104 protein-coding genes and 4 tRNA genes are annotated in these 112,164 nt (G+C 52.3%); 37 read left to right on the top strand and 71 right to left on the bottom strand.

All coding sequences use genetic code 11. From position 1 onward, the window contains the following. The 4 genes from X474_RS20685 to X474_RS20670 all read right to left on the bottom strand — a co-directional run. A partial coding sequence (locus X474_RS20685) for an IS256 family transposase (RefSeq protein ID WP_044351696.1) occupies positions 1-315 on the bottom strand: 315 nt, incomplete at its 3' end. Between the two features lie 379 nt (positions 316-694). Next, entirely contained in the window at positions 695-817 is a 123-nt protein-coding gene (locus tag X474_RS27090; RefSeq protein ID WP_269433214.1) for a hypothetical protein, read from the bottom strand. Further along, on the bottom strand, positions 814-1,155 hold the full coding sequence (locus tag X474_RS20680; RefSeq protein WP_044351694.1) for a hypothetical protein: 342 nt from the start codon (positions 1,153-1,155) through the stop codon (positions 814-816). The genes X474_RS27090 and X474_RS20680 overlap by 4 nt, the downstream gene beginning before the upstream one ends. A 607-nt stretch (positions 1,156-1,762) precedes the next feature. Then, complete coding sequence (locus X474_RS20670) at positions 1,763-1,990, bottom strand: hypothetical protein (RefSeq protein WP_044351691.1); 228 nt, start codon at positions 1,988-1,990, stop codon at positions 1,763-1,765. 100 nt (positions 1,991-2,090) lie between these two features. On the opposite strand from X474_RS20670, the gene X474_RS20665 reads away from it, so the two are divergent. Further along, the gene (locus X474_RS20665) at positions 2,091-2,303 is read left to right on the top strand and encodes a hypothetical protein (RefSeq protein WP_044351689.1); all 213 of its coding nucleotides are present in this window, start codon (positions 2,091-2,093) and stop codon (positions 2,301-2,303) included. 26 nt (positions 2,304-2,329) lie between these two features. On the opposite strand, the gene X474_RS20660 is transcribed toward X474_RS20665, so the two are convergent. After that, complete coding sequence (locus tag X474_RS20660) at positions 2,330-2,674, bottom strand: hypothetical protein (RefSeq protein ID WP_044351687.1); 345 nt, start codon at positions 2,672-2,674, stop codon at positions 2,330-2,332. 627 nt (positions 2,675-3,301) lie between these two features. Here X474_RS20660 and X474_RS20655 point away from each other — a divergent pair. After that, on the top strand, positions 3,302-4,471 hold the full coding sequence (locus tag X474_RS20655) for a M20 metallopeptidase family protein (RefSeq protein WP_044351685.1): 1,170 nt from the start codon (positions 3,302-3,304) through the stop codon (positions 4,469-4,471). 76 nt (positions 4,472-4,547) lie between these two features. Here X474_RS20655 and X474_RS20650 read toward each other — a convergent pair whose 3' ends face one another. Continuing rightward, positions 4,548-5,306, bottom strand: coding sequence for a FadR/GntR family transcriptional regulator (locus X474_RS20650; RefSeq protein WP_044351683.1), 759 nt, complete (start codon positions 5,304-5,306; stop codon positions 4,548-4,550). Positions 5,307-5,636: 330 nt separating this feature from the next. Here X474_RS20650 and X474_RS20645 point away from each other — a divergent pair, with 330 nt between their 5' ends. The 5 genes from X474_RS20645 to X474_RS20625 all read left to right on the top strand — a co-directional run bounded on the left by X474_RS20645 (position 5,637) and on the right by X474_RS20625 (position 10,653). Continuing rightward, positions 5,637-6,593, top strand: coding sequence for a tripartite tricarboxylate transporter substrate binding protein (locus tag X474_RS20645; RefSeq protein WP_044351681.1), 957 nt, complete (start codon positions 5,637-5,639; stop codon positions 6,591-6,593). 71 nt (positions 6,594-6,664) lie between these two features. Beyond that, positions 6,665-7,162, top strand: coding sequence for a tripartite tricarboxylate transporter TctB family protein (locus tag X474_RS20640; protein ID WP_044351679.1), 498 nt, complete (start codon positions 6,665-6,667; stop codon positions 7,160-7,162). Positions 7,163-7,188: 26 nt separating this feature from the next. Then, positions 7,189-8,673, top strand: a complete 1,485-nt coding sequence (locus X474_RS20635) for a tripartite tricarboxylate transporter permease (protein ID WP_231688362.1) — start codon at positions 7,189-7,191, stop codon at positions 8,671-8,673. 165 nt (positions 8,674-8,838) lie between these two features. Continuing rightward, a complete protein-coding gene (locus X474_RS20630) occupies positions 8,839-10,020 on the top strand; it encodes a pyridoxal phosphate-dependent aminotransferase (RefSeq protein ID WP_044351677.1) in 1,182 nt (393 codons plus the stop codon). Positions 10,021-10,227: 207 nt separating this feature from the next. After that, on the top strand, positions 10,228-10,653 hold the full coding sequence (locus X474_RS20625; RefSeq protein WP_044351675.1) for a hypothetical protein: 426 nt from the start codon (positions 10,228-10,230) through the stop codon (positions 10,651-10,653). Positions 10,654-10,723: 70 nt separating this feature from the next. Here the strand turns inward: X474_RS20625 and X474_RS20620 are convergent, their stop codons facing one another. The 6 genes from X474_RS20620 to X474_RS20595 form a co-directional block, all read right to left on the bottom strand. Further along, positions 10,724-11,050, bottom strand: coding sequence for a hypothetical protein (locus X474_RS20620; RefSeq protein WP_156360865.1), 327 nt, complete (start codon positions 11,048-11,050; stop codon positions 10,724-10,726). A 54-nt stretch (positions 11,051-11,104) separates the two neighbouring features. Beyond that, positions 11,105-11,656, bottom strand: coding sequence for a hypothetical protein (locus X474_RS20615; RefSeq protein WP_052515462.1), 552 nt, complete (start codon positions 11,654-11,656; stop codon positions 11,105-11,107). Positions 11,657-11,660: 4 nt separating this feature from the next. Further along, complete coding sequence (gene rdgC, locus X474_RS20610; protein WP_044351671.1) at positions 11,661-12,278, bottom strand: recombination-associated protein RdgC; 618 nt, start codon at positions 12,276-12,278, stop codon at positions 11,661-11,663. A 161-nt stretch (positions 12,279-12,439) separates the two neighbouring features. Continuing rightward, positions 12,440-13,801, bottom strand: a complete 1,362-nt coding sequence (locus X474_RS20605) for a TldD/PmbA family protein (protein ID WP_044351670.1) — start codon at positions 13,799-13,801, stop codon at positions 12,440-12,442. 117 nt (positions 13,802-13,918) lie between these two features. Further along, the gene (locus X474_RS20600; protein ID WP_197282213.1) at positions 13,919-14,356 is read right to left on the bottom strand and encodes a DUF3124 domain-containing protein; all 438 of its coding nucleotides are present in this window, start codon (positions 14,354-14,356) and stop codon (positions 13,919-13,921) included. A 272-nt stretch (positions 14,357-14,628) separates the two neighbouring features. Next, positions 14,629-16,218: a TldD/PmbA family protein gene (locus X474_RS20595; RefSeq protein ID WP_044351668.1), complete on the bottom strand. Its 1,590-nt coding sequence runs from the start codon at positions 16,216-16,218 to the stop codon at positions 14,629-14,631. A 330-nt stretch (positions 16,219-16,548) separates the two neighbouring features. Between X474_RS20595 and X474_RS20590 the strand changes: the two genes are divergently transcribed. From X474_RS20590 to X474_RS20580, 3 genes are all read left to right on the top strand, one after another. Beyond that, positions 16,549-17,313 (top strand): lytic transglycosylase domain-containing protein, encoded by a 765-nt coding sequence (locus X474_RS20590; protein WP_052515460.1) that lies wholly within the window; start codon positions 16,549-16,551, stop codon positions 17,311-17,313. A 188-nt stretch (positions 17,314-17,501) separates the two neighbouring features. Next, positions 17,502-18,221 (top strand): PilZ domain-containing protein, encoded by a 720-nt coding sequence (locus X474_RS20585; RefSeq protein ID WP_044351664.1) that lies wholly within the window; start codon positions 17,502-17,504, stop codon positions 18,219-18,221. Between the two features lie 14 nt (positions 18,222-18,235). Beyond that, positions 18,236-18,541, top strand: coding sequence for a hypothetical protein (locus tag X474_RS20580; protein ID WP_044351662.1), 306 nt, complete (start codon positions 18,236-18,238; stop codon positions 18,539-18,541). Between the two features lie 78 nt (positions 18,542-18,619). On the opposite strand, the gene murJ is transcribed toward X474_RS20580, so the two are convergent. Continuing rightward, entirely contained in the window at positions 18,620-20,200 is a 1,581-nt protein-coding gene (gene murJ, locus X474_RS20575) for a murein biosynthesis integral membrane protein MurJ (RefSeq protein ID WP_044351660.1), read from the bottom strand. Between the two features lie 119 nt (positions 20,201-20,319). Here murJ and rpsT point away from each other — a divergent pair, with 119 nt between their 5' ends. Beyond that, positions 20,320-20,586 carry a 30S ribosomal protein S20 gene (rpsT, locus tag X474_RS20570; RefSeq protein WP_044351658.1) on the top strand — a complete coding sequence of 89 codons (267 nt, stop codon included), beginning with the start codon at positions 20,320-20,322 and terminating at the stop codon, positions 20,584-20,586. Here the strand turns inward: rpsT and holA are convergent. The 3 genes from holA to leuS form a co-directional block, all read right to left on the bottom strand. Continuing rightward, positions 20,576-21,652, bottom strand: coding sequence for a DNA polymerase III subunit delta (gene holA, locus X474_RS20565; protein ID WP_044351656.1), 1,077 nt, complete (start codon positions 21,650-21,652; stop codon positions 20,576-20,578). The two genes, rpsT and holA, sit on opposite strands and share 11 nt — an antisense overlap. Positions 21,653-21,677: 25 nt before the next feature. After that, positions 21,678-22,193 carry an LPS assembly lipoprotein LptE gene (gene lptE, locus X474_RS20560; protein WP_044351654.1) on the bottom strand — a complete coding sequence of 172 codons (516 nt, stop codon included), beginning with the start codon at positions 22,191-22,193 and terminating at the stop codon, positions 21,678-21,680. A gap of 167 nt (positions 22,194-22,360) precedes the next feature. Continuing rightward, on the bottom strand, positions 22,361-24,868 hold the full coding sequence (leuS, locus tag X474_RS20555) for a leucine--tRNA ligase (protein WP_044351721.1): 2,508 nt from the start codon (positions 24,866-24,868) through the stop codon (positions 22,361-22,363). A gap of 419 nt (positions 24,869-25,287) precedes the next feature. Here leuS and X474_RS20550 point away from each other — a divergent pair, with 419 nt between their 5' ends. The 3 genes from X474_RS20550 (at position 25,288) to X474_RS20540 (ending at position 28,284) form a co-directional block, all read left to right on the top strand. Next, positions 25,288-26,142: an amidohydrolase family protein gene (locus X474_RS20550; RefSeq protein ID WP_044351653.1), complete on the top strand. Its 855-nt coding sequence runs from the start codon at positions 25,288-25,290 to the stop codon at positions 26,140-26,142. 28 nt (positions 26,143-26,170) lie between these two features. After that, a complete protein-coding gene (locus X474_RS20545) occupies positions 26,171-27,490 on the top strand; it encodes an alpha/beta hydrolase (protein ID WP_052515459.1) in 1,320 nt (439 codons plus the stop codon). A gap of 101 nt (positions 27,491-27,591) precedes the next feature. Then, the gene (locus X474_RS20540; RefSeq protein ID WP_044351651.1) at positions 27,592-28,284 is read left to right on the top strand and encodes a tRNA (5-methylaminomethyl-2-thiouridine)(34)-methyltransferase MnmD; all 693 of its coding nucleotides are present in this window, start codon (positions 27,592-27,594) and stop codon (positions 28,282-28,284) included. A gap of 508 nt (positions 28,285-28,792) precedes the next feature. Here the strand turns inward: X474_RS20540 and X474_RS27335 are convergent. The 7 genes from X474_RS27335 to X474_RS20505 all read right to left on the bottom strand — a co-directional run bounded on the left by X474_RS27335 (position 28,793) and on the right by X474_RS20505 (position 37,005). Further along, a complete protein-coding gene (locus X474_RS27335; RefSeq protein WP_044351648.1) occupies positions 28,793-29,032 on the bottom strand; it encodes an AraC family transcriptional regulator ligand-binding domain-containing protein in 240 nt (79 codons plus the stop codon). A gap of 109 nt (positions 29,033-29,141) precedes the next feature. Next, on the bottom strand, positions 29,142-29,414 hold the full coding sequence (locus X474_RS26330; RefSeq protein WP_156360864.1) for a hypothetical protein: 273 nt from the start codon (positions 29,412-29,414) through the stop codon (positions 29,142-29,144). Positions 29,415-29,455: 41 nt separating this feature from the next. Further along, a complete protein-coding gene (locus X474_RS20525; RefSeq protein ID WP_044351646.1) occupies positions 29,456-30,232 on the bottom strand; it encodes an enoyl-CoA hydratase/isomerase family protein in 777 nt (258 codons plus the stop codon). Positions 30,233-30,299: 67 nt separating this feature from the next. After that, complete coding sequence (locus X474_RS20520; protein ID WP_044351644.1) at positions 30,300-30,989, bottom strand: TetR/AcrR family transcriptional regulator; 690 nt, start codon at positions 30,987-30,989, stop codon at positions 30,300-30,302. A gap of 87 nt (positions 30,990-31,076) precedes the next feature. Beyond that, on the bottom strand, positions 31,077-32,486 hold the full coding sequence (locus tag X474_RS20515; RefSeq protein WP_044351642.1) for an efflux transporter outer membrane subunit: 1,410 nt from the start codon (positions 32,484-32,486) through the stop codon (positions 31,077-31,079). After that, positions 32,479-35,661 (bottom strand): efflux RND transporter permease subunit, encoded by a 3,183-nt coding sequence (locus X474_RS20510; protein ID WP_044351641.1) that lies wholly within the window; start codon positions 35,659-35,661, stop codon positions 32,479-32,481. Before X474_RS20510 ends, X474_RS20515 begins: the two co-directional genes overlap by 8 nt. Positions 35,662-35,673: 12 nt before the next feature. Beyond that, on the bottom strand, positions 35,674-37,005 hold the full coding sequence (locus X474_RS20505; protein WP_052515458.1) for an efflux RND transporter periplasmic adaptor subunit: 1,332 nt from the start codon (positions 37,003-37,005) through the stop codon (positions 35,674-35,676). Positions 37,006-37,155: 150 nt separating this feature from the next. On the opposite strand from X474_RS20505, the gene X474_RS20500 reads away from it, so the two are divergent. Then, entirely contained in the window at positions 37,156-37,788 is a 633-nt protein-coding gene (locus tag X474_RS20500; RefSeq protein ID WP_044351640.1) for a TetR/AcrR family transcriptional regulator, read from the top strand. A gap of 186 nt (positions 37,789-37,974) precedes the next feature. On the opposite strand, the gene X474_RS20495 is transcribed toward X474_RS20500, so the two are convergent. The 5 genes from X474_RS20495 to X474_RS20475 all read right to left on the bottom strand — a co-directional run bounded on the left by X474_RS20495 (position 37,975) and on the right by X474_RS20475 (position 43,381). Then, complete coding sequence (locus X474_RS20495) at positions 37,975-38,676, bottom strand: cysteine hydrolase family protein (RefSeq protein WP_052515457.1); 702 nt, start codon at positions 38,674-38,676, stop codon at positions 37,975-37,977. A 24-nt stretch (positions 38,677-38,700) separates the two neighbouring features. Next, entirely contained in the window at positions 38,701-39,102 is a 402-nt protein-coding gene (locus tag X474_RS20490) for a nuclear transport factor 2 family protein (protein ID WP_044351639.1), read from the bottom strand. After that, positions 39,095-40,462, bottom strand: a complete 1,368-nt coding sequence (locus tag X474_RS20485) for an MmgE/PrpD family protein (protein ID WP_044351638.1) — start codon at positions 40,460-40,462, stop codon at positions 39,095-39,097. Before X474_RS20485 ends, X474_RS20490 begins: the two co-directional genes overlap by 8 nt. 261 nt (positions 40,463-40,723) lie before the next feature. Next, positions 40,724-42,178 (bottom strand): hypothetical protein, encoded by a 1,455-nt coding sequence (locus X474_RS20480; RefSeq protein WP_044351637.1) that lies wholly within the window; start codon positions 42,176-42,178, stop codon positions 40,724-40,726. A gap of 213 nt (positions 42,179-42,391) precedes the next feature. Further along, positions 42,392-43,381 carry a TRAP transporter substrate-binding protein gene (locus X474_RS20475; protein WP_044351635.1) on the bottom strand — a complete coding sequence of 330 codons (990 nt, stop codon included), beginning with the start codon at positions 43,379-43,381 and terminating at the stop codon, positions 42,392-42,394. A 424-nt stretch (positions 43,382-43,805) separates the two neighbouring features. Here X474_RS20475 and X474_RS20470 point away from each other — a divergent pair, with 424 nt between their 5' ends. Further along, positions 43,806-44,681: a YitT family protein gene (locus tag X474_RS20470; protein WP_044351715.1), complete on the top strand. Its 876-nt coding sequence runs from the start codon at positions 43,806-43,808 to the stop codon at positions 44,679-44,681. Between the two features lie 25 nt (positions 44,682-44,706). On the opposite strand, the gene X474_RS20465 is transcribed toward X474_RS20470, so the two are convergent. Then, complete coding sequence (locus tag X474_RS20465; RefSeq protein WP_044351633.1) at positions 44,707-45,945, bottom strand: MFS transporter; 1,239 nt, start codon at positions 45,943-45,945, stop codon at positions 44,707-44,709. A gap of 136 nt (positions 45,946-46,081) precedes the next feature. Between X474_RS20465 and X474_RS20460 the strand changes: the two genes are divergently transcribed. The 6 genes from X474_RS20460 (at position 46,082) to X474_RS20435 (ending at position 52,374) form a co-directional block, all read left to right on the top strand. Beyond that, positions 46,082-46,600, top strand: a complete 519-nt coding sequence (locus X474_RS20460) for a DUF2867 domain-containing protein (protein WP_044351631.1) — start codon at positions 46,082-46,084, stop codon at positions 46,598-46,600. A 383-nt stretch (positions 46,601-46,983) separates the two neighbouring features. Further along, positions 46,984-47,820 (top strand): NAD(+) diphosphatase, encoded by an 837-nt coding sequence (gene nudC / locus X474_RS20455; protein WP_044351713.1) that lies wholly within the window; start codon positions 46,984-46,986, stop codon positions 47,818-47,820. A 440-nt stretch (positions 47,821-48,260) separates the two neighbouring features. Further along, complete coding sequence (gene dcuC / locus X474_RS20450) at positions 48,261-49,637, top strand: C4-dicarboxylate transporter DcuC (protein WP_044351630.1); 1,377 nt, start codon at positions 48,261-48,263, stop codon at positions 49,635-49,637. Positions 49,638-49,760: 123 nt separating this feature from the next. After that, complete coding sequence (locus X474_RS20445; RefSeq protein WP_052515454.1) at positions 49,761-50,462, top strand: alpha/beta hydrolase family protein; 702 nt, start codon at positions 49,761-49,763, stop codon at positions 50,460-50,462. A 22-nt stretch (positions 50,463-50,484) separates the two neighbouring features. After that, the gene (locus tag X474_RS20440) at positions 50,485-50,817 is read left to right on the top strand and encodes an alpha/beta hydrolase family protein (RefSeq protein ID WP_052515453.1); all 333 of its coding nucleotides are present in this window, start codon (positions 50,485-50,487) and stop codon (positions 50,815-50,817) included. A gap of 237 nt (positions 50,818-51,054) precedes the next feature. Continuing rightward, a complete protein-coding gene (locus X474_RS20435) occupies positions 51,055-52,374 on the top strand; it encodes a lyase family protein (protein WP_197282212.1) in 1,320 nt (439 codons plus the stop codon). Between the two features lie 32 nt (positions 52,375-52,406). On the opposite strand, the gene X474_RS20430 is transcribed toward X474_RS20435, so the two are convergent. From X474_RS20430 to X474_RS26595, 11 genes are all read right to left on the bottom strand, one after another. Beyond that, positions 52,407-53,276 carry a MurR/RpiR family transcriptional regulator gene (locus X474_RS20430; RefSeq protein ID WP_044351627.1) on the bottom strand — a complete coding sequence of 290 codons (870 nt, stop codon included), beginning with the start codon at positions 53,274-53,276 and terminating at the stop codon, positions 52,407-52,409. A 173-nt stretch (positions 53,277-53,449) separates the two neighbouring features. Continuing rightward, positions 53,450-53,662, bottom strand: a complete 213-nt coding sequence (locus X474_RS20425; RefSeq protein WP_156360862.1) for an alpha/beta fold hydrolase — start codon at positions 53,660-53,662, stop codon at positions 53,450-53,452. 361 nt (positions 53,663-54,023) lie between these two features. Continuing rightward, a complete protein-coding gene (locus tag X474_RS20420; protein WP_044351624.1) occupies positions 54,024-54,260 on the bottom strand; it encodes a hypothetical protein in 237 nt (78 codons plus the stop codon). Between the two features lie 55 nt (positions 54,261-54,315). Next, positions 54,316-56,223, bottom strand: a complete 1,908-nt coding sequence (gene htpG, locus X474_RS20415) for a molecular chaperone HtpG (protein WP_044351622.1) — start codon at positions 56,221-56,223, stop codon at positions 54,316-54,318. A 234-nt stretch (positions 56,224-56,457) separates the two neighbouring features. Then, positions 56,458-56,679 carry a ferredoxin gene (locus tag X474_RS20410; protein WP_044351620.1) on the bottom strand — a complete coding sequence of 74 codons (222 nt, stop codon included), beginning with the start codon at positions 56,677-56,679 and terminating at the stop codon, positions 56,458-56,460. Positions 56,680-56,725: 46 nt separating this feature from the next. Next, positions 56,726-57,259 (bottom strand): N-acetyltransferase, encoded by a 534-nt coding sequence (locus X474_RS20405; RefSeq protein WP_231688361.1) that lies wholly within the window; start codon positions 57,257-57,259, stop codon positions 56,726-56,728. Positions 57,260-57,277: 18 nt separating this feature from the next. Further along, complete coding sequence (locus tag X474_RS20400; protein WP_044351619.1) at positions 57,278-58,177, bottom strand: DMT family transporter; 900 nt, start codon at positions 58,175-58,177, stop codon at positions 57,278-57,280. Between the two features lie 206 nt (positions 58,178-58,383). Further along, positions 58,384-59,115, bottom strand: coding sequence for an amino acid ABC transporter ATP-binding protein (locus X474_RS20395; protein WP_044351617.1), 732 nt, complete (start codon positions 59,113-59,115; stop codon positions 58,384-58,386). Continuing rightward, entirely contained in the window at positions 59,112-60,122 is a 1,011-nt protein-coding gene (locus X474_RS20390; protein WP_044351615.1) for an amino acid ABC transporter permease, read from the bottom strand. Before X474_RS20390 ends, X474_RS20395 begins: the two co-directional genes overlap by 4 nt. Positions 60,123-60,278: 156 nt before the next feature. Next, a complete protein-coding gene (locus tag X474_RS20385; protein ID WP_044351614.1) occupies positions 60,279-61,103 on the bottom strand; it encodes a transporter substrate-binding domain-containing protein in 825 nt (274 codons plus the stop codon). A 79-nt stretch (positions 61,104-61,182) separates the two neighbouring features. Further along, positions 61,183-61,338, bottom strand: a complete 156-nt coding sequence (locus X474_RS26595) for a hypothetical protein (protein ID WP_197282211.1) — start codon at positions 61,336-61,338, stop codon at positions 61,183-61,185. Positions 61,339-61,576: 238 nt separating this feature from the next. Between X474_RS26595 and X474_RS20380 the strand changes: the two genes are divergently transcribed. After that, positions 61,577-62,695 carry an aminotransferase class I/II-fold pyridoxal phosphate-dependent enzyme gene (locus X474_RS20380; protein WP_044351613.1) on the top strand — a complete coding sequence of 373 codons (1,119 nt, stop codon included), beginning with the start codon at positions 61,577-61,579 and terminating at the stop codon, positions 62,693-62,695. Positions 62,696-62,833: 138 nt separating this feature from the next. Here X474_RS20380 and X474_RS20375 read toward each other — a convergent pair whose 3' ends face one another. From X474_RS20375 to X474_RS20350, 5 genes are all read right to left on the bottom strand, one after another. Further along, on the bottom strand, positions 62,834-64,756 hold the full coding sequence (locus X474_RS20375) for a TRAP transporter large permease subunit (protein ID WP_044351612.1): 1,923 nt from the start codon (positions 64,754-64,756) through the stop codon (positions 62,834-62,836). Positions 64,757-64,879: 123 nt separating this feature from the next. Continuing rightward, positions 64,880-65,917, bottom strand: a complete 1,038-nt coding sequence (locus tag X474_RS20370) for a TRAP transporter substrate-binding protein (RefSeq protein WP_044351610.1) — start codon at positions 65,915-65,917, stop codon at positions 64,880-64,882. Positions 65,918-66,064: 147 nt separating this feature from the next. Continuing rightward, on the bottom strand, positions 66,065-66,928 hold the full coding sequence (locus X474_RS20365) for an isocitrate lyase/PEP mutase family protein (RefSeq protein WP_044351608.1): 864 nt from the start codon (positions 66,926-66,928) through the stop codon (positions 66,065-66,067). 57 nt (positions 66,929-66,985) lie between these two features. Continuing rightward, on the bottom strand, positions 66,986-67,582 hold the full coding sequence (locus X474_RS20360; RefSeq protein WP_044351606.1) for a helix-turn-helix domain-containing protein: 597 nt from the start codon (positions 67,580-67,582) through the stop codon (positions 66,986-66,988). Positions 67,583-68,010: 428 nt separating this feature from the next. Then, complete coding sequence (locus tag X474_RS20350; protein WP_044351602.1) at positions 68,011-68,298, bottom strand: integration host factor subunit alpha; 288 nt, start codon at positions 68,296-68,298, stop codon at positions 68,011-68,013. 517 nt (positions 68,299-68,815) lie between these two features. Here X474_RS20350 and mtgA point away from each other — a divergent pair. Continuing rightward, positions 68,816-69,508 (top strand): monofunctional biosynthetic peptidoglycan transglycosylase, encoded by a 693-nt coding sequence (mtgA, locus tag X474_RS20345; protein ID WP_044351601.1) that lies wholly within the window; start codon positions 68,816-68,818, stop codon positions 69,506-69,508. A gap of 40 nt (positions 69,509-69,548) precedes the next feature. Here mtgA and X474_RS20340 read toward each other — a convergent pair whose 3' ends face one another. The 3 genes from X474_RS20340 to X474_RS20330 form a co-directional block, all read right to left on the bottom strand. Further along, positions 69,549-73,244 carry a hypothetical protein gene (locus X474_RS20340; protein ID WP_044351600.1) on the bottom strand — a complete coding sequence of 1,232 codons (3,696 nt, stop codon included), beginning with the start codon at positions 73,242-73,244 and terminating at the stop codon, positions 69,549-69,551. Positions 73,245-73,312: 68 nt separating this feature from the next. Then, positions 73,313-78,154, bottom strand: a complete 4,842-nt coding sequence (locus tag X474_RS20335; protein ID WP_044351599.1) for a hypothetical protein — start codon at positions 78,152-78,154, stop codon at positions 73,313-73,315. A gap of 604 nt (positions 78,155-78,758) precedes the next feature. Further along, positions 78,759-78,834, bottom strand: a tRNA-Cys gene (locus X474_RS20330). Between the two features lie 622 nt (positions 78,835-79,456). On the opposite strand from X474_RS20330, the gene X474_RS20320 reads away from it, so the two are divergent. The 9 genes from X474_RS20320 (at position 79,457) to X474_RS20285 (ending at position 86,496) form a co-directional block, all read left to right on the top strand. Then, the gene (locus X474_RS20320) at positions 79,457-80,866 is read left to right on the top strand and encodes a sigma-54-dependent transcriptional regulator (RefSeq protein WP_052515452.1); all 1,410 of its coding nucleotides are present in this window, start codon (positions 79,457-79,459) and stop codon (positions 80,864-80,866) included. Positions 80,867-81,226: 360 nt separating this feature from the next. Further along, positions 81,227-81,487 carry a hypothetical protein gene (locus X474_RS20315; protein WP_044351597.1) on the top strand — a complete coding sequence of 87 codons (261 nt, stop codon included), beginning with the start codon at positions 81,227-81,229 and terminating at the stop codon, positions 81,485-81,487. A 178-nt stretch (positions 81,488-81,665) separates the two neighbouring features. Continuing rightward, positions 81,666-81,869 carry a hypothetical protein gene (locus X474_RS20310; RefSeq protein ID WP_156360861.1) on the top strand — a complete coding sequence of 68 codons (204 nt, stop codon included), beginning with the start codon at positions 81,666-81,668 and terminating at the stop codon, positions 81,867-81,869. A 52-nt stretch (positions 81,870-81,921) separates the two neighbouring features. Then, complete coding sequence (locus X474_RS25795) at positions 81,922-82,134, top strand: zinc-ribbon domain containing protein (RefSeq protein WP_082464532.1); 213 nt, start codon at positions 81,922-81,924, stop codon at positions 82,132-82,134. Between the two features lie 59 nt (positions 82,135-82,193). Beyond that, positions 82,194-82,499 carry an HU family DNA-binding protein gene (locus X474_RS20305; RefSeq protein WP_052515465.1) on the top strand — a complete coding sequence of 102 codons (306 nt, stop codon included), beginning with the start codon at positions 82,194-82,196 and terminating at the stop codon, positions 82,497-82,499. A gap of 94 nt (positions 82,500-82,593) precedes the next feature. After that, positions 82,594-82,983, top strand: a complete 390-nt coding sequence (gene speD / locus X474_RS20300) for an S-adenosylmethionine decarboxylase (RefSeq protein WP_044351595.1) — start codon at positions 82,594-82,596, stop codon at positions 82,981-82,983. Positions 82,984-82,985: 2 nt separating this feature from the next. Further along, complete coding sequence (locus tag X474_RS20295; protein ID WP_044351594.1) at positions 82,986-83,939, top strand: GNAT family N-acetyltransferase; 954 nt, start codon at positions 82,986-82,988, stop codon at positions 83,937-83,939. Between the two features lies 1 nt (position 83,940). Further along, on the top strand, positions 83,941-85,194 hold the full coding sequence (locus tag X474_RS20290; RefSeq protein ID WP_052515450.1) for an ATP-grasp domain-containing protein: 1,254 nt from the start codon (positions 83,941-83,943) through the stop codon (positions 85,192-85,194). 6 nt (positions 85,195-85,200) lie between these two features. Beyond that, a complete protein-coding gene (locus tag X474_RS20285) occupies positions 85,201-86,496 on the top strand; it encodes a diaminopimelate decarboxylase family protein (protein ID WP_197282210.1) in 1,296 nt (431 codons plus the stop codon). Between the two features lie 680 nt (positions 86,497-87,176). Here X474_RS20285 and X474_RS20280 read toward each other — a convergent pair. The 23 genes from X474_RS20280 to X474_RS20170 form a co-directional block, all read right to left on the bottom strand. Continuing rightward, positions 87,177-87,251 (bottom strand) — tRNA-Gly (locus X474_RS20280). A gap of 37 nt (positions 87,252-87,288) precedes the next feature. Next, positions 87,289-87,363: transfer RNA gene (locus X474_RS20275), tRNA-Gly, on the bottom strand. A 39-nt stretch (positions 87,364-87,402) separates the two neighbouring features. After that, a tRNA-Gly gene (locus X474_RS20270) sits at positions 87,403-87,477 on the bottom strand. Positions 87,478-87,550: 73 nt separating this feature from the next. Continuing rightward, complete coding sequence (gene pgsA, locus X474_RS20265; RefSeq protein WP_044351593.1) at positions 87,551-88,114, bottom strand: CDP-diacylglycerol--glycerol-3-phosphate 3-phosphatidyltransferase; 564 nt, start codon at positions 88,112-88,114, stop codon at positions 87,551-87,553. A 29-nt stretch (positions 88,115-88,143) separates the two neighbouring features. Then, positions 88,144-88,788 (bottom strand): fructose-6-phosphate aldolase, encoded by a 645-nt coding sequence (fsa, locus tag X474_RS20260; protein WP_044351592.1) that lies wholly within the window; start codon positions 88,786-88,788, stop codon positions 88,144-88,146. A gap of 78 nt (positions 88,789-88,866) precedes the next feature. Then, the gene (locus tag X474_RS20255; RefSeq protein ID WP_052515449.1) at positions 88,867-89,157 is read right to left on the bottom strand and encodes an eL24 family ribosomal protein; all 291 of its coding nucleotides are present in this window, start codon (positions 89,155-89,157) and stop codon (positions 88,867-88,869) included. After that, positions 89,139-89,660, bottom strand: coding sequence for a 2-amino-4-hydroxy-6-hydroxymethyldihydropteridine diphosphokinase (folK, locus tag X474_RS20250; RefSeq protein ID WP_044351591.1), 522 nt, complete (start codon positions 89,658-89,660; stop codon positions 89,139-89,141). The genes X474_RS20255 and folK overlap by 19 nt, the downstream gene beginning before the upstream one ends. 6 nt (positions 89,661-89,666) lie before the next feature. Beyond that, entirely contained in the window at positions 89,667-90,833 is a 1,167-nt protein-coding gene (locus tag X474_RS20245) for an LL-diaminopimelate aminotransferase (protein WP_044351590.1), read from the bottom strand. A gap of 59 nt (positions 90,834-90,892) precedes the next feature. Further along, positions 90,893-91,693, bottom strand: coding sequence for a fumarylacetoacetate hydrolase family protein (locus X474_RS20240; RefSeq protein WP_231688360.1), 801 nt, complete (start codon positions 91,691-91,693; stop codon positions 90,893-90,895). A gap of 242 nt (positions 91,694-91,935) precedes the next feature. Beyond that, a complete protein-coding gene (gene dapB / locus X474_RS20235; RefSeq protein ID WP_044351589.1) occupies positions 91,936-92,742 on the bottom strand; it encodes a 4-hydroxy-tetrahydrodipicolinate reductase in 807 nt (268 codons plus the stop codon). Between the two features lie 14 nt (positions 92,743-92,756). Continuing rightward, on the bottom strand, positions 92,757-93,635 hold the full coding sequence (gene dapA / locus X474_RS20230; RefSeq protein WP_044351588.1) for a 4-hydroxy-tetrahydrodipicolinate synthase: 879 nt from the start codon (positions 93,633-93,635) through the stop codon (positions 92,757-92,759). A gap of 15 nt (positions 93,636-93,650) precedes the next feature. Next, entirely contained in the window at positions 93,651-94,532 is an 882-nt protein-coding gene (gene dapF / locus X474_RS20225) for a diaminopimelate epimerase (protein WP_044351587.1), read from the bottom strand. Positions 94,533-94,540: 8 nt separating this feature from the next. After that, complete coding sequence (gene lysA / locus X474_RS20220; RefSeq protein WP_044351585.1) at positions 94,541-95,800, bottom strand: diaminopimelate decarboxylase; 1,260 nt, start codon at positions 95,798-95,800, stop codon at positions 94,541-94,543. Between the two features lie 250 nt (positions 95,801-96,050). Beyond that, complete coding sequence (locus X474_RS20215) at positions 96,051-97,106, bottom strand: fibronectin type III domain-containing protein (protein WP_044351583.1); 1,056 nt, start codon at positions 97,104-97,106, stop codon at positions 96,051-96,053. Continuing rightward, the gene (gene argH, locus X474_RS20210) at positions 97,094-98,491 is read right to left on the bottom strand and encodes an argininosuccinate lyase (RefSeq protein ID WP_231688359.1); all 1,398 of its coding nucleotides are present in this window, start codon (positions 98,489-98,491) and stop codon (positions 97,094-97,096) included. Before argH ends, X474_RS20215 begins: the two co-directional genes overlap by 13 nt. Positions 98,492-98,671: 180 nt before the next feature. Next, complete coding sequence (locus X474_RS20205; RefSeq protein ID WP_044351699.1) at positions 98,672-99,886, bottom strand: argininosuccinate synthase; 1,215 nt, start codon at positions 99,884-99,886, stop codon at positions 98,672-98,674. 143 nt (positions 99,887-100,029) lie between these two features. After that, positions 100,030-100,950: an ornithine carbamoyltransferase gene (gene argF, locus X474_RS20200; RefSeq protein ID WP_044351582.1), complete on the bottom strand. Its 921-nt coding sequence runs from the start codon at positions 100,948-100,950 to the stop codon at positions 100,030-100,032. An 11-nt stretch (positions 100,951-100,961) separates the two neighbouring features. Next, entirely contained in the window at positions 100,962-102,170 is a 1,209-nt protein-coding gene (locus X474_RS20195) for an aspartate aminotransferase family protein (protein ID WP_082464530.1), read from the bottom strand. A gap of 6 nt (positions 102,171-102,176) precedes the next feature. Then, the gene (gene argB / locus X474_RS20190) at positions 102,177-103,061 is read right to left on the bottom strand and encodes an acetylglutamate kinase (protein ID WP_044351581.1); all 885 of its coding nucleotides are present in this window, start codon (positions 103,059-103,061) and stop codon (positions 102,177-102,179) included. 118 nt (positions 103,062-103,179) lie between these two features. Further along, the gene (gene hslU, locus X474_RS20185; protein WP_044351580.1) at positions 103,180-104,547 is read right to left on the bottom strand and encodes an ATP-dependent protease ATPase subunit HslU; all 1,368 of its coding nucleotides are present in this window, start codon (positions 104,545-104,547) and stop codon (positions 103,180-103,182) included. A 52-nt stretch (positions 104,548-104,599) separates the two neighbouring features. After that, positions 104,600-105,178, bottom strand: coding sequence for an ATP-dependent protease subunit HslV (gene hslV / locus X474_RS20180; protein WP_044351578.1), 579 nt, complete (start codon positions 105,176-105,178; stop codon positions 104,600-104,602). Between the two features lie 42 nt (positions 105,179-105,220). After that, positions 105,221-106,201 (bottom strand): tyrosine recombinase XerC, encoded by a 981-nt coding sequence (locus tag X474_RS20175; RefSeq protein ID WP_044351576.1) that lies wholly within the window; start codon positions 106,199-106,201, stop codon positions 105,221-105,223. Positions 106,202-106,395: 194 nt separating this feature from the next. After that, positions 106,396-107,082: a PEP-CTERM sorting domain-containing protein gene (locus tag X474_RS20170; RefSeq protein WP_044351574.1), complete on the bottom strand. Its 687-nt coding sequence runs from the start codon at positions 107,080-107,082 to the stop codon at positions 106,396-106,398. 625 nt (positions 107,083-107,707) lie between these two features. Between X474_RS20170 and fusA the strand changes: the two genes are divergently transcribed. From fusA to X474_RS20150, 4 genes are all read left to right on the top strand, one after another. Continuing rightward, positions 107,708-109,795, top strand: coding sequence for an elongation factor G (fusA, locus tag X474_RS20165; RefSeq protein ID WP_044351573.1), 2,088 nt, complete (start codon positions 107,708-107,710; stop codon positions 109,793-109,795). A gap of 16 nt (positions 109,796-109,811) precedes the next feature. After that, a complete protein-coding gene (locus X474_RS20160; protein WP_231688358.1) occupies positions 109,812-110,285 on the top strand; it encodes a MogA/MoaB family molybdenum cofactor biosynthesis protein in 474 nt (157 codons plus the stop codon). A gap of 151 nt (positions 110,286-110,436) precedes the next feature. Further along, the gene (locus X474_RS20155) at positions 110,437-111,276 is read left to right on the top strand and encodes a class I SAM-dependent methyltransferase (protein WP_052515448.1); all 840 of its coding nucleotides are present in this window, start codon (positions 110,437-110,439) and stop codon (positions 111,274-111,276) included. Positions 111,277-111,771: 495 nt separating this feature from the next. Next, on the top strand, positions 111,772-112,101 hold the full coding sequence (locus tag X474_RS20150) for a L,D-transpeptidase family protein (protein ID WP_331456632.1): 330 nt from the start codon (positions 111,772-111,774) through the stop codon (positions 112,099-112,101). The last annotated feature ends 63 nt before the right edge of the window (positions 112,102-112,164 follow it).

Here is a 112,164-nt window from a genome sequence, read left to right as displayed (position 1 = left end):
GCCGTCGAAATGGCGCCGGCCCTTTTTGATCAACTGAGGTTCGAAGCTGCCGTCGCGGTCGCGGGGGACTGACAACTCTATTTCACCACCGCTTGACTTCACCCGCTTTTTGCCGGGGCCGTTTCGGGTGTTGCCGCTTTTGGCTTCCGGCTTCTTACCTTTCTCGCACCCCAGGTGGTGCGTAAGCTCCGCTCCAAGCGCCTTCTCAACCAGGGCCTTCTTCAGCTCTTGGAATATTCCGTTTTCTCCCAACAGGTCTTCGGGCTTCTCATAGCCCTTGAGCAACTCATCAAGCAATTCGCCCTTGGCAGCCATTGTGCGTACTCCTCCGATGAAGGGGTGATTATCTCACAATTGGCTCCATACACGAAAACCCTGACACTCCTGATGATCCAGTTTGAACGGCATGCACACCAAAAGGCCCAGGGTCGATTTCATGACATCCTGGGATACATCCAGACAATAATCAGGGATGTAGACGGCGCTCAGCGCCCGAAATCAATTCCGAGCTGTCTATTTTTTATTCGGGCTCAGGAGCGGCCAGGGAGGCTGCCCCGAGTAGATCACCGCCGAGCCCTGTTGCAACTATTTTTTTCATGGTCTCTCCACAATAAAAAAGGCCCGGGCTCGCTGCTTAGCGATTACCCGGGCCTCTCTGATTTTTACGCGGCGCTCCCTGGCGCTCTATCCCGGATTAACGGCGCTGACCGCCCTTAAACCGCATGATCTTGCCGCATTTGGGGCATTTGATCTCCAAACACCCGCAATGGTCCCACCTGGCCAGCAGGCGGCCACATACACACCTGGCCTCGGTCATTTTGCCCACTCCGGTATGTATTCCGTGGGGTAAGAGCCCTCGGCAATTTTGTCCAGCCAATACCACCAGTGGTCCAGGGGGATGTCCCCGTCCCGGTCTCTGGTGGTCCCCACCTCGTCTGTCCGCCAGAATTCGGCAACCTGGTCGGCGTTTGAAACCAATACAGCGTCAGCCAGTCGCACCTGGTGGCGCTGATCCTCGGTCAAGCTTTCCCATGCGGTTTCGATCTGTTCCCGATCGTCAGCGCTTCGGCTGATCGTTTCGGGCTCAAGCGCCCACTCCTGGAGGTCAGGCAACAAAACCGCTTTGTATCTTTCGATCGAGTCGTTAATAATCATCTCAAGTCACCTCCACCCATCCTAAATTACCCAAGTTGAAAACTTTTTTTCCCAGGTAATCGGCTTATCTATTTTGGGGCCGTAGCAGGTTGACATCTTGGGCACCCCACTTTTTAATCTAATGTCTAAATTTACCACACTTACACGCCAATCAGCCGTATCTGTACGATCGGCGGCAAGTAGATCAAACCCTTTGTCACTAAACCCTACGAATATTTTTTCCGGTCGATTCAGGATGTCTCGGGATATCCGGGCATACCTATCATCATCGCCTTTGGATAGTTCGGGATGGGTACCTACATGACCCTTTCGGTGCTTATCGCTCATCCATTGGGCGCTTTTTGCATCCGCAATCCTTGATTCTCTCGCCTTGGGCGGCAACTCGTGCCAATAATTCCAGGCCTGCTTTTGCAGTCGGTTGCTGCCCTCGGGCGGCTCCGGAACAACCGGTGGCGGAGATGTCGCCATCTTGAGCCGGGTGCGGCAATTGGGGTGATAAGGCGGGCAAAGGGCGTTGCCTGAGGCTGGCTGAGTCAGCTGGTGATTGATTTGTCAGGGTGGGTGGATTCGCTTAACCGCATGGACCCAAACAAGCAGACAAGACGCCTTAATTCTCAAGGATGCCGGAGGCAATGCCCACCACGGCCCCCAACAAGAGGGCCAACGGGGCAAAGGCAATTGAAAAGACCAGGGCAAAAGTGGGGGCTGCCACGAAACACCAAAAAAATTGCCCCACTGAAGGATCTAAAAAGAAAAAATAAACCGTGGCCGTTAAGGCTGCCATGCCAATGGCCAATTTATAAGCTCCAATTAAAAACCGGGAAGACTTGTCCATAGGTCAATCCCTCGTTTTACAGATTGCGGCCAAAGTGGTCCCATAAACAGTGTCCGCCATAGCCAGGATATCAGGCACAAAAGAATAATTAAACACCAGAATGAAGCAAGTCAACAAGCTTAAACGACAGATGAAGGCCCTGAAAAAACAGGGCGACCTGGGCATTGAAGAAACGTTTAGAGCAAAGCAGGCCTGGCGGCAAAAGGCCCTTGCCTTGCACAAGGTAAGCAACAAGCTGAAAAGAACCGGCATTAACACCAAAAACCTGGCCGCCCACCATCCCGAATTTGGCCAGAAAAAGGCTCTTTGCTAAAGTGTTCCCTGCCGCATTTGCGGGGATTAATCGTTTTTCACCCACTTTGGCAGGCGTTCTTTGGGATAGGTGTCGTCGGCAATCTTATGCAGCCACCACCACCATTTTTCCTGGGGTGGGTTAAGCTTTTCCCGATGATAGCGCAGTTCTTTTAGCCAAAAAGAACTTACAGTCTCCGCCTCGGATACCAGAACCTTGTCCGCATGGCGGACCAGGGCCTGCTCGGATTCGCTCAATTCATCCCAACCATCGTCGATTTCCTCGCGGCGATAGCACAATCGACTGACTGTGCATGGTTCGCAAATACCATCCAACAACTCGGGTAACAACAAGTCCGTGTAGATCTCAAATGCATCTTTGGTTATGTTCATGGCAGTTCCACCTTAACCCGACTGCTATCCTGTTCTGATTTTTGTATGGGTTTATCCTGTTTCAGAAAAGGATTAAATACCGAGATTGTCGCTTTTTTGGCTTGAGTTCAAAGAAATAATATTGTCTTTTATCCTGATTAAGGTCTACTCTTTTCATGCGGGCCCGCTATGGGATGCTCCTGATGCCGGGAAGCGCTACAGGCGTGGTGGGGCATAACCTCAGCCTGCACCCTCTAAAGGGTTGCGTTCAAAGCAGCGCAGCCCTTTTCAATTGATACTAGCAAAAGCTTGATTAGTCCCAAATGATTTTCTAGAGTGAAACAGTCGGATCGGTGGGATGCTCCCCACAACCGTTCCGGCCAGCCGGCGTGGTGGGGCATAACCTCAGCCCGTAGAGTTCAGGGCTGTCTTTAGATATAGAGGCAACCCTTTTTTTGGGCTTACAAAAATCTCACCAATTCCATTACGCGCCTTTATCCAAAGGCCGCAGGTTTCTGAAAACCAATCAAAAAACCTCGACTCTGTGGTCTTTAGTTGTAAGATACTATGATACATTGAGAAACCTGAAAATGACCAGGCCGGGGCGATTGACCCAGCCTATCACATAACATGGGGAGAGAAGAAAACATGCCCGCAAAGCACCCAATGCAGGGTTGGTTGAGCAAAACCAGGCGCGAATTTCACATGCACCCTGAAATCTCTTTTTCCGAGCATGAAACCACTCGCCGCATCAAGGAGATGCTCTCTTCCTGGGGCCTGGAACCAATAGAATTGGAAGGCCTTGAAACCGGAACCTGCGTCCTTATCAAGGGCGGCCAACCCGGCAAGACCCTGGCCATCAGGGCGGATATAGACGCCCTGCCCCTCAAGGAAATGAACGATGTGCCCTATCGTTCAACCAAAGACAACTGCATGCATGCCTGCGGCCATGACGCTCACACAACCATACTCCTGGGCGTGGCCAAAACAATTGTGGAAGAAAACCTGGCCCAGGACATGAAGGGCAACCTGCTTCTGCTCTTCCAGCCCGCCGAGGAAAGAATCTCCGGCGCTGAAAATATGATCAAGGCCGGGGTGCTTGAGCTTTCGCCTCCTGACCGCATCATAGCCCTGCATGTGGCCCCCCAGCATCCGGCCGGTTTTGTGGGATTCTGCGAAAAGGCCAACCATGCCTCGGCCGAGCGGTTCTCCATCACCATCACTGGCAAGGGATGCCATGGGGCGCATCCTGAAAAGGGACGCGACCCGATTTTGGCGGCGGCTCACTTTGTCACTGCTTTACAGGGAATCGTCTCCCGTGCGATCGGCGCTCTTGACTCGGCCGTGGTCACAGTGGGGGCCCTGCATGCGGGCACGGTGGGAAACATAATCCCGGAAATCGCCGAAATGGAAGGCACCATCCGCACCTATGACCCGGAGATAAGGGAAACCGTGCACCGCCGCATGGAAGAGATTAAAAAAGGCATAGAGTCACTTTGCGGGGTGGAAATTGAGATCAAGACCCTGGGCTACATGCCCGCCTTGGTCGGTGATCCCGAAACATCCAATTGGCTGAAAAACCTGGCTGAAAAGGTGGTGGGTGAAGAAAACGCCAAATGGCAGCGGCCTTCCATGGGGGCCGAGGACTTTGCCCTTTTCGCCCAAAAGATTCCCGCCACCTTGATGTTCCTGGGCTCCAGCCGCCCCGGGCAAAAAGACGCGCCCGCGCTGCACTCGCCCTTCTTTGATCTGGATGAAGACTGCCTTGGCGTTGGGTTGGAGATTTTTTTAGCAGCGATTAAAGATTATCTTAGATAGATACGAAATTAACGGTAAACTGGACTAAGGGCTTCGGCTTACTTGTAATTAAACCGGGCCCTTAGATTTAAACTGATTAGTGCTTAAGCTTATCCGGCAAGGGCAGGCCCATGCGCATGCGATAGTCTCTCTCAAGGTCGCCCAAGGCGCTGGTAGTATTTTTCACATGCTCGGCCATGGCTTTTGCCGCTTTATCCGCCTGGCCCAGGCCCACCAGCCTGATCACTTTGGCGTGTTCCGGGTGGGAATGAATCACCATTTGGCTGGGCTTGACCACGCATATGAGTTCCTCGGTGAGGGTGAGCACCGGATTGATCAAGGCCTCGTAAAACCGGTTGCCGCAGATGGCGGCCAAGGCATGATGAATCTCCAGGTTCTGCCTGACCCATGCGGAATGATGTTTGGTAGGATTGTGTTCTTTTTTATAAACCGTTTCCAGGTCGGCCAATTTAGCAGGGGTGATATTGGCAGTGGCCAGGCGCACGATCTCCGGTTCCAGATGCAACCGCACCTGGGTGAGTTCTTCCATGGAAAATTTGCCGGCGTTAAAAAGATCCAGATAGGCGCTGGAGACTCGATCAAGGTTAAGGTCGTTGACAAAAGCGCCTCCGGTAGGACCCTGGCGCACAGTAACGAATCCGGTAAGTTCAAGGCTTCTCACCGCTTCTCTGATCACTGCCCGGCTCACATTGAACGACTCGATCAGCTCCCTTTCAGAAGGAAGCTTTTCCCCGGGTTTAAACCGCCCGGTCAGGATCGCATCTTTAATCTGCGCCAGCACCTCGTCGGAGATCCGGGTGGTCTTGATAGGTTTAAACTCCCTAACCTGAATCATTGTGCTCCTATTGGGATTTCGCCCGGCCTATATATACAAATGTTACCTTTTCAATTCATAAAAGCCCTTGACATATTCTTGGTCTAACATATAACGTTATGCCGTAAAGGTCAACCCTGCCGGACGTGGTGTCCGAAGGGGTTTTAACCGGCCGTCAAAAGATGGCCCAGTTGTTTTTCTTTAATGGTCCCGCCTGGATAAAAGCAGACTCCACTTTGGGGCAATCATGGGGAGCTGCTTAAAGTAAAGGTTTCCTTTTTTAAAAAGGATAATAATTAAAGGCCTTTAACTTGGGCAACCAAATTACAGAATTCACAAAGAGAGGTACCGATGGCAAAGAAAGCGCTTTTCATCGCCCTGGCCCTGGCCCTGGCCGTGGTCTTCGCGGCTCCCGGCTCAGCTTTGGCTAAATGGCCTTCCAAACCCATTCAGATCGTGGTTCCCTGGCCTGCGGCCAATGACCCCTCCACCATGATCCTCACCGCCATGGCTCCCCATATGTCCAAGGAGTTGGGCGTTCCGGTTAAAGTCATCAACCAGCCCGGTGGCGGCGGTGTGTTGGGCGCCCACAAGGTGGCCCAGGCCCGCCCCGACGGCTACACCTTGGGCCTGATCTCCATTGGCCCCATGATCACCCAGGTTCTGCGCGGCAAGACTCCTTATAAAAACCAGGACTTCAAGCCTCTGGGACTGGTCTGGTCCTCTCCCTTTGTGCTGGCCTGCCGCGCCGATGCTCCTTACAACAACCTGAAGGAGCTGGCCGAGTATGCCAAGACCCATGAGCTTAAACTGGCTCACTGGGGCCTGGGCGCAGTGCCGACCCTGATTGCCATGAAGGCCGCCCAGATAGGCGGCTTCAAGTGGAAAGAAACCGCTTACCGCAAGCTGAATGCCCTTCTGGTCACCAAAGGCGACGCTGATGTGATCACCTTCTCCGTGACCGGCCTTAAAGACTACCTGGATGCCGGCAAGCTGAAACTGCTGGCCTGCATGTTGCCCGAGCGCCTGCCCAACTACCCTGACACCCCCACCGTCAAGGAGCAGGGTTTTGGTGATCCCTACTCGATCTGGTTCGGCATGTTCGTGCCTGCCAAGACCGCTGACGACAGGGCCAACAAGCTCTCCGAGGTCTTCTTCAAGGTCATGAAAAGGCCTGACGTGCAAGACACCATCAAGAAAATCGGCAGCGTTTCCCATCCCACCGATGCCAAAGCCGCCCGCAAGCAGATGGACAGCGAGTTGGCCAACTTTGGTCAGATCATGAAGCAACTGGGTGTTATCAAGTAAATAACAGCTGAAAAAAACGCCGGGGAGCAATAGAAGCTCTTCCGGCGTTTTTCTGTATAAAGGAGCCTGAATTGGCCAACGCCGAAGAATCTAAAAGCCGCACGCATGATCTGTGTGCCGCAGGCATTGGCGCTCTGGCAGTCATACTGCTCATAAGCGTTCCCTGGCAGGTGGACACCTCAGGGCCGGACCCGTTTTACAAAGGCCCCCTGATCTTTCCCCTGATCGTTTTGTGCATGATGATAGCCTCCAGCCTGCCTGCTTTTTACCGTCTGGCAAAGCCGCCCAAAGGCGCCACCTGGCATTTGGACGGAGGCGGAATCCCTTACAAGACCATTGTGGTGCTTTGCATGCTCATTGCCTATCTGTGGGGCATGGTGCTGATCGGTCTTGAGGTATCCTCGGTAATGTTCCTCATGGGGGCACTTTATTACCTGGGGCAACGCACTCCCTTGAAACTGTTTGTATTGCCTTTAGTGGTGATGGGTGTCATGTACGTGATGTTCGTATACTTCCTGGACATCTACTTCCCCACTCCACTGGTGATGGACTGGATTGGTGTTGAATAGAAATGTTTGCTCACTTTTTTGAAGGCTTGCAAACCGCACTATCCTTGGCCAACATCCTGTCTCTCTCCTTTGGAGCTCTGATAGGAATCATAGTGGGCATTCTGCCCGGCCTTGGTCCCATGGTGGGAATGGTGGTGCTTCTGCCTTTTACCTTTGCCTTGCCGCCGGATATCGCCCTTTCCCTTTTATTGGGCGTTTTCTGCGGAGGCTATTTTGGAGGCGCGGTGCCTGCGGTGCTGATGCGCACCCCGGGCGTGCCCTCTTCTCTGGTTACCAGTTTTGACGGCTTTCCGCTGACCCAAAAGGGTGAGGCCCAGACCGCCTTGAGCGCCGCCTTGGTCGGCTCTTTTGGCGGCGGAGTTATCAGTGTTATTATCCTGGTCTTCCTGGCCCCCATGCTGGCCCATGTGGCAGCCAGTTTCGGGCCCCCTGAATATTTTGCCGCAGGTTTGTTTGGCGTGGTGCTGGTGGTGATGGCCTATCGGGAACGTCTCATGCAGGGTGTTCTGCTGCTGGGACTGGGCCTTTTGTTTGCCACGGTCGGCATCGACGGCCCCACCCTGTGCCCTCGTTTTTGTTTTGGCACCCTGGGTATGCAAAACGGCCTTGCCATAGCCCCTGTTTGTCTGGGCTTGTTCGGCATCGGCCAGACTCTGCTTTTGGTTGAGCGTAAAATCCTTCAGACCGACACCATGAACCTTTCCAGGAACACCCTGGACTTCAGTAAACTTATTGTCGGCATCAAATACTGGGCCACTCTTGTCCGTTCAGGCGTTATCGGCACCTTCCTCGGCCTTTTGCCTGGAGCGGGTTCCATTCTGGCCTCGTTCATTTCCTATGACACAGCTAAGAAATTATCAAAAAAACCTGAAAAATTCGGTAAGGGCACGCCGGAAGGCTGCATTGCCTCTGAAGCCGGAAACAATGCGGTTCCAGCCGGAGCCATGATTCCGCTGCTCACCTTAGGTATTCCGGGCGACGCCCTAAGCGCCGTTCTCCTGGGTGTCTTTACCATTAACGGCATTTATCCCGGGCCTTTGCTTCTGGTCAAAGAGCCTGTTCTGATCAACTCACTTTATGTATCCATGTTCCTCATCAATGTGGTATCTTTTGTGATGTTGGCACTGTGGCTCAAGCCCTTTTCCATGATCGTCAAGATTCCGACCAAACTTTTGGCGGTGGTGATCATGTGCGTTTCCCTGGTCGGCATCTATGCCATGAACACCAGGGTCTTTGATGCAGGCGTGGCCATTGTAATGGGAGTCTTGGGATACATTCTGTTAAGGCTTAAATGGCCTGTGGTGAACCTGGTTGTGGGTATTGTATTGGGCGAAATATTGGAAGGCAGATTAAGGGAGAGCTTAAGCCTGGGCGACGGAAGCCCGCTTATATTCTTTGAACGCCCCATTACCGTCTTTATACTTATTCTGACCGCGGCCACCATTTTCATCCCCTTGGTGAAGGATCGCATGCGTGATCGCCGTGGGAAAAAAGCGGAAGTGGGGGCCTGACCTCAATTCCGTCTTACGGGCCTTATCCAGGCCCTTTCAAAAAACGGAAACACCGGCGTCCCCTTTTTGTCTTGGCAAAAAGGGGACGCCTTTTTTTATTTAAGGGCTGGCCGTTAGGGGGGATACTCCGGACCGCCTCCAATAAAACTGAGAAAGGAAAATAACATGCCTATCTCCGATCAAATGGTCGAACTCATGGGTAAACAATCCTGGATCCGGGTCATGTATGAGGAAGGACTCAAGCTCAAGGAAAAATACGGGCCTGAAAATGTCTATGATTTTTCCCTGGGCAACCCGGACCTGCCGCCTCCTTCCGAATACCTTGAGGCCTTGAAGGAACTGGCCGCGGATATAAACACCCCGCACGGTTACATGCCCAACCCGGGTTGGCCCCAGGTCAGGGAGTCTGTGGCTGGTTTTGTGAGTGAAGAGCAGGAAGTTAAGCTCACAGGTGAGCATATCGTCATGGGCACCGGAGCTGCCGGCGTGCTCAACTGCCTTTGCAAGGTGCTGTTGAATCAGGGCGACGAAGTCATGACCCCCAACCCCTATTTCTCGGAATACGTGGCCTATGTCTCCAACCATGGCGGGGTCCTTGCCCCCGTGGACAGCAAAGAGGACTTCCAGCTCGATCTGGACGCCATGGAAAAGGCAGTTAACGAGCGCACCCGCATGGTGATTATCAACTCGCCTCACAACCCCACCGGTGTGGTTTATCCGGCCGAAGACCTGAAAAAACTCGGTGAAATCCTGGACAGGAAAAGCGCGGAGTTTGATAAACGCATCTATCTGGTCAGCGACGAACCCTACCGCAAGATCATCTATGACGGTCTTTCCGTGCCTTCGGTCTTCAGGGCCTATGACCACACTATTGTGGTCAGCTCTTACTCCAAGGACCTCTCCCTGGCCGGTGAGCGTATCGGTTTTGGGGCGGTTAACCCGGTTTGCGAAGACGCGGACCTGATCATCAAGGGAATGAGCGTGGCCACCCGTATTCTGGGCTTTGTAAACGCCCCCAGCCTTTCCCAGCTGGCCGTGGGACGCCTGCAAGGCGTCAGCGTGGATGTGGCCCGCTATGAAAAACGCAAAAACATGCTGACCAAAGCCTTGATTGAGGCAGGTTATGAATTCGCCATGCCCCAAGGCGCATTCTATATCTTCCCCAAAACCCCGACCAAAGATGATGTGGCCTTTGCCATGGCCCTTAAGGACCAGCGCATCATCGTGGTGCCGGGCACCGGTTTTGGAAGGGCGGGACATTTCCGCATTTCCTATGCTGTGCCTGAAAGCACTATCGAAGCTTCTTTGCCCGGCTTTGCCAAGGCCTTAAAGGATTTCAAGGCCTGATTCAAGGCGGGCTTGCCCTCTCTTTTGCCTGGGGCCTTTCTCTCCGAAAGGGGGGAAAGGCCCTTTTTATATATGAATAGAAACCCCGGTTAAGATTGAGTGATTATACGGGCTGTGGTATCTTTTGTCTGTTTTGTAAGGCTTTTTTACACTCACCCACAAAGACATGGGCCACAAGCTTAAACGACCCGTGCTCAAGGAGTGTCCATGAATCACAGCTACGATGGTTTTGACGAGTTCATAAACGCCTGGCCCAAGGATCAGGAAAACATCAAACAAGCCCTTTTGGAGCTAAAAAGCCACGCCGAGACCTTGGAAGGCCTTAAGGGCGAGTATGTCTGCCGCCCCGGTGTCAGCGATTCCCTGCGCTTTAATCCTTTGGAGCCCAGAGAAGGGCGCGACAGGCCGGTCATGGTGATGATCGACACCGTCTCCTTTGAGGGACAGCGCTTTTTGTCTGTCTGCTTTTACGGCGAGGAAATTAAAGACCCTGACGAGCTGGGCGACGAGATTCCCGAAGGCCTGTTCAATGAAACCGGCTATTGCTTTGACTTGGAGGGTGATGAGCCTGACATGACCCCCTACCTAAAAGAACGCATCACAGAGGCCTGGAAGTCTTCCAAAAAAGACTGAAAACAAGCCGTATAAATAAAAAACGCCCCTGCCTGCACCGGCGGGGGCGTTTTTTGCTTTTACAAACCACCTACATGCGGTCCGAACGGCGGCGGACTCCCCTTATAACCAGGCTGCGGGTGGCAATAAAGACCAAAGGCAGCCACCACCAGGTCTGGGGCTGGGCCTGATACCACACCACGGAAAGCCGCTGGGCCCAGGACGGGGGAACCGGCCCCAGTATATCCTTTACCCAGACTGCGAAATAATCCTGCTGAACCACTAAAGCGGCCCAACGCACGGCGACTTCGGCCTGGGTCATGTTTTCCATGTACCTGGAAGTGATCAAAAGGACCAGGGCCAGGGAGACCACCACACTCAAGACAAGCAAGGCAAACATACGGCTTGGTGAAGGCATTTCTTATTCTCCCGCCAAATTCTAAATAAGTAGAGGGAAAACCGCTCCCAAGAGTCAGTCGGCGGCAGGGGCTTTTTGAGCGGGTTCTTGGGGATTTGCCCAGGCGATCACGCCCTGCCACAGCTCGCCGCCGTTTTCATCCTCCAGCCTGGCACCCAAAAAGAAGCCGAACAACTCATCAATCACGCTTACCACCTGGTCGATAAGGTAAATCCGCTCCAGGCGCTGGCCGTCCATATCCTGGTTGCTTTCACCCGGAGGGCTCGGTGGAGTCTTGAGCGAGCTTACGGCCAGATCGCTGGCCGTGAGGGTGAAAAAGAACTCATCAGTGCCCAAGATCATGCCCAGGCGCATCTTTTCCACCAGCTTGCCGGTCTTGAGCCCTTCCTTGGCCTCAGCCAGGGAAGCTTCCTTTCCCCTTACAGTCACCCGGTTGCCGTCCTGGCCCTGGGCGGGGCCCAAGACCAAAAGCTCATCCATGAACAAAGTAACCTCGCGGCCGTCTTCCAAGACCACAGACCCCTGTTCCTCGCACAGATACCACAGCCAGGTCAGGAACTCCTGGCCCAAAAATAATTTCGAATTCAGTATATCAGCCATATCCATGGCATTACTCTCCAGAGATGTAAAGATTCAAGGGAGCAGCCTTTTCCAGGCTGAAGCGGTCCTCGCCCTTGATCAGGCGCTGGGCTGTGAACCAGGGTAAAACAGGTTCCAGTTTAAGGTCAAAGGTGCGGTGAAAAAGGTCTTCAAAAATCTCGCGGGCCTTTTTGGAGCTTGCCCCCAACCATACCTCCGCCTTGGCCGTGTCCCAGCATACGTCCACCGCCTGGGTGGCCGGGGGGATGCGGCGTAAAAGGTCCAGCCTGGCCTTTTCTTTTAAGTCCTCGCGATCGGCCCGGGAGAGCTTGTGATCCTCGCGCATGGCCGCGGCCTTTTTCATCTCAAGGCGATGATATTTTTTTAAAAGAGCCCCACTCACCGCCCTTTTATCGATCCTGAGCCCCAATACGATGTATGGGTCCAGCATATAACCCGCATTAGCGAAGTTGGTGTCCAGATAGTCCAGGGAAGAGACCCAGCCCACCCCCAGTTCATCTGTGGTGTTGTCTATGCTTCTGAAAACAAAACGATTGATGCGCTCATCGGCAAAATCCGCGAAACCGGGGGGAAGCTCACCACGCACCCGGTAACGACTCAAGGTTGCATTGCCTTTGTATATACCCATTTATCCACTTTCCAAATGATATAAGACCGCCCTGAAACCTGTTTCGGGCTAATTAAAACAAAACCAAAAATAAAGTGCAAAAGATAAAAACCGCATCTTCCCGAAAGGCTGTTTTAAACAACCCTTCAGGCCCGCCCGAGAGGCTGCCGGGGCAATTTTGGCTAACTTCCGCTTACCTGAACATCCTCAAACAAAAGGCTCGGCACCCGCACCGCGGAATAGGGATAGAGATCATTGCCCACCGCAACCAGTTTAAGCCAAAGGTCATTTGCGTTTCCGGCAATATTCATGCCGTCCACAGCGTGGACCACCTTGCCGGATTCAACATAACGCCCCTGAACGCCATAGGAAAAGTCGCCGGTGGTTGAGTTGAAATTACCGCCCAAAAAGCTGGTGACCACTATACCCTTTTCCATGCCCCGGCTGAGTTCGCCAACCCCCTTGTCACAGCTTGGCTCAAGGAGCACGTTGGAGGTTTCGCCTGTGGTGGGCTCCATGCCAAGGGCCCGGCTGTGGTAATTATCCAAAAGATAATTGGTGAGCACCCCGTTTTCTATGAGGCCAAGGGGCTTGGCCGTCATGCCCTCGGCGTCGAACCACTGGGAGCTGAAACCGCCGGGCAACAGGGGGTTGTCTTGCATGTTTAATATATCCGCGGCTATCTTTTCACCTTTGCGCTCGGCCAGATAGCTTCGCTTTTGATATATGGACCTTCCGTTGATGCATTGCAACAACTGCCCCATAAGGCGTCCTGCGGCTATATTTTCCACCAGAACACTCATCCGGGCGGTGGCCCCCGGCTTGGCCCCCATGGTGGCCATGGTCCGTTGGCAGGCCGTAAGAGCCACATTCTCGAGGCGTTTCGGCTCTACAAGATCCGCTAAATGGCGCTCGCCTTCCCACCAGCCGCCGGAACGGCGCTTTTTCTTTTCCACAGGGTCCATAAAGACCATGCCTGCGCTGACAAAGGCTCCACTTTCCCGCAGGCTGCCGGCAAACCCCAGAGAATTGGCCAAGTGCATGGCCGATATTTCGCCATAGACCCCGCCCTGGCTGCTCACCAGATCAGCCTTTTCCTGTAAGGCCTTTTCCCTGGCGAGATTCTCCATTTTTCTGGCCAGCCCGGTCCAATAATCAGATGGAGTATTCTCCATTTGATTATCCAAAATTCCAAGATCAGGGGCCGGACCTTTGGCCAGGGCGCTTTTATCGGGCAGGCCCCGAAAAGGATCCTCTTCCAGGACCCTGGTCATGGCCACGGCTTTTTCCACGAAACCAACCAGGGTCTCCGGCCTGAGATCGCTGGTGAAATGGGCTCCGAACCGGTTCTTGACATATATTCTCAAGCTCAGGCGCTGTTTGGTGGAGGAGGACGCCTTTTCCATGTCACCGTCCCTGTAACCCACTTCCGAAAAGCGCGAGTGTTTCATTCTCACCGCAGCCTGGTCTGCACCGGCTTTTTTGGCCAGGGCTAAAACCTTTTGTGCGGTTTTTTTCATGTTTTCATCCCAGCTGCTGGTCATTAATCTCTCCCTAAGCGCCTTGTTGCATATTTAAAAAGACATAAAAAGCAGCTTTCAATCTTCTGAACCCCAAACTGGCGGGTCCAACGGAAGATCGGCCTATTACCGGGCTGACAGTCAATTAAGTTCTCTGCCCTCGCTGATAAAGGAAATCCCCTGATTCATGGTTGCCCCTATGGTCACACAGTGAATCAATGGGCGATTGGCTTTTTTAAAGATTTTATAGTGCACGAGAAAACTGGCCGCGATCTTTTTTTCTTTTTTATCGGCAGGCACGGCTACAAAACTTTGGCAGGCCAGAGGTTTTAATTTTAATGGTTTAGCTAAAAATGATTTTATCTTTTCCCCCTTAGGGCCATACAAATCCACAGCGTTTATTATCAAATCTTTTTTCTGATCCGTATTACGCACGCAAAGGGTGTTCACCAATCCGAACTTGCCGCCTTTGTGATTATGCTGAATCGATCTGTAAACAGCAGCATAAACCGTATGATGCGAATAATTTTCCCCAGCTTGGGCAGGTGCGGCAAACAAGCTTAGAAAAAAGGCAATCAAAAGCCCCTTTTTGAGCGCGTCTGATAAGTCACCCCCAATATGCATAGCTTCATCTCCCTTTTGCCTGGCTGGTGATAGCCTCATAAAATATTTTTAAAAGCCCTATTTTCAAACGGGGGTTAAATTAACCCTGGATTTTCCATTCCTCATAAGTCAATAATAGGAATGGCGGCCTTTATAATGAGTCCGTCCGGAGCCCCCGGGAGGTTCTCCCCCCACTTTCCTCCCGGGGGCGCCCTTTTGTTTGATGCTTTAAAGAACCCGCCACTGACTCACCCCAATCCGGCACTCCCCACATTAACCTTGGAAACAAGCGCAGTGGGCATGCCTTGACTCACCGGTACGGTTTGTCCGTTTTTGCCGCACATAAAACCGCCCTGGGCCAGGGTCAGGTCGTTTGCCACCATGGTGATGCGGCTCAAAACCTCGGGCCCGTTTCCTATCAGGTTCATATCCTTGACCGGATGGGTGAGTTTGCCGTTCTCTATGGCATAGCCGCTTTTTACATAAAAGCTGAAATCCCCGGCCCCAATATTGACCTGGCCATTGGTGAACTGATCTGCGTAGAGCCCTTTTCTAACGGTTTTGATTATTTCCTCCGGCTCATACTCGCCGGATTCCATGAAGGTGGCCCGCATACGGGGCATGGGGGCATACTCAAAACTTTGACGCCTGCCCGAACCCGTGGAAGGGCATTTGTACCACCTTGAACTCAGCCGATCATGCAGGTAGGAGCGCAGGACCCCTTTTTCCACTAAAACAGTGCGCTGGCTCGGGTTGCCTTCATCGTCAATATTAAGCGCCCCATGGGCATTGGGTAAAGTTCCGTCGTCAACCACTGTAACCTGGCTGCCCGCCACTTTCTGCCCCAGGCTGTCGGCATAGGTGGAGATGCGTCTCCTGTTGAAATCCGCCTCCAGGCCGTGACCAATGGCTTCATGCAACAGTATGCCCGCTGAACCTGCGGCCAGCACCACCGGCATTTCTCCTGCCTCAAGGGGTTTGGCCTCAAATAAAAGAAGGGTGTTTTGAGCGGCCTTGTCAGCCAGGTGATCCAAAAGCTCGGGAGTGTAGAACTCAAGCCCCGCCCTGGCCGAGGCATCGTAGTAGCCGCTCTCCCTGCGGCCTTTTTTCTCGGCCACGCAACTGGCGAAAAGCCCGGTTCGGGGACGAAGATCCGAGGCTGTGATTCCGTCTGAAGTGGCCACTAATATGTGGCTTTGCGCATCCTGAAACTGAAGCAGGGTCTTGACCATTGACGGGTCCGCGTTTTTAAGCCGGTTGTTGACCGTGCTGAGCATGTCCATGCGCTCGGATAATCCTACTTCGGACCAGGGCCTTTGCATGGCGTAAAGGTCCAGGCCCTTCATATCCCTGAAATTGCCAACTTCCATTCCCCGCCCGCCTGCGGGCTGACTGCCGTTGGCGGCCAAGGAAGCTGCGGAGCGGGCGGCCTCCAGCATGGATGGCATGTCCAGCACCTGGCTGAAGGCATAACCGGTGCGCTCTTTTTTGAGCACCCTGACCCCCACGCCAAGGCTTACGGAAGTGTAGGCCCGGTTGACCTTGCCGTCTTCCATGACGATCCAGTTGCCCTCGGTATGCTGAAAAAAAAGATCGCAATAATCCCCGCCGGATGACAAGGCAGTCTGCATCAAGCGGTTTAAATCCCCTTTTGTCACGCCAAAAGCGGTCTCAAAATAATTCATTGAATCTTCCTGCCCGGTTATATGACTGTTGGGATGAAAGGTATTGCATCCTGCCAGGCTCAACCAGACCGGAACCGCCAAAGCCGAACACCCCACGGTTTCCAAAAAGCTCCTGCGGCTTATGCCTGGCGAGTTTTTCTTGAATGCTTTCATGTATGGTTCTCCTCAAGCGCCTTTATACGGAGAAGCAAAAAAAGAAATCCCGGTTCGAGGCAACTCCACCTCTTACCTTTGCTGGATTCTTGGCGGACAAAGGCAAGGTCATAACATCAGGTGGGTATTTTTTACTGACCATGCCTCCTTTAAGCTGCGGGAGATTACATTTTGCCTGCTCGCGCCCCAACTGGCAAGACCAGATACCCCTTTATCTTCTATCTTTTCCCCTCCTTGCCCATACGGCCGTATTGTTTGCATAAAGCTGGCACGTTGTTTGCTTAAAAACAATACAAACGAGTTATTCACCCTTACCAGCAAGGAGAAGTCGTGCGGCCGGTACAAGGGGCTTTACAGACAATAATACCTAAAACAGGCGCCACCGCAGGGTTAAACGCCCGGCGGGGCGGTTTTCAGTTAAGCAGCCTAGTCGGTATGCTCAAAGGCAACAACCAGGGCAAACTGTTGGCGCAACTGGCTAATATCCTTATGCTGAACAGTGCATCCAGTATTGGTTCGCCTTCGGCCACGCCGCCCGCGCCAACTCAAAACATCATCCCCGCCCAGGCCAGGCCGAGTTTGCAACATGTAGCCCAAAAACCGCGCACATTAGAGGATGTGGTTTATTCTCCCTTTGCCTCACAAAAAACCAAAACCAACGCCAGTCAAAAACCAGACCCGCCGGAACCCGTCAGCAGACAGGAAATTGACGCTCTCATCAAAAAGGCGGCCAATAAACACGGCCTGGACCCCAACCTGGTAAAGGCGGTGGTGGCCACTGAGAGCGATTTCAACCCTGCCTGTGTCTCCTCGGCAGGGGCGCAAGGGCTTATGCAGCTGATGCCTGAAACCGCAAAAGACCTGGGCGTGGAAAACCCCTTTGACCCGGCCCAAAACATAGAAGGAGGCGCCAGATACCTTTCCTGGATGCTTAAACGCTTTGACGGAAATCTTAACAAGGCGCTTTCAGCCTACAACTGGGGGCCTTCCAATGTGGAGGCAGGGGGAAAACTCCCCCTGGAAACCAAAAACTACCTTAAAAAGGTAAACGGTATGCAAAGGCTTTACGCCATGGGGTTCAGCGCCAAGGCCTGATAACCGTTCAGTTCCCTGATCAGACTTATTTCAGGAACCAGTCAAGACCGGACCAGACTGGGACCGGTCTTGACCCCTGCCTGGTGTTCCAGGATAATTAATCTAAACAATAAGGAAGTTTTCCCAATTTTAGGCGTCAAAGCGCCAATTCGAGGCCTTGACCTTCATCTTAACCAGGGAGCACGCAATTGGACCAAACGCCCCTCAATGGCGAAAAGCTCATGTGGCGCTATCCCGGTTGGACAGAGAAGGATCTGGAGATAATCCTTAGTCCGGGTCATTGTCTGGAACTGGTTCCCAGAAGGGTTTTCGAACCCCACACGGACCATAAAATCCGCAAGGCCCAAATCCTGGGAGTCCATGATGGCGATCTGGTCTTAAGCCTGCCCGAGCCACCCCTGCCCACTCCTCTCCTGGGCCAGCCTCTTGAGGTCACTTTTTTGCATAAAGGCAAAAACGGCGTAATAAGATATGGTTATTACACCCTTATTCTGGACACCTTTAAAACCTTTGCAAGCCGCTCGGGTGCTGTCCCGGCTGTGGTGGTGCTTTTCCCCAGGGAAAAGGATATTTCTCCCACCAATCTTCGCTCCTCCCAAAGGTTTCGCCCGCCTCAAACCGGGGATCTCTGCCTTGTAACCAAAGGGGTGGATCAATGCCGGATCGAAGATTTATCCTTTCGAGGAATCAGATTCAGTTATGAAGAAGGGCCCGTTCCGCCTGAAGAGGGAGCCCCCCTTGACTTAACCTTGCAATTCAATGAAAAGCAGGCCAAGCTTTCAGGTATTATTACAAACCGCTTCCAAAATCAGGGCCGCTGGGAAATTTGCCTGGAGCTGAAACCCATGGGATTGGGGCTCTGGTCTGATCTCCTGGTTATCCTGCATGGTGTTGCGATCAATCTCTAACTGCGAGCAGGTATATGGAAAGTCAGAACAAAAAAGAGGGTTACCTCTGGATCATCACCCAGAGTGAAGAAAATGCAGAAGACTCTTTTGTGGGATTGGAAGACGAACAGGGCGAGCAATTCATACCAGCCACGGAATCAAAGGAAGAGGCCCTTATTCTCATGGGCCGCCTGCCCAGAGACCAAGGCGGTAAGCTTCAGGTTGAAGCGATTCACCAGACCAGGCTCCTGGACGAAGCGGGTAGATCCGGCTTCAACGTCTTCAAGGTGGATCAGGACGGCAGGCTCCTGGGCAGGGTGAGCACGGAAAAGCTCAATTAAACATGGGGCCTGATATTCCCGGCCAGGGATATCCCTGGCCGGTGAGCAAAGCCGTTATAAATTCCGGCTCAAACAGTTTCAGGCTTTTTTCCCGAGGCGCCCCATAAACAGGTTCAGCAGGCTTTTTATCTCGCTTGAACCCAACAGGCGGGCGGAAACCATGTATACAATGATGCCTGCGAAAACCGCGGCCAAAGGCCTCACCACCTGCTGGGTGACAGATTCCTGTGCGCCCCAGACGATCCAGTAGGCCATGATGTAGATAATCACCCCCATAAAACCACTGGCCAGGGTCATGCGCCACAGGGAATCCATTATCCTGCGCCCGCCCATGGGGCCCACCTTGCGCCTTAGCAGATAAACCAGACCTCCCAGATTAGCCATGGCCGAAATGCTGGTGGCCAAAGCCAGACCCACATGAGCCAAAGGCCTCATCAGGGCCAGGCTGAAGCCCAGGTTGATCAAAAGGCAAACAGCCGCCACCTTGACCGGTGTCTTGGTGTCTTTAAGCGCGTAAAAGGCAGACACGACGCTCCTGGTGCCGGCAATGGCCCACAGGCCCAGCCCATAGGCCATAAGTGCCTGGGCCGTGGCCCAAGCACTTTTGTGGCTGAATTCACCTCTGGAAAACAAAAGGCTCACCACAGGCTCGGCCAGCACGATCAGCCCCACCATGGCAGGCAGGTTTATGAAAAGGGTCAGGCGCAGGGCATAGCCCATGGTTTCCATCATGCCTTTTTGATCATCCTGAGCCGCCTGGCGGGAAAGGCTCGGCAAAACCGCGGTGGAAAGCGCTATGGCAAAGATCCCCAGGGGGAACTGGATAAGGCGGTCTGCATAATATAAATAGGAGACCGAGCCCGAAGGAAGGTAAGAGGCCAGCATGGTGTTCATCAGAACGGTTATCTGGTAGACTGCAGCCCCAAAAGCGGCCGGGCCCATAAGACGCCCAACCCTTCTCAAGGCCGGATTTTTAAGGTTAAGGTTTGGGGTCAGGGGAACGCCCTTCTGGCGCAGATAGGGAATCTGCAAGGCCAGTTGGCAGATGCCGCCCAATATAACCCCCAGGGCCAGGCTTAAGACCTGGGGATCCACCAAAGGCGCCAAGGCCACTGCTGACCCGATTATGCATATATTCAGAAGAACCGGGGCGCTGGCAGGAGCGAAAAAATGCCCCATTGAATTTAAAACCCCGCCCGCCAGGGCCACCAGACTGATAAAAAAGATATAGGGAAAACAAATTCTGGTGAGATATACGCTCAGGGAAAAAGCCTGGCTTTCCTTTTCAAATCCCATGGCTACAATGCCAACCACCTGTTCGGCAAAAACCACACCTAACACAGATACCAGAAGCAGAGCCAAAGCCAGGACTCCATAGGTGGAGCGGGCCAGTAAAAAGGCTTCCTCTTTACCTTTTCTTTGGAGAACTTCCGTAAAAACAGGTATAAAAGCAATAGTGAGGGTGCCTTCGGCAAACAGCCTCCTCAACAGGTTGGGAATGCGGAAAGCCACAAAAAAGCTGTCCGCACTGGCTTGGGTGCCAAAATAATAGGCGATTACCATATCGCGAATAAAGCCGCCAATACGACTGGCAAGAGTGGCTAAACCCACTACTGAAGCCGCGCGGGTGATTTTCTGTTTCTCATGTGCCGAAGACATTAATAAATCCCTTGACAGAAGGGCTTTAGCCCTATAGAAGTTCTGAATTGATTATCCGCCTATTATTGACATAGGCTTTTAATTTTTGAATCATCAGCCAATACTCGGAGGATCGCAAGTTGGCAAATCATGTTTCCGCTTTGAAAAGGGCCCGCCAGAGCCTGGTCCGCAGGGATCGTAAACGCGCTACCAGGAGCAAGGTGCGCAATCTCATTAAAAAAGTCGCCGTTGCTTGTGAAGCCGGTGATGCCGAACAGGCCCAGACTGCCCTGAAAACCGCCGTGCCGGCAATCTACAAGGCCGCCGGTAAGGGTGTCTGGCATGCCAACAAGGCCTCGCGCAAGGTTTCCAGGCTTACCCGTCAGGTCAACGCTGTCAGCGCCTAAGACCTGCCTGGACCCCCGCCCGGCTTCGGGCGGGGTGGCCTTTTTGCCTCCCGCACAGATCAAACAACAATCTCTCCATGATAACCCGGTCCGCACCAGGTGAGGACTTGAAGGCCCGGTCCGCCTTGAGGATCAGCTCCAGGGCATGACCCAGAGTGGACATGGACTCGCGCTTGGCCCTTGCCGTAAGGGTGGCTAAAGCCTTGGGCGGAACTCGTAAAGAGCGCTGCACCTGGGACTGGCCACCGCCCTGCTCCAGAATCTGCCTTACCTCTAAAAGTTGCCTGAAAAGCCTTGTGATCATGGCCAGGACCTTAATGGCGGGCTCACCCAGGGCATAGAGCTGGTCCCAGGCTGTAAGGGAGCGGCTAAGCTCTCCTGCGGCCAGGGCATCTGTAAAATCAAAGATGCCGTATAACCTGCCCTTGCCTGAAACAGCCAATACATGCTCAAGGGAGATTCGTTTCTCCGCGCCCACATAGAGGCTTAGCTTTTCAATCTCTGAATCCAAAGCGCCCAAGCCAAGTGCGCCCAGCTCTGCCAGGCGCTCCGCCGCCCTGGGGCCGAGCTGTTTTCCACGCACCCTGGCCCTTTCCTGCAAAAAGGCTGGTATCTGATTGGGATAAAGCTTTTTGATTATCCGGATCTTGCCGTTTTTCTTTAAGGCTTTGGCAAACTTGGTTCTTGCGTCCAGTTTACCGCCGGTAAAGACCAGGCAAGTGAAAGGTGAAGGATCCTTAAAGTAATCCAGGAACTGATTCAGCTTGTCCGCCTTGTAATGCTCCGGTCCGCTCACCATCACCAGCCGCCTTTTACCCAGAAAAGGCAAGGTTTGGGCGCTCTCCAGCACCTTGGAGGGGGGCGTCTCCTCGGCCAGGAAACGTTCCACATTCAAAGAAGGATTGGTGTTGAAGGCCGGTGCCTCCAAAAACAAGCCCGCCTCACGGTTTACCAGGAAATCTTCTTCCCCGAACACACCGTAAAGCGGGCCCACCTCTTCCGAGGCCAGTTCAGGCCAGAACAAAGCGCCTTTGGGTTTGCCGGGCTTTGCCCCGCCGTTTTTCATCTGGACTTATCCCCGAGTTAATAGCCTAGAAGTTCTCAAACACGCGGTCGTGCAGGGTCTGGGCCAGGTCTTCGGCCAGTTCCCTGATGGCCTCGTTCTTGTTGATCTCCGTTGACTGGGGTGTGGCGCCCACGCTATAGGTGCGGCGCTCTTCTATGTTCCTGCCGCTCCAAAGAACCCTGCCGTCCCTGGTGCGGGTGAGGCTGGCGTCCACTGTCATGGTGATGCGCCTCTGGCGGCTTGTCTCAGTGGCGGAAAGCGCAATATCCTTGATCTCGGATTTCACGATAACGCCCTTGAGAACAGAATCGGCCTTGCCCCTGCTCACCACGGTGAGAATCTGGCTTCTGGTGAACTCAAAGATCACCTGGTCGGTGAACACGGTCTCGGCCCGTTCCTCACCGCTTCTGTTTTCAAAAACCGGGATCTGTATGGTGAGCACATCCGGAGGCAGGTTGTTCAACTTGCCGCGGAAGCTGTATCCGCAGGCGCTGACTGCCATAGCCACGCAGATCATAGCGAGCACCAGATACTTTTTCAAGAGGTCCTCCTTAAAATGGGCTGTCCAAGGATCAGGCCCCAAAATCCGGGGCTCTTTTTAACGGCCAAGCTTAACCCGCACAGGTGTTTGCGAGCCGCCTGCTAAGCCTTTATAGCATAAACCAAGGCGGTCAAGCCAATATGCCCGAAACCGCCTTGGCCGTGATATCAGATTACAATATTTACCAACTTGCCTTGAACCACGATCACCTTTTTGATCTCATGGCCCTCGATAAAGCCCTGCACCTTTTCATCATCCAAGGCGGCCTTTTTCAAGGCTTCATCGTCTGCATCGCTCGGCAGGGTGAGTTTGGCCCTCACCTTGCCGCGCACCTGGACCACCACCAGCTTTTCAGCCTTGACCAGGGCGGCTTCGTCATACTCGGGCCAGGGCTTTTCAATCAAAAAGCCCTCGTGCCCGAGGCGCTGCCAAAGCTCATCGGCAACATGGGGCGCCATGGGGCTGATCAGCACAACCGCCGCTTCCATGGCCTCACGCAGCACGGCTGCCCGGTTGGGGTCTTTTTCCAGATCCTGGTTCTGCTGCACCAGGCTTATCAGGTTGACCAGCTCCATGACCGCTGCAATGGCGGTATTAAACTGGAACCTGTTATTCACGTCATCGGTGACCTTTTTAATGGTCTCGTGGGTCTTGGCGTGCAAATCTGCCAAGGGGCCTTTGAGCTTGACTTTCCCGGAGAAGGACTTGGCGCCCTTGGCTTCCTCGGAAACGGCCAGGCCCAACCTCCACAGGCGATTGATAAACCTGTGAGCGCCGTCCACACCCTTGTCCGACCAGTCCAGATCCCTTTCCGGCGGAGCTGCGAACAGGCTGAACAGACGCACAGTGTCCGCGCCATAGCGCTTGACCATGCTGTCCGGGTCCACCACATTGCCCTTGGACTTGGACATCTTGGAGCCGTCTTTAATGACCATGCCCTGGGTGAGCAGGTTCTTGAAGGGCTCGTTCTCTTCAATATAGCCCAAATCCCTCAGCACCTTGACGAAAAAACGGGAATACAAAAGGTGCAGGACCGCGTGTTCGATACCGCCGATGTACTGATCCACCGGCATCCAGTACTTAATCGCCTCGGGGTCCAGGACGCCCTTATCGTATTTAGGGCAGCAATAGCGTGCAAAGTACCAGGAAGACTCCATAAAGGTGTCCATGGTATCTGTCTCGCGCCTAGCCGGGCCACCGCATTTGGGGCAGGTGGTGTTCACCCAGGAATCCAGGGTCGGCAGAGGCGATCCGCCTGTCTCCGGCAGTTTGGCGTCCAGGGGAAGCTTGACCGGCAGGTTCTCCGCCTTTTCAGGCACCACGCCGCATTTTTCGCAATGCACCATGGGGATCGGCGCGCCCCAGTAACGCTGACGGCTGATACCCCAGTCCCTGAGCCTGTAGTTGATGGTGGTGCTGCCCTGCCCCTTTTTCTCCAGAGCCTCGGCAATGGCCTTTTGGGCCTCTTTGGTGGTCATGCCGTTGAACTCGCCTGAGTTCACCAAAGTGCCGTAATCGGTGTAGGCCTCGGCCATATTCTCCACGCCGACCGCGCCGTCAGGGCCTGCGATCACCTCCACCAGGGGAAGATCATATACCTTGGCAAACTCAAAGTCGCGCTGGTCGTGGGTGGGAACCGCCATAACGGCGCCGGTGCCGTAATCCATCAACACGAAGTTGGCCACAAAGATCGGCATCTCTTTGCCGGTCATGGGGTTGATGCAATAGGAGCCGGTGAAGACACCTTCCTTATGCTTGTCATCGGCGCGTTCACTCATGGACTGGCGCCCGACCTTGTCGATGAATTCCTTGACAGCCTTTTCCTGGCCGGTTCCCTGGGCCAGATCCATGGCCATGGGATGCTCGGGCGCCAAACTCATGAAGGTGGCTCCGAACAAAGTGTCGGCCCTGGTGGTGAATACGGTAATGGACTCGTCGGAATCCTTGATATTGAAAGTGATCTTGGCACCGTGGGACTTGCCGATCCAGTTGCGCTGCATGGTGAGAACCCGCTCGGGCCAGCCGGGCAGCTTGTCGATCCATTCCAGCAGTTCTTCGGCGTAATCCGTAATGCGGAAGAAATAGCCGTCCAAGGAGCGTTTCTCGGCCGGGCTGGCGCAACGCCAGCACAGACCGTCTTCAACCTGCTCATTGGCCAGCACGGTCTGGCATTTCTCACACCAGTTCACAAGTGAGCGCTTGCGGTAGACCAGGCCCTTTTCCCACATCTTGAGAAAAACAAGCTGTTCCCAGCGGTAGTAGTCCGGGTCGCAGGTGGCAAGCTCCCTGTCCCAGTCATAGGAAAAGCCCAGCATTTTAAGCTGGTCCCTCATGTAGTCTATGTTTTCATAGGTCCACTTGGCCGGGTGGGTGTTATTGGCAATAGCCGCGTTTTCGGCAGGCATGCCAAAGGCGTCCCAGCCCATGGGATGCAGGACGTTCATACCCTGCATACGCTTTATGCGGGCCACCACATCGCCTATGGAGTAGTTGCGCACATGGCCCATGTGAATACGGCCGCTGGGATAAGGGAACATCTCCAGCAGGTAGTACTTGGGGCGCGAGGGGTCTTCGGTAACCTGAAAGATGTTGTTTTTCTCCCAGGTTTTTTGCCACTTGGGCTCCAACTCTTCGGGTTTGTAAAACTCCGGATGGTTTTTCTGGTTTTCTGTCATGTTATGCAACACTTATGGTTCCGGCCCACGCATACCCGGCGGGTCTGGGTTAAAAAAACAAAAACAAACCTGCAATCAAAGGTATCTATCACAGGGCCGGTGAGTTGTAAACCTCATAGCCCCTGCCAAAATACGGGCGGCAGGGTTAATCATCCCAATACACTTGACTCGGCTTGTTTTATCAACAAATATGGTTTACCAAAAAGCCTTGGCAGGCTGCATTTCTAAAATGTATTGGCGGCTTAATGGGGTTTCCAGCCCTTTCGGGTGAACCGCAGGAAAACCTTACCCGTTCCTGAATCAAAATGCAGCGAAAAACAGGGCGATATTTCTTGTTTTGTCTTACATCGCGCCCTGGAGTTAAAGTTAAGCCCTAACAAAAATGCAACTTTCAATAATTTGGGATAAAGCGGCCTAAAATGATTATAGACGGACACACCCACGCATATCTCTCTGAAGATCTGGAAATTCTGCGTCAGCGTCTGGAAATGCTCGATAGTGAACTGGCCTCGGATGACCCCAACAAGTGGTCGCTTAAGAGCCGGGGTGACCTTGAAAGCCTTATTGCCTCCCAGGAAGAAGCCGGTGTGGACCAGATGGTGCTGTTGCCGGTAACCGGTAAAAAAGACAGGGTCAGCGAGCTTAACCACTGGTCTGCCCAGGCTGCGCGGAAAAACCCGCGCATTATTCCCTTTGCCACTCTTCATCCCAAGGGAGAAGCCCAAAAGGATTTTGAAGAAGCCATCGAACTGGGGCTCAAGGGCATTAAATTACACCCCTTTATCCAGCATTTCAGCCTTACAGACCCCCTTTGCCATAAACTCTTTGATTTGATCAGTGAAGCTTCACTGCCGGTTCTCACGGACACCTTGAGCAGAAAAGGACTGGTAAAGGCCAAGCCCCATATCAAATGGGTTATGGACGCCTTTAAATTTCATGGAGTGACCCCGGTGCAGATAGCCGAGATGGCCAAGGCCCATCCCGGGGTAAAGATAATAGCCGCCCACGGCGGATGCCTTTATGGCTGGGACCAGCTTGACCCCTTAATGAAGTTTGACAACATATACCTTGACATATCCTATTTAAACGGCCTGATCGAGCCCGAGGCCTTGGTTGCGCTCATAAGAAAAAAGGGAGCGGACCGGGTTATCTACGGCACAGACGCTCCCTGGCGCTCGCCTTTGGAATACCGCAGATGGTTTGACGGCCTCTCCTTGAGCAAAATGGAGAAACAGGCCATCCAAAGCCACACTCTTCTTTCCGTATTAAACTGAGCCTGCTCAATTGAGGGAGAGATATACCTTGAAGTGGTTTGTTTTTATTATGTTGGCGGCTCTTTTAATTGCAACCCCGGCCCTGGGGTCGGAAACAGCCTGTGAACAACAGGCCCGAAATTTTATATCCCTGCTTAATCAGGGAAACTTTTCAAAAGCAGCAGAGCTTTTTGACCAAAAAATGAAACAAGCCCTGCCGCCCGACAAGCTGGGACAACTCTGGAGCGGGCTCCTGGCTTCCACGGGTGAATTCAAAAAAACCATTCAAACCAGAACAAAGATCCAGGGCCTTTATCAGGCTGTGTTGGCCAGATGTGTCTTTGAAAAGCAACTAATTGATATAAAGATCGTTTTCGACCTGAAAAATAACATAGCCGGGTTATTTTTCCTGCCGGTTAAGAAAACCGCCGCAGGTCAGCCTGATTATGTAATCCCTGGCTCATTCAAGGAGATCGAGGTTAAGGTGGGCCAAGGCAAATGGGTCTTGCCCGGAACCCTGACTCTTCCCAAACAGGGCGGGCCTTTTCCGACGGTTGTTCTGGTGCACGGCTCAGGCCCCCAGGACAGGGATGAAACCATAGGCCCGAACAAACCTTTCAAGGACCTGGCCCGGGGCCTGGCCTCCAGGGGGATCGCCGTACTAGGCTATGACAAAAGAACCAGAGTCTATGGAGCCCAATCAGCTGAGAATCCCGCCGACCTGACTGTGCGGCAGGAAACCATTGAAGATGCAGTGGCTGCCGTTTCTCTATTGCAAAGCAAGTCAAGCGTGAAAAAAGACAAAATATTTCTTTTGGGCCACAGCCTGGGCGGCATGCTCATGCCGAGAATCGCTGAGGTTCAAAAAACCGCTGCCGGGTTTATCCTGATGGCAGCCAATGCCAGGCCCCTGGAAGACCTCATCCTGGAACAGACCCTTTTTCAGGCATCACTTAAGCCAGACCTCACGGCCAAGGACAAAGAGCACCTGGCCTTGATCAAAAAACTGGTGACAAAGATAAAAAACCTCACCAACCGGGAAACCTCCCAAGGCATGTTGCTCGGCGCTCCGCCTGCCTATTGGCTGGACCTCAAGGCCTACAACCCCGTTAAAGCGGCCAAGGCCATTATAAGGCCGGTTCTGATAATGCAGGGCGGCAATGATTGCCAGGTTAACAAAGACAGGGATTTTGGCCTGTGGCAAAAAGAACTTTCCCAAATGCCGAACCTGGAGTTCAGGTTCTATCCAAAGCTAAATCACCTTTTCATGAAAGTGGACGGCAAAAGCACCGGTAAGGAGTATCAGAACCCCGGAAATATAGACGTGCAAGTGATAGAGGATATCGCCGCCTGGGTTATGAAACACTGAAAAACAACATAGAGTTACCCCTATCCTTCTGTGGACGGGGGACAGGCCTCAAGATAAGTTTGGAGTTGTGTTAAATCCTCAATAACAGCTCTGGGCATTTTATGAAAAAGCGAACCACCAAAGACGGATCCGAGACCTTTTATAATGAAGAATATGGAGATCTGTATCACGCCACCACAGGGGCTGTTGAGGAGTCGTTTAGAAAATATATTGAGCCCTGTGGCATAGCCGAACTGGCCGCCCGAGGCAGGCTGGATTTATTGGATATTGGCTTTGGGCTTGGCTACAATTTTTGCGCGGCCCTGGATGCCGCCATGCAGGCCAACCCAGCTTGCCGGATCAATATAATCAGCCTGGAAAAGCACCAGGACATCCTGGCCAAAACCCAAGAGATCGCCCCGCATTTGCTCAGGCATTACCACTTGGTCCAAAGCCTGGCCTCCCTGGAAAACAAAAACCTGGCCTACGGACCTGTGAAACAGCTGCAAAAGGACAACCTTTGCCTGGAAATCATCATGGGTGGCGCCGAACAGATAGCGAAAAAACTCTTCCCCTCCCATGAAGCCCGCTTTGAAGCTGTATTGCACGACGCCTTTGCGCCCAGGAAAAACCCGGAGCTGTGGACAGCTGAGTTTTTCTCTGATATCAGGCTGCTTATGAAAAAAAAGGCCGTGCTTGCAACCTACAGCTGCGCAAGGCATGTGCGGGACAACCTCAAACAAGCGGGATTCACCGTATCCGACGGTCCCAAGGTGGGGAGAAGAGGGCCAAGTACAGTGGCGAAGAAAATATAAACCCACTCCGGCGATCAGGAAACGCCACACTGGCAACTGCTCCCCATTCCAAGGAACATTCCACCTGATTTATCTTCCCGCCTGAAAAAGGCCCTGCGGCAATGCCTTCGCAACATTCGTGCACTACAGACGAACCGTCAGAAAATTTGATATTGCCGGTGCGGAATATATTGATTTTCCCTTATCATCCCCCATGCCTTGGGAAAGGAAAAAGGCTACCAGGGAAAGGGAGGCCGCGATAATTGTGATTAGATCGGGGGAGGCTGTATTTGTATGGGTCTCCAAGTAAATCTGATTGGCCAGTAACGGCAGGTAGTGCACCAGACAAATGCCGAGAGAGGCCCACCTTGCCCAGGCAATCAGATATAGAGGCTATATCAAAAAGATTGCCTTTAATTTTTTGGGCGAGCAGATTTTTTACCTCTTGACTGGTTGATACGGGAGTTCCGTTTTGTTTGATTAAATTCCTGGTGTATTCTTCAAAAACAGTCTTCAAATTCTTATTTGACTACAAAACAGGGGTGCCCGTTTCCTTTTGGTTAAAGACCAACTGATTACGGAGATGGTTAAACCTTAAGGGGTAATTAAAGACTCGTTCATATTCAGAGATGTCATGAGGTTTATAATATTTAAAGCAGGCTTCTTTCAGAAATACGGGCTGCCCGGTGAGCACTTTACAATACTTTAAAATTCCGGCCATTCTCAGATCTAGCAAATAACGGTTCAGGTCATATTGCGGGTTGGTCATTTCAATCTGAAGCTTAAAAAAACCTTCCTCAATATTTAACGTAATCTGCTAACTTTGAGCATAGACCTTTTGGTATTCACAATACTTTTGAACGGCTTCTCCCAAAGCCTCACGGTTCAGCAAAAGATGACCCAATATGTTGGACAGGCCGATGAATACCTCGCCTGCATGCAATCCAAAGAATTGGTCTTTGGTTAAAAAAAACCGCATTGCCTATGATATCAGCCAATTGAAGATCGCTGATCTGGTTGCCCGGTGAATCCATGATATCGGGCGCCATACCGATATCATTCAAGATACGGCTGAATTTAAAGCCGTGTCTTTCAATGGCTACGGATATCGGAATTATTTTGGCAACTGCGATGCTGCTCATATTATTCAATTAAAGTTGCCCGGCTCCCCCCTGGCCGGGCAGACGGTCGACTAAGTACACTCAGCAGAGGACATGTTTATACAGTCAATTTGGCGGCGAATCAGTTCGTTTTCAAATTCCAGGTACTTATCCAGGTCCCTGGCATCGTAGTTCAAAAGCTTCTTCACCCCCAGAAAATAATTGACCGGAAAACCGGCCAAGCGTTCGGCGGCTGCCATGGCCCTCTGGTCCATTTCGGCCAGGGGAACCACTTCGTCCACCATGCCGAGCTTAAGGGCGTTTTCAGCCGAGATATCTTCCCTGGTGAGCAGAATTTTGCGGGCAGCAGGCCTGCCGAGCATTCTGGAAAGGAAAAAGGCCCCGCCGCCTTTGGGCAACAGGTCAAGATCAATATTGAAATTTTGATATATAGTGTCGTCTGAGATGATACGGTAATCACAGGCAAGGCCTATGTTCATGCGCAGCAAACTGATCTTTCCGCTGTCAACATAGACTATAATTTTATTAAGGTTGATAAGTTTAAGGATTATCTGATTGATTCCGTTATAAATTCTTTCAAGGCTGATATTGCCTGAAGCGGAACTCATCAGATTTTTATGAAATTCAAAAAACTCCTTACGCTCCATCTTAACCGGTGAAGCCTTGATAAGGATAACCTTTATCTCATCACTACGAGAAATGAAATCCAAATATTCCATAAGGATTTTTTTGAAGCTCAAATCAATCAAATGGGAAAACTGGTTATCTTTAAAAGAAAGAACCAGCACATTATCCTTTTTCTCCCCCCAAAAAAGAGACTTCTTTACATCTAAAGATGTAATGCCCATTTGTTCTCTCTCCTTTTAAGGCCTTGCGAATTATTCAACAGGCAAGAGCCTTGTTAAATCCTCAGGCTCAACTTGTCATAGTTTTTTCCAGATCCTTTTTACGCAGGTTGTCACCGGCTACACCGGTGGCTATAAAGTCCACCAGCGAATCTACAACTTGAGTGATCTCCGCCTTGTATGTAGGGCTTCCCTGGGCTGAAAGCCTTATACTGCACATTCGCATGCAATGAGACAAGGCCCCCACTCCATAATGAAGCCTCCACAAAAGATCCTCTTTGGGCATCTCCGGCAGGGCAAGACTCATTGTATTGTAAAATATAGTAAAGGATTGAACGAACAGGCCGGTAAAAATATTTCTGATTTTGGCGTTTGCTTCCCACATGGCCCGTCCTTCCAGGGCCATAAAACGGTTTCTATCCGGCAGGGACCTGCTTTTCTCGAAAACAGGTTCTATAAAAGCTTCGACAGCTTCCCTGATTTCGGGCGGGCGGCCTTCACTTTGAGCCTGTTTTTGTACTTCACTAAGCTGTTGAACCTGCCGGGCAATTGTCGGCCCCAATCGGCTTTCGAGAAGTGCCTTTATCAAACCCATCTTTGAGCCAAAATGGTAGTTCACCGCCGCCAGGTTGACGTTCGCCTCATCAGCCAGATGCTTTATGGTGGTGCGCTGAAAGCCATGCACCGCAAAAAGTTCTTCCGCAGTATTCATTATGCGGGTTTTGGTGTTGTCCCTGGCTTGTTCTTGCATAACTGCCATGTTTCTCCCCTTTGGCATTTATCCAAGTCTGACCGGCTGCCCGCAAAAGGCGATGACGGCCATTTGCGGGCAGCTTGGCTAAGCTTATTAAACAGCCCCTCCCCCCAACGCAGCGTACAGATTAATCCTGTTGCCGAGTTCGCTCAGCTTAAGGGTTATCAATATTTGCTGTTGTTGGTAAAGGGCTCTGTGCGCATCCAGTACACTAAGGTAATTATCAATACCAATGGTGTAGCGTTTGTTTGATAGCCGATAAGTCTCACTGGCCGCCGCCACCAAAGACTGTTGGGCCGAAACCTGCTGATTTATGGTGCCTCTGACAGCCAAGGCGTCTGCCACCTCCTTAAATGCGGTCTGAATCGCCTTTTCATACTGGGTCAGGACGATTTTCTGCTGAGCCTTACTGACTCGCAGCGCCGCCCAGGTTCGGGCATCAAAGATCGGCATGGAGATTGTAGGAACAAAACTCCAGTTTCCGTTGCGCGAGGCAAACAGGTCCGACAGTTCTCCGCTTGCCGTACCCACGGTTGAAGTCAGGGAGATGCGAGGGAAAAAGGCAGCCCTGGCAGCGCCTATGTAGGCATTGGCCCCTTTCAGGTGGTGTTCCGCCGCGATAATGTCGGGGCGGTTCAGCAATACCTCCGATGGAAGCCGGGGCGACAGCGCCTTGGGCGTGCTGATACTGTCCAGGCCGCTGGGCAAAAGGTCTTCCGGCACAGTGGTTCCGGCCAACAGATTAAGCGCATTTAAGTCCTGGGCCACAAGCTGGGTGTAGCGGGGGACATCCCTTCTGGCTGATTCAACCTGGGTCTTGGCCCGGCTGAGATCTATCTTGGTGGCAAAACCGTTTTTATGGCTCTTTTTGATCAGATCATATGAGGCCTGCTGGGCCCTGAGGGTTGACTGGGCCAGCTTCAAATTGTCCCGGTCCGCAGCCAGGGAAAAATAGGCTTTGGAAATCCCCGCAATCAAAAGCGCGTGGGCGCTGCGCCTGGCTTCTTCCGTGGCCAAATATTCTTCCAGGGCTTGATCCGCTAGGCTGGTCAACCGGCCGAAAAAGTCTATCTCCCAGGCCATAACGCCAAAATCAACGCTGTACTTCTTCACATTGCGGGGCTTGCCCGGCTCCGTCAGATCAAAGGCCTTGCGCTGCTCTGCACCTGAACCGGTCACACTCAAGCTCGGCAACCGCTCGGTCTGCTGAATGCCGTACATGGCCCGGGCCTTCTCCACATTAAGAGCGGCCAGCCTTAAGTCACGGTTGTTTGCCAAGGCCATTTCAATGACCTTATGCATCTTTTGATCGGTGATAAAATCCTGCCACTTCAGGGCATGGGCCGCGGGAATGGCTGCGTTGGCTTTTTCGCTTTTATAAGCCTCTCCCTTGGGCCACTGCCCGGGCACCGGTGAATCAGGCCTGGTGTATTCCGGGGCCAGGGAGCAGCCGCTTGCAAACACGAAAACCCCCAATAATAAAATTATAACTTTTTTAGGCATGTGACTGCTCTCCTGGGGCATCACTGTTCACGGCTTTGGCCGTCACCCTTTTCCTGTGGGTTCCCAACAGCTTATAGATAACTACATAGAAAAGCGGTGCAAAGATTGTCACCAGCACGGTGGAGGTGATCATGCCGCCGAGCACGCCTGTACCAATGGCTTTTTGCGCACCCGCGCCTGCGCCGCTGGCCATGGCCAAGGGAAGCACACCAAAACCAAAGGCTAATGAAGTCATCACAATAGGCCTTAGGCGCAGTTTTGCCGCCTCCAGGGTGGATTCGATCAATCCATGCCCCGCATCCACCTTGTCCTTGGCAAACTGGACAATCAGAATGGCGTTTTTAGTGGTCAGTCCCACTGTAGTAAGCAGGGCGATCTGGAAATAAATATCATTGGGCAGGCCCCGCAATGAGGAGGCGATAACGCCGCCGATTACGCCCAGAGGCAGGGTAAGCAAGATCGAAATCGGGATGGGCCAGCTCTCATAAAGCGCTGCCAGGCAAAGAAAAATTACGAACAAAGAAAATGCGTAAAGCAGAGGCGCCTGGGACCCGGCCATACGCTCCTGATAAGAGAGCCCGGACCAGTCAAAACCAAGGCCCTTGGGCAGCTTGGCGGCGATCTCTTCCATGGCCCGCATGGCATCACCAGAGCTTCTTCCAGGAGCAGGCTCACCCAATATATTTACAGAGGGGAATGCGTTATAACGCTCAAGCTTGGGCGAAGCGGAGGTCCAGCTTCCCGAGGCAAAGGAAGAGAAAGGAACCATATTACCCTGAGTATTGCGCACATACAGTTTTTTCAAATCCTTGGGCAACATGCGATAGGGCGCGTCAAGCTGAGCATAGACTCTTTTCACTCGGCCGCCTTGAATAAAATCGTTGACATAGGAGGAGCCAAAGGCCGAGGCAATGGTGCTGTGGATAGAGGTTATGGGAACCCCTAGGGCTCCCGCCCGGTTCCAGTCTACGTCAACTATAAATTCCGACACATCTTCCATGCCGTTGGGCCGGACCTTGGTGAGCCTGGGATCCTGGGCCGCCATGCCGAGAACCATATTTCTGGCCTGCATCAGCTTGGCATGTCCCACTCCACCTCTGTCCTGCAATTGGAAGTCAAAGCCCGAGGCGTTACCCAACTCCACCACCGCGGGCGGAGGGAAGGCATAGACCATGGCTTCCTTGATCTGGGAAAAAGCTATCGAGGCCCGCTGGGCCACGGCCCAGACCTTCAGGTCCGGCCGCTGGCGCAATTTCCAATCCCGTAGTTTTACAAAGCCCAACCCCATATTCTGGCCCTGGCCGCCAAAGCTGGTGCCGCAGACGGTCATAAAGGATTCAACTGCTTCCTTTTCCTGGTTCAGCCAATAATGGCGAATCTTTGCCATCACCTCTTTGGTCTGTTCCAGGGAGGAGTTGGCAGGCAGCATGATTTGGACCATCATGACTCCCTGGTCCTCGTTGGGGAGATAGGCGGTGGGCATTCTGTAGAACAAAACCCCCATGAGAGCCACAATCAGGCCGAAAATAAACACATAGCGTATTTTTCTGGCCAGGACCCTGCCGACCAGGCGGACGTATATATCCCTCATTTTGGTGAAGGAATGATCAAACCACCTGAAAAACGGCCTCAAAAAGGGTATGGCGTTGTCAGCCGGTTCATGTCCCGCTTCAACCTGTTTTAAGAGCGAGGCGCAAAGCACAGGCGTAAGCACCAGGGCCACTAGGACTGAAAGAAGCATGGAAGCCGCAATGGTGAGTGAAAACTGGCGGTATATAACTCCGGTTGAACCGGGGAAAAAGGCCATGGGTGTAAACACGGCCGCCAGCACCAGGCCGATGCCGATCAACGCGCTGGTGATCTGGTCCATGGATTTGGCCGTGGCCTTCATGGGGGAAAGCCCCTCTTCGGCCATGATCCTTTCCACGTTCTCGACCACAACAATGGCGTCATCCACCAGAAGCCCGATAGCCAACACCATGGCGAACATGGTGAGCATGTTGATGGAAAAACCAAAAAGCCCCAGAATGGCGAAGGTGCCCAAAAGCACCACCGGCACGGCAATGGTGGGAATCAGGGTGGCCCGGAAGCTGCCCATGAACAGGTACATGATGATAAAGACCAAAAGGACCGCTTCGAACAGGGTCTTGACCACCTCGTCTATAGCCACCTTAGTAAAGGGCGTGGTGTCATAGGGATAAATAACCTTCACGCCTGCCGGGAAGAAGTGGCTCATCTCCTCCATCTTCTGTTTAACAGCATTGGCCGTATCCAGGGCGTTGGCCCCTGCGGCCTGACGGATGGCCAGGGCTGCGGAAGGCAGGCCGTTATAGGTGCCTTCAACGTCATAACGCTCGGTGCCCAGTTCGGTTCTGCCGACATCCTTGACGCGAACCACCGAGCCGTCCTGATTAGTGCGGATGGGGATATCGGCGAATTCCTCGGGTGTCTGCAAAAGGTGCTGCACAACGATGGAAGCGTTTAAACGCTGGCCCTTTACCGCGGGCGCCCCGCCGAACTGACCGGCCGAAATCTCCACGTTATAGGCCCTGAGCGCCCCGATGACGTCTTCCATGGTGAGCTGGTATTTGGTTAATTTGTCCGGGTTAACCCAGACCCGCATGGCGTACTGGGAGCCAAAGCACTCGACCTCACCAACTCCGGGAACCCTGGAAAGAATCTTCTCCAGCCTGGATGCGGCATAGTCGCGCAGGTCATCGCCTCCGAGCCTGCCGTCTTCAGAGATCAAACCCACAATGAGAAGATAGTTTTTGGTGGATTTACTGACCTTGACGCCCTGGCGTTGAACCACGTCGGGCAGGCTGGCCATGGCCAGTTGCAATTTATTCTGCACCTTGGACCAGGCCATATCCGGGTCGGTCCCCGGTGCAAAGGTCAGTTCAATCCTGGATGCGCCGGAAGAAGAACTGCTTCCCGAAAGATAAAGCATCTCCGCCAGGCCGGTCATTTTCTGCTCAATGATCTGGGTCACCGTGTTTTCCACGGTCTCTGCCGATGCCCCGGGATAAAACGACTCAATGGCAATCGACGGCGGTGCGATAGCCGGATACTGGGAGATGGGCAGGTTATAAATCTCCAGGCCGCCCGCCGCCATTAAAACAATGGCGATCACCCAGGCAAACACAGGTCGCTTCAGAAAAAACTTGGACAGCATTATGGGCCTCCCTTATCCGGCGTGGCCCGCAGCGGGTTTGGCTGGGTCGGTCTTTTTGTCGTCTGCCTTTTTCCAAGGAGTCGCCTTTACCATAGCGCCGGGGCGAAGCATCTTAAGCCCCTCTACGATTAAACGGTCTCCGGTTTTCAGGCCTGAATCCACCAGCCATTTATTTTTAATGGCCCGGTTCAGCTTGAGCATGGACATCTTGACCTTGCCCTTTTCGTCAACCGTAAGAGCATAGGGTTCTCCCCGCTGGCCCCGCATAACCCCTTGTTGGGGAACCAAAAAGGCATGTTCATCAATGCCTTCCATGACGGTTGCGGTGACAAACATCCCGGGCAAAAGAAGGCCCTTGGGATTGGGAAAAACAATACGCAACAACACCGAGCCAGTGCTGGGATCAACCGTTATGTCGCTGAATTGCAGAGTTCCGGTCTGCGGATAGGGGGTGCCGTCCTCAAGGGTGAGGCTCACCTTTCTCTGGTTGACGCCACTTTGGTTGAGTCCGCACCTCTTAAGACGCAACAGTTCGGTGGTAGACTGGGGGACATCCACATATATGGGATCAATCTGCTGAATGGTGGCCAGGGGCAGGGCCTGATAGGCCGTTACCACAGCGCCCTCGGTCACTTTTGACCTGCCGATGCGACCGGAAATCGGCGCGGTCACCTTGCAGTAACCCAAATTGATCCGTGCGGTCTCAAGGGCCGCCTCAGCCTGGCCAATAGCGGCTTCGGCCGCGGCAACGGCGTCCTTGCCGTTCTGCACCCGTGCCTCAGCCGCGCGCAGGGAGGCCTCTGCCGCCTTGGCTTTGGTCACCGCCTCGTCAAGCTGTATGGCAGAGACAATACGGTCTTTGTAAGAATCTTCGTAGCGCTTCCGGCTTTTCTGGGCCAGCTCCAGGTTCACCTTGAGCCGGGCCACGTCGGCCAGGCAGGCCTTAAGGGCGGATTTAGCCCCGTCAGTGCCTTTAAGCGCCGCCACGTGATTGGCTTTGGCATTATCCAAGGCAGCCTGAAACGGCGCTGAATCTATCTGATAAAGCACCTGGCCGGCTTTAACTTCAGAGCCTTCGGTGAAAAGCCGCTTTTTAATCAAGCCGCTTACCTGGGGCCTGATCTCGGCAATTCGGTGGGACTCGGTCCTGCCCGGCAAATTGGTGGTAAGTGCAACTTTGCTGGGACTTACCGTCACATAGGATACCTGCGGCAGCCTGCGAGTAGCTGTTGCTTGTGAGTTTTTGTCGCAGCCGGTAATTAAACTACCGGCAAGTAACAGAAAAACGCAAAGCATTATTGTGGACGGCAGGCGTCTGGGGAAAAATTGTCTTAGGACTTGCATGGGTGATCTCCGGTTGACAAGATCAAACGATTATTTTAAAACTCCATTTAAGATAAATGGAATTTACGACCCCCATGAAACTATGTCAAACATTTATTTAAATTATTTGTTTCATACTATTGTTTTAGTTTGAAATCATTGGAGTTTTTAGTGGCGAAACGTCAAGACGGCAAAGAAACCAAGCTGAGGGTGCTTAACGCGGCTTGTGATGAATTCTCCCAAAAGGGATTCCGGGATGCAACGGTGGCTGATATTTGCAAACAGGCCGGGGCCAACATGGCATCGGTGAACTATTACTTCGGCGACAAGGCCAGCCTTTATGTAGAAACCTGGAGACATATTTACTACGACTTCAAAGAATCGGTTCTCAGTGTTCTGGAAAGTGGCACGGCCGAGGAAAAACTCAGACGCTACATACGGTTCTTGATTGAAAACTATACCGCCAGGGATGATGTTAAAAAGTTCAGCCGTCTGTATTTGATGGAACTTTTAAACCCCACAGGCTTGATCGATGACATCTGGGATGAAATCGTCGATCCGAGCAGAGAAAAACTGCACGGCATTGTCCGCGGGCTGATGGACACTGAAGTTGACGAAATAAAGCTGGTGCTCTGCGAGTTGAGCATCATCAACCAGTGCCGGGTCTTGTCAACCGTCCAGGAGACCGACCTGGAACGCTTTTTAAAACGCCCTTTTGACGATGACATGATCCAGCAGATGATTGACCATATTATAGAATTCTCCCTGGCTGGCATAAGGGCCATTGGAGGGAAAAAGGATTGACAGTGCTGACGCCCTTTTAGCCGGACAGCTAATTTGGAGCCAAGTAAAACCTTTTTACTTTTTCTTTAAATTCACCTGCCGACTTAAGCCCTGTGCCCATTTCTGATTAAGTGGCTAAAATCCCGGCTGATCCAAAAACCGGTTCGGTTTGACGATCAGCGGGGATTGTTTCCGGCACCCGGTGTTTCAGGCGAAAAAGCTCTCAAATCCCCCTATTTCACGGGTAATATCCTTAACAGACCGCACATCGCCAAAAAACAGCCTGATATTTAAAAGCGAAACCTCATGCAGAACATTGTCAAAGGCCGTGGTGGCATCCGACAATACAATCACCTGATATCCCCTTTGCATGGCGTCGCGCGCAGTGGATTCCACACATACATTGGTGGCGGCTCCGCCGAAGATAAGCTGTTTTCGGTTCAGGCCGGAAAGCAGAGTCTCCAAACGGGACGAACCCGGAGCAAAGGCGCTATAGCGGTTTTTTTCCGCCACAAAATCCAATTCGGGATCAAGATGCATCTCAGGGTGGATCTTGGCCGCCTCTCCTTGATTGAACATGCCCGGCTCAATTGGCTGGTTGTGAAAAAAACCGTAAAGGCCTTCATCATCCCAACCGCCTCTTCTACTGAAACATTGCCTGAGCCATATCACCGGGATGCCCCTGGCATGGCAGAAATCGGCCATTTCATTTACCGAAAGCATCACCCTTGCGATGCCGGGCAGGCACCGGCCGGAGTCTTTTTGGCAAACAAAATTCTGCATATCCACGGCCACAAAAACCGCATCTCTTTCATTGACTGAAAACAGATTTTCCTTACGGCCTATGCCTTTTAGGTAATCTTCGGCTTTGGCTGCCAGCTGTTTAAGCTCACTTTCCCGGCAGGTCATTTTCCAACTCCCCTAATTTTGCTTTCAGCCCTGTCTGAACTTGGTGTAAACCCGGCATTCCTTAATGGTGTTGTCCTGAGCAAAGGTGTAGACATCAACGCAAGGCACCTCCACCACTCTACCCTTGGCATAGGGCTTCCCCATATAAGTTCCGTCTGCGATAAATTTCAGTTTTATTAAAACCTGCAGATAGGCCATGCCCTTGCCAAAGACTATATTCTCCGGACTGCCCAGGGTTTCCCTTATAGAGGAATGATCTTTTTGCCAGTAATCCATTATGGCCCCAATGCCCTGCATGCGTCTTTCCGAGGCATCCCAAACACAATCATCGTGAAGATATGAAACCGTGGCCTCCCAGTCCTGCCTGCTGAAGGCCCGGAAAAAATCCCTAAAGTCCTGTGCCGTGCGTATGGCTCTCTTAGACATGGGACACTCCCTTGTGCAAAGGAATCAAAAAACGTATTAATTTTTTTTCTTTTTCCAGGCTCCACATTCTTTCAATAAACCGGTGGCAGTTATCCGCCGGTATCAGCTTTGAGAGATAAGCGCCCGCCTTGGCGCTTATCTCTTCATCGCTCAAGGGGTCGGCCGGGTCGCCTTTGGGTTGTTTGCGAAAAACACTTAAGGGAGGACCGTCTTCATAGTCCAAGGTAATCTTGCAGGGCGCTTTAGTGGGATAGGCGGCTGTCATCTTTGCATCAGCGGTGAGGATCACCTTATCCATCAAGGCCGTCATTCTTTGGTCTTTGGCAAAGGAACCTGAAAAGGAATCATAATCAACCCCTCCCCGGATAAGCCCTGCCAATAGGCAATAGGGCAAGGAATGGGTTCTGCCTGCCCGGGTTGCGGGTTTGAAAGCACTATCTCCCCCGGCTTCCAGCAAAGCCTTTTCATAGGTCTCGATCCTGATGCTTTTTATCTTCCGCCAGTCGCGTTTTGAAAACTCGGGCGAGAGCAAAACCGCCGCATCAATGACGGTCTGACAAAAAACCAAAGCTTGCCAGGATTTAAAGACAATCCTGCCCAGATCAGGCGGTTTACTCATAAAATCAGGAGCATGAGGCAAAAAGCGGTTCCAACCTGCCCGGCCCCGGTAGATATCCACCGGTCCCTGAAACCCGGCCTTTGCCAGTAAAGCGGCCTCAACTCCCCGCATGGCGCAAGAGGCATAAGTGCAATGCTTCCAATCGGTAACCCGGCCCAGGCCGGTCTGATCCGGATTAAGGCCCATGGCCCCTGCTATCCTCTGGCACTGGACCAGGCCGGATTCATCCAGGCCTTGTAAAAGGCCCGCAAGCAAGGCGGTGTAAAAAGAGGCTGTGGCGTCGTGGTCATAGCCTCCTGCTTCAGGGTTGTAATAGTCGGAAAAAGCACAGGAAAGCACATAGACCGTATGCAAGGCGCGGAAAACTTCCTTTCCGGAGAGATTTTTGGACTCCGCCAGGGTGAGGACAAAAGAAACATTGTCCGAAGGGTGATTTCCGCCCATGCGGTCAGGGGAAAGATAAGTATTCACCAGGTCGCTGCGACGCCCTAAAATGGTATTTAAAAATACAGCTTGCAGCAATTGGGCCCGCTCTCCCACCCCCCAAACCGTGACCCCGTTGGGGTCTGGAGCCAGGGCCTGATAACGCTTCATCTTTCGAATCATCGGAAAGTCCAAAAGGGAGGCGCATATTCCGGCAAAAGAATCAATCAGGTTGCGCTTGAGCAGATGCAATACCTTTGGTGGAAGATCCTGATTCCAGAGATCAATTGCCGCATGGGCAATCTGTTTTTCCAACATCTCGGATTCTCCAGCGCCGGATAAATGGACCGCCAAGTGCAGACTTGTTTTTAAAACTTAAAAAAATAAAGAAATGATCCCAGTTAGTTGCATATTAAAACCTATTTACTCCACCGGTCAACACTAGAGAATTTTTCGCTCCATAAACACCTTTTCGTGATTCAAACAGCCTTGGAGGCTTTTAATTTTCTCAAACCAAAACAGCCCGGACGGGAAAAACCTTCCCGGCCGGGCTGTTCAATTTGCAGCTAAAAGGCCCTTCTAGGGCTTTATCGATATAGACGGGTGCATACCCAGCAAATCTCCGGCTGCGTAGGGTTGCAAGACATTGTAGGTGATTCTCTGGGACATCTGGGCGTGGCCCCTGGTTTCATCGGCACCGTCATAAAAAGCACCGTTGGCCTCCAGAATATGGTGTAAACGATGTTCAAAGGCGCTTACAAAGGAACCGCCCTTGCCCGTAAAACGCATGCCGCCTTTTTCCACCCCAAAATCAGCCTCGGCCAATTGCTCCAGGGAAATGCTGTTATGGTTCAGATCCTCTTTGTTTTGGATAAAGCCCCAAACCAGACTGCGGGCCGGGATTTCCAGGGGTTCGGTAAGGTCGATTATGGTATGGGGCATGATGATCGTCTCGGCCCCCACCACAAGCGGTGCCCCTTTAGCACCCCGAACCAGGGAATTGAAGCCGGTAAAAACCCTTGGCCCCAAATGAGCCTTGACAACCTTGCCTCCGTGAGCAGTGATATCCAACTCCTCCAGCCTGGAATCAATGATATAGCAGTTCTCCTGGGCATTGGCGCCCTTTTCGAGCCGCGCGTTTTCCAAAAAGGCCCTTTGCGCAACCAGCACATTGGAGCCTATGCGGCAGTCTCCCCTGACCACCGCGAACTCGGAAAGGTAACTGCCCTCCTGAACCGGCACGCCCCGCACCTCTGACGGGGCCTGATCCACTTGGCAGAGATCTGTTTTTACTGTGGAAAAAATTTTATGGATATGGGGTTTAAGGGCCTCCCTGAACTCCATTAAAAGGCCCTCGGGAGCCCGGCCCGGCTTATGGGATATATATTTCTTCAACACCTTTGGATCATGGCAAAAATTAAACTCAAAATCCGGTCCCTTAACCCAAATTCTGCCCGGTTCCACCCTTGCGTGGTCCAGCTCACCGGTCTGTACATAGGCGAATTCGCCGATAATGCTGTCATGCACAGTGGTTAAGTCTATGGTGCTGAAGGCCCCCAAAAAAGAACCTTCCACAGGGGCTCCGTGGATATTGGCGTAAGGCATGGCAACCGTATGCTCAATATGGAAAAGTTCCGGGTTCTCTATGTCATGGGAAAAATTATGGACCAAAGTCTTATTGAGAAAGCTTTCCTTAAGCCAAATCTGCTCATCTTCGGTTAAAGAAACCGAATGCCCGTCCTGCTCAAAGACCTGGCCTTTTAATTTAAGCTCATCTCCCCTTACATCACTTTTATGCACAATAGAGCCGTCCGCCCGGCAGTTGCCCAAAAAATAGCTTCCCGCCAAAGATGAATCCGTAAAATTGAAATTAAGGGGATGGTCAGTACTCAGGCCATAACTGGCATAAAGGCCTGGAAGTTTTTCAAAATCAATAAGCCCCTTAAGATAGGGGCTCACATCAAAAGAAAATTCACGCAGATTCAGGTTCACCCGTCCGCTGATGTGTTCTATTACCTCAAAAAGTCGGTGCATCCATTACTCCTTTGAATATCAGGCGATTAACTACCCACATCCAGTAGTGGTCCTGAAAAGGGCAAAGCCTGAAGCTCCGGTTTCATGCATCGGCTGAAACGCTTATGGCGTCTTTTTTGGTAACCCCAAATTAGCAGAGTATGATAATAAAAAAAAGAGGCAGGGAAGACTTTTCCTTGCCTCCCTGCCCTGTTGTAACGGTTTTTCAGTTTATTAGCGGCCGGTTATACGGTAATACTCGGTCAAGATGTTCTGGGCGTCCTTACCGGCCTTCTTGGCCCATTTGGCCCTGAGTTCCTCACCCACCTTGTTCAGCTGGGCCCGGAAGGCAGAGTCAACCTTAAGGACCTTCATGCCGTTGTCCGCCAGGGTCTTCACGGACTTGCGGTCCATTTCCCCGGCCAGTTCCCACATCTCGTTTTCCATGTCCTTGGCAATATCCAAAATCTTGGCCTGGGTCTTTTTATCCAGCTTGTTCCAGGCCTCCATGTTCACGTTGATCATGTTCACCGGGCCCACGATGTTTATGCGGGTGAAGTACTTGAGCACTTCCCAGGCCTTGGCGTCCACGCCGGAGACGCTGGAGGTGTACATGGAATCCAGAAGACCGGCTTTCATGGCGGGATAGACCTCGCTGAAGGGCATTTTACGGGCCGCGATGCCTGTGGCCTTGCCAAAGGCCAGGCCTGTACCGTCGTAGACCCTCATCTTGAGGCCTTTTAAGTCGTCTATGTTTTTGATGGCGCGCTGGGTGTAGATGCCCGAGAAGGGCCACACAGAGGTGTAAAGCGTAAACTGATTGAATTTTTTAAGCACCTTGGCATAGGCAGGCTTTGAAAGCACATATAAAAGGCGCTGCTCAAAGGCATTGGTGGAAATAAAGGGCTGGGCGGTAAGGGCCAAAAGCGGAGCATCGCCCTCCACCATCCCGGTGGGAACTTCGGCTATGGCCAATTGCCCCTCAGCCACGGCCCGCAAAAGTTCAGGCCCCTTGAAGCCCAAAGCGGAACCGGGATGAAGCACTATCTCCACCTCACCGCCGGTAGCCTCTTTCACCGCATCGGCAAAACGTTGGGCCCCCTGGGAATGGAAGTTTGTGGCAGGGTAATTGAGATGCATATCCCACTTGACCTTGGCCAGGGCCATGGTTGTCCCGCCAAGGAGCAAGGTTGCGGCAAGCAAAAATACCATGAAACGTTTCATCCCGTCCTCCTTGATGCCTAGATTAATTTGGTGATTTGGTCGGGTCTTTCAGCGCCTTTTTCTTGAAGAGTTAAAAAAGGCTTGAGAGAATATATCCGGGTTTGTTTCTTTCCCCCTGCCCGGCCTCTATTAGACCCATTGCTCTTACTATAACCGTTGGTTTAACGACTTTTACAATATTTAAGGCCCCAAGTCTACAGTTTTGACCATGCCCCACTTAACCCGGACCAATCATGGTTTTTTTCAGATTTTTATGCACCAGGCCTTTACAGAACAGGTTTTGGCCTTATATTAGGCGGCAACGGATGCACCAAGATCAGCCCAGCCTGATCCTGGTGCTTTTTCATTGTGAAAATGGAATTTATTACTTTTGTCAGTTTGGCTGGCTTTCAAAACAGCCAAACCGGGTAAAAAGGCAGAAGCCATGAATGTTCAAAAAATGGTTATGCTGAAAGAAACAGCCGGTCAAGTGGCCAACAACCTGGCCCTTATTGTCGGCGGCAGCTTTTTAATCGCCTTGGGCGCCAATGGAATCCTGGTTCCCTTGCACATGGGCTCGGGCGGTTTTGTGGGGCTCTCCATGGTGCTCCACTACCTTATGCCGTTTATTCCACTGAGCGTGGTTTACCTTATGGTAAACCTGCCGGTTTATTTTTTAGGCTACAAGGCAGTGGGCAAGCGTTTTATGCTCTATAGCCTTTTGGGCACCGCACTGTCCACAGCAGCCCTGCAATGGGTGCATATAATCATACCTGTGAAGGAGCCGGTTCCGGCGGCACTGTTGGCCGGCATCCTGATGGGCATGGGCGCGGGGCTCACCCTGCGTTCCCACGGTTCTTCCGGCGGCCTGGATATACTGTCGGTGGTGCTTTTGAAAAAATTCTCCGTACGTCTGGGCACTACCGCCCTGTTCTTTAATACGGGCATACTCATAGCCCTGATCATGACCATGACGCTCGAGACGGCGATCTACACGCTGATATACCTGTTTGTCTTCACCCATGTGCTTGACCTGGTGGTCTCCGGATTCAGCAGGCGCAAATCCATTATCATTATCTCCAAAAAATGGAGAGAGATATCCAAGGGTATAATCAGCGAAATCAACCGGGGAGCCACCCTTATCCCCGCCCAGGGGGGATACACCGGCGAAAGGGAAATGGTGCTCTATTCAGTGGTCGCAATTCAGGAGATCAGCCGCTTTAAAAGGCTGGTAAACCAAATAGATCCGAAGGCCTTTGTGGTTATCGGCAGCACCGACGAAGTAATGGGATGGCGCATAGGCAACCAGCCCCATTGGTAGGCAAATTTCAACGGGCCCGGCAAGTTCAAACGCCGGGCCTGTTGGTTTGGCGACCTTCCCTTTCCCTGCCCGGTTCCCTGCCCCAAATCGCGAAGACAAAGGTTCCCAAGACCCCAAAGCCAAAAGCGGTAAAGAAGTTCACCTCAGGTGAGATCATCCATAAAAACGCGCCGCCGAAAGCAGCCAGGGAAACCACAAAATCTCTGAACATATAATAGGTTCCAAAAGACAAGGCCTTTTTGCCTTGAGGGGCCAGATCCATTATCAGGGCTTTCCTGGCAGGCTCTCCGAATTCCTTTAACCCCCGCAGTACGAAACAGGCGGCCAAGGCCCCAAAAGAACGGCTGAAGTATAGCGCCAGGGGGAAAAGGCTGAAAAACACAAAAGTAATCACCACAAACGGCTTTTTACCGAACTTGTCCGCAAAATGGGCCACGGGCACATAAATAAACATGGCCGTGACCATCTCCAGGGCGCTTAACAGGCCGAAATCAAAAGCGCTGATCGGTGAAGCAATTATCCGCATGGCCCATATCACCACAAAGGCATAGGGAATCTGTTCGCAGAAACGAATCAATATGTCGGCCAGTAAAAGTCTTCTCAACTCAGGCGGTAAAAGGGAGAATCCCCTGCCTATTTTTAGGTCCGGGTTGTTTGACTGATTCTCTTTTTTTTCCGGTAAAAACCTTTGCTGCAATAAAAGCGCCACAAGGGCCATACAAAGGGCAAAGCCAAAGGCAAGGCGCACACCTGTCACCTCGCCCCACAGGCTTATACAAAGGCCCCCCAGAATCGGTCCCAGGGCCATGGGAATTCTTCGCACCAAGGAATGCATGGAAACTCCCATGGTGCGCTTATGGGCGGGCAAGACCCTGGCTATCAAACTCATGGAGGCAGGCAGGGAAATGGCGGACCAGGAAAGAAACAACACCGCACCTGCCAAAACCGCCTGCCAACGGGGTATGAGAATAACCAGGGCAAACCCGGCCATGGCCATGAGGTTGAATATCAGAAGGGCCTTTTTGGCCCCCAGGCGGGTGGAGAGGTATCCGCCGGGAAAAGCGTAAAAAGCCGAAAGAAAATTATCCAGGCCATTTAAGAGCCCGATCGAAAGGACTCCTCCCCCTAAGGCGGTGAGATAAATCGGTAAAAACCTCTCGGCCATGCGCTCGCCCAGGCCCACCAGGATCACCATGCCCAGGAGCCCTGCCAGTTGACGGTTCAACCCCAAAAAAGATAAAAATTTATTGGCGGATAATTTCATGATTTACTTAGATTTTTCATCTTTTTGTCTGAAAAGTGAAATTTTCTTGCAACCAAGGTTCCACTTCATTCTACTACTCATAATAGAAAAACAAATCAAGCAAGTTAAGTCTGGGCTAGAGAAAAGAGACGTTTAAATGAAACAAAGCCCCACAACAGATGATTCGGTTTTTCATGAACTTAAAAGCGAAGTTGATCACTTGGACACCAAATATGTCACAACCGGCCTTTCCATGGCCGGGGTGGTGGCTGAAATGTTTTCTTACAAACCAGGCTGGTACAAGGGACTCTACATAGCCAGGGGATGGCTGGCCCGCATTTTGGGGCTGGAACACAGCCCTGACAACAACGCCCGCATAACCGAGGACCAGGTCCCCGAAAAACCCGGCCAGGTGTTTGAGTCCCTGGGCGAAAACTGGAAGGCCCACAAAATCGAACCTGGCCGCTTTTGGTCCATGGCCCACGAGGCGGAGCATCTGACAGCCTGGGTGTTTGTGCAAAAATGCAATAAAAACAGCGGGGTAAATGAATATGCGGTGAGCACCCTGGTTAAATATAAAAACCCGGTAGGCCGGTTTTATTTCAACCTGATAAAGCCCTTTCATCACTTGATTGTAAAAACGGCTTTACGGTATATAGAAAAGAGTACACTATAATCCAGATGGTTAATTAAGTATTTCGTCCGGACCTCAAAGTCTTGGCCAGGGATTTGATCCCGATGACAAGGGTTTTTCTTCTCCCCTTAGAGCCTCTTGCCAAAAAGCCAACACCCAGAGACGAGAGGTCCGGACTTGTTTTTTTTAAAGGTGTTGCCCGCCGGTTTCGATGTTTTTTCCTTTTCAAACAAAACGCCGTCAAATCTTCGTGTCCTCAGCCGAGTTGTTTTTTGCGCTGACTGTGATTAAGGACTATGATTTGATCAGTCCCGGCTGTTTAATGAGCCCTGAAAAAACGCTGTCGGGGCCTTAAATACGTTTTTAAACCTTAAGAGCCCTTAAGCCTGCCCGCAGGCTCATGGCTCATGTTAATCGAGATTGCAATGACAGCACATTTTTCTCCAGGTCTTGTTCCGCCGGAAAACCTTCCCGAGGCCGGTTTATGGTTTATCCTGAAAAAAGACAAGCTCTTGATCGCAGAAGGCCAAGACGCCAAACCCATCCTGCCCAGGCTATCCAGCCCCGGGGAACTGAATATCGAGCCCACGGTTTGCCACTATATGGGAACGTTTCAGGGGACTCCCTGCTTTGCCGCCAACGCGGCTCAGGATAGTGAACCGCCCGAAGGTTGGGTTTTCAAGGGATTACGCAGCCTGACTCTCAGTCTGGGGGTTGAGATGACTATCCTGGCCGGCACTGCCCGTCAGCTGCTGGATTGGGATTTGAGAAACCGCTATTGCGGGGCTTGCGGTACAGCCATGAAAATCAAAACCACGGAAAGGGCCAAGGAATGCCCTAATTGCGGACAGGTGCGCTATCCCCGCATCTCTCCGGCGGTGATCATGGCGGTTACCAAGGGCGATAAAATCCTTTTGGGCAGGTCTCCGCGTTTTCCCAAGACCATGTACAGTGTCCTGGCCGGGTTCGTTGAGATGGGCGAAACCCTGGAGCAAACCGTGGCCAGGGAAATCAAGGAAGAAGTGGATCTGGAAGTGACTAATATCCGCTATTTCGGCTCACAGCCCTGGCCTTTTCCGGATTCACTTATGATCGGCTTCACCGCTGAATATAAAAGCGGTGAGATCAAACCGGACCCAGAGGAGATAGCCGACGCAGGCTGGTATGGGGTGGAGGAGCTTCCCCATATCCCCACTGCGGAGACAATTGCCCGGCGGCTTATTGACGATTTTGTGGCCAAGGTTGGTAACAGCGGGAAATAGCAGCTAATTCCTTTGTAGAAAGACCAAGCACCCGGTTTTTTAAGCCGGGTGCTTTTATATTTTTATGCATACTCCTTGCAGGGTAAAAAGCTCTGGTTCGGAAAATTAAGAATTCTAGCGCAAACACACTGATTCTACTTAAAAATATTAGACTAATACTACCGGGCTATCCCCTTTTGCCATCATTCGGTTTTTAGCCTTCCCCTTTCCTCCATATTCTCCTTCCAATAATTTATCACTAGAAAACAAGTAGTTGCAACTCAGGTGAACCAAACCGGTCATTGTTTGTTTTTTAAAGGATTGGCAATTTCTTTCCCTAAATGGTAAATCTTTCCCATAAATTTCTTTTTTTGGGAACATACTCCCAATTACAGTAAATAAGACACAAGTGTTCATTAGATCTGGTTAAGGTCCAGTCCTCATTTGGGAAGGAGCTCAAGATGCTTGGATTTCTTATAGGGACGCTAGTCACGTGTTGTGTCGGCTGGTTGATAATTAAGAAATATCAACCACATACAGTATTACTCTTGGCCGGTTTGCTACTGCTGGTTCTGACTATCTTCATTTCACCGGAGACCAGCATTTTATTCAAAAAAGCAAAATCCACGGGATGGATCGGCTTTGATGTTTTTGATTATGTCAGGCATTCCCTTGCCTACCGGGCTGCAGGACTTGGCATGATAATCATGGCGGCAGGTGGTTTTGCAAAATATATGGACCATATAGGGGCCACAAATTCCATGGTCTCCATCTGCATCAAACCTTTGCAGGTTTTCCGCTCTCCTTATCTGGTATTGGCCTTGGGTTACGCTGTGGGCCAGATTTTAAATATCTTCATACCCAGCGCCGCGGGCCTGGCCATGTTGCTTTTGGTCACTTTCTATCCCACCCTGGTGAAGCTGGGAGTAAGCAAAAAAGCCGCCGCCGCGATGATCGGTACAACTGCCGTCCTGGATCTGGGTCCTGCCAGCGGGGCTACAAACCTGGCGGCCAAAACAGCGGGGCTTGACGTTGCGGTTTACTTTGCCTCTTACCAGGTGCCTGTTGCAATTTTGACTATAATCACAATCTCTGTTCTCACCTATATAACTGCCCGTCATTTTGATAAAAAGGAAGGACATACACCGCAAGTCCCTGAATCGCGGCAAAGCGGGGCAAAAAACAAGGACCTGAAGACGCCGCCGGCCATCTATGCTCTTCTCCCTGTTCTGCCCCTAACCCTGATCCTTATTTTCAGCAAACTGATGATAAGTTCCGTAAAGTTGAACGTGGTTACAGCCATGATCATCGGAATGCTTGTGGGTATGTTGTTTGAGCTGGTCCGCACCAGGGATGCGCAAAGAGTCTTTAAAGGATTGCTGGCCTTTTTTGACGGCATGGGGCATATGTTCGCCAGAATCGTATCCCTCATTGTCTGTGCTGAAACCTTTGCCGCCGGATTAAAGACAATCGGCGCGGTTAATTTCCTTACAACCACGGCTCAGAACGCCGGGTTTGAACTTGTCATGATGACCCTTATCATGTGCCTCATTGTTTCCGTGGTCGCCATCCTCACCGGCTCTGGAAACGCGGCCTTTTTTTCTTTCGGGCATCTGGCTCCGGATATGGCCTCCAAATTCGGGGCCGAAACAGTCTCCATATTGCTGCCCATGCAGCTCACCGCAGGTCTGGCCCGCTCCATGTCTCCGGTGGCCGGAGTCATAATTGCGGTGAGCGACGCAGGTGACTGCACTCCCTTTGACATTATCAAACGCACCGCCATTCCCGTGGCAGGCGGAATACTGGTAGCTGTTCTGCAGAGCGTGATTTTCGCTTAAGGCATATCAACAGCGGATTCAGGCAATCTGCCTTTGATAAAGCCTAAGCTGATTAGCTGGTGCACTTAAGGACATAAACGATATTTCCGCATAGTATTTTTAAAGTTCTTCAGGAGGTGTAAATTGCCGAGCCTAAGGTCACTTAAAACCGTTTTACTTATGGCAACGGCCATTTTAGCCCTATCTTTTTATTTCGTGCAAGCGGTGGATGCAGCCAATAAAGGCCCACTTAAAACGGAAATGGAAAAGATAAAAACCGATCATGAATCACTCTTGGAATCCATCGACGATATTCTTTGGTTTAACAAATTAAGTGATATTGCTTATGTGGATAAAATCTGGCAATATTCTTCTCCTGTTAAAGCCAAGGGAAACGTACTTAAGTTTCACTCCCATGTTTTTATTCCCAAACAACGTAAACCCGGAAAAATCCCTCTTATCGTCTTTGCCCATGGGGGGATGAACGGAGCATTTCAAACAAAATACGCGCACATAATCCGGGAGCTGATAACCCAGGGTTATGCGGTAATAGCCCCTGACTATCGCGGAAGCCGCGGTTTTGGAGCTAAGCTGAAAAAGGCCTTGGATAAGGGCGGCAAAGAGCTGGATGATATCCATATGGCCAGAAACTTCATGCTGGACACCTTCTCTTTTATAGACAAACAAAGAGTAGGAATAATGGGCTGGAGCTTTGGAGGTTATGCCGCAGCCATGAGCCCCATGATCCATCCGGATGATTACCAGGAGGCCTTTAGCGGAAACCCGGTCAGCAACCTGGCTTTTCGCATGTCTTACAAAAACAAAAAAGTACAGGTCTGTTTTTGAGAAAAAGATTATAGGAAAAACCGTGGAACAGGATCCTGAGGCATATAAAAACCGCTCACCGGTTGGTCATGTGAATAAACTTAAAATTCCGCTTTTGATTCACACCACAGACTCTGACAAGGTCGTGAAGGTTGAAGAAATAAAGACTCTGGTGGAGGCCCTTAAGAAAGCCAAGAAAGACGTAACCTTCAAGATCTATGACCAAGCTCCCGGTGACCACAGCTTTGAACGCATGCACACAAATTTGGCCAGGAAAGCCAGGGTTGAGGTTTATCAATTCCTGGCCAAAATCTTAAAACCTGAAAACCCTTTTGAAGATTCCCAGGAACTGGTTGCTTCCTGGATAAGAAAATAAAATTTTAACTTAAAGGTTTTAAAAGGGCACTTTGGCAGCAAGGCATTCAGTAAAAATACTTACCTAGTTTTTTAAGTTACCCCCAACTTGATTTTTAGTTTTACTGTTCAAAGTGGCCTATGTTTTTAAAAAGTATATTTCATTTTAAATTTGAGGCAAAAAATCTTTTTTCCAATTCAAAAATGAATTAATATGTGCGGAGTTATTTCTTTTATGTCCCTTAAAAAGCAAAAAAATATGAATAACAGCCTATTTGCGCCAATACAACAAAATCAGCTTGTCCTGGAGGTTGAAGCCGCATTTTCCAGGGCTCAGGCCAAACATGGAATTATTCCCCAATGGGCGGCCAGGGAAATAACCGCAAAAGCCCAGATCCGCTTTACTCCCGAGGAAGATTTAGCCCAAGAATTCAGCCTGGTTCAGCATCGAATGGTCGCTCTTTTGAATGTCTGGAGCAAGTCCATGGAAAATGGTGCGGAAGAATATATGCATTTCGGCACCACCACAGTTGACATTTACGACACGGTAAAGGTTCTGCAGTTAAGGCAATCAACCCTTTTTGGGCTGGCGTCTTTGAGGACTCTGGAAGCAACTCTGATTGAGTTGGCTCAAAAACACCGGGATACACCAATGATCGGCAGGACCTTGGGTCAACACGCCTTGCCTATAACCTTTGGCAAGAAAGTCAGTTGCTGGTTGGGAAGCAACAGGCGGAACATTGAAAGATTAAAGGCGGTTCTTGAAAAGTTGGAGCATTCCGCCATTCTCAAGGGCGCGGTCGGCAGCTACCTTGGTCTGGGGGAAAAGGGAATAGAACTGGAAAAGGATTTTGCCCGGGAATTGGGTTTAAAAGAACCTTATCAAGACGACTGGCACGGTTCCAGGGATGTATTTGCCGAATACGCCATGGTGATGTCCCTTATCAGCAGGGCCCTGGGCCAGATCGGTAATGAAATTTTTCTTCTTCAAACAACAGATATCGCCGAAGTTATAGAAACCAAGAAAAAATCCGCCATCGGCAGCAGCTCGATGCCGCATAAAAACAACCCTCAAAAGTCGGATTCGCTTATTTTCCTTTCAAGAAAAATCCCACGCCTGGCCGAGATAGTCCTTGATGACATGGTCAACTATTTTGAGCGGGACGATACATCCAGGACAAACGAACTTTTGGAAGAAATGGACCTTCAAACCAGGAAGATGTTTTCCGAAGCACAAGAGCTTTTAGAAAACCTTAAAATCAACAACAAAAAAATGATCGAAAATCTTCAAAAGACCAAGGGATTAATTTTGTCGCAACGCATCACCTTGGCCCTGGCCGAACGGATCGGCAACAGGACCGCCAAGGAAGCCATGCACTTGGTTGTTAATGAAGCCCATAATAAAAATTGCACCCTGCGTGAAACTTTGGAAGAACACCCCGAGTTAATAAAGCACTTGACCGACAAAGAAATAGATGACCTTTTTAACCTTAAAACCTATACCGGTCTAGCGGCCCAACAGGTGGATGGGGTTATCGACTATGTTTCCCAAAAAAGGCTTTCAGATCCTGTTTTATAAAAGAAGTGCGATTACATTTTCAAACCATGTGATCAGGAGTTGGGTATAAACACATCCAACTCCTCAAACAATGATTCAAATACCGGGAACCTTTTCGAGACCTGGTCTTCAACCAGAAACACCATGGCCTCGATCAAGGTTTCAATAAGTAAAAAGGTTACCAGCCTGCTGTTGAACATGGCCGGTCCCTCTGATCTGACAATAAACCTGACATCGGAAAGTTTGGCAATGGGGCTTGTCTCCTGATCAGTGACCGTGACTATTTTACCCCGGCATTTTTTGAACCATTCCACAGTCTTCATGGTTGTACGGGAATATCGTTTATGAGAGATAGCCAAAAGGGCATCGTTTCTATTCACATCAACCATCTGATGGGCCAGGGTTGATATATCGCCATTCAGTAAAACCACATTTTTTCTTATATATTTTGAAAGCAAACAAAAATACCTGGCTATAGCCTGTGCCGATGCACCGCCGGCCACATAAACATTACCCTTTGCCAAGGCTAAATATCGAGCTGCCTGTTTGATATCTTTGTTTGAAATCCGGGATCTGGTTTCCTGCATATTTCTAATGGCATACTGAATATGCCGTCCTAAAATATCCTCTTTTCCGCTGGTTAACGCTTCCATACGTACATTATAACGTTCAATAGGAGACTCCAGGCGGCTGACTATTTCCTGTCTGACCTGCATACTGAAATCAGCAAAATCATCATAACCCAAACGATGAATAAAACGGCCGACCGTGGCATTACCCACAGATGAGCCCCTACTGATAGTGGTAATTGTCTCAAAGGCAAGCATGGAATATTGACGTTCGAAATAGTTTGAAATCTTAACTTCACTGGGAGTCATTTTATCCAGGCTTCTTATGCGTTCAAAAAGGCTCTTATCACTCATAAAACACCACTACTTCCAATTCATTTATGCCTTTTTTAAATTCCCCTTAACACGTCAAAATCCATGTAAAGACCAACTCAGGTTATGATATCCCAGCGCCTTGAAACAAGAAAGAAGATAATTATCTCTTTTTTTTAGCAAACCGTGCCGAAACGGATGGGTTTATCAGAAAATCAAGAGCTATGGGCAAGTAAAAAGTTTCTAACCAATGGCCGGAACAGGTCCGGGCAGGTCCAGATAGAGGGGTGTGAGCCCTCTTCAAAAACCTTCATGCGGGCGTTTGGCATGAGGTTTGTCATTTCTTTCAACTGCTCAAATGGATCGGCCAGGCAGGTATGATTTGTAAACAATACCGGGGCCTTGATTTGGGCCAGTTTATCTCCCATAATTTTGAGCCCGGCATCAGAAAACCCGGTTAAAAGCTTGTTGCCACGGGCCACCACCTGATCCCAGTCATGGCCGTGGGCCAGAATACCTACAACCTGGGATCCGGGTCCTTAGGTTGGGGCGTGGTGTGAAACCAGCGGCCAAAGAATTCAAGGTCTACAAGATGCGACGCGCCTCTGGCCGTGTTGCCGCGCAAGGGACCACGCCCTGCCTCGTGATAGTGCAGATTTGTCCCTTTAAAGAAAAATTCAGCCTTTTGGGTAACATTCCTCGTGAGTGTGAAAATTTGGTTTTTCCTTTACCCAAAGGGCCACCCACGCATGGCTCTTCTCTCTTTTCCTAAAAGGTTTTTAACTGGGATTAAAGGGAGGCCTCGACCGAATCCGGCCGGGTGGCGGAAACCAGACCCAGGGCAAGTTCATGCAACCTGGCCATGGCCAGGCTTTGAATGGCTTCAGGCTCCATTTCCTGAACCTGATCCAGGGTCATGGGAACATTCACCAGATAATCCCCCAACCTGACCTTAAAAAAAACATTAACCCCGCCGTCGGCCCGCATATCCATACGGTCAATCGAAACGTTCACTTGAAAGGACATGACGCTCCCTTTTTGAAAAGCCCGCGCCCGGATAACCGGAACGCGGGCTCAAGGCTTATTTGGCGTTTTTCACAGACAGGTACCAGGAACTGGATTTATCCATCAGGCTTTGGATGCGGGCCACCATTTGGTGGGGATCTTTCAGATAGCCCTCTGTAAGCAGGGCCGACTCGAACAGTTGCTCCAACACATCCTTTAAATAGGAATCCGTGGGATTGCCCTTGAAGACCTCCAAAAGGTTTCTGATCAACTGATGATCCTGGTTGATCTCCAGAACCTTGGTGGGAATAGAGGCGTCCTTGTTTACAATGTGCATGATCTTCTGCATGGAAGATGTCATGCCGTCGTCCGGATTCACCAGGCAGCAGGGGCTGTCGGAAAGCCTGGTCGAGACCTTGACCTTTGTGACCCTGTCGCCCAAAACGTCTTTCACATGCTCTAAAAAGCGGTCAAAGACCTCTTTGTCCTCGCTGCTTAAGGGAGTCTGTTTTTTATCTTCTTCTGTGGACTCGAATTTATCCAGGTCCTTGGTGTCGGCATGTTCCACGGACTTGAAGTTATATTCCTTGTACTTGGCCAGGGCCTCCAGGGCAAACTCATCCAGGGGCTCGAACAGGTAGAGCACCTCAACCCCTTTTTTGCGGAAAATCTCCATATGGGGGTTCAGTTCAAAGGCCTCCCGGCTGGGGCCTGAGACATAGTAAATATCGTTTTGATCCGTCTTTTTCCGTTCCACATATTCGGCCAGGCTGGTCAGGCCTTCGGCATCGTCTGAGGCAGATGAGTTAAAGCGCAACAGCTCGGCATAACGCTCCCGGTTGGCGAAATCCATATAACCCAACTTAAAGGTCTTGCCATGCTCCCGCCAGAACTCCAGATAACGTTCCGGTTCCTTGTCGGCCATTTTCTGCAGATGGCTCACCACCTGTTTGGTCAGGTTCTTGGCGATCTTGCCCAGGACAAGGTTTTCCTGCAGGGTTTCCCTGGAGATATTTAAGGGAAGGTCCTCGGAATCCACCACCCCGCGTACAAAGCCCAGGTATTCCGGGATAAGGTCTTTGTTGCCCTTTTGGATCAACACCCTTTGCACATAAAGGTCCACTCCCGGCCTTTCCTGATTAAAACCGGGCATATCGTGACTTGTCTGGGGGATAAACAAAAGGGCATTGAACTGAACCGGGGCATCCACGGAAATATGGATCGTCTCAAAGGGGTCTTGGCTGTCAAAGGTGAGGAACTTGTAAAACTCGTTGTACTGTTCCTGTTTAAGGGAAAACTTGGGCTCGCGCCAAATGGCGGGTATGGTGTTAACCTGCTCGTCTTCCACATAAATGGGGAAGCCTATGAAGTTGGAGTGGCGTTTGATAATATCCTTGAGCCGATCCGCCTCGGCAAAAGAGAGTTCATCATCTTTCAGGTGAACCTCTATCACAGTTCCCCTCTGACGGCCGGGCTCCAGGTCTTCCAGCTCAAAAACCCCGGAACCGTCCGAGCTCCAGGCCACTGGCCCCGCCTCGGGCAGATAGGACTGGGATTTCACCACCACCTTTTCCGCGGCCATGAAAACAGAATAAAAGCCCACCCCGAATTTTCCGATGATGCCTTCTAGGTTGTTTTGCTCCCCGGCCATTTGCTCCATGAACTCGGCCGAGCCGCTTTTGGCTATGGTGCCCAGGTTGTTTATGGCCTCTTCTTCGGTCAGACCCAGCCCGGTGTCGGTTATGGTCAGCAGTTTTTTCTCTTTGTCACAGGAAATCCTGATCTCAAGGGGCAGGTCCTTGTCCCGCACTTCCGCACCCCGGTTGATCTCAAAACGGACCTTATCCAGGGCGTCTGAGGCATTGCTGACCAGCTCGCGCACGAAAATCTCTTTGTTGGTGTAAAGGGAGTTGGCCAGAATATCCAAAAGTTGCTTTACTTCGGCCCTGAACTCATGCTGCTTAGTCTTTTTCTGCTCTGTCATGGGTGACGCTCTTTTTACTGTTTAAGGTTTTAAAATAAGAGGAAAGCCTTATCTGGGGCGGACGTGTTAAAAAAAGCAAAAGACGGCCTTTTGGCGCGGTTTTCGAAAATCTGAAGATTTGCCGACCCCCGCAAAGCCCCCCGGCTTTCCTTTTTTTCAGTTATTTGGTTGTTTGAGGCTGTTCTCCCCCTTTTTACGCAACCAATTAAATAAATAAGAACTGAAAGGCAAATGTCAAGTGTCCGAGCCGGGCCTTGAGATGCAGTTTCTGGGGCAGATGTTTATGGCCTCCCTTAGTTTATCTTCCGGATAAGACTTAAGCTCAGCCACCTCTATAAACTCAGCGGCTTCATTGAAGCTGAAGACCTCCGGGCAGACCTCAAGGCACCCCATGCAAAGGGTGCAGCAGGCCATATCCACTTCCGGAGGGGAGGATTTGGAAGTTTGCGCGCTCATCACACCTCGCCAGGCTAAAGCATAAAAAGGCTGACGCCATGATCGATCAATCACCCTGTTTGGGCAGATCCAGAATCATGGCTGTTTCATCGCAGGCATCGGGAAACTTGATGCAGTTTATGCAGTCTGTCCATATCTTGTGGGGCAGCTCTTTTTTATCAACTTCCTTAAAGCCCAGGGAAGCGAAAAAGCCGGTCTCCAGGGTGAGGGTGAATATCCGATGAAATTTAAGCTCAATGGCTTCTTCCAGACAGGCCCTCACCAGCCTGCCGCCCCAGCCCTGGCCCTGGTATTGTGGGGCCACCACCAGGCTGCGCACCTCGCAGGTATTTTCCCAGATAATGCTCAAGGCGCAGCAACCCACTCGTCGTCCCTTTTCATCCTCAGCCACAAAAAAGTCGCGCAACGCGTCATAAATTCGGCTTATGGGCCGGGCTATGACAATACCCTTGGCCGCATAGTCAGCCAAAAGGCCGTGGATAAAAAGTACATCTGATTGCATGGCCTTGCGGATCATCTTGTTTCTCTGGCTTTCCCTTGTTTGAATGTGATTTTCCCTGCTCGGGGCAAAAGTTTCCATGAATATCCAAAACCGGGCTCAGGCTTTGGTTTTGGCCACACTCCAGGCCTTGGGTTTCACCTCGGCCAGGATTATCCCGGTTATGATAAGCAAACCGCCCAACACGCCTGTGAGCCCCAACTCCTCGCCGAGCCAAAGATAGGAAAAAAGCGCGCCAAAGCCCGGCTCCAGGGTGAAGATAATCGCTGTTCTGGTGGGGCTGGTATAGGCCTGGGCCCAGGTTTGGCCCCAAAAACCCAATATGGTGCAGGTGAGCCCCAGGTAAATGGTGGCCCAAAGCGCCGGTCCGCTCAAGTTGAAATTAAGCTCTCCCGTTGCCATGGCCCAGATCAGGCCGCCTAAGGCAACCACTGAAAACTGCATAAAGGCAAGGCAAAAGGAGTCTCTCCCCGGGGCAAAGCGCCCAAGGGAAATGATATGGCCCGCACAGAAAAAAGCACAGGCCAGGGTGAGGGCGTCCCCTACATTGAAAGACCCCATCTCCCCGCCTGAATTACTTAGAAAAAACAACCCGCAAAAGGCCACCACAGCCCCGAGCATGGCCGCGGGACTGGGGGATTTTCTTAAAACCAGCACCGTAAGCAAAGGCACCAGGACCACGTTAAGGCCGGTGATAAAACCGCTTTTACTGGCAGTGGTGAAGGCCAGACCCTGGGCTTGGGTCATGAAAGCCAGGAACAAAAAGGACCCGCAGATCAGTCCTGATTTAAGCATGGGGGTTCCAAACTGCCCCCTTTTCACCCAGGCAAGAGGCAAAAGCACCAGCCAGGCCAGAAAAAAACGCATAAACAAAAGGTTGGCCGGGGTGGTTTCATTGAGCGCGTCTTTTATGACTGCAAAGGAGCTGCCCCAAAAAAGCCCCACCCCAACCAAGGCGAGGTCAGCGGCCAGACGGGTTTTTGAATTTGAGAGCGCCATATTCCTTCACCTATTCAGCAGGCATCACCTCAGGTTCAGGGTGCAGGAAAAGGACCGGAGGTTGGATTCGCTTACCCCCAAAGACGGCCCTTTTGCAAGTCTGGCAATAATACAGCCCGCGAGGCGCTTTTCGCCAGGGGTAAATGAAGTGATTCAACCTGCCGATTAACAATCCGAAAACCACCGCCCAAAGGCAAAATTCAAGATCACAGAATCTGGCTTAAAAAGCTTTGGGTGCGCGGGTTTTGGGCCCGGTCGAAAATTCGGTTGGGAGCGCCCTCCTCCACAATGGCCCCCTGGTCCATAAAAATAACCCTGTCAGCCACTTCTCGGGCGAATCCCATCTCATGGGACACCACCACCATGGTCATGCCGTCTTTGGCAAGCGCCTTCATGACATCCAGCACCTCGCCCACCATTTCCGGATCAAGGGCGCTGGTGGGTTCGTCAAAGAGCATCACCTTGGGGTCCATGGCCAGGGCCCTGGCGATCGCCACCCTTTGTTGCTGGCCGCCGGAAAGTTGGGCGGGAAAGACCCTTGCCTTATCCTTTATGCCCACTTTCTCCAAAAGCATATGGGCCTTTTTCATGCAGTCGGCCTTGGAGCGCTTTCGCACCACTCTTTGCGCCAAAATCAGGTTATCTTCCACTGATTTGTGGGGGAAAAGATTAAACGACTGAAAGACCATGCCCACCTCGGTGCGAACCTGGTTTATGTCTGTGCGTTCATCCAATATATCCACACCATCTATTAAAATATTGCCCACATCAGCGTATTCCAGCCGGTTCAAGCAACGCAAAAGCGTGCTTTTGCCTGACCCGCTGGGGCCAATGATCACCACCACCTCGGCTGCCCCCACCCGGCAGGACACATCCACCAGGGCCTTGACCTCATGGGGCAAATGAAAAGTTTTCGATACGCTCCTGACCTGGATCACGACATGACCGTCCTTCTCTCAAGGTATTGCACAAGCATGGAAAAAGTGAAGGTGAGCACCAGGTAGAGCAAGGCGCAGACAAACCAAAGCTCAAAGGGCTGGAGACTGGTTGTCACAACCTCCCTGGTGGCCTTGGTCAGCTCCCTGATGGCGATAATGCCCAAAAGCGAGGAATCCTTGATCAGGCTGATAAACTGACCTGCCAAGGGCGGCAATATTCGGCGAAAGGCCTGGGGCAAGATAACATGGCGCATGGCCTGGCTCGCGCTCATACCCAGGGAGCGGGCCGCTTCGTTTTGACCGGTGTGAACGGACTGGATGCCCGCACGCACGATCTCGGCCACATAAGCCCCGGCAAAAAAGGAAAGAGCCGCCACGCCAAACCAGAGCGGAGGTATGGAGGGCATTCCATAACGGTTCAGCAGGCTGTTGATAAGGGTTCCAAAGACAAAATACCAAATGAATATCTGCACCAGAAGCGGGGATCCCCTGACAATTTCAATATAAGTAACAGCTCCCCAACGCAGGGTGGGATTTTGGGAGATCCGGGCCAGCCCGGTGAAAAGCCCCAATATGGTGCCGAAGATTATCGCCACCAGGCTTACCTTCAGGGTGAGCCATAGCCCCTGTAAAAGGATTCCGACCTGCCATTCCTTGTGGCTGGCCAGCACATCGCCCATGTTGATGAAATCGCCCTGCTCCACCCAAAGCCCGGAAAGGGGCACGGTGTAGGTTTCCTTTTCCCCTTCCCCCCCCACGGTGACCAGGGCCTTTTTTTTCTGATCTTTGACGGAAAGGACTTCTCCCTGGACCTCGGCCCTGACTTCAACCTCCTCCTGAAAAAAGAAATACTGGGGAACCCGGTACCATCTCCAGGAATAATCAACCATTTGGGTGGAGTAATACAAAAGCCCCACCAGGATAAAGACCAGAGCGAAGAAAAAAGAACCCCAGGTAAGGTAATATTTTCTTGTTCGTCTGGGTTCCAGTCCCGAGCTTACATACATAAGATCAACCGTTTTTAATAAGGAATCTTTTCAATCCTTTTGATCTGCCGGGCAGCTTGTGGTCAAGGCCCGGAAAGGCCTTTTCCACAGGCTGCCCGATCAGAGCCGGGCAAAGCCCTCCCCGGCTAAAAAGGTTTCACAGAAAGGCAGCCGTATTCATTGGACGTTTTTCAACCAGGCAGTGGACTCGAACCACTTTTGATAAAAACGGTCAAAGCGCCCATCGTTTTTAAGCTGACGCAAAAAGTTATTAAGCCAGTTGATAAAATCCGGATCACCCCGCCTGATCGCCCAGGCAATGGGTTCAAAAGTAAAGGGCTCATCCAAAAAGATCAGCTTGCCCGCGCCCTGCTGGCCGTGGAAAACAGCGCAATAGGGAAGGTCATAGATAAAGGCGTCCGCCTTGCCGTTCACCACCTCCAAGGCTGCTTCCGGCTCGGTTTCAAAGGATTTATAGGTGCATTTGGGAATCAGGCGCTTAACCGCCATCTCGCCTGTGGTGCCGAGCTTGGAGGTGACGATGAATTTGGGATCATTCAAGTCCTTGTATGACTTAACCTTGCCCGCGTGTTTTTTATGAAGAAGAATGGTCTGCCCCACCACCACATAGGGCTCGGCAAAATTGACCTTGAGGTTACGCTCCTGGGTGCAGGTCATACCGCTCATGATGATATCGAACTTGTCTGTTAAAAGAGCGGGGATAATGCCGTCCCAGGCGGTATTCACCGGCACGAACTTGACCCCCATGGCCTTGGCCATCTCCTTGGCGCAGTCGATGTCGAACCCCACAAACCTGCCCTTTTTATCTGTCATTTCAAAGGGCATGTAACCGGCTTCAAATCCAACCCGCAGTTCTCCATTTTTGAGGATTTTTTCCAAGGTGGATTTTTTGGCCAGCTCTATATCAGCGGCCCAAAGGCAGGTGGCGCTCACAAAAACCAGGCAACATAAAACAGCGGCAAGGCAAACGATGCGTTTCATAAAATTCCCTCCATTGCTTATTTGTTTTGAGCCGGATTTTGATGGATGCGTAAAAACGCCTTGTTTGAACGGTTGCAATTCAGTAAGCCTTACCCTCGGTCAACACTTCCTTGAAGGCCATCCGGATCCTGCATTTGGGGCAGAGGGGGATTTTTTCGGCGGGAATATAGACTATCTCCGTCCTACGGCACTTGGGGCATATAACTTCAATGGCCTCAAGATCGCCCTTAGCCATGTTGACCTCCTTGTATTCAGAAGACCAATTGTTTAGCCTTGGATTGCAGGGTTGAGAAATGCCGCCAAATTCAAGCCGCCAACTTGAGCAACAGTTTCAAAAGCAACTAAAAACCTTTTTTTTAAAAAGGCCTTTGACCGCCGGACCGGGTAAAATTACCCAAAGGGGCTTCGGCATGACCCACAATACAGTATTTATCCGGTCAACCCAATATGATTTTTTTAACTGGTGAGACAAAATGAAACTACCTCCGTTTAAGTTGGAAAGATATTTCGCCCGTTACGAATTTGAGGTGCCTTTTGTACTTTCAGCTTCGGATTCTGAAACCATGAGCATTTCAGAACTTCTTGAACTGGAGCCCGGGGTTAAGGAGCATTTCCTGGGGCTGAACCTGGGATACACGGAATCCCGGGGACACCCGCTCTTACGCCGCGAAACGGCCAACTTGTATCGGAATATCAGCCCGGACCAGGTTCTGGTGCATACCGGAGCAGAAGAAGCCATCTATATCTTCATGGCCGGGGTGCTGGAAAAAGGCGATGAAGTGGTTGTACAGTGGCCCTGTTATGAATCCCTGGCCAGGGTGGCCCAGACAGGGGGCGTGCGGGTGCGGCTGTGGCATCCGGTCCCTGATGGGCGTTGGCAATGGGATCTGGATGAGTTGATGGAAATGTTGACCCCTAAAACCAGGGCGGTTGTGATCAACTTCCCCCATAACCCCACCGGAGCCCTGGCCGGGCCGGAATTTTTGCAAGACCTGGCCGCTTTGTCGCAACGCCATGGTTTTATAGTTTTTTCAGACGAGGTCTACCGGGGATTGGAGTATGAGGGAGTGGAAACCCTGCCCGCATTCTGCGACCTGGACGCCGGGGCCGTGTCTCTGGGGGTGACGTCCAAGGCCTATGGCCTGCCCGGCCTGCGCCTGGGCTGGGTGGCCAGCCAAAACCAGGCAGTGTTAAAGACCATGGCTGAATTCAAGGACTACACCACCATCTGCAACCCGGGGCCCAGCGAATTTCTGGCCACTGTTGCCTTACGAAACCAAAGGCATATCATCAACCGCATCCTCAAGATCATAAGTAAAAACCTTAAGATCCTGGATGGTTTTTTTGAAAGGCACAAAAATCTGTTTCAGTGGCAGGCCCCACAGGCCGGGCCGATCAGCTTTGTGCGTTATAAGGGAAAAGACCGGGCCGAAGACTTTTGCCATGAACTGGCCCGGGAAAAGGGAGTTCTCTTATTACCGGGTTCAGTTTATGACGATCAATATGACGATTATTTACGCATTGGTTTTGGCCGTAAAAACCTGCCCCATGCCATAAACGCCCTGGAAGAATGGCTTTTGCAAAGGGATTGAAATGAGACCCAAAAGGCCATGTTCCCCTGACGGCCATTTCGCGCTGCCAAAAAGATTTCACCAACACCTTAAAACTTTTTAAGGTGTTGGTGATTAAAAGCCTTTCACAAACTCTCAGACAAATTCATTGCCAAGCCCTTAGCGCATCTGCTCAGGCAGCCAAAGGGCGATCTCCGGAAAAACAAAAACCAAGGCCACACTGAATATCAAAATCAAGACAAAGGGAAGCACGCTTTTTATGATCAGGGAAAGGGGTTCGTCAACTATCCCCTTGACGGTAAAGATATTAAGCCCCACCGGCGGGGTGAGCAGGGCTGTTTCGATCAGCATCATCAGGATAACCCCAAAGGCGACAGTGTCTATCCCCAGAGCGGGCAGCAAAGGGGCCAGAACCGGCACGGTGAGAACCGTGATCGAGCCGCCGTCCAAAAACATGCCGAGGCAGAGGTAAAAAACAACCAGGACCAGAATAATCGCCAGGCGGGGCATGCCCGAGTTCACGATCGCCTCTGCCAGGTTGGATGGAATCTGCAAAAGGGTTATGACATGGCTCATGGCCAGCGCGCCGATCATGATCATTAAAATCATGGTGGACAATACAGCCGAATCCTTGAGGCAGGTGAGGAATCCCTGCCAATCCAATTTGCGGTAGGTAAAGGCGCACAAAAGGCTGTAAAGCACCAATATGGCCCCTGCCTCCGTGGGGGTGGCCAACCCGGAATAAATGGAGCCCAGCACAAAAACCGGGCCAAACAAAATAAGCACGGAACGTTTCAAAGAGGCCAGGCGCTCGGCCCAGGTATAGCTCGTTGCCTGATAACGGCCCGTAATCTTACAGTTAAAGATCACATACAGGCTGAAGAGCAAAACCAGCATGGCGCCGGGTACAACGCCTGCCATGAAGAGTTCGCCCACCGAGGTGTCGGTAAGAAACCCATACACAATAAATCCCACACTGGGGGGGATTATGAGCCCCAGGCTGGAGCCGGTTACTGTTCCGATAACCAGCTTTTTGTCATATCCCCTTGCCAGCAAAGGTTTCATGGCCACCAGGGTGACAATGGCGGTGACCGCAGTGCTTGAGCCTATCATGGCGGCAAGCACCCCGCCGGTGATGCAGGTGGCCACTCCCAGGCCGCCCGGCAACCAACCGAGCCACTTGCTGCTTAAGTCATACATCTCCTCACCCAGGCCGCTTTTGGAGAGTATCAAGCCGCCCAAGGTGAAAAGCGGAATGGCCAGCAATACAAAATTGGTGGCTGTATGTTCCGCCACGATCGGCAAGGTGTTCCAACCGTCAATGCCTTCGTGAAAAAAGAAAAGCCCGGCCATGCCCACCAGACCCAGGGCAAATGAAATGGGCGCACCCCAGAACAAAAGGCCCAAGGCCAGGATCAGAATGCCGCTCGGCATATGCACGGACAAGGCAAAGAGGCCCACTGCCAAGGTCAGGCAATAGGGAATCAGGATCACAAAGCGGCTTTTAAGGGAGAGCTGATTATCTGCCTGGCACTCCCTTATGGCGTAGGCAACCTTGCTTGCTATCTGCAGGGCGCTGATTCCCATACCCACCGGTATGGCCAACCTTAATAGCCACATGGGATACCTGACAAGCCCCTCGCTCATGGAATCCATGACCCAGGCCTCTAAAAAGGCCTCATAACCGTACCAGCCCAGGGCCAGGATAAAGAATACCGAGCTTAGATCCGTGGCCATTTTCAGGGGCAGGCTGAACCTGGCCGGCATGCGTGAAACAAAGACATCACAGGAGACATGCTTTGATTTCTGGATGCCATAGCCTGTGGTTAAAAAAGGAAACCACATAAAGACCAGGATGGATATGGACATTACCCAACTGGTCGGCCGGTTGAAAAGATGGCGGGCAAAGGCCTCATAAGACATGAACAAGGCAACCAAAAGCATTAACCCGCCCGCAGTGAGGGCGGCAGCGGTGTTTATGCTGTCTATGATTTGCCAAATATCCTTGCGGGGTTTTTGAAGCTCCCCTTCCCTTATCATGTCGACCGGTCCGCTTTTTGCCTGAACAGCTCTTGATTCCATGATCCATGCCCTGGCCAAGGGTTAAAAGCCCGGCATTACCCACCGGGCTAAAACTTATCGATAAACTCCTCACGGACTTTGTCGGCAAGCTAAGGCCCGGCGACTGACGCCGGGCCTCTTTTTTTATTTCGCTTGATCCAAAAGATCCCAAAGTTCCTGATATTTGTCCTTAAGCTGACCTTTGGAATATTCCTTCATCACCGGCACCACAGTTTCAACCAGCTTTTTACGCTCATCCGCGCTGAACTCCACCAGAGCTTTGGCCTTTCCTTTTAAAAAGGCAAGGTCTTGGGCTCTTTCCTTGGCAGCATTCTTCCTGGTCCAGGCTTCCACTTCCGCAGCGGTCTGCATGAAGAGTTTTTGCTGATCCGGGCTTAAGCGCTTCCAGGCTTTTTGGCTGATCACAAACCACATGCTGAGATAAGGCAAGGTGGGGTCTACTGTGAGGTAGGGGGCCACTTCGTATAGCTTGCTGCGACGCCAACGCGACATGCCGGAGGTAACGCCGTCTATGGTTCCCCTTTGCAGGGCGGTGTAAATTTCCTTGGCGCTCAGATCCACCGGCACTGCGCCCAGGGCCTTGTACATGGTGGCCTGGGCAGTTCCCGAGGTGCGCATCTTGAGCCCCTGATAATCCGAAACCTTTTTTATGGGGCTTTCTCTTCTGCCCGCCAGAGCCGTGCCAAAGGCCCAGGCTCCCAAGATGCGGCTTTTAAAATATTTTTCAAACTCACGGGAGGCCAGCTCCCGAACCTTGGGGGTATCCAGAAAGCGGAAATAGTGATCATAACTTTGCCAGCAACCCTGGGCCCCAAAGGAGCCGATGAACTCGAGCACGGAAGAACGCCTGCCCACCAGGGCGACGTGTAGTATGCCCATATCCACCTGCCCCTTGCTGATGGCCGAGTTTATGGTCTTGGCGTTGTAAAGCTTGCCCGCCCCGTAATGAGTGATTTTTACCTTGCCGCCTGTTTTATCGGTTATGGCCTTGACAAAACGGGCGGAGGCCAATTCAAGGTTGCTTTTGGGCGGGGTTGTGCTGGCAAAGGTAAGTTTCAGATCTGCGGCCCAAGCGCCAGAGCCCCATGTCAGGCCGATCAACAAAAAGACGGCGGCTCCCAAGAGGCCTGTTCTTGGCAGAAATCCTTTGGCAAGACCCATGATTTTCCTCCCTTTTATAAAAGGCTTTTTTGCCTTTCCCGGACCAAATTGCGAATCTTCACATTGCCTTTTTGCAAAGTTTCCTGGACAAGCATTTACGTGAACCACGGTCTGGTCTAAAGTCTGCGGGGCCTTTAGACCAGACCATTAGTCGGCAAAGCTCTTTTCCAGGCTACGCAGCTCATTAAGGCCCAGGAAATTATTAAAGTCTTCAAAAGTCACCATGCGCTCCAAAAAGCCGTTGGTGGTGCCGTTTTTCTTGAGTTCAGTCATAAGGTCCATGACCGCCTTGGCTACGGCATAGCTGGCAGCCACCGGAAAAACCACCACGCTGTAGCCGATCTCCTGCAATTGGTCTATCGGCAGCATGGGGGTTTTGCCCTGTTCGATGTTGTTGGCCAGACAGGGAGCGGCAACTTCACCGGTAATGCGGCGCATCTGTTCCAGGCTGGTGGGGGCTTCCACAAAAATCAGATCAGCCCCTGCCTCCTGATAAAGATTCGCCCGCCTAATTGCGTCATCAATTCCATTCACCGCCAAAGCGTCCGTGCGGGCCATGATCATAAAATCCTGATCCTGCCTGGCATCAACCGCAGCCTTTATCTTAGCCGCCATCTCCTGGGCATCGATCACCTGCTTGCCTTCCATGTGCCCGCATCTTTTGGGAAAAACCTGATCCTCGATAAACATTCCGGCAACGCCCGCCTTTTCTATCTCCCTGACTGTGCGCCTTACGTTCAGCACACCGCCGTGACCGGTGTCGCCATCTGCGAAAAGCGGGATATCCACTGCGTCGGCCACCCTGCGATAGCAATCGACCATTTCCGTAAGGGTGAGCAGGGAAAGATCGGGTTTGCCTAAAAGGGAGGCGCTGGCCGAATATCCGCCCAAGGTAACCGCCTTAAAACCGGCATGCTCTATGATCCTGGCGCTTAAAGCATCGTGAGCGCCGGGCATAACCAGGATTTCAGACTCTAAAATGTAATTTTTAAGCAGCGTGGTTTTTTTCATCTTCATGTCCTTGGGAAAAAAAAGTTTGCTAATAACAAACCTTGCATCTAAAAAAAATTACCCGGACCTGCGGGGGTTGGTAAAAACAACCAACACCTTGCAGGGGCGGCCATCCAGGGCCCTGGCTTTGTGGGGCTGATTGGAATCAAAATAAGCCGTGTCTCCGGGTTCCATGAGCATCGTCTCCTTGCCGTAGGTGAATTCCTGCCTGCCCTCCAGCACCAGGGCTATCTCCTGGCCTTCATGGGCATAGAAATCATCGGCCGCATGGGGAGACACCTCCACAATAAAAACATCCATGAGCCGATCCGCCTTTTTATAGGCCAGGGACTCATAGATATAGCCCTTATGTGAATCCATGGGGGTTACGTTCTTGCGCTCGCCGCGTCTTACCAGGGTGAAGGGCTTTGGTTTTTCCGCGCCCTCCCCGGTGATGAGCGCCGCCACATCAACCCCAAGGCCGTAGGCGATCTTGTTTAAGGTGTTTATGGGCGGGTTTTTCTCGGCATTCTCCACCTGGGAGAGATAGCCCTTGGAAAAGCCGGTTACCCGGGCCAATTGAAGCAGGGTCCAGCCCCGGTCCTTGCGCAGCTCTCTTATGCGCTCGGCGATGGTTATGGTCAGTTCCCGATTTTTCTTCTCAATTTCATTCATAAAGAGCAGAGTATGCTAACAGCAAACCAGATGTCAATCTTTTTCCATGGGACTTAACCCGAAAACCAGGCAAGCGAAACCTGAAGCCATTATTCCGTGTTATTTAAGCCAAAAACGGGATCTACTATAAAGCCGGGGTCGATCTGTCAGACGGTGGGTGTGAGTTGGTTGGGTCTTTTGTAACCCGGTCGGTCGCAAGGGGGCTAAGCGCCTGTTCCCAAGGAAAAGGATTTGTTCACAAAAAAGGCGCACCAAATTACTGATAAGCCCGGGACGATGAGATTCCCCTCCGGTGGGTGGCGGCAAGCAGGGGAAAACGGCCTCGGAGCTAATCAAGAAATAGAACCTTGCCTTTTCGGAAAAGTTCTGGGTCAACCCCAAGAAAGTTTCGCGGCTTTCTTGGGGTCACTTTTGTTTGCAACCAAGGTCTACAGGTCTTGATTGACCCTGTCACGCAGAACTCCAGAGGTCTTGAAGACCACCACCTTGCGGGACGGTAAAACAATATCCTCTTTGGTCTGGGGGTTGCGGCCCCTGCGCTGTTGTTTGCTCTTGACCGTGAACTTGCCGAAACCGCTGATCAAAAGATCATCGCCGCTTTCCATGGCGTCCTTCATGATCTCGAGGGAACTTTCCACCATTCTGCGCGCCTCAGCTTTGGGGACATCAGTCTTCTCAAAAACCTCATTAATGATTTTTTCCTTAGTCAGGGCCAACTGGATTCTCCTCGGGTTGAAGTGCAGATAGCATTAGTTCGAGCTGTCGAGCTAATATGCCGAATATCCACGAGAATGTCAAGCCTATTGTCTTTATCTCACGTCTTTGCGCGCTTTTTTAGGCGCTTTTTACTTAAGAGGCCAAACATAGGTTGAAATAGATAAAGATTATAAGATTTCCACTATGATTAATCGGGTATTTCTTTTCAAAAACAACACCCCTTGCAGATAAAACCAGACTTAATACTAAATAGTGAGGAGCTTTTTTTTAAATTGCGCCCATAACATTTAGCTAAAACTCAAATTTTTATTCCCCGGGATGAGGGGCTTTTAAGCGCCAAGCCGAATAAAATCCCGACAATTAAAAACCGGCATCATTTGCGTATGTTGCGGGCCGTGGCTTAACTTATTGCGTAAATGTCATAATAGGAGAGTTGGTGCTGCCCCCGGTGTCCGTGATATAAATGTGTTTGGGTAAGGAAAAAATTTTAAACCACTTAAAAAGCCCAAGGTGAGCTTGTCTTTTAAACGACTGAAATTATTTCTTTTACTTTTAGTTTTATTCCTGACTGCAGATGTGTGCGCCTATTTTTTCATCCCTGATGTATCGGCGCTTAAAACCGTCACCCCCAAGATTAGCGCTTTTATGCAGCAGAGGCTGGATGAAGCCGAACTAAAGGGCCGCCCCCTTAGCATAAAGCGTAAATACGTCCCCCTTTCCCGCATCTCACCTTATTTACGCAAAGCGGTTTTAATAGCGGAAGACGATAAATTCTGGCACCACGAGGGATTTGACTTCGACGCCATTGAAAGGGCTTTTGAACGCAATCTGGAAGAAAAGCGTTTTGCCTTTGGGGCCAGCACCATAACCCAGCAATTGGCCAGAAACCTGTATCTGACCCCTTCCAAAAACCCCTTGCGCAAGGCCAAGGAAGCAATACTCACTTTCCGCATGGAGAACCAGCTCTCCAAAAAAAGAATCCTGGAACTCTATCTCAACTTTGCCGAATGGGGCAAGGGGATCTTCGGTGCGGAGGCTGCGGCCAGATATTACTTTAAAAAGTCCGCCTCCCGCCTGCGCCCCATGGAAGCCGCCCGCCTGGCAGCGATTTTGCCCAATCCCAGGTATTACAATCCAGCCGGTAAATCCCGTTATGTTCGAATAAAGGCCCGCAGGATCTATCGGATCATGCAAAGGCGGGGATTTTAAACCCGCTCCGGCCTTTTTCATGACCGGAGCGGGTATAGTTTCAGGGCCCGCAAGGTGGGTGCTTGCATATCTGAGGTACAGGAACCAAAGGAGACACCCGCAAAATGCGCACGTCGCCGAGGTCCTGGCCCAGGGGATCGGCCGGACGGTCTCTTTCCGGCAGGCACTCCACGGCCAGGACGCTCAAGGGAGCGTCCCGGGGCAGGCCCAGTCCGGTAAGAAATTCCCTTATTTCTGTGTGGCTGAAGCCCGCATAGGCCGTGGGCCGGGGATCCTTGGTCAAACCGAAATTCGCCGCCGCTTCCATGGTGGTTGATCCGGATTGCCAGGTTTTAAGCACCTTGGCCTGCCTGCGGGTGAGCAGAATGTTTCTGTGGTCTTCACCGTCAATCTGGGCCACCTGGGTGTAGAGCATGATCCACATATCCGTGGCAGGCGGAGAGAGTTTTATCTTTCCTCCGTTATGCACTGCGACCGCATGTTCCGCAGAGGCCAGCACACCATCGTTTGTGTTGTCCACCTGGCAATGCAGCACAGGTTTGGGATGTTGCACGCCTTTTACCCTTAAAGGCGGTCCAAACCTGGCCCTGGCCGTGGACCAGACAAAATCAGGCGGCTCCTGGCCGGTGTCCGCATAATGCCCCAGCCGCACCTCATACACAAAAAAGCCCAGCATCTCGGGCGAGTCCGCGGTCAGGCCCGGCGGCAAGGGCAGGATATAGTGCCTCGGCGAGTCTGTGGGAACCAGGCGCTGCATGGCCCCCAATCCCGCTTTATCCGCAGATTGACCGGGACGAATGACCCTGACGGGCTCCTCTGGTATGGGAAGCGCCGGTTCAGGCGGATTCTCCACCTCAAGGCCTTTGGTAAGCATGGGGTCGGGGGCATGGGAAAGCATCCTGGCGAAATAGGTGTCCAGGGGGTTTTGTGGCTCCTGTTCAAACTCAAGCCAAAGGGCCTGTTCCCTGGCCTGGGAATAGGAATAATCCTCTGCCCTGGTATAGGGGGACAAGGCAACACCGGCAGATGCCAGCTTGGGGGTTTGGGTGGGCTTGGCCGCCACCGGCAGTTTCAAAGAAACCGTAAGCGGGCCATCTTTATCCTCCGGCTCGTTTTTAAACAGCGGCGTCACGGTATAGGCCGCCTCCAGCTCGGAAGGCAGGTCTGACTTTTGAGGTTTGGGGTCCAGGGCATCAAAGAATATAAACCTGGTGCAGGTTCGATCAGGCCGGTTCGGATTCCGATCCGGATTTTTCAGGACCAGGGGGTTAACGCTTTTGGGCAGGAAAAGCGTCCCCACCTTGTCTGCTCCCTGCCTTGTGACTTCAAAGGCAATATTTTTCAGTCCGTCCCAGGTCCAGTCCCGGTCAAGGCCAAAGGTTAATACATTGAGCCAGATATCAGCCAGATCCGCCTTGGAGTTAAAGGTTATGGAAGAATTATCCGGAGCCAGGGTGTGGGCAATGGCCTTTGAACAACCAATGACCGTGCGCACTCCCGGCCTGCCGGTAAGGGTGAGCCCCCTTAAATCAAGATCCAGCTCCAGGGCCAGGCGTCCCATCATATGGGAGTCCGACTCTTCTCCCCTGCCCATGGCGGCCAGGCGGGCCAAAAGGCTGGGGGTGTCTTTTTCATCGGGCTCAAGCAAAACAGCCCTCAGGCGGTCACTGCTGAGCTCATCCACAAACAGCTTTTGCTCGTCTTTGGATGTTGAGCGCACGGAAACGTCCGTGGCCCTGCCCCGCCTGGCCTCCTGGGAGCCAAAATAATCCAGGCCAGGGTCTTCCTTGGCCAGGGGGGTTAAGGTCAAAACCAGGTCCCTTGCCGTGGGTAAAGGCAACGCCCCGCTGGCCGGGCAGGATAATTGGCTGATATCATTTACATCCTGATATTCAAACTCAAGCCAAAGCTCCTGGGAAGAATCAGCCGGGAACTCCCGGGTGGTGGTGTAAACGGTGCGTAAAGGCGGACTTTCCTGACGGTCATTCCCTGTATCAAGATCCAGCCCGGCGGCCTGCACGCAGATCTCCACCATTGTCGCATCCGGGTCCGGCAAACCGGGAGACTCCCCGGCGGCCGGGTCTGTTATGGCCTCGCAGACCTGGATCAACTCCTCGGCGGCGTTTGGAATGCCCGCAAACACTGCCGCCGGATAATTTAAAAGGGGTCTTTTCAAGGTCAGCCCGGCGGGAGGGTTGAGCGGATCCACGGATTTGGGCAGATCTGTTATACGCAAGTCCTTGGGCGGCACAAAACGCCTAAAATCGGACCTGGCCACCGGCGCTTCAGCCGGGTTGACCGGATTCTGGCTCTCATCAGGGCTGTTGCCGGAAAGATCCACCAGCCGCATCCGAAATTCATAAGACTTTCCATAACGCAAGGGAACCTGATCCGCCTCCACAGCCAGATAGGGGCTTTCCAGCAAGGCCCCGGTCTCGCCTGAAAGGCGCTTGGCCACAGGGTCCGGAACCACCAGCGAACCACCCTCCCATTGGGTCAGGTAGGTGGCCATCCAGTAATCCCCATCCGGCTCGTTATCAAGCTGCACAGGCGCGGGCTGTACATTCAGCTCACCGGAAAAATTACCGATCGCCGATCCACCGATGCGGGGGTCCGAGGTGACCTTCATCAGGGAATGCCACGCGGAATTCCCCTTTTCCCTTACATCCACCCGAAAGCCGAAAAGTCCCATGGGTGTATCCCTCTGCTCCACTGCGGGATCGGTTATCTGGCGGTTAAGCCAGATCAACTGCTGCTCGTCATCACAGCCAAGCTGTATGCCCGTATCGGATAATGGCCTTTGCGAATGCTCATCTTCCAGTCCCACCGGATCACCGGTTGTGGCCTGAGCCGAGTGCACAATCTTGGCGAATCCGTCGTCATAAGACGCGGCCTCGTCAAAAACCTCGTCGAAATTCCCCACAGGCACAGCGCCGGACAAGGAGACCGGGAAAAGAACCGAAGCAAACAAGGGCCTGGCCTGTTCACTTAAGGCCGGGATGCGGGCGGCATAAACCTTGGCTGTTTCCGGAGCAGCCGTAATATGAGGGGCATAGTCCGAAGCCGGATCAAGGGTGACATAGACCCAACCGCCGTTTTGGAAAAAGTCGGCCTCCCCCGGGTCCACGGTCAAAGGATGGATGATTCCCGCCATCTCGGCTATGACGTGCTGCCTCATCATCATGGCTATCACCTTGCCCCAACTCACCTTTTGGGTTGGACTGGGGCCTGGCGCCTTTTGCAGGCGACAGGGATCTCTCAAGGCGCAGGCATAACTGTCGTCAAGCACTGCATAGGGAGTGCGGGGAGTGGAAAAGGCAAAGGCCCGGCAATAACTTGTGGTGAGCAACTTTTTCACCGCGCCTCTGGGCCTGCGGGGATTGGCCGTGGCAGCCTCTATGGCCGGATCAATATCAAACTGCCCGGCCAGGGCGGTTAAGATTTCCTTTTTCCTGGGAGCCCCGGGTGCATCCAGGCTGATCAGTTTGGTGACACTAAGCGGATCGGGCAGGTCCTCCAGGCTGGGAATGAGATTGATCTGAAACTTGAACTCAGCCTTGGCAAAAGCCGGTCCGTCCGCCGGGGCCTGGGGTGGCCTGGCCGTTATCAAGGGAGCGGTTAAAGGGTCTCCCCTTGGTATGGTGAGCACCCGGATATGAAGCTTTTGATCTTCCCATTTCGCAGGGAAACACAAAAGGCTCAGTTTATTCTCCGGAACAGGAGGAAAAGGAGGCATGATAAGGCTCCTTTCTTTAATTTAAAGTTCTCCTTTAAGCCAGTTGACTTTCAATTAAGGCTAAAATCCTAAGTGCTCAGTTTTTCCTGCATCTCCACCTGGGTCTCAAAGCTGATCGTCAAAAACCAGCAGATGGTTATCTCGGCGGCCACCATGGCCTGGCCCACAAACATCTTCTCCGGGCTGAAGACGATCATGGCAGTCAGTTCAACCTTGATGGTTATGGCGAACATTCCGTTAAGCACGCTGGCCGTGCCCGCGATCCCCACGAACATGCCCACCGCCAGGGTGTTCTGGGCGGCAACCACGATTATGCCGAAATAGAACTTACCTTCAGCCTTAAGCACCCCCAGGTCGCCTGTAATGGTGGCTCCCCAGGTGAGCTTTATCACCACCACCTGACCGATGAGCTCATTACCCAGCAGGATAAAGGTAAGTACGCCTTCGCCGAATACGGGAAGCACGATCGGAATCTTGCTCCCGAATTCAACCCAGAAATAGCCGTGCCAACCCGGCCCAATGGCCTCTGCCTCCGGAGTCCCGGAAGGCATGGTGAGCTGTGCGGGCAAGGAGTTGGGATCATTGCTGAGCCCCAGGCCCAGGCTGCCCTTGAAGTGCAGGGCCCCCAAGGAGATGTAGTTGTCCGGCGGATTCCAGGGATTCAGAATGTTTATCCTTAATGAGGCTTTCATGCGGGGATTCTGATTGGAAAAGCTCACCCCAAAAGGAGCATCCAAGCCAAGCAGTTCCAGAAAGCTCAGAACCGGAACAACCACAACCGCCAGGGCTGACCCGTAGATCATCTCCGGCTCCTCCATTGAGGCCGGTTCCCCGTCCCTGGCCAAAAAGCGGTGTTTTACGGTCATGATCCCTTCCAAGGGCCCCAGGTCCATGACCACGCCCAGGTCTTTTTGCTCCATGACCCAGGCCGGGGAGGCGTCCGGGTCCAGGGTGAAGGTTATTTTGCTTGGAGACCCTGTGGGGTAATCCACATAAATCTTAAAGGAAGCCGTATCGCTCATATGTCTTTGGTCTTGCCCGGCCGGTACGGGGAACAGGGCCTTTTTGGGCTTCAGCCCATAACGCCCATCGTCTCTGATCGCCAGGTGATGACTGTCCCTGGCGGTGAAGCACCTGCTTCGCTCAGGGAAAAGGCCCGCATTCTCCATCATGGCAAAGGCATCGGCCAGGACGGGTTTTTCCATGATGATCTTCTTTTCGCCGGATTTGATGCGGGGTTTGGGGAAAAGCACCCTGTGGGCGCTGGATGACTGCATGAGGCAATATTCGGCAAGGGGGAGGCTCAGGAGAAGATCATGGGCATCTGCGATCTGCCAGACCGGTGAATAGGCGTGGTCCGAATGTCCGGCCCGGACCAGGGGGACTCCGGAGTCGGGGTCCACTGCCCTGGGCTCATTTGCAATCAAGTCGTGACGCAGAACCGCCCAGTCTCCGTCATCCGGAAGATTGAGTCCGCCCTTGGCCACAGCGGCAAACTCGCACGGCGGCATGCCGTGATCATGGGGAGCAGGGGCGACCTCCACCCGGACCACCTGCATGAGCTGGCCCGATTCAGCCACATCTATGACGCAATCCACCGGCCCACCGAGCGGCCCCTCTTCTTCCAAAAACAGCTTGAGCTGCTCCGAACCCAGGGGAATGCCAAAGGGGCCCATCTGCACAAAACCCACATGTCCCTGGCCGGGAACCAGATTATCCGCGTTTTGCCCCTTGAGAGTGCCTGTGATCTCAAAATCCCCATCAAAGCGCACCTCGGCCATGGCAACGTTTAATCCGGCCAAGTCCTTTTCAATCATGCGCCCGGTCTCCCGGATGTTGCGCACCAGGTGCACGGCCTTTATTGCGCCGGGGTGAGTCTTGACCGGAGCCCAATTCGGCGGCAAGGAAACACTCGGGCCGGGGTCCGGATCCGGGTACTTGTAAAGACCGGGCCCCATGGACAGCCAGCCGCTGTCGTGGCGATAGACCAACCCCTCTTTTCGGCGCTCTATGGTTATGGTTCTGACTACAGGCACACCCCAGGGATAAAGGATGCTTTTCACCTGAACCACTTCATGGGCGGTGCGCCCCACCAATACATCTAACCTGACCTGGCTGGTGGCAGCCACCGCAGCCTTGGGGTTGTACCAGTCACTGAACATGCTGGCCCCGTAACCGGAGATATCAAGCCGTGTGACCGGCACCTTGCGGGTCGGCGCGGAGGGTTCCATTTCCTGGTTAAAAATATATTCCACTCCCTGGTTGGTTCCGCCGCCGGAGAGCACGCTTTTACCCAGATGATGACCTGTGACAGGATCAACCCCGTTGCGAAGCTGAATCGTGGCTCCCTGGAAACTGGGAGATGCGGCGTCCGGGCCATGATCCGGGCTCAAGGCCTCCAGCCGGATTTGAAGCCCTCCCAAAAGGGCATCGTCAAAGCTCCGGGGCTGGATAAGCTCCACCCTGGCATCAGGCTGGTGAATGCCTGTGCTGCGAATCAGCTTGGCCGCGGCCTTCATGCCAAAAGGCAGGGTGAACTGGGCCCCCATGGGGACGCTCGAGCCATCGCCGTTGTATTCGTTCAAAAGGTTGGCCAACACCTTTTGCGGCTTTATGGGAACCAGGGTTACGGTGTTGCTGCCTATAATTGTGGGGCCGCCGTCTCCGGCCGAAGCCATGGGAGAAGGGAAATAGCCCACAGCCGGGTTTTGCACGGTCCACACGGGCTCCCATTGAATAAGGGGCGTGGTAATCAACCTCAGGCGGCTGCCGGTAATTGAAAGGCTTAACTCTTGAATCCTCAAGCCCGAGTCTCCGGCCCCGGAAGCGCCGCCGTGTGTGGCCGGTTTTTTTTGCCCAAAGGGATCAAACCCAACCCCAAAATGATCGCAATTAGTGGAGAGGTCGATCATTTTAAATATTTCAGAAGCAGGCCCGGCGGTCTCTTCAAAGATATTCCTCAGCCCGGCCTGTCTGTCCCGATCTTGCTCCAGCATATGCCTGGTCTTTTCCGGCATATCCCAATCCGGCTCAGGTTCGGGGGATTCCTGGGCCAGGCCGTGTACAGCCAGGGAGTATCCCGGCGCGCCCGCCATGATTAAACTCAGTTCACTTTTTTGAGGAACCTGCCAGTTGACAAAAACAAACAGCACCGAGGTCAGGGAATAATTAAACTCGCGGTGAGCTTCATATCCGGCCGAGGCCTGGGGAAGCGGCCTGCGCGCAGAAAGATTGGCTGCGTAGGGGTCCGGCAAAAAAGGCAAAATACCGTAAACTCCGGCGCAAAGGGCCACAGCGCCTTTATCAGCCTGGTTAACCTTGTTCAGTTCTCCCATCACCGCCATTCCGGCAATGGGGGTGGTGGTGAAAAGGGCATTGGTAAGCGCCAAGGATATAAGCCGATCTGAACCCAAGGAGATTCCAGGCCTTATCCAGGCCATGACAAAGGAAAAACCCTTTTGGTCATAGACAAAGGAAATCAGTGCGTTTTGGGCTTTTAAATTCAATCGCCGTGAATTTGCCTGAATGGGCTTGCTTAAGCTCGCACTGGCGATCCCTCCCAGCAAAAGCATTTCCCGGCCGCTTGCCTCGCAGAAATAGCGAAGCGGGGTTTTTTTTGAATAGTTCAGAGAAACAACCGACCTGCGCTCTGTGTCTTCATCCTCTTGCCAAAGGGAGATTGACTGATGGGCCCCCGGCCCCCTTGCCTTGCTTGAGCTGATTATCAAACGCCCGGGATCCACCAGAATATGGGTGTTTAGCCTCAAACGCTGGTTTTGCCCCCGCCAGGAAGCCCAAAGTCCGGGCCCTGTGAAAAGGACCAAGGCTCCGGCGCCCTCTGCCTCTCCCAGGTCTTCGGGCTCGCAGACAGTAACCACCAAGCCCCAGGCCGCTTTTTCCAAAGAAGCCTTGCCCGCCGGGAAAAACAGTTCCGATTGAAGATCGGCTATCATTACTTCGGAAAGATTTGAAGTGAAAGGGAAAAGGATGCGGTTGAGCGAAGCCTCAAACCAAGGGTCCTGATCAGCCTTTTTCAGCTTGTATTCCTTTCCGTAAACCTTTGCCCCTGCCTGATCTGCCTTGACCAGTTCGGCTTCCGCCGGGTTGAATTTAAACTTCACCTTTTGCGGGGTTTTACATTCCGCAGCGCCTGCGTCTGCTCCGGGTCCGGGTTTCGGGGCCGCGTCCTGCTTGGGATCAAGCGTCAGTTCAAGATCAAGAACAACTCCCTGGCCAATATGCATGATTCCTTGGGCCACCTGAGCCGGGGCGCTTAAGGATACTCGTCCGCCTTTTATGGTGAGCCCGGTGTATGAATCAGCAGGAGCCTGGGGGCACAATAGTGAAGAGAGAATCCACACACTACCCTTGGGAAGCTCGAAACCGGTCCTCTGCCCCCTCATCCTGACCCTTAACGGGATCATCATTATGGGGTTGGCAAAACCTATTCGCACAATAGAGACCATTTGAACCGGACGATAAATATCAAACCAGTGCAGACGGCCATCCGGGGTGGTGAAAGGCCCCACTGTCTCATCAACCCTGCGGCCCGCGGCCCAGGACGGCCTGGAATTGCGATTCAGGCTGGAAAGCACTGGAGATTCCCGCCGAAAAACCCTAAGCGCTCCCCCGGCTGGTTTTTCCGCGGATTCCCTTAGTAAAACCGCTTCCGAGGCCAGATCATTAATTTCCTCTTTCAATCCCGGATCAAGCTCATCAAGGACGCCGGTAAAAGCGCCCAACTCCTCACCCAGCCTGGGCGGAATCATTTCCACGGTTTTTGGTTGAAAAGCAAACATCTCCGCCAGAACCCTGCGCGCCTTGGTCAAATCTTCGGCCCCAGTTCCCGGCCCCGGACTCAGATCGCAGGTCAATTCTGCGATTTTTTTCAGGATCTCTTTGTCAGGCATTTGCATTGCTCCTTTTTATGAGCCAAAAGCCCAAGAAATCACCGGTGTTTTTCTTGAAGGATGCATATTGGAAAAAAGTCATTGCCAATAGGTGAACGGAAAAGAAAAAGCAGCATCCAATAGAACAGTCTTTACGTGAGTTCATCAGGAGGGTATTCGCCGGGTGAGTGCGTTTAGTTCAGCCGGTGCATGTCTGCCGACGCCTCAGAGGGCGACGGCGGAATAAGAGCGCAAAAATATCCTCTTATTAATGACTTATAAATGACTATTTTTTACAAACCGGGCAGGCCGACTGGGAATGCGCCGTTAGAGAGAATTCACCCTCCTGTGCGACGGTTTCAGAGCTCGTTTTAAAAGGAAATACCAGGGCAGGCGTCACGTTTACATGACTCTTTGAGCATATTACTTTGATACTTGGCGGGTCAAGCCAATTACGGTTTTAAAACTATTTTTCCAATCAAGGTATGGAAAGAGAAAACAGAAGGAATTGAACAAAGCCGAATTAGAGTATTTGCATGTAGTTGAGTCTTGCGGTTAAGTCTTGAATTCCTGCCCGGCAAATTAAAAAGGGGCCAGACCCTTTGGCCCGACCCCTTGATTTTGCTGGAGGCGGCGACCGGATTTGAACCGGTGAATAACGGATTTGCAGTCCGCTGCCTTAGCCACTTGGCTACGCCGCCTTTAATTTTCTGTCGCTGCATGAGCCTGCCAGATCCTGAAAAGGTCTGTCTGGACGTTAGCTTACGTTGTCTAAGCTCGTTGCTTCAGTGATGCAATCATAGCGATGCCCACCCTTGGTGTCAAGTGGTTAATTACGATTCTGTAAAACAAAAAAAGTTAGTTTTTAACTGGATTTTAAGGACAAGTTACCCTTGAAAATCATCTCTTTTAATAATTCCGGCCATCCAGATGGAGAATAGAATAACTATCCATATATCTTTTTTGGGAATTGCAGGCCTTTTAATGACGCCTGCTAGTTAAGCACTCTAAAAGGCGGATTGAGAAAACGCGGCCCTTTTTTGCCCGGTTTGCGACCGGTAGAAAACCGCCGGGTTGTTATGACCGTGGCGCACCCTGGTCAGATTGCGGTTACCATTAGATATATTTCTAATTTAACACGATTTATCTCATTTCTGTTCAAACTGGGAAATGAGATTTCACTGTCTATGGGTTCAGGCGGAAACCCGGTTTCCCAAAATGTTTTTTATCTTGGCTCATGGGCTTATTTACCTTTTTTTTCCGTAACCGTGGCCGCAAAATTCTGCTAAAATTCGATTGTTTTTTTAAGGGTTGGACGCTTCGATGAAAACAATTATGCTGGCCAGCAAAAGGCGCCAGGTCATCTCAGGCCTCAACAAATTTCTGCGCGACACCTTCAGCCTGGAAAAAGTCGCGTCTTTTGCAGATTGCCTGGCAATGCTTCGGCAAAAGCGCCACGACATCTGCCTGCTTGATCTCAATTTGATTGTCAAAACAGGACAACTCCCTGAATCTACTGAAATTACTTCAAAATTACAAAATATTATCGAAGCCGCCGCCGAGATTCCCTTGGTGGTTCTGGCCGACGCAAATCAACTGAGAACAGCCGTACAGGCTGTGAAGGCAGGGGCCCTTGACTATCTGTGCCATCCCATTGCGAAGCAGGAAATCGACCTGGTGCTTCACAATCTTTCCGAACGGCTGGCGATCAGGTCGGAGCTTGAATACCTGCGGTCCCACTTTTGGAAGGCAGAAGCCGAAGACCTGGTGCGAACCAGCTCCTCGACCATGCGTTCAGTGTATGAATCCATCGAAGCGGTGGCCCCGACCAAGGCCAACATCTTGATAAACGGCGATACCGGTACGGGAAAAAGCCTGTTGGCCAAGCTGATCCACCTGCACAGTAACCGGGCTACGGAAGCCTTTGTTTCCGTACATTGCGGGTCAATGCCTGATTCTCTGGTGGAAAGTGAGCTGTTCGGACACGAAAAAGGCGCATTCACCGGGGCAGAGCGGCGCAAGCTGGGGCGTTTCCAGGTGGCGGATGGTGGAACCATTTTTTTGGATGAAGTCGGCACCATTACACCAAATGCCCAGATCAAGCTTTTGCAAGTGTTGCAGGAGGGCAGCTTTACCCGGGTTGGCGGGGAGCAGGAAATAAGTGTCGATGTAAGGGTTATTGCGGCCAGCAATGAGGATTTAAAAAAGAAAGCCGAAAACGGCCGGTTTCGTAAGGATCTGTTCTATCGCCTCAATGTTTTTCCCCTGGAACTGCCCGAGTTGAAAAACCGCCGTCAAGACATACCGTATCTGGCAGACCATTTCCTGAAAAAGCTAAACCAAAAATACGGTAAGGATATCAAAAAAGTATCTGCTAACGTACTGAATGCTTTTCAGGGATATGACTGGCCCGGCAATATCCGTGAGCTGGAGAACCTCATGGAACGGGCTTATATCCTGGAAACAGGCAAGCTGTTAAGCAGCATCAGCTTTCCCACCGAACTGATGGCCATCACGCCCCAGGACTCAAGCCCGGACCAGGATTTAGGAGATGTCACCCTGGCCGAGGTGCGCAAGCGTGCGGTTGAGGAGGTTGAATACCGCTATCTTGCCAAGATACTTGAAGAGCACAAAGGCCGTATCGAATCCTGTGCAAAACACGCAGGTGTCACCACCCGGCAATTCCATAACCTGCTCACTAAGTATGGTTTAAAAAGCAAGGATTATCGTTAATAACCGAGCAGGGTGTTGAAAACACCCTGCCAAAGCATCGCCCGCACCGTAATTTCTTATTTTTCATTCAAAATTAAACAGTTAACAACTAAAACCCTTTTCCCTGAACCGATCTAAAAAGGGCTTGTTCTTTTCCTTAAACCAATCAGCCCCCTGCCCTCCCCTGACAACACCGGTTTTGGCTCGCACAATTAAGCCCTCTGTAGGCTTGAAAAACCTGAAATGCCATTGCACCCTTCAGAAGCCTCTCATTCTTTTACATGATTTTTCAGCTAGTTAACTAAGTGGCACGTAAAATGCTATTAGCATGCACAGCATGAAACGCAGTTACTTTTACAAACCCTTTTGGTGCGAGCTTGAATGGAACCCCAAGAGCAAGCCTTGGCCATAATCCGAGGCCTTCTGATTCCCATGAGCTGGTCTAAGAACGGCAATATAACGGCTCTGGGGATCGCGGCCTCAGACGAACAGGATTACCTCCTGGAGTTCCCGGGTGACTCAAGGGACTATTTGCCCCATTTGCGCAAAAAAGTGGAAGTAAAAGGCGTGATCGACAAGCAAACAAAAGGCAAAAATATTTTACAAGTAAAACAAATTAAAGTTATCAGCAGATCAAAATGAGAAACTGTTTTAACTTCACAATGCAGGTTTTATAAACAAAATAACTTTTTATATCCTGTATTGAATTTTAAAGAGATGAGATCAAATGACTGCTTTAAGCACAAAAACAGTTACATTTTCAGGCATGCTAACACCATGCAGCGGCTGTTCATCCCTGGGGAGCGAGATAAATTTATGCTTGGTTGGGTCTCGCGACACTGAATTATTCATTGAGGACAACACCCCCGAGCAATCCTTGCGTGAATATGTATATGAAAGGGTGATCGTGGCCGGTTCCCTCTGCCAAAAATCCGGAACTGAATATTTAAAGGTCGACAGGTTTGAATACCTGCCCGAAGAAGATGAATACTCTGACGGTCCCTGGGATCATGATGAGTATTAAGGATTAGAAAGAAAACTTTTCAAGTTTAGCTTTTAAAAAATCGAGAGAAATTATGAGCAGGCAAGATCAATTCAGGGTTTGTGTGCAATGTAATCGCACTTTTAAATTTGGCAAGCACGAGCAGGAGCGTTACGAATCCATGGGATTTGACCCGCCGCTCAGGTGTCCCGAATGCCGGAAAAACAAACAAAAAACCAAAACGGAAAACAAATGGGCGCCAAGGCAAAGAAGGTCTCAAAAAAACTGGGACCTGGAAGATTATTGATCAGGCAGGCTGTTGTTCTCTCTTTTTTGACTGAGACCCCATTTGGAAAGGAAAGTTTAATGACCCAGAAAAGTATGACTAAACCGGAGATAATTTCTCAGATAGCCAAAACCGCGGGCATCTCGCAAAAAGCCGCCCTTTTGGCCTTTGAATCCATAGTGGACTCTTGCCGCAATGAGGTTAAAAACGGGCGTCCCTTTAAGGTGGCCGGATTGGGCACCTTTAAATTACGTGAACGCTCGGCGCGCAAGGGAATAAACCCAACCAATGGTGAGCCCATTGAAATCGCAGCCTCAAAAACCATGGGTTTCAAGGCCTCTTCCGTGGTCGCGAGCCTTTTGAACCCCAAGGCAGTTTCCGAGTAAAAGCTTTTAAAACCGGCTAAGCACGGAAACGAAATTCCATTGGCAACAATTGCGATGGAAACATATTTCTAAAGACCTTTGAGGTGAGAATAAAATGAAAACCCAGAACGCAAATGCCCGGATTCAGCCTGATCAGATATGGGGTATGGCGGCAAGTATTGATGTTTACAATTGCGATCCCGCCACCATTCGCGATGCTGAAAAAATCCGCCGTTTTGTAATAGAGCTGTGCGATCTCATTGAGATGAAAAGGTTTCAGGAAACCCAAGTGGTTCATTTTGGCGAAGATGAAAAGGTCGCCGGATTTTCCATGGTTCAATTAATTGAAACTTCTCTCATTTCCGGGCATTTCGCCAACCTGACCAATACCGCCTATTTGGACGTATTCAGCTGCAAGCCTTATGATCCTGAGAAAGTGTCTGATTTTGCCCAAAAATTCTTTGCGGGCAGTCATGTCACCAGCCATGTGAACCTCAGGTATTAGGTATGGGGTCGGTAAGGATAGTTGAGGACTATGAGGAGTGCCGGGCATTATGGAAGCGCATGATGCCCCGGCAACTCATCTTTGATTTATGGGAAGCGCGGGCTTGTTTTCAAGCTAATTTTCAAAACCCGCTTTGTTTCATAGTCCAAGAAGAAAAAGGAAAAACAAAGGGGCTATTGCCCCTTAGCTGGGTTGACGAGATTAAGTCTTTCGCCTGTTTCCCGGGTGAAACCTGGCAAGGTAAAACCTGGCTGGAGCAAAACAGCATACCTGTTCAGGGCGATTGCAATGCCTTTGATTTGCTTTGCCATATCCCCGGGCCCTATCACCTTCGCTATTTACGCTCTGGTTTCAGCTTAAATTATTCTGATTATTCAATCGATGAAGTGGGTTATCTTTTTCGACCGCCTGAATACAACTACGATATGGAGAATTTTCACAGCGAATTCTCCGGTAAATCATTGAAGCAGATCCAGCGGGGAATAGAGCGTCTGAAGAGTCACGGCCTGAGTTACAGATATGACCGGCCGGCTGATGTTGAACTCATGCTGAATATGAACCAGGACCGATTCGGGGAAGATTCATATTTTCATGATCCGCGCTTTGCCCAAAGCTTTTTAGATCTCGCACACTTTTTAAATAAAAAGGGCCTGCTTAAGGTGGTGACCCTTATTTTGGGCGGCGAGGTGGCCGCAGTGGATATGGGCTCTGTTTATAAAGGGGTTTACACCGTGCTTGCCGGAGCTGCCAATCCTGACTGGTGCGGAGTGGCCAAAATGATCAACTTCCACCACCTGGAGTTGGCCTGCCGTATGAGGGTCAATGAGGTGGATTTTTTATGCGGTGATTTCAACTGGAAGAAAAATTTTCATCTTTCTCCCAGGCCCCTTTATCGGCTAAGCGGCGGTTCAGCTCTCCACGCCTCACCTCTCGCCTCGATTCACAAGGCCGCCTGAAATGCCCACGCCTAAAATTTTGGTGGTGGGAACCACCGATGATTACATAGAAAAAATCCGTAACAACCATCCCGGCCGGGCGCTTTTCATAACGGATGTCAAGGAAAGAAAGACTTCCCTTCTCCCCTGCCCTGATCCGGCGGAAGAACTTAAGGGCAACTTGGAAGAGCCTTTTCAGGTGGCAGGGCAGCTTAAAGAACATCTTAAAACCTGGGATCAGGTCATCACGGGAGTCACGGCCTTTGACTGTGAATCCCTGAGCCTGGCTTCCCGTATTGCCCGTGAATTCGGGCTTTCTTTTCCCGGCCTCCAGGCAGTGGAACTCTGCCGGGACAAGCTCAAGAGCAAGGAAATTTGGCGCCGAGACGGTCTGGCCTGCCCCAGGGCCCTGCTCCTTGATAATCAAGCTCAAGTCGGCCCCTCCCGGTCGGCAATAAGGGGCCCGGTGATTTTAAAGCCCCTGTCCGGAGCAGGCAGTGAACTTGTCTTCAAGTGCAATGACCCGGATCAAGCCAGACAGGCCTATGGGCTGATCTCAGAGCGTTTGGCCAGGCATCCCAACAGGCGGCTCTTCCACAAGCCAGGCAATCCGGTATTAATGGAGGAATTTATCTGCGGAGATGAGTTCAGCTGCGACTTTCTGATCACTGAAAAAACCACAAGCATTATCAGGCTGGCCCGTAAATACCATATGCCTAACAAGCCGGCGGGCACCATAAGGGCCTATATGGTTCCCGCCCCCTTTCCCCAAGGGGCTTTTAGAGAAATGCTCGAATCCATACTTTTCCGTGCAGCCAAAGCCCTGGGACTTAGCAATATAATCTGCATGACGGATTTCATCATGCAGGCACAGGTTCCCTTTCTTTTGGAAATGACCCCCAGGCCAGGCGGAGACTGTTTGCCGGATTTGATCCAAATGGCCTGCGGATTGGATATGTTGGGGCTCTGCCTTGATCTGGCCGAGGGAAAAATCCCGCCAATGCCTATAAAAACCGTCTGGCGGCCCTTGGTTGGGCTGCGTTTGTTCAGCAGAAAGGCGGGTACAATAACAGAGCTGGATGCCGAGGCGCTCCGATCTGAACCCGGAGTGCTGAAGGTAAATCTCAATCGCCGTATTGGAGACCATATCACCCTGCCCCCGGAAAACTACGACAGCCATATTCTGGGGCAGGTCATTTTTGAAGCGCCGCCATTTGAAGACATAGAACGAAAATTGGGTCGGCTGGAATCTCTATTCAACCTCAAAGTGGAGTAAAAAACCGTGAACAGCATACCTCAACCCAGCCACCCAGGGGATTCTTGCAACCCAAGCGGCATCGCCCTGCTTCCCAGGGATGAGCTGGAAGCCTATATAAGACCCTTTCAGGCCAGAAAAACAGAATTCAAAAAAACCGCTAAGGATTTTGGCTCACCTCTTTATCTGTTCGACAAAAAAGCTTTTTTAAGCGGCATTGAAGAATTCAAGGCCGCCTTTGAGCCCCTGATTCCGGGCATGAAGTTTTTTTATGCTCTTAAAAGCAACAATTACCTGCCACTAGCCAAAACCGCGCTCCAGGCCGGTATGGGGCTGGATGTTTCAAGCGGGGCGGAGCTGAAGATCGCCCTGGCCCTGGACAGCCCTTGCATAATATTCAGCGGACCAGGTAAGAACAGCGAAGAATTGCAATTGGCCGTAGCCAATGCCCAAAAGGTCACCGTTTTGATAGACAGTTTCGATGAATTGAAACGATTGCAAAAGGTTGGGGCCGAACAACAAGCAAAGATAAAAGCAGGGGTGCGCATCACCAGTGATGAAAGGGGGCTATGGCGGAAATTCGGCATTCCCCTTAATGACCTTTCACTTTTTATCAATAAGGCCAATTCTTGCGCCAACATTGATTTGTGCGGCTTGCAGTTTCACACCAGTTGGAACATGGGGCCTTCTGCGCAAGTTGATTTCATTTGTAAGCTGGGCAGGCATCTTCTCCAAATTGACTCAAAGCTAAGGTCGCGCATTCGCTTTCTGGACATTGGCGGAGGATACTGGCCGGACCTGGGGGAATGGCTCAAGAGTCCGGGTTGCACGGCTCCCAAGGAACCGCGCACCTTAGAAGCCATGCACCCCACCAGGCACTACCGGGTGCCATCTCAGCCCATAGAAAGCTTTGCCAAGGCCATATCCCTTGCATTAAAGCAACATATATCCCCTGTTGTGGATTGCGTGATCCATGCCGAGCCCGGACGCTGGCTCAGTAATGGGGCCATGCATATCTTGCTCACGGTGCTGGATAAAAAAGCCCCGGACATGGTTATTACCGACGGGGGAATCAACCTCATAGGCTGGGAGCGCTTTGAAACGGATTTTGCCCCTGTGATCAACCTAACCAGCCCCTCGCTTAAGGAGAAACCCTGTTGGATCATGGGGTCCTTATGCACTCCCCATGATATTTGGGGATACAGTTTTTTCGGCAAGAGCATCAAGCCCGGCGACAGGTTATTGATTCCGGACCAGGGGGCCTACACCTACAGCCTTCGCCAATCCTTTATAAAGCCTGTCGCGCTGGTGGTTACTATCTGAGGATTTTATTCAGGCTGTTTTTATTCCAGGCCCCAGCCTGTTCCTGAAAAACAGCCTGAATCCAATCCGGACTGCGGAACCCTGGGGCTATTGAAAAGCATTTTGGGCGGAAGCAAATGCCCGCCCCCCTTAAAACGCCCGGCTCTCACCGCTCCAGGACCGCGACCCTGGCCAGAAAATAACCACGCACACCTCAAAAACATCTCTTCCCAAAAAACGGCAGTATCTATCCTGGCCCGTCCGCCTGTTTTTCGATTCCAAGGCCTTGTCCGCTCCGACCCGGTGTTTTTGTGTACACTACTTTTCAGTTAAAAGGCCTCACAAGGCGCAACAGGCACTCGTGAGAGGCTTTAAGGAACAAGGCTCTCCCCTAAAAACAATTGTTGGGACAAATAAAAACCTTTAAATATAACTATCCAACTTAAAGTAGTTCTTAATCAAACACTATGGGTTCCAAAGTAATAAAAATTAACTATAAAAAATTTCATTACGTTTATTTAGCAATAAGATATTTTTTATTTCATTTAGACAGACAAAAATAAGTAATGCTTAAATTACACAAATTTAAAAACAATTTTAAAAGTTAAGCTAAGGCAGTCGGCAGGAAGAGGTTTAAAAGGAGACGGGCTTTTGATAACAAAAAACCGGCTTCCCTTGAAGGAAGCCGGTTTTAAAGGCTTTGGAGCGGGAGACGGGATTTGAACCCGCGACTTCAACCTTGGCAAGGTTGCACTCTACCTCTGAGTTACTCCCGCATTTATGGGCGCTTTGTGTGCCCTTTTGCGTATTTTTTGGAGCGGGAGACGGGATTTGAACCCGCGACTTCAACCTTGGCAAGGTTGCACTCTACCTCTGAGTTACTCCCGCATTCAAAGAGCAGCTTGTGTGCTCGGATGCGTTCTTTTTTGGAGCGGGAAACGGGATTTGAACCCGCGACTTCAACCTTGGCAAGGTTGCACTCTACCTCTGAGTTATTCCCGCTGTTTCGAGCAGCAATCCTAACAGATTAGCTCTTTTTGTCAAGCTGCATTGTTAATTTTTACCATCAAAAAGGCTACTCCTTAAGCCTACGCCGGAAACGGAGAAAATACCCCAATCCAGACCAGCAGGTTATCAAAAGAGCCAGCCACAAGCAAGCGGTTCCCCAAAAATGGGGGTCAAAACCGCTTATGGGATAATGCAGCACCAAAAGCAACACAGCCAACATCTGCAGCGCGGTCTTCCACTTGCCACACATGTCGCTCGGCAGGTCGAAACCCTGGCTCACAGCCACAGCCCTTAAGCCTGTGACCGCGATTTCCCGGCACAGTATGATTATGGCCACCCAGGCCCAGACCCGCCCCGTGGCGACGAGCATGACCAGCATGGAGGCCACCAACAGCTTGTCCGCCAAGGGGTCCAGGTACTGCCCCATTATGCTTACTTTTTTCATTTTTCGGGCCAACCAGCCGTCAAGCAGGTCGGTAAGCCCGCTGACCACAAACAATATTGCCGTGGCCATGGCCCAATTCGGCCCCTCCATATACATGAAGGCAACCAAAATAGGTATAGACCCCATGCGTAATAACGTCAGCACGTTCGGCAGAGTCAGGAGTTCTTCACGCGCCAAGGGTTTCATATTTCACGTCCGATTTCAGCAGGTCGTGATCAGGCCTTGCGTTTTTCCCAGTCGGCCTGGAAATTCTCCAGACCAATATCAGTCAAGGGATGTTTCAAAAGTGAGTCGATAACCTTAAGGGGGATAGTCGCCACATCGGCGCCCATCAAAGCGCCCTGAACCACATGCAGGGGGGTGCGCACACTGGCCACCAGCACCTCTGTATCAAAGGCGTAGTTGGCGTAGATCTCCACTATCTGGCGGACAAGCTCCATACCGTCGTGGGATACGTCATCCAAGCGGCCCACAAAGGGGCTGATATAGGTGGCTCCCGCCTTGGCGGCCAAAAGGGCCTGCATGGGGGAGAAGCAAAGGGTGACGTTGACCTTGATGCCCTCTGAAGAAAGCGTCTTGATAGCCTTGAGGCCTTCTTTGATGATCGGCACCTTGACCACCACGTTGTCGCCCCAGGTGGCGTATTCGCGGGCCTCGGCCACCATTGCATCGTGGTCTGTGGCGAAAACCTCAACGCTCACCGGTCCGGAGACCACTTCCAGGATCTCCTTGATGCAGGGCTCGAACTCCTTGCCGGTCTTGGCAACCAGGCTGGGGTTGGTGGTCACGCCGTCCAACACCCCGAGGCTTTTGGCCTCTTTGATCTCGTTTATGTCTGCTGTGTCGATAAAAATCTTCATGTTAAAAACTCCTAATGGACACCAAAGCGGCTCTTTTGGGGCCGACTTGTTCTGCTGCTCCAGGCAGCCTTTTAACTATCAATCCTTGCCGTTTTCCCTGGCGGATATCAAATAAGCATCCCGGCATTCCTTGGAGCAGAAATATAAATCCTCACCGCGGGACCTGACATGGATAGCTTCATTCATAGGCAGATATGTACCGCAATGGGGATCCTGCACCATGACATCAATCACTTCATCAGGTTTGGTTCTCTTGCGATTTTTTCGCCTGTCTCCATCGCCACCGCTAAGCCAATTTTTGACACCCTTATATAGGGTCCAGATCAAAAATGCGATTACCGCAATTTTGATCAGGTTCCAGATTCCCATGTAGTTTTCTCCGCTTTTTGGCTCATAAGCTCCTCTGGGCTCATATCTGAAAGAAGCTCGGAGGCGGTTTTCCCCAAACCCGGCAACACCAGATCCGGAGCCAGCTCAACCAGGGGCATCAATACAAAAACCCTTTGGTGCATCTGGGGATGAGGCACCTTCAACCTGGAATGGTCTATTATCCTGTCTCCAAAAAGCAGGATATCCAGATCCAGGGTTCTGGGGCCCCATTTTCGGATGCGCTCCCTGCCCTGGGCCTGCTCCACGGCCAAAAGCCCATCCAAAAGAGCCAAAGGATCACCGCTAAAAATACCACGGCAAACAGCGTTTACAAATCTCCCCTGATCCTGGGGGCCAACCGGAGCCGTCAGATAAGGGGAAGAAACAGCTATATCCTTATAACCCTTTATCTTTTTCATGCCGCTCAGACCGGCTTTCAGGTATTCAAAGCTGTCACCCAAGTTGGAGCCCAGGCCAATAAAGACATCAAAAGCCTGATTCACTTTATCTTACAGCCCCATCTTGGCGATGCGCTCCACCGCTTCCTGTAACCGGCCCTTGCTCACGGTAAGGGCAAAACGAACATACCCCTCGCCCGGAGCGCCGAAACCATTGCCCGGAGTGGAGACCACGCCGCACTCTTCCAACATGCGGGTGGTGAACTCGGTGCTCGTCAAGCCATCCGGGCAAGGGCACCATACATAGAAGGTGGCTTTGGGAGTGGCCACGTCCAGGCCCAGATTGCGCAGCCCTTCAACCAGAACATCCCGCCTTCCCTTGTACATCTCGTTATTGCGGTAGACAAAGTCCTGGTCGCCGGTCATGGCGGTGATGCCTGCCTGCTGAACCACGTCAAAGGCCCCGGAATCTATCTGGCTCTTTACCTTGCCCAGGCCCGCCACCAGGTCCTCGTTTCCAATGGCATAGCCGATGCGCCAGCCGGTCATGTTGTAGGTCTTGGAAAGGCTGTGGAACTCAATGGCCACTTCCTTGGCTCCGGGGACCTCCAGGATGCTGTGGGGCTGGTAGCCGTCAAAGGCCATCTCGGTATAGGCTGCGTCTGAAACCAGAATCAGGCCGTGTTCATGGCAGAACTCCACCACTTTCTTGTAGAAGTCCAGATCCGCCGTGGCCGCGGTGGGGTTGTTGGGATAGTTGATGACCAGCGCCTTGGCCCTTTTCAAATCCTCGGGCTTGATGGCGTCTAAGTCCGGCAAAAAGTCGTTTTCCTTTAACAAGGGCATTTCAACCGGCTCTCCGCCCGCCATGATGGTGGAGGCATGATAAACCGGATACGCCGGGCTCGGCACCAGAACCACATCACCTATATTCACAAAGGCCAGGGGGAAATGTGCCACACCCTCTTTGCTGCCGATCAGGGCGATCACCTCTTTGGCAGGATCCAGGGTAAGGCCAAAGCGGTTTTTAATCCACTGGGCGGCGGTATCCCTGAAGCTGCTCATGCCCGAATAAGCGGGGTAATGGTGATTGGCCGGATCCGCCGCAGCCTGGCACAGGCTTTCCACCACATGGGCCGGAGAACCGTGGTCCGGGTCTCCTACTCCCAGGTCGATAATATCCACCCCCCTGGCGGCCACTGCGTCGCGCAGGCGGTCCAGCTCGGCAAACAGATACGGGGGCAACTTTTGCAAACGATCGGCGAATTCAAACTTCATCTATCTGACCTTTCGAAAAGGTTATTTTTCATATAAAACACTTTTTGAGTATAAAATGCTCAAGCGTCGATCACAGGGTTCTTAAGACGACCCACCCCCTCAATTTCTATGGTCATCTCTTGGCCCGCCACAACCGGGCCCACCCCGGCGGGAGTGCCGGTGGCAATGACATCACCTGGGAGAAGAGTCATAACCTTGCTCACAAAGGATACAACCTGGGCCACGGAAAAAATTAAATCCGAGGTGTGGCTGTCCTGGCGGATCTCATTATCAACCAGGGCGCGTAAATAGACCTCTCCGGGTTCAATCCCTTTGGTGATCACAGGCCCCAGGGGGCAGAAGGTGTCAAAGCTTTTACCCCTGGTGAACTGAATATCCTTGGCCTGCAGGTTCCGTTCGGTTACATCGTTTAAGCAGGTGTAGCCCAATACGTATTCCAGGGCCCGGGAGGGCTCGACCTGAGAGCATAATGAGGAAATGACTATACCCAACTCCGCCTCATAATCAACCCTGGTGGCGTTTCTGGGCCTTATCACAGCCTGGCCCGGACCTATGACCGTGGTGGACGGCTTGAGAAATATAAGGGGTTCCTCGGGCAGGGGATGGTTCATCTCCCTGGCATGGGCCTTGTAATTAAGCCCCACGGCCACCACCTTGCTCGGTTCCGTAGGCGCTAAAAAGGCCGCCTCAGCCGGGTCCAGGCAGATGTCTGAAAGCTCCGCGCCGGAAAAAACGCATCCATTATATAACTTAAGCCCGCCTTTTTCCAAAAGGGCGTAGCGGGCCTCACCATTATGCATCACCCTGGCAATGGCCTTGGACGCGAAAATATCCTTGGGGTCAACTGGATGTGCTGCCACTTGATGATCCTCACGCGCTAAAAGGGGCCGTCTCCGGCCGTATAATCTACTACAAAAGGAGCCGGTCTCCCGGCTGTCTAAACTATAGCAAAGTCGCTTCGGACTTTGCCGGACGTCACTTGGCAAAAACGTGGTTTTGACAAGTGACTCGAATTACTCGACTTAAGAAAGTCTTGCAATTCGGCGGGCTGTTATAAACAGCCGCAAAAGGAGCCGGTCTCCCGGCTCCTTTTATCTTTTTTTCAATCAGTTAGACCCAACACATCGGGCATGTCGTAAAGGCCCGGCTCCTTTTGGCTTATCCACACAGCCGCTCTAATAGCACCCTGGACGAATGTGTCCCTGGACTGGGCCTTGTGGGTTAGCTCCAGGCGTTCGCCCTGGCCAATGTAATACACAGTGTGTTCGCCCACAATATCTCCGCCCCTGATCACACTGACCCCGATCTCCTCTTTGGGTCTGGCTCCCACCAGACCTTTGCGGCCATGGGCGCAGACCTCATCCACGTCCCAGCCCCTTTGTTTGGCCAGTTCGTCTATGATCTTGACCGCGGTTCCGCTGGGCGCGTCTTTTTTCTGGTCGTGATGCGCCTCTAAAACCTCCAGGGCGTAATCAGGGCCCAGGACCTTGGTTATCATGCCGGCCAATTTGAACATGAGGTTCATGCCCACGCTCATGTTCGGAGCGAAGACCACCGGGATCTCTTTGGCATAGGAGGCTATTTTTTCTCTTTCCTCAACCGAGAGGCCGGTGGTTCCGATAACGCAGGCCTTGCCCAGCCTGGCCGCCACGGCCAAGTTCTGCATGGTGGCTTCCGGAACAGTGAAATCCACCAGCACATCGGCTATTTCAAGGGCCTTTTCCGCACTGTCGGCCACCACCCCTTCCAGGGAGGCGACTCCGGCCAGCTCGGACAAGGGGCGTCCCACATATTCACTGTTCGGAGCTTCAAAGCCGCTTACAGGAACAGCCTCCTCATGAGCGGCCGAAAGAGCCAGTATCCTTCTTCCCATACGACCGGCCGCGCCGGCCACAGCCACTTTGACCATAAGAACCTCTCCCCTTAGGAGATTATGCTGTGATCCTTGAGAATCTTGACCAGCTTTTCTTTGTTCGCAGGCTGCATCTCGCACAAGGGCAGGCGCATATCCGAATTGGGGATAATGCCGGCCATGGCCACCGCGGTTTTCACCGGAATGGGGTTGGTCTCGATAAACATGGCATTGCAAAGCGGGGTCAGCTCGTTTGCCCTTTTCTGCGCCTCGGCCACATTGCCGTCCTGCCAGGCCTTGACCAGCTGGGACATTTTCTTGGGCAGAAGGTTGGCAAGCACGCTGATCACGCCCTTGCCGCCGATGGCCAATACCGGCAGGGTCAGGCCGTCGTCACCTGCAAACAAAGCCGCGTTGTCTCCGCACAGGTTCACCATGCTGGCCATCTGGCCCAGGCTGCCGCTGGCTTCCTTAATGGCCACCACCTCGGGCAGCTCGGTTATGCGGGCCATGGTCTCAGGCGTGATGTTAATCCCGGTGCGGCCCTGGATGTTGTAGACCACTATCGGCAGGGGGGCCTTCTGGCAGATGGCCTGGAAATGGCGGAAAATGCCCTCCTGGGTGGGTTTATTGTAATAAGGGGTTATATGCAGGGCCGCATCCGCCCCCACATCTTTGGCAAAACGGGTCAGATCAATGGCTTCGGCGGTGTTGTTGGAACCGGCGCCGGCAACCACGGGCACCCGTTTTTTAGCCGCGTCCACAGTAATCTCGATCACCCGTTTATGCTCGTCGTGGCTAAGGGTGGCGGATTCTCCAGTGGTGCCGCAGGGTACGAGCCCGCTGACGCCGTTCTCAATCTGGAACTCGATGAGCTCCCTGAGCGCCTCTTCGTCGACCTGACCATCCTTAAAAGGTGTGACCAAGGCCACCAAGACTCCATTCAACATTGCCTCTCTCCTAATCTATGACTTTAACCAGTCAAAGGCCTCCTGGTTCAGAAGGCCGGTAAACACGTAAGATGCTCCGCCTTGTAAAAACACGTTGGCGATGCCGTCATCTTCCAGGGTGAAATAAACCGTCAGCCACTCCCCGCTTCTGACCCTCACCTTGACCGGGGATTTAAACCAGCCCTTCCAGCCGGCCACCAGGGCCGAGGCGGTTACACCGGTGCCGCAGGCCAGGGTTTCGTCCTCCACTCCCCTTTCATAGGTGCGAACCAAAAGCGCGCCGTCTTTTGCCTGGGCAAAATTGGCGTTGGTGCCCTGGGGAGCAAAGTGCTTGTGATAGCGGATGGCCCGGCCCCAGAGGGTTACATCGGTGGATTCTATATCTTCCACCGGTAAAACGGCATGGGGAACGCCGGTATTCACCCCGTCCAAGGTGAATTCACCCTCTTCCAGGGTGAGATTAAGGTCCTTATAAACCCCAAAAGGCTGGATCATCTCCAGCTTTACTTCCTGGTCCATGATCCAGGCGCGTATGGGCCCGGCCAGGGAATCGAAGACCATCTCCTTGCCTGCCAGCCCGTTATCAAAGGCAAAGCGGGCCGCGCAACGGCCTCCGTTTCCGCACATCTCAGCCGAAGAACCGTCGGCATTAAAGAAATCCCATTTAAAATCAACAGGACCGTATTTTTCGTCCACTCTATCCGAGGGGCTCATTATTATCAAGCCGTCGGCCCCCACAGACCTTCTGCGGCAGCAGACAGCCTCGGCCAAAAGCGGCATAACCTCAACGGGGATCTTGGCTTCCCGATTGTCAATCAGGACAAAATCATTACCCGTACCGGTCATTTTAGTTATTTTTATTCCGGCCAAGGGTAAAAGAGGAGTGATATCCTTCATTTTAAAAGCTACTCCATCCAGTCCGGAAGGGATTCCCCCCGGCAGAGATCCTCGTAGGTTTCCCTTTGCTTCACCACTGCCCACTTTTCGCCGCTGACCAGGACTTCGGCAGCCCGGGGACGGGAATTGTAATTGGAACTCATGGTATAGCCATAGGCTCCGGCACTCATAAAGGCCACCAGATCGCCGGGCTCAAAACGGGGAACCTCTCGGTCCTTGGCCAGAAAATCGCCGGTCTCGCAAATGGGGCCCACCACGTCCGCAGTTATGGTCTCCTGATCTTTTCTGATCTGAACCGGCTGAACTCCGTGGAAAGAGCCGTAAAAACTGGGACGCATGAGGTCGTTCATGGCCGCATCCACCACCACGAAATTCTTTACCGGCGTCTTTTTGGTGACCACCACCTCGGCCAGCAGTATGCCCGCGTTGCCGACCAGCGCCCTGCCCGGCTCCAAGACCGGCCTCATGCCGAGCTCCTCCAGGGTGTTGCGCAGAGTGGCCGCATATTCAGCCGGTTTGGGAGGGGTTTCCTGGTCATAGGTGATGCCCAGTCCGCCGCCCAGATCCAGAAGCTCAAGTTGAATGCCCTTTTCCCTCAGTTTGGTGATCAGGTCAACCAACCTGCTCAAGGCGTCGGCAAAGGGGCTGGTCTGGGTGAGCTGGCTGCCGATGTGGCAGGAGACGCCTTTCAGCTCCAGGTTGGGCAAGGCCTTGGCCACCTGGTACTGCTCAAAGGCGTCTTCCATGGTGAGGCCGAATTTGTTCACAGCCAGGCCGGTGGTGATCTTGGGATGGGTCTTGGCATCCACATCCGGATTGACCCTGAAGCTCACGGGCGCTTTTTTGCCGAGCCTGCCCGCCACCTGGTTCAGCATATGCATCTCCTGGATGCTCTCTATATTGAACATCAGGATGCCTTTTTCGAGGCCCATCTCCATTTCACGGATAGTTTTGCCCACGCCGGAATAGACTACGCGCCCGGCGGGGACCCCGGAGGCCAGGGATCTGTACATTTCACCACCGCTGACAATATCCACACCACCGCCCATGGCGGCGAAAGTTGCAATCACCGCCCGGTTGGTATTGGCCTTTACCGCCAGGCAAATCAGGGGATCAAGGCCTTTGAACGCCTCTTCAAAGGCCTTCATGTGCCTTTGCAAGGTGCCCTGGGAATAAACAAAACAGGGAGTCCCGACCTTGGCGGCGATCTCCCTTAGATCAACATCCTCGGCATACAATACTTGTTGTCGGTAGTTGAAATGATGCATGTTGCGGATCACCTCTTTGACTGACCTCGCCCGCTGGATTAAAGGTGAAAGATTCTTACAGGCAAGGCAGATAGTTATTTTTAACCGCGCCGTTTCCCTTTAAGCGGGAAACGGCGCGGATTTTTCAAGCTTACTTAAAAGTCCTCCCGAACCTTATCAAGCGCCGTTCGGCAAAAATATGCCTTAACAAACGTCCCGAATCACTTGTATTAAGACATACTCGTAATTCGACGGGCCGTCCATGATTTTGTCAGGGTCGGAAGGTAAGGGAAACTTCTTCGCTGTAACCGCTTAAGTTTCCGGCCTGGTCCACACTCTGAACCCGGTAGGTGTAAGTCTCACCCGCCTTGGCCGTTGTGTCCAGATAGGTGTTCTCACTGTTCAGGACATTATTCAGCAATTGCCATTTATCGCCCTTTTTGTCCTGCCGGAAGATGCGGTAGCCGCTGACATCCGGCTCGGGGTTGGGGGAGAAACGCAATAAAACGCCCTGGGCGTGATTCACGGCCATCAAGTCCGCGGGGACCTGGGGAGCGGTGAGATCCTGGGGCATTGCCTTGACCCTTTCACCAGGGTCTCCCAGAACCTGCCTGCCCGCAACCCGGCTCACCGAAGCCACGCTGTAATAGTAGGTTTCACCGTTCACCACGCTCTTGTCCAGAAGGCCGGGCTCAACCAAGGGCATGGTGTTCAAGGCCCTGGGCTCGGAGTCTTCCGCCCCCTGGCGGTAAACCACATACCCGCTTAGGCCCTCATCACCCAATTTTTCACGATCAACCACAGGACCTTGCCAGGAGACCTGGACTTCAGAATCTCCGCTTCTCACAAAAAGCCCTTTGGGCGGAGCGGTGAGAATGACCCTGGGGGCCCGGGCCAGGCTGGAAGGCTCGCTTTTGCGACCTGCGGCGTCTTCTAAAACCACCCTGTAAACCGCTTCCTTGCCGACCGGAGCGTTCTGGTCCAGCCACTGGAAGATACCGCCTTCCATCAAAACGGCATCACTTCCGCTCAAGTCGAAAACGCGCTCATTGCGCAGGCGGGGTATGCAGGGGGGGCACTTGGGGTTGCCGGTCAAAGGCAGGTAGGCAAAGCGCAGACGCACCTTGACCACTCTTTGGGCAGGCCGGTCCGCCGCGGGAACGCCAAGGGAGACCTGAATTCCATTGGCCATGGTCCTGGCCTTTAAATTCGTCACCTGTTGGGGCCCCACTTCAGCGGAAGGAGAAGGAAGACCCTTTATTCCGCAGCCCGCAGCCATCACTAACAGGGAAACCAGGCACAGCCACTTCATCGCTATTTTGGCCATAAGCGCTTTTTCGCCTCCTTAAGGGCCGCCTCCACATTGGCGCCGGCAGTGCCGCCAAAACTGGTGCGACGGTTAACAGCCTCTCTAGGTTCCAATACCGGGTACAGGTCCTTTTGTATCACATCTGACAGGCCCTGGTACTCTTCCAGGCTGATCTCATTAAGTGTGCGCCCGGTTTTTTCGGCCAAACGCACCGCTTTGCCTGAAACCTCGTGGGCCTTTCTAAAGGGAAGCCCTCTTTCGGCCAGATAGTCGGCCAACTCGGTTGCGTTTAAAAAACCGCCCTTTACCGCCTCGGCCATGCGGCTTTCACGGACCGTCAGGCTGCCGAGCAAGGGAGCAAGCACCCTTAAACAGTCCATGACCGTTTCAAAAGAATCAAAAACCGGCTCTTTGTCTTCCTGCAGGTCTTTATTATAGGCCAGGGGAAGCCCCTTTAAAACCGTAAGCAGGGCCACCAGGTTGCCCATCACCCTGCCGGTTTTCCCCCTGATCAGCTCCGCCGCGTCCGGGTTCTTTTTCTGGGGCATAATGGAGCTGCCGGTGGCAAAGGCGTCTGAGAGGCTCACAAACCCAAATTCCTGACTGGACCAGAGCACCAGCTCCTCGGCCAGACGGGAAAGATGCACCTGGATAAGCCCCAGCACAAATAGAAACTCGGCGCTGAAATCCCGGTCGCTCACCGCGTCCAGGGAATTTCGGGCCAGGTCTTTGAAGCCCAGGTCCTTGGCCACCAATGCCGGGTTCACATCAAAGGTGGTGCCTGCCAGGGCGGCCGCGCCCAAAGGCAGGGTGGAGGTGCGGTCCAAACAGTCGGCCAACCGGGACCTGTCCCGCCAGGCCATCTCCACATAAGCCAGCATATGATGACTGAACAAGACCGGCTGGGCCCTTTGCAGGTGGGTGTAACCCGGCATTATCACCTGGCGGTTTTTCTCGGCCAGCTCAAAAAGCGCCCTTTGGTACTCCAAAAGCGCCTGATCCAGCTCGCGCCCGGCATCCAGGACCCACAACCGTAAGTCTGTGGCCACCTGATCGTTCCTGGATCGGGCGGTGTGCAACCTGCCCGCCGCCTCGCCGATGATCTCCTTCAGCCTCACCTCCACATGGGTGTGGATATCCTCCAGGGAGTCGGTGAACACCATCTCGCCCGCGGCCAGTTCCTTTTCTATCTGCAGAAGGCCCTTTTGAATGGCCTGGTTGTCTTCCGCGCTGATAATGCCCTGGCCGGCCAGCATGGAGGCGTGAGCCCTGGAGCCTCTTATGTCCTGGGCCCACATCTTTTTATCAAACGAGATGGAGGCGTTTATGCGCTCCATCATGAGGTGGGTCTCCTCTTGGAAACGCCCGCCCCATTGTTTTTGCTTTTTATTTTGTTCAGTCACAAATCCACCTAAATTGGCCTTGCAGAATGTTCCAAACGCCCCGCCAGGCGGGCCAAGGGCACCCCCCCAAGAAATGCTTTTTTTGGGGGGTGATTGATGCCCAGCCATGTCGCGCAGCCTTGAAAAGAGAGCAATATAAGCAAGTTGCTAAAATTTAATTTTAGCAACTTGCCTGTTTAATTACTTGCCGCTCTTTTCCTGCATGGCGTGACGAATCCTGAGCCTCAGGCCGTTCAAACGGATGAACCCGGCTGCGTCGGCCTGGTTGTAGACCTCGTCCGCCTCGAAAGTGGCCACGTCCTCGCGGTAAAGCGAGTAAGGAGACCTGCGGCCCAGCACGCTGACACTGCCCTTGTACAGCTTCAGTTTCACCTGGCCGGTGACATTTTCCTGGGACTCATCGAACATGCCCTGCAAAAGCTCGCGCTCCGGGCTGAACCAATAACCGTAATACAGCATTTCACTGTACTGGGGCAAGAGGCTGTCTTTCAAGTGGTGAACTTCCCTGTCCAGGCAGATGGACTCAAGAGCCATGTGAGCGGCTCTCAGCACGGTTCCGCCCGGGGTCTCGTACACGCCTCTGGACTTCATGCCCACAAAGCGGTTCTCCACCATATCCACCCGGCCGATGCCGTTACGGCCGCCGAGCTCGTTCAAACGAGCCAGCATGTTCGCCGGGGTCAGGGGCTCGCCGTCTATGGCCACGGGATCGCCCTTTTCAAAATCAATCACAATGACTTCGGGCTTGTCGGGGGCCTTTTCCGGGCTCACGCTCATTACGAACATGTCTTCCGAAGGCTCGTTCCAGGGATCTTCCAGCACGCCGCCCTCAAAGGAAATATGCAAAAGGTTTCTGTCTGTGGAGTAAGGCTTGGCCTTGGTCACCGGAATGGGAATGCCGTGTTTCTCGGCATAGGCCATCAGCACCTCGCGGGAGTTCAAGTCCCACTCACGCCAGGGGGCGATGATCTTGATCTCGGGCGCCAGGGCCTGGTAGCTCAGCTCAAACCTCACCTGGTCGTTACCCTTGCCGGTGGCGCCATGGCTCACCGCCTGAGCGCCTTCCATTCTGGCGATCTCGATCTGACGCTTGGAGATCAGCGGCCTGGCCAGGGTGGTGCCCAAAAGGTACTGGGTTTCATAGATGGCGCCAGCCCTGAAGGCAGGGAACACGTAATCCTTGACAAACTCTTCGCGCAAGTCGTCGATGTAGACTTTGCAGGCGCCTGTGGCCATGGCTTTTTCCCTGACCGGATCCAATTCCTCGCCCTGGCCCAAATCCGCGGCAAAAGCCACGACTTCGCAGTTGTAAGTTTCCTTGAGCCATTTAAGGATAACCGAAGTATCCAGACCACCGGAATAAGCCAATACAACCTTGTCTATCTTGTTTTCCATGGTAATCACCTTCACCAAATACGCCGCGCCCCGGGGGGCATCCATATTCCAGCATAAGGAAAACGCGGCATTTCATATTAAACCCGCCAGGAACCACCCCTGGCCGCATTAATTTCTTTTAAACAGGCTGAAACAACAGCCGTTTAATCCTCCATCAAGGCTTCCATAATCGCCTTTTGCATATGCAGGCGATTCTCGGCCTGGTCCCAAACCACTGAGTTGGGGCCTTCCAGCACCTCCTCCGAGATCTCTTCACCACGGTGAGCGGGCAGGCAGTGCATGACTATCGCCGCCGCCTTGGCCTTTTCCAGAAGTTTCCGGTCCAGGCAGTAACCGCTGAAGGCCTTAAGTCGTTTTTTGGTCTCTTCTTCCTGACCCATTGAGGTCCAGACATCGGTTGAGATCACATCCGCCTTTTCCACGGCCTCGGCCGGATCATTGGTCAGAAGAATTTTTGCGCCCGAGGTCTGGGCATGCCCCAGGATCTCCGGATCGGGCAGATAGCCTTCCGGGCAGGCCAGGCGCAGTTCAAAGCCCAGTCGGGCCGCCGCTTCCAGCCAGGAATGGGCCATGTTGTTGCCGTCTCCCACCCAGGCATACACCGGCTTTCTTACATCACCTAAGTTCTCATGCACAGTCAAAAGGTCGCTCATCACCTGGCAGGGGTGATATTTGTCGGTAAGGGCGTTGATCACCGGCACGCTTCCGTGGGTGGCAAGCTCTTCCACCACTTCCTGGCCAAAGGTGCGAACCACCATGGCGTCGGCATAGCGGCTTAAAATGCGGGCCGTATCCCGAAGCGGTTCGGAGCGGGCAAGCTGCATATCCCTGGAAGCCATGAAAAGGGGATGCCCGCCAAGCTGGGAGACACCTATCTCAAAGGAAACCCTGGTCCTGGTGGAGGATTTTTCAAAAATCATGGCCACGGCCTTGTCGGTCAGGGGCCTGGGTTTAAAACCCTTGGGCCAGCCCTGCTTTAATTCAAGCGCGCGGGCAACCAGACCCAGGACTTCTTCGGTGGTCAGCTCCCTTATGGTCAAAAGGTGTTTAGTGGCTAATTTCATGGTGAACGACCTCACTTTTCAACTTGGCCGGAGTCCCAGCCGATCAGGGTTTGCAAAAGAACTTCAGAAAAAGCGTCTATCTGTTCCCTGGTTATGATCAAGGGAGGCACGAACCGCAGAATATCTCCTTGGGTGCAGTTGACCACAAAACCCTTTTCCAAAAATTCTTTAACCAAGGGTGCGCCCGGGCCGCTGAGTTTAAGGCCCAGCAAAAAGCCCAGCCCCCTCACCTCCAAAACCTTCTCAGGCAGTTTGGCGGCTATTTGTTCCAGTTTTTGCTTAAAGTAGGCGGATCTTTGGGCCACGTCATCCATGAAGCCCGGCTCGGTCAGAACCTGCATCACCTCGCGGGCCGCAGCCATGACAATGGGGCCCGCCCCAAAGGTGGTGCCGTGGGTTCCGGGGCCAAACAGATCGGCTGCTTCCTTTTTGGCCAACACCGCGCCTGCGGGCAGGCCGTTGGCTAAGGCCTTGGCCAAGGTCATGATATCCGGCGTAATGCCGAAATGCTCATAGGCAAATAGCTTGCCCGTCCGGCCCAGGCCGGTCTGCACCTCGTCAAAGATCAAAAGTGCGCCCTTTTCGTCGCACAGCTTTCTCACCTTCTCAAGATACTCTTTTTCAGCCGGAACCACGCCGCCCTCTCCCTGAACGGGCTCCATCATGACCGCGCAGGTATTTTCGTCCCATTGTTTTTGCAGGACCTCGAAATCACCGAACGGAACATGGCTGAAGACCGGAGCCAGGGGGTCGTAGCCCTTTTGAATCATCTCCTGGCCCGTGGCCGAAAGAGCGGCAAAGGTGCGCCCGTGAAAAGAGCGCTCCATGCTGATCACCCCAAAGGCGCCGTTTAACTTTTCCTTACCCCAAAGCCGGGCCAGTTTTAAGGCCCCTTCATTGGCCTCGGCCCCTGAATTGCAGAAAAAAACCTGGTCTGCAAAGGAATTTTCAACCAGAAGCTCTGCCACCACAGCCTGAGGCTCGGTGTAGAAAAGATTGGAAACATGAGTCAAGGAAAGGGCCTGGTCGCATACGGCCTTGGTCACGGCCGGATGGGCGTGCCCCAGGTTGCAAACGGCTATGCCGGCCAGAAGATCCAGATATTCATTGCCCTGATCATCAAAAAGTGTGCATCCTCGGCCTCGCAGGAACATGACCTGGCTGCGCTTGTAAGTGCCCATTACGTACCGGTCTATCTTCTGCATTTCCGTGAGGCTCATAACACACTATCCTTTCAAAATGGTTCCCACGCCCTGGTCGGTAAACAACTCCAGAAGCAAGGCGTTTTTTGCCCTGCCGTCTATTATGTGAGCGCTCGCCACCCCATGGTCCAGGGCATCCAGACAACAGTTCAGCTTTGGAATCATGCCGCCTGTAACAGTTTGTTTATCCATGAGTTCCCGGGCTTGCACCTTGGTCATCTCAGATATGAGATTCTGCTTGTCACCCATCACGCCCGGCGTGTCGGTTAAAAGAACCAGCTTTTGCGCCCGTAGACCACTGGCCAGGGCGCTGGCCACCAGATCCGCGTTGATGTTTAGGGATTCCCCATCCGGGCCCTGGCCCACCGGCGCGATCACTGGAATAAACTTGCCGTGCTCAAGGGTCTGCAAAACCTGGGGATTCACCGTCATCGGCTTTCCGACCAGCCCCAGATCCACGATCTCCGGCGGCTGACCATCTTTGACTCTTTTGGTGAGTTTGAGCTTCTCGGCCTGAACCAGACCGGCGCTGTGGCCGGAGAGCCCCACCGCATTGCCGCCGTGTTGATTGAGCATGGCCACAATGGAGGTGTTCACCTCTCCGATAAGCACCATCTTCACCACGTCCATGACCTCCGGGCTGGTCACCCGCATGCCGTCCACAAACTCTGATTCTATATCAAGGCGTTTCAGCAAATTGCCAATCTGGGGTCCGCCGCCATGGACCACAACCGGGTATATACCCACGGTTCGCAAGAGGATGAGGTTTAAGGCAAAACTCTCTTTAAGCTCCTCATCCACCATGGCGTGTCCGCCGTATTTGACCACAATGGTCTGTCCGGCAAAACGCCGGATGTAAGGCAGCGCCTCCATTAAGGTGCGGGCCCTCAGATCAGACTGGTTTTCCATAAAAATACGCCCTCTTGCTGCTCAAAGTTTTTAGATGAGCGCCTCACCTTGTTCTTGAATGGGCGCTATATCTGCAGACAGTTTTTTTAAATAAAACCGCCTGCAAAACAACCGGCTATCAGAGAATATATCTGGTCAGGTCATTATCCTGACTGATCTTGGAGAGTTTTTCCCGCACATACTCGGCGGTTATAACCAGCTCTTTTTCCCGGCTGTCCGGTGCGTCAAAAGAGATATCTTCCAAAAGGCGTTCCATTACCGTATGCAGCCTGCGCGCGCCTATGTTTTCGGTGGCCACATTCACCTGGCTGGCCATCTCGGCAATGGCCCTTATAGCATCATCCTTAAATGTCAGTTCAACACCTTCGGTGGACAGAAGCGCCTTGTACTGAGTTATGAGCGCGTTCTCAGGCTCGGTTAAGATGCGTACAAAATCATCTGCCGTGAGGGCCTTGAGCTCCACCCTGATGGGGAAGCGGCCCTGCATCTCAGGCACCAGGTCCGAGGGCTTGGACATGTGGAACGCACCCGCGGCAATAAACAGGATATGGTCTGTCCTGACCATGCCGTGCTTGGTGGTGACTGTGGAGCCTTCCACCAGGGGCAAGAGATCCCTCTGCACGCCTTCCCTGCTCACATCCGGGCCCATGCCGTGTTCCCTGCCCGCGATCTTGTCGATCTCGTCCAGGAAGATGATGCCTTCCTGCTCCACCTTGGCCACAGCCTCCTTGACCACCCGGTCCATGTCTATCAGCTTGCCTGCCTCCTCATTGGTGAGAAGTTCCAAAGCCTCCTTGACCTTGACCTTGCGGCGTTTGGTTTTGGGCGGCATCAGCCCGCTGAGCATGTCCTTTAAATTCATGTCCAGCTCTTCCATACCGCCTGCGCTGAAGATCTCCACCATCGGCATGCTGGACTGGGAATTGACCTCGAGATCAATATAGCGTTCGTCCATCTTGCCTTCGCGCAAAAGCCTGCGCAATTTACTTCTGGTGGGGTTCACATCTTCGTCCTTGCGCACCACCTCCAGATGTTGCTGATCCTGCTCGGTCTGGCGGTCGTCGGGCTGCCTGGGAGGCAAGAGGATATCCAAAAGCCGCTCCTCGGCCACCTCCCGGGCCTTTTGGCGCACGGTCTCCCGCTCTTTTTCCTTGACCATGTTCACGGCCAGTTCGGTCAGATCCCTGACCATGGATTCCACGTCCCGGCCCACATAACCGACTTCAGTGAATTTGCTGGCCTCCACCTTTGTGAAGGGAGAGTCGGCCAACTTGGCCAGGCGTCTGGCCAACTCGGTCTTACCGACTCCGGTGGGGCCTATCATTATGATGTTTTTGGGCGCTATCTCCTCTTGCAGAGGTTCAGGCACCTGGCGCCTGCGCCAGCGGTTGCGCAAGGCAATAGCCACGCAGCGCTTTGCGTCATGCTGGCCGATTACGTATTTATCCAGTTCGGAAACGATCTGTTTTGGTGTAAGGGTGGCCATTAATTTTTTATTCCCTGCCCTTTGAGTAAACGGTTTCTCAAAGGGATAGTGATCAGATTTCTTCCACAAACAGGCTGTGGTTGGTATATATGCAGATATCGGCGGCTATGCCCATGGCTATATTAACAATGGACCTGGCCTCGGTTTCGGTGTGTTCCATCAGCGCCCTGGCCGCGCTCAAGGCATAGGGCCCGCCGGAGCCGATTGCGGCCACGCCTTTTTCCGGTTCAATAACATCGCCGGAGCCGGATATCATTAAAAGATGATCCTTGTCAGCGGCCAAGAGCAGGGCCTCAAGGCGACGTAGATGCTTGTCCGTGCGCCAATCCTTGGCCAGCTCCACCGCAGCCCTGGGAAGGTTGCCGGAGATGGATTGAAGTTTGCCTTCCAGACGCTCAAAAAGGGTGAAGGCGTCTGCCGTGGCTCCGGCAAAACCAGCCAAAACCTGGTCGTTATGCAGCTTGCGCACCTTGCGCGCTCCGGCCTTGACCACAGTGTTGCCCATGGTGACCTGGCCGTCCGAGGCCATTATGACTTTACCCTGATGCCTTAAGGCTAGTACTGTGGTGGAACGAACCACAGGCCCGCCCGGCTGTCCATGTCCCCGGTATTCCAACTTACCGCAATTCATATCTAAAAACACCTCGTTTAAGCCTCTTTCCCAAAGGCCTTTTTATTTTTGTTCAGACCCGGAATCTCCGGGTTCGGAGTCATCCGCAGGCTTTACCGCCCTGGGGTGGGCCTTGTCATACACCTTAAGCAGATGGTCCACGGTCAAATGAGTGTATTTCTGAGTGGTGCTAAGGCTCTTGTGCCCCAAAATTTCCTGCACACTCCTGAGGTCGGCGCCTGCTTCCAACATATGGGTTGCCATGGCGTGACGCAATGCGTGGGGACCGATTTTTCTTGGCATGGTCATGCCTTTTAAATGCTCATCCAACATGCGCTGCACACTGCGGGTAGTAAGCCTGCCTCCTCTCGTGTTGAGAAACAAGGCTGGTTCCGCACCCGCCTCTTTCGGCAACAGCTCGGCTCTTTTTCCCATGTAGGCCTTTAGGGCCAAGGCAGCCTTTTCACCCAGTGGAACCAAACGGGAGTGATCCCCCTTGCCATGCTCCACCTGGACCAGGTCCAGATCCAGCCTGATATGCTCTATATCCAGGCCGACCAGCTCGCTAACCCTGAGGCCGCTGGAATATAAAAGTTCCAGCATGGCTTTATCCCTGGCATCTCTGGCCTCTTGTCTGGCCTGGCCCGCATAGGGCTTGCGTCCGGTCCGTTTCGGTTCGGACTCCACCAGGTGAAAGGCCTCGTCCACACTCAGCCTGGTCGGCAGGGGCCGCTCTTGCTTGGGGCTGCGGACCAGGGCCGCGGGGTTGGCAGGTATACGTCCCTGCCGACACATGAATTCAAAGAAACTTTTAATGCTGTTCAGCTTGCGGGCCACGGTCGAGCGCTTGGAGGTCTTCATGAGCCCCGCCATATAGAACCTTACATGAGCAAGCTCAACCGATTCCCAGGTTTGAAGGCCTCTTCTTTGCTGCAAAAACAAGGCGAATTGGCGCAGATCCCTGGTATAGGCGGCCACTGTATTTTGGGCGAGCCCCCTGGCCTGGGCCAAATGTTCCTCGAATTTCAGCACATCTTTTACCACGCGCCCCCTAAGGACAGCCCGAAAGCGTGAATTGTTTCATCACGCTTAATAAGGCCATTTAACCCTTTGCATGGATGAATTACAAAAGGCAAAGGGTGAAAATTGATATCTTAACCTTTGGGCCCTTAGAATCAACCATAAAAAAAGCGGGCCAGCCCCAAGAGCTGGCCCGCTTGCGTCTTTGGGATCTGAGCTTATGCCCGGGTGTTTTTGATTTTGCGTCGTCGGTTCCAGGCGAGAACACCCATGGAGGAAGCAAGCAAAAGGGCGGTGGCGGGTTCAGGAGTGGCGGAGGGAGGAGTGGGGGAACCCACGCCGCCTAAAAGGACATCCTGGTAGCGACTATGCTGCCCTATGACGGAATAGTCTATGGAAGCGAGATTCACATCCCGGGGAATGGCGCTTAAAAAAGCGTTGGCCAGATTGCGGATGTACCAGCTCCCATTATTGGAAAGCTTGAAAGTGCCGTCATAAAGGGAATGATTCTCGTCATAGATCACTTCCCAGATAGCGAGCTGCAGAGCGGCCATGGTGTCATGCCGACCGTAGTTGGGGTCGTAGGCGTTTCCCAAATCCGGATCATATTCATGCATGAGCCAGGCTGCCTCTCTCTGCCTTTGGCTGAACCGGTCGGACGCCAGCATGTCATAGTCGGCCGTGCCGAAATGAGCGTTCTGGGGCAGGTCCACACAGTAGCCTATATATTCGGACCCATCGTCAAGGGCGGCGTTAAACTGGCCAAGGTATGCCGTTTTGTAGTGCCCTCTGTAGATTACACCATAGGATCCGGCGTTTTCATAGTTAAGGATGTTGATGTTGTCGGCCAGGGCCGGGGTTGTCAAAAGCAGAACTCCCAGCAATGCCAAAAATATCTTACGCATCTTTTTCACCTCACTAGAGTACAACTTGCGGCCGAGTAGCAATACAGGCGATCTTCGCGGCGGGTTGTCCCTATATTGAAGATTCATCCTACTGAAATTGTCTTAACTGCTCGTGGCTGTGCTCACACTTTAGGTATTATTCGTGAGTATATTATATTAGAGAATATTTCCTAAAATGCAACCCTGGAAGCAGATCTTAATCATATTCGACATAAAACCAATCAATCCCGGATCTTTTTTTAGCGCCCCATGTAAAGGAAATGAATATCTACAAACTTGTTCCTACAGGCCAAGGCCGAACCGACCGGGAGATAGTGGCGGCAGTGATCAAAAAACAACCAAACCCGGATTTATTATGAATTTTATTAAGTATTCAAACAGTTATACGGTATCAAAAAAATTATCAACCCAAAGGGTTAAATAAATTATTCAGATTACAGGATTCATGAGCTAAAAAGCGCAAACAGACGGAAGGGGAAGGTTTCCGGAAAGATAAGCAAGCGGATTTTCAGCCGGGTTTTGCTGCTTTTTAGGCTTGACTTGAAGCCTGTGCTTGGTTAGGTTTTCACCTTGATTTAAAAATGAATACACTCAATCTTCATTTCTTCAGTAGCTAGGAGTCAGTATGAGCCAAGACATTAACCTGAACCGGACCATCGCTTTGGTGGGCCATGGTGGGGCAGGAAAGACTTCTTTTGCCGAAGCCCTTCTTTTCAACAGCAAGGCCATTGATCGTCTAGGCAAGGTGGATGAGGGCAACGCCACCATGGACTTCGAGCCTGAAGAAACCAAGCGTGGCGGCAGCATAAGCGCCTCATTTGGCCACTATACCCATAAAAAGCACCAGATCCATTTTATTGATACGCCCGGTGACGACAACTTCCTCTCAGACGCGGCCGCAGCTCTCAAGGCCGTGGACGGAGTGGTCATGTTGGCAGACGCCATTGACGGTGTCAAGGTCCAGGGCGAAAAGGTTTGGCAATTTGTCAAAAAAGAAGCTCTGCCCACCCTTATCGTAGTCAATAAAATGGACCGTGAACGGGCCAGCTATGAAACCGCGCTGGGCTCCATCGCCGAAATGCTCGAAACCAAGGCCGTGAGCTTGGCCATGCCCATCGGCGAAGGCCCGGATTTCAAAGGCATTGTGGATCTTCTGGCCAACCAGGCCTATATGTACGAGCCCGATGGGTCCGGCAAAATGACCAAAGCCGATGTGCCGGCCGATTTGGCTGACCAGGTGGAAGAAGCCCGCGAAGTCTTGATCGAGGATATCACCGAAGCGGAAGACTCCCTCATGGAGCGCTACTTAGAAGGCGAAGAACTCTCTGCCGATGATCTGGCCGCCGGTCTGGCCAAGGGAGTCAAGGAACAACTTTTTGTGCCGGTAGTGCCTGTCAGCGCTTATCAGAACATGGCCATTCAACCGGTGATGAACCTGATCAACAGCCTTTTGCCTTCCCCCTTGGATGCCAAACCCATCGTAGGCGTGAAACCCGACACTGAAGACGAGATAACCCGCGAAGCCGATCCGGAAGGGCCTTTGGCCGCTCTGGTCTTTAAAAACGTGGTCGACGCCTTTGCCGGCCAGCTCTCCATGGTCCGTGTTTTCAGCGGCACCCTGACCACAGGCTCCCAGCCCAAAAACATCAACCGGGACGCCACAGAGAAGTTCAACCAGCTTCTTGAAATGACCGGCAAGAACCAGAAGACAGTCAGCGAGGCCGGACCGGGCAGCATTGTCGCCATTCCCAAACTCAAGGAGACCAAAGCCGGCGACACCCTGGCCGATGAAAAAGACCCGATTCAGTTCCCCGTGGTCGAACCCCTGCCCGCAGTTATCAACTACGCTATTGAGCCCAAGGAAAAAGGCGACGAGGAAAAAGTCTTTGCAGGCATCAACCGCCTGCTGGAAGAAGACCCCTCCTTGCGCCTCGGCAGGGATCCCCAGACCGGCGAGGCCATTCTCTCCGGCATGGGCAGTGTGCATATTGAAACCACTCTGGAGCGCCTGAAGCGTAAATTCGGAGTGGAGGTTCAACTGAACAAACCCAAAGTGCCCTATCGCGAGACGATTAAAGGCTCCACCAGGATCCAGGGCCGTTATAAAAAGCAGACCGGCGGCCGCGGCCAGTTCGGTGACACCTGGCTGGTGATTGAACCTGCCGGTGAGGGCGAAGGCTATGTGTTCCTCGACGAAATCGTCGGCGGCGCCATTCCCAGGAACTATATCCCGGCCGTGGAAAAGGGTATTGACGAAGCCATGAACCAGGGGGTCTACGCGGGCTACCCCATGGTCGACATCAAGGTGCACTTGGTGGACGGTTCCTTCCACCCGGTCGACAGTTCTGAAATGGCCTTTAAGGTGGCCGGCTCCATGGGCTTTAAAAAGGGCATCCCCGAGTGCAAGCCTACTATATTGGAACCGGTCATGAAGCTCGTGGTGACCGTGCCTGACGAGTACATGGGCGATGTCATGGGTGACATCTCCTCCCGAAGGGGCAAGGTCCTTGGCATGGATGCCAAGGGAAGCCTGCAGGTGATCCAGGCCATGGTGCCCATGAGCGAAGTGCTCTCCTATCAACCGGAATTGACCTCCATGACCGGCGGCAGGGGCTCCTTCACCATGGAGATGGACCACTACGAGGAAGCGCCTCACGAAGTCCAGGAAAAACTGGTCGAGGAATACCAGGCTGCCAGGGAGGCAGGCAATTAAACACCAGGCCGCCATATTGACGGTCAGTGACAAGGCATCACAGGGTCGGCGGCGGGATGTCGCCGGCCCTGCCCTGAAAAAAACCTTGTCCCAGGCCGGTATCGAGGTCATTGCCACGGATATTGTGGCGGATGAGACCGAGCAGATATCCCGCGCCCTTTTGGACTATGCCCAAAGGGGCGACCTGAGCCTGGTTCTCACCACCGGCGGCACGGGTTTGAGCCCCAGGGACGTCACCCCCGAAGCCACCAGCCAGGTGCTGGAAAGACCCGTGCCAGGAATGGCCGAAGCCATGCGCCAGGCAGGCATGGCCCACACACCCCACGCCATGCTTTCCAGAGGGCTGGCGGGCATAATCGGTCAAACCCTGGTGGTGAACCTGCCCGGCTCTCCCAAGGGAGCCCAGGAAAACTTAAATGCCATCCTCCCCGCCCTGCCCCACGCCCTGGACAAACTAAAGGGCGACACCCGAGACTGCGCCAGGCAATGACTGAAATCGATATGGTTTATTGCAAGCTGTGTTAATGGTTCCGGCATGAAATCATTAATAATGCGCCACGATATATCATCCTAATTAGTGTATCTATTTTTCGTTTACTAACCTATTACGCTCAGTTAGAAATAAGGTTGGAATCAACACAGTGGGCAACAAAACCTTACAAAATGTAAAAACATTCTGGGAAGATAATCCTCTTTTCACCGGCGAAAGCAAATACGAACCCGGAACAAAGGAATTCTTTTATGACCACCGCAGAACAGTTATTGACGACTGTTTTGCCGGCCGTCTTGACCCGCGCATGATGCCTCCTGCTGAAAATCAGGACAATGTTTTAGACCTAGGCTGTGGCCCAGGATTTTGGACAGTTGAATTTCTGCGTCGCGGCGTTGCGAAAAAGGTGACTGCGGGTGATCTCACCCAAAATGCCCAAGACCTTACCCGGCAAAGGCTTAAGTTATATGGTCTGGAGGCTGAGGTAACCTATGCAAATGCGGAGCGGCTTCCGTTTCCTGCAAACAAATTTTCCCATGTAAACTGCCAAGGTGTCATTCATCACACCCCTGACACCGAAGCCTGTATCGCCGAAATAGCCCGGGTGCTGCGCCCAGGCGGCACAGCCTCACTAAGCGTTTATTATAAAAATTTTATCTTACGAAACTGGGCTGTTTTTAATAAAATAGCCACTCTGCTCGGATCCTTGGGGGTAGCCCTAAAAGGGCGTAATCGTGAGGATATGCTCCAGACAAACACCATTGATGAAATTGTCAGGAAGTATGATGGCGAGGACAACCCTATTGGGAAATGCTATTCCAAATCTGATTTTATGGAGATGCTCACAGATTATTTTCAAGTAAAAGAAGTCTATTATCATTTCTTCCCGGCAAGGGCTTTTCCTTTTAAATTGCCCAGAAGGTTACATAAATTTTTAGACAGCAAGCTGCCCTTTTTAATCTACGTAAACCTTATCAAAAAAGATAATTGATTTTTTGCGGTTTTATTACCACCAAGGTAATTTTAATCGGGTTACATGGATTATTCTATAAAGACTTTTGCACCCATTTATTTTTGTTTTCTAAATCAGGATATAGGTTTATCCATTTGAGTCTTCCCGTTTTTAACCACGGCGTTGGAGCAATTCAAATTTCTGTCTCGAAGTCCATCAGACACTCTCTTGACCTTGTACAGCAATGACATAAAAGAATTTTTCGCCTTTAATAAGAGACGGTAATCTACCTATAGGGTTATCTTGAAAAGATTAATAGGGTCAAGGGAACAGTGAGGCAGGCAATAAATAGCGTCACTAGCCGTTGAGGCAGATCGGTCGAGTTAAACACACCTATATTTACTGACCGTTAAGCCAGGTGCTATTCATCTTTAAAAGGCTGTTTCAATTTATACTATTGGTGGGAATTTTAGCAGCCTTAGTATGGGTTTTCCAAGTATATGGCCCTGACACCGCCTGGGCCGATGATCTGTCCTGCGACCGGGTGTTGGTGAAAAAATCCGCCCGCCGTCTCACCTGCGATCCAAGGGCCAGGCCCTGAAAACCCACCGGGCTGCTTTGGGCATAGAACCGGTGGGGGCCAAGCATCGGCAGGGAGACCAAAAAACTCCCGAGGGCATATACCGCCTTGGCCCCTGCCGGGCCAGCGGCAAGTATTATAAATCCATGCCGGTGTCCCACCCGCTGGCCACGGAGTACGCCTATGCCAAGGCCCATGGCATCAAGCCCCTTGGTAAAGGCATCATGGTGCATGGGCTGCCCGCCCAAATACAGTTGGCTGAAAGGCTTACACACCCTTTATGACTGGACCACAGGCTGCATTGCTCTTACCAACCCTGAAATGGATGGATAACGTAAGATATTTTT

It is taken from the genome of Dethiosulfatarculus sandiegensis (assembly GCF_000931935.2).
Taxonomy (GTDB): Bacteria; Desulfobacterota; Desulfarculia; order Desulfarculales; family Desulfarculaceae; genus Dethiosulfatarculus; species Dethiosulfatarculus sandiegensis.
This window is presented reverse-complemented; position numbering and strand designations above follow the sequence as displayed.

Excerpts from the sequence above, each read along its gene's own strand:
- dcuC (WP_044351630.1), top strand. The coding sequence starts at position 48,261 with ATGCTTGGATTTCTTATAGGGACGCTAGTCACGTGTTGTGTCGGCTGG.
- X474_RS20430 (WP_044351627.1), bottom strand. The coding sequence starts at position 53,276 with ATGAGTGATAAGAGCCTTTTTGAACGCATAAGAAGCCTGGATAAAATG.
- X474_RS20645 (WP_044351681.1), top strand. The coding sequence starts at position 5,637 with ATGGCAAAGAAAGCGCTTTTCATCGCCCTGGCCCTGGCCCTGGCCGTG.
- X474_RS20475 (WP_044351635.1), bottom strand. The coding sequence starts at position 43,381 with ATGAAACGTTTCATGGTATTTTTGCTTGCCGCAACCTTGCTCCTTGGC.
- X474_RS20460 (WP_044351631.1), top strand. The coding sequence starts at position 46,082 with ATGAAACAAAGCCCCACAACAGATGATTCGGTTTTTCATGAACTTAAA.
- X474_RS20215 (WP_044351583.1), bottom strand. The coding sequence starts at position 97,106 with ATGGCCAAAATAGCGATGAAGTGGCTGTGCCTGGTTTCCCTGTTAGTG.
- X474_RS27335 (WP_044351648.1), bottom strand. The coding sequence starts at position 29,032 with ATGACCAACCCGCAATATGACCTGAACCGTTATTTGCTAGATCTGAGA.
- X474_RS20385 (WP_044351614.1), bottom strand. The coding sequence starts at position 61,103 with ATGAAACGCATCGTTTGCCTTGCCGCTGTTTTATGTTGCCTGGTTTTT.
- lysA (WP_044351585.1), bottom strand. The coding sequence starts at position 95,800 with ATGCATCATTTCAACTACCGACAACAAGTATTGTATGCCGAGGATGTT.
- dapF (WP_044351587.1), bottom strand. The coding sequence starts at position 94,532 with ATGAAGGATATCACTCCTCTTTTACCCTTGGCCGGAATAAAAATAACT.
- argF (WP_044351582.1), bottom strand. The coding sequence starts at position 100,950 with ATGAAATTAGCCACTAAACACCTTTTGACCATAAGGGAGCTGACCACC.
- X474_RS20435 (WP_197282212.1), top strand. The coding sequence starts at position 51,055 with ATGAATAACAGCCTATTTGCGCCAATACAACAAAATCAGCTTGTCCTG.
- X474_RS26595 (WP_197282211.1), bottom strand. The coding sequence starts at position 61,338 with ATGGCTAAGGGCGATCTTGAGGCCATTGAAGTTATATGCCCCAAGTGC.
- X474_RS20195 (WP_082464530.1), bottom strand. The coding sequence starts at position 102,170 with ATGAGCCTCACGGAAATGCAGAAGATAGACCGGTACGTAATGGGCACT.
- X474_RS20380 (WP_044351613.1), top strand. The coding sequence starts at position 61,577 with ATGAAACTACCTCCGTTTAAGTTGGAAAGATATTTCGCCCGTTACGAA.
- murJ (WP_044351660.1), bottom strand. The coding sequence starts at position 20,200 with ATGTCTTCGGCACATGAGAAACAGAAAATCACCCGCGCGGCTTCAGTA.
- hslV (WP_044351578.1), bottom strand. The coding sequence starts at position 105,178 with ATGAATTGCGGTAAGTTGGAATACCGGGGACATGGACAGCCGGGCGGG.
- X474_RS20490 (WP_044351639.1), bottom strand. The coding sequence starts at position 39,102 with ATGTCTAAGAGAGCCATACGCACGGCACAGGACTTTAGGGATTTTTTC.
- X474_RS20520 (WP_044351644.1), bottom strand. The coding sequence starts at position 30,989 with ATGGCAGTTATGCAAGAACAAGCCAGGGACAACACCAAAACCCGCATA.
- X474_RS20370 (WP_044351610.1), bottom strand. The coding sequence starts at position 65,917 with ATGGGTCTTGCCAAAGGATTTCTGCCAAGAACAGGCCTCTTGGGAGCC.
- X474_RS20650 (WP_044351683.1), bottom strand. The coding sequence starts at position 5,306 with ATGATTCAGGTTAGGGAGTTTAAACCTATCAAGACCACCCGGATCTCC.
- X474_RS20495 (WP_052515457.1), bottom strand. The coding sequence starts at position 38,676 with ATGACCTGCCGGGAAAGTGAGCTTAAACAGCTGGCAGCCAAAGCCGAA.
- X474_RS20665 (WP_044351689.1), top strand. The coding sequence starts at position 2,091 with ATGAAGCAAGTCAACAAGCTTAAACGACAGATGAAGGCCCTGAAAAAA.
- dapA (WP_044351588.1), bottom strand. The coding sequence starts at position 93,635 with ATGTTGAATGGAGTCTTGGTGGCCTTGGTCACACCTTTTAAGGATGGT.
- X474_RS20170 (WP_044351574.1), bottom strand. The coding sequence starts at position 107,082 with ATGCGTAAGATATTTTTGGCATTGCTGGGAGTTCTGCTTTTGACAACC.
- X474_RS20255 (WP_052515449.1), bottom strand. The coding sequence starts at position 89,157 with ATGGGAATCTGGAACCTGATCAAAATTGCGGTAATCGCATTTTTGATC.
- X474_RS20655 (WP_044351685.1), top strand. The coding sequence starts at position 3,302 with ATGCCCGCAAAGCACCCAATGCAGGGTTGGTTGAGCAAAACCAGGCGC.
- X474_RS20390 (WP_044351615.1), bottom strand. The coding sequence starts at position 60,122 with ATGTATGTAAGCTCGGGACTGGAACCCAGACGAACAAGAAAATATTAC.
- X474_RS20485 (WP_044351638.1), bottom strand. The coding sequence starts at position 40,462 with ATGTTGGAAAAACAGATTGCCCATGCGGCAATTGATCTCTGGAATCAG.
- X474_RS20360 (WP_044351606.1), bottom strand. The coding sequence starts at position 67,582 with ATGAATGAAATTGAGAAGAAAAATCGGGAACTGACCATAACCATCGCC.
- X474_RS27090 (WP_269433214.1), bottom strand. The coding sequence starts at position 817 with ATGACCGAGGCCAGGTGTGTATGTGGCCGCCTGCTGGCCAGGTGGGAC.
- dapB (WP_044351589.1), bottom strand. The coding sequence starts at position 92,742 with ATGGTCAAAGTGGCTGTGGCCGGCGCGGCCGGTCGTATGGGAAGAAGG.
- X474_RS20625 (WP_044351675.1), top strand. The coding sequence starts at position 10,228 with ATGAATCACAGCTACGATGGTTTTGACGAGTTCATAAACGCCTGGCCC.
- X474_RS20400 (WP_044351619.1), bottom strand. The coding sequence starts at position 58,177 with ATGGCGCTCTCAAATTCAAAAACCCGTCTGGCCGCTGACCTCGCCTTG.
- X474_RS20295 (WP_044351594.1), top strand. The coding sequence starts at position 82,986 with ATGGGGTCGGTAAGGATAGTTGAGGACTATGAGGAGTGCCGGGCATTA.
- X474_RS20480 (WP_044351637.1), bottom strand. The coding sequence starts at position 42,178 with ATGCACCGACTTTTTGAGGTAATAGAACACATCAGCGGACGGGTGAAC.
- X474_RS20420 (WP_044351624.1), bottom strand. The coding sequence starts at position 54,260 with ATGTCCTTTCAAGTGAACGTTTCGATTGACCGTATGGATATGCGGGCC.
- argB (WP_044351581.1), bottom strand. The coding sequence starts at position 103,061 with ATGGAAAACCAGTCTGATCTGAGGGCCCGCACCTTAATGGAGGCGCTG.
- X474_RS20550 (WP_044351653.1), top strand. The coding sequence starts at position 25,288 with ATGATTATAGACGGACACACCCACGCATATCTCTCTGAAGATCTGGAA.
- X474_RS20305 (WP_052515465.1), top strand. The coding sequence starts at position 82,194 with ATGACCCAGAAAAGTATGACTAAACCGGAGATAATTTCTCAGATAGCC.
- X474_RS20315 (WP_044351597.1), top strand. The coding sequence starts at position 81,227 with ATGGAACCCCAAGAGCAAGCCTTGGCCATAATCCGAGGCCTTCTGATT.
- speD (WP_044351595.1), top strand. The coding sequence starts at position 82,594 with ATGAAAACCCAGAACGCAAATGCCCGGATTCAGCCTGATCAGATATGG.
- nudC (WP_044351713.1), top strand. The coding sequence starts at position 46,984 with ATGACAGCACATTTTTCTCCAGGTCTTGTTCCGCCGGAAAACCTTCCC.
- X474_RS20505 (WP_052515458.1), bottom strand. The coding sequence starts at position 37,005 with ATGCAAGTCCTAAGACAATTTTTCCCCAGACGCCTGCCGTCCACAATA.
- X474_RS20290 (WP_052515450.1), top strand. The coding sequence starts at position 83,941 with ATGCCCACGCCTAAAATTTTGGTGGTGGGAACCACCGATGATTACATA.
- X474_RS20525 (WP_044351646.1), bottom strand. The coding sequence starts at position 30,232 with ATGGGCATTACATCTTTAGATGTAAAGAAGTCTCTTTTTTGGGGGGAG.
- X474_RS20670 (WP_044351691.1), bottom strand. The coding sequence starts at position 1,990 with ATGGACAAGTCTTCCCGGTTTTTAATTGGAGCTTATAAATTGGCCATT.
- X474_RS20365 (WP_044351608.1), bottom strand. The coding sequence starts at position 66,928 with ATGAAAAAAACCACGCTGCTTAAAAATTACATTTTAGAGTCTGAAATC.
- X474_RS25795 (WP_082464532.1), top strand. The coding sequence starts at position 81,922 with ATGAGCAGGCAAGATCAATTCAGGGTTTGTGTGCAATGTAATCGCACT.
- X474_RS20630 (WP_044351677.1), top strand. The coding sequence starts at position 8,839 with ATGCCTATCTCCGATCAAATGGTCGAACTCATGGGTAAACAATCCTGG.
- pgsA (WP_044351593.1), bottom strand. The coding sequence starts at position 88,114 with ATGAAACCCTTGGCGCGTGAAGAACTCCTGACTCTGCCGAACGTGCTG.
- holA (WP_044351656.1), bottom strand. The coding sequence starts at position 21,652 with ATGAAAAACGGCGGGGCAAAGCCCGGCAAACCCAAAGGCGCTTTGTTC.
- X474_RS20620 (WP_156360865.1), bottom strand. The coding sequence starts at position 11,050 with ATGCCTTCACCAAGCCGTATGTTTGCCTTGCTTGTCTTGAGTGTGGTG.
- X474_RS20470 (WP_044351715.1), top strand. The coding sequence starts at position 43,806 with ATGAATGTTCAAAAAATGGTTATGCTGAAAGAAACAGCCGGTCAAGTG.
- X474_RS20680 (WP_044351694.1), bottom strand. The coding sequence starts at position 1,155 with ATGATTATTAACGACTCGATCGAAAGATACAAAGCGGTTTTGTTGCCT.
- X474_RS20410 (WP_044351620.1), bottom strand. The coding sequence starts at position 56,679 with ATGAGCGCGCAAACTTCCAAATCCTCCCCTCCGGAAGTGGATATGGCC.
- X474_RS20580 (WP_044351662.1), top strand. The coding sequence starts at position 18,236 with ATGGAAAGTCAGAACAAAAAAGAGGGTTACCTCTGGATCATCACCCAG.
- X474_RS20335 (WP_044351599.1), bottom strand. The coding sequence starts at position 78,154 with ATGCCTGACAAAGAGATCCTGAAAAAAATCGCAGAATTGACCTGCGAT.
- hslU (WP_044351580.1), bottom strand. The coding sequence starts at position 104,547 with ATGGCCACCCTTACACCAAAACAGATCGTTTCCGAACTGGATAAATAC.
- X474_RS20465 (WP_044351633.1), bottom strand. The coding sequence starts at position 45,945 with ATGAAATTATCCGCCAATAAATTTTTATCTTTTTTGGGGTTGAACCGT.
- X474_RS20205 (WP_044351699.1), bottom strand. The coding sequence starts at position 99,886 with ATGGAAAACAAGATAGACAAGGTTGTATTGGCTTATTCCGGTGGTCTG.
- X474_RS20615 (WP_052515462.1), bottom strand. The coding sequence starts at position 11,656 with ATGGATATGGCTGATATACTGAATTCGAAATTATTTTTGGGCCAGGAG.
- X474_RS20375 (WP_044351612.1), bottom strand. The coding sequence starts at position 64,756 with ATGGAATCAAGAGCTGTTCAGGCAAAAAGCGGACCGGTCGACATGATA.
- fusA (WP_044351573.1), top strand. The coding sequence starts at position 107,708 with ATGAGCCAAGACATTAACCTGAACCGGACCATCGCTTTGGTGGGCCAT.
- leuS (WP_044351721.1), bottom strand. The coding sequence starts at position 24,868 with ATGACAGAAAACCAGAAAAACCATCCGGAGTTTTACAAACCCGAAGAG.
- rdgC (WP_044351671.1), bottom strand. The coding sequence starts at position 12,278 with ATGGGTATATACAAAGGCAATGCAACCTTGAGTCGTTACCGGGTGCGT.
- htpG (WP_044351622.1), bottom strand. The coding sequence starts at position 56,223 with ATGACAGAGCAGAAAAAGACTAAGCAGCATGAGTTCAGGGCCGAAGTA.
- fsa (WP_044351592.1), bottom strand. The coding sequence starts at position 88,788 with ATGAAGATTTTTATCGACACAGCAGACATAAACGAGATCAAAGAGGCC.
- X474_RS20320 (WP_052515452.1), top strand. The coding sequence starts at position 79,457 with ATGAAAACAATTATGCTGGCCAGCAAAAGGCGCCAGGTCATCTCAGGC.
- X474_RS20245 (WP_044351590.1), bottom strand. The coding sequence starts at position 90,833 with ATGAAGTTTGAATTCGCCGATCGTTTGCAAAAGTTGCCCCCGTATCTG.
- X474_RS20515 (WP_044351642.1), bottom strand. The coding sequence starts at position 32,486 with ATGCCTAAAAAAGTTATAATTTTATTATTGGGGGTTTTCGTGTTTGCA.
- X474_RS20340 (WP_044351600.1), bottom strand. The coding sequence starts at position 73,244 with ATGCCTCCTTTTCCTCCTGTTCCGGAGAATAAACTGAGCCTTTTGTGT.
- X474_RS20510 (WP_044351641.1), bottom strand. The coding sequence starts at position 35,661 with ATGCTGTCCAAGTTTTTTCTGAAGCGACCTGTGTTTGCCTGGGTGATC.
- X474_RS20605 (WP_044351670.1), bottom strand. The coding sequence starts at position 13,801 with ATGACCAGCAGCTGGGATGAAAACATGAAAAAAACCGCACAAAAGGTT.
- X474_RS20540 (WP_044351651.1), top strand. The coding sequence starts at position 27,592 with ATGAAAAAGCGAACCACCAAAGACGGATCCGAGACCTTTTATAATGAA.
- X474_RS20405 (WP_231688361.1), bottom strand. The coding sequence starts at position 57,259 with ATGGAAACTTTTGCCCCGAGCAGGGAAAATCACATTCAAACAAGGGAA.
- X474_RS20660 (WP_044351687.1), bottom strand. The coding sequence starts at position 2,674 with ATGAACATAACCAAAGATGCATTTGAGATCTACACGGACTTGTTGTTA.
- X474_RS20595 (WP_044351668.1), bottom strand. The coding sequence starts at position 16,218 with ATGAAAGCATTCAAGAAAAACTCGCCAGGCATAAGCCGCAGGAGCTTT.
- X474_RS20425 (WP_156360862.1), bottom strand. The coding sequence starts at position 53,662 with ATGGGAGATAAACTGGCCCAAATCAAGGCCCCGGTATTGTTTACAAAT.